General features: G+C 71.9%; 97 protein-coding genes, 1 tRNA gene and 2 pseudogenes (2 of these 100 cut by a window edge). 22 read left to right on the forward strand and 78 right to left on the reverse strand.

What is annotated here, in order from left to right; all coding sequences use genetic code 11:
* Positions 1-518 carry the 5' portion of a polysaccharide lyase family 1 protein gene (locus tag A6A08_RS01065; RefSeq protein ID WP_073700598.1) on the reverse strand. It extends 766 nt beyond the left edge of the window, so the window shows 518 of its 1,284 coding nt (coding positions 1-518); it begins with the start codon at positions 516-518; its stop codon lies off the left edge, out of view.
* Positions 519-704: 186 nt separating this feature from the next.
* On the opposite strand from A6A08_RS01065, the gene A6A08_RS01070 reads away from it, so the two are divergent.
* Positions 705-1,679, forward strand: a complete 975-nt coding sequence (locus A6A08_RS01070) for a LacI family DNA-binding transcriptional regulator (protein ID WP_073700599.1) — start codon at positions 705-707, stop codon at positions 1,677-1,679.
* 79 nt (positions 1,680-1,758) lie between these two features.
* On the opposite strand, the gene ccsB is transcribed toward A6A08_RS01070, so the two are convergent.
* The 12 genes from ccsB to A6A08_RS01130 all read right to left on the reverse strand — a co-directional run bounded on the left by ccsB (position 1,759) and on the right by A6A08_RS01130 (position 15,377).
* On the reverse strand, positions 1,759-2,769 hold the full coding sequence (gene ccsB / locus A6A08_RS01075) for a c-type cytochrome biogenesis protein CcsB (RefSeq protein ID WP_073700600.1): 1,011 nt from the start codon (positions 2,767-2,769) through the stop codon (positions 1,759-1,761).
* 3 nt (positions 2,770-2,772) lie between these two features.
* A complete protein-coding gene (locus tag A6A08_RS01080) occupies positions 2,773-4,431 on the reverse strand; it encodes a cytochrome c biogenesis protein ResB (RefSeq protein ID WP_083608706.1) in 1,659 nt (552 codons plus the stop codon).
* Positions 4,431-5,255: a cytochrome c biogenesis CcdA family protein gene (locus tag A6A08_RS01085; RefSeq protein ID WP_073700601.1), complete on the reverse strand. Its 825-nt coding sequence runs from the start codon at positions 5,253-5,255 to the stop codon at positions 4,431-4,433. Before A6A08_RS01085 ends, A6A08_RS01080 begins: the two co-directional genes overlap by 1 nt.
* Positions 5,255-6,019 carry a TlpA disulfide reductase family protein gene (locus tag A6A08_RS01090; protein WP_242422042.1) on the reverse strand — a complete coding sequence of 255 codons (765 nt, stop codon included), beginning with the start codon at positions 6,017-6,019 and terminating at the stop codon, positions 5,255-5,257. The genes A6A08_RS01085 and A6A08_RS01090 overlap by 1 nt, the downstream gene beginning before the upstream one ends.
* A 263-nt stretch (positions 6,020-6,282) precedes the next feature.
* On the reverse strand, positions 6,283-6,486 hold the full coding sequence (locus A6A08_RS01095; RefSeq protein WP_013155995.1) for a helix-turn-helix domain-containing protein: 204 nt from the start codon (positions 6,484-6,486) through the stop codon (positions 6,283-6,285).
* A 252-nt stretch (positions 6,487-6,738) separates the two neighbouring features.
* The gene (locus A6A08_RS01100) at positions 6,739-7,536 is read right to left on the reverse strand and encodes a phosphatase (RefSeq protein WP_073700602.1); all 798 of its coding nucleotides are present in this window, start codon (positions 7,534-7,536) and stop codon (positions 6,739-6,741) included.
* Positions 7,537-7,769: 233 nt separating this feature from the next.
* On the reverse strand, positions 7,770-8,930 hold the full coding sequence (locus tag A6A08_RS01105; protein ID WP_073700603.1) for an acetoin utilization protein AcuC: 1,161 nt from the start codon (positions 8,928-8,930) through the stop codon (positions 7,770-7,772).
* Between the two features lie 211 nt (positions 8,931-9,141).
* Positions 9,142-10,671 (reverse strand): hypothetical protein, encoded by a 1,530-nt coding sequence (locus A6A08_RS01110; protein ID WP_073701037.1) that lies wholly within the window; start codon positions 10,669-10,671, stop codon positions 9,142-9,144.
* 502 nt (positions 10,672-11,173) lie between these two features.
* Complete coding sequence (gene proC / locus A6A08_RS01115) at positions 11,174-11,968, reverse strand: pyrroline-5-carboxylate reductase (RefSeq protein ID WP_073700604.1); 795 nt, start codon at positions 11,966-11,968, stop codon at positions 11,174-11,176.
* An 80-nt stretch (positions 11,969-12,048) separates the two neighbouring features.
* On the reverse strand, positions 12,049-12,993 hold the full coding sequence (locus A6A08_RS01120) for a sugar phosphate isomerase/epimerase (protein WP_073700605.1): 945 nt from the start codon (positions 12,991-12,993) through the stop codon (positions 12,049-12,051).
* 632 nt (positions 12,994-13,625) lie between these two features.
* Positions 13,626-14,234: a C40 family peptidase gene (locus tag A6A08_RS01125; RefSeq protein WP_073700606.1), complete on the reverse strand. Its 609-nt coding sequence runs from the start codon at positions 14,232-14,234 to the stop codon at positions 13,626-13,628.
* Between the two features lie 228 nt (positions 14,235-14,462).
* Positions 14,463-15,377, reverse strand: coding sequence for an SGNH/GDSL hydrolase family protein (locus A6A08_RS01130; protein ID WP_073700607.1), 915 nt, complete (start codon positions 15,375-15,377; stop codon positions 14,463-14,465).
* 167 nt (positions 15,378-15,544) lie between these two features.
* On the opposite strand from A6A08_RS01130, the gene radA reads away from it, so the two are divergent.
* Positions 15,545-16,924, forward strand: coding sequence for a DNA repair protein RadA (gene radA / locus A6A08_RS01135; RefSeq protein ID WP_073700608.1), 1,380 nt, complete (start codon positions 15,545-15,547; stop codon positions 16,922-16,924).
* A gap of 71 nt (positions 16,925-16,995) precedes the next feature.
* On the opposite strand, the gene A6A08_RS01140 is transcribed toward radA, so the two are convergent.
* The 3 genes from A6A08_RS01140 to A6A08_RS01150 all read right to left on the reverse strand — a co-directional run bounded on the left by A6A08_RS01140 (position 16,996) and on the right by A6A08_RS01150 (position 19,195).
* Positions 16,996-17,376: an SSI family serine proteinase inhibitor gene (locus A6A08_RS01140; protein ID WP_073700609.1), complete on the reverse strand. Its 381-nt coding sequence runs from the start codon at positions 17,374-17,376 to the stop codon at positions 16,996-16,998.
* A 150-nt stretch (positions 17,377-17,526) separates the two neighbouring features.
* Positions 17,527-18,258, reverse strand: a complete 732-nt coding sequence (locus tag A6A08_RS01145) for a histidine phosphatase family protein (RefSeq protein ID WP_073700610.1) — start codon at positions 18,256-18,258, stop codon at positions 17,527-17,529.
* A gap of 208 nt (positions 18,259-18,466) precedes the next feature.
* Positions 18,467-19,195, reverse strand: a complete 729-nt coding sequence (locus A6A08_RS01150) for a hypothetical protein (protein ID WP_199866823.1) — start codon at positions 19,193-19,195, stop codon at positions 18,467-18,469.
* Positions 19,196-19,324: 129 nt separating this feature from the next.
* Here A6A08_RS01150 and A6A08_RS01155 point away from each other — a divergent pair, with 129 nt between their 5' ends.
* Positions 19,325-20,200 (forward strand): A/G-specific adenine glycosylase, encoded by an 876-nt coding sequence (locus A6A08_RS01155; RefSeq protein WP_073700612.1) that lies wholly within the window; start codon positions 19,325-19,327, stop codon positions 20,198-20,200.
* A 10-nt stretch (positions 20,201-20,210) separates the two neighbouring features.
* Here A6A08_RS01155 and A6A08_RS01160 read toward each other — a convergent pair whose 3' ends face one another.
* The 7 genes and pseudogenes from A6A08_RS01160 to lysX form a co-directional block, all read right to left on the reverse strand.
* Entirely contained in the window at positions 20,211-21,080 is an 870-nt protein-coding gene (locus A6A08_RS01160) for a DUF3105 domain-containing protein (protein ID WP_242422043.1), read from the reverse strand.
* A gap of 80 nt (positions 21,081-21,160) precedes the next feature.
* A complete protein-coding gene (locus A6A08_RS01165) occupies positions 21,161-23,671 on the reverse strand; it encodes an ATP-dependent Clp protease ATP-binding subunit (RefSeq protein WP_073700614.1) in 2,511 nt (836 codons plus the stop codon).
* An 832-nt stretch (positions 23,672-24,503) separates the two neighbouring features.
* Positions 24,504-24,845 carry an Lsr2 family protein gene (locus tag A6A08_RS01170; protein ID WP_073700615.1) on the reverse strand — a complete coding sequence of 114 codons (342 nt, stop codon included), beginning with the start codon at positions 24,843-24,845 and terminating at the stop codon, positions 24,504-24,506.
* Between the two features lie 215 nt (positions 24,846-25,060).
* Positions 25,061-25,342: a hypothetical protein gene (locus A6A08_RS01175; RefSeq protein ID WP_073700616.1), complete on the reverse strand. Its 282-nt coding sequence runs from the start codon at positions 25,340-25,342 to the stop codon at positions 25,061-25,063.
* Between the two features lie 434 nt (positions 25,343-25,776).
* Positions 25,777-26,391: an amino-acid N-acetyltransferase gene (locus A6A08_RS01180; RefSeq protein ID WP_073700617.1), complete on the reverse strand. Its 615-nt coding sequence runs from the start codon at positions 26,389-26,391 to the stop codon at positions 25,777-25,779.
* A 201-nt stretch (positions 26,392-26,592) separates the two neighbouring features.
* Entirely contained in the window at positions 26,593-26,916 is a 324-nt protein-coding gene (locus A6A08_RS01185; RefSeq protein ID WP_073701038.1) for a LuxR family transcriptional regulator, read from the reverse strand.
* 702 nt (positions 26,917-27,618) lie between these two features.
* Positions 27,619-29,142, reverse strand: a pseudogene (gene lysX / locus A6A08_RS01190) (bifunctional lysylphosphatidylglycerol synthetase/lysine--tRNA ligase LysX); the annotation flags it as partial.
* Positions 29,143-29,310: 168 nt separating this feature from the next.
* On the opposite strand from lysX, the gene A6A08_RS01195 reads away from it, so the two are divergent.
* On the forward strand, positions 29,311-30,261 hold the full coding sequence (locus tag A6A08_RS01195) for a cation diffusion facilitator family transporter (protein ID WP_073700618.1): 951 nt from the start codon (positions 29,311-29,313) through the stop codon (positions 30,259-30,261).
* A 40-nt stretch (positions 30,262-30,301) separates the two neighbouring features.
* Here A6A08_RS01195 and A6A08_RS01200 read toward each other — a convergent pair whose 3' ends face one another.
* The 19 genes and pseudogenes from A6A08_RS01200 to dacB form a co-directional block, all read right to left on the reverse strand.
* A complete protein-coding gene (locus tag A6A08_RS01200) occupies positions 30,302-31,084 on the reverse strand; it encodes a type III pantothenate kinase (protein ID WP_073700619.1) in 783 nt (260 codons plus the stop codon).
* Positions 31,085-31,148: 64 nt separating this feature from the next.
* Entirely contained in the window at positions 31,149-33,893 is a 2,745-nt protein-coding gene (locus A6A08_RS01205; protein ID WP_073700620.1) for an L-aspartate oxidase, read from the reverse strand.
* 79 nt (positions 33,894-33,972) lie between these two features.
* Positions 33,973-34,851, reverse strand: a complete 879-nt coding sequence (panC, locus tag A6A08_RS01210; protein WP_073700621.1) for a pantoate--beta-alanine ligase — start codon at positions 34,849-34,851, stop codon at positions 33,973-33,975.
* Positions 34,852-34,912: 61 nt separating this feature from the next.
* Positions 34,913-35,797 (reverse strand): Rossmann-like and DUF2520 domain-containing protein, encoded by an 885-nt coding sequence (locus A6A08_RS01215; RefSeq protein ID WP_073700622.1) that lies wholly within the window; start codon positions 35,795-35,797, stop codon positions 34,913-34,915.
* 187 nt (positions 35,798-35,984) lie between these two features.
* Complete coding sequence (locus A6A08_RS01220) at positions 35,985-36,227, reverse strand: hypothetical protein (RefSeq protein WP_073700623.1); 243 nt, start codon at positions 36,225-36,227, stop codon at positions 35,985-35,987.
* 458 nt (positions 36,228-36,685) lie between these two features.
* Complete coding sequence (locus tag A6A08_RS01225; RefSeq protein ID WP_073700624.1) at positions 36,686-36,925, reverse strand: chaplin family protein; 240 nt, start codon at positions 36,923-36,925, stop codon at positions 36,686-36,688.
* A gap of 244 nt (positions 36,926-37,169) precedes the next feature.
* Positions 37,170-38,612: a PH domain-containing protein gene (locus A6A08_RS01230; protein ID WP_242422045.1), complete on the reverse strand. Its 1,443-nt coding sequence runs from the start codon at positions 38,610-38,612 to the stop codon at positions 37,170-37,172.
* Between the two features lie 300 nt (positions 38,613-38,912).
* The gene (locus A6A08_RS01235; protein WP_073701041.1) at positions 38,913-39,359 is read right to left on the reverse strand and encodes a PH domain-containing protein; all 447 of its coding nucleotides are present in this window, start codon (positions 39,357-39,359) and stop codon (positions 38,913-38,915) included.
* 262 nt (positions 39,360-39,621) lie between these two features.
* The gene (locus tag A6A08_RS01240; protein ID WP_073700625.1) at positions 39,622-40,107 is read right to left on the reverse strand and encodes a DUF3180 domain-containing protein; all 486 of its coding nucleotides are present in this window, start codon (positions 40,105-40,107) and stop codon (positions 39,622-39,624) included.
* The gene (folK, locus tag A6A08_RS28460) at positions 40,107-40,646 is read right to left on the reverse strand and encodes a 2-amino-4-hydroxy-6-hydroxymethyldihydropteridine diphosphokinase (protein WP_242422046.1); all 540 of its coding nucleotides are present in this window, start codon (positions 40,644-40,646) and stop codon (positions 40,107-40,109) included. Before folK ends, A6A08_RS01240 begins: the two co-directional genes overlap by 1 nt.
* Before the next feature lie 149 nt (positions 40,647-40,795).
* A pseudogene (gene folB / locus A6A08_RS28465) lies at positions 40,796-41,155 on the reverse strand (dihydroneopterin aldolase); the annotation flags it as partial.
* Positions 41,148-41,594, reverse strand: a complete 447-nt coding sequence (locus A6A08_RS01250) for a nuclear transport factor 2 family protein (protein ID WP_073700626.1) — start codon at positions 41,592-41,594, stop codon at positions 41,148-41,150. The gene A6A08_RS01250 and the pseudogene folB, both read right to left, overlap by 8 nt.
* Entirely contained in the window at positions 41,591-42,496 is a 906-nt protein-coding gene (folP, locus tag A6A08_RS01255; protein WP_242422048.1) for a dihydropteroate synthase, read from the reverse strand. Before folP ends, A6A08_RS01250 begins: the two co-directional genes overlap by 4 nt.
* Positions 42,497-42,698: 202 nt before the next feature.
* The gene (folE, locus tag A6A08_RS01260; protein ID WP_073700627.1) at positions 42,699-43,298 is read right to left on the reverse strand and encodes a GTP cyclohydrolase I FolE; all 600 of its coding nucleotides are present in this window, start codon (positions 43,296-43,298) and stop codon (positions 42,699-42,701) included.
* Positions 43,295-45,298, reverse strand: coding sequence for an ATP-dependent zinc metalloprotease FtsH (gene ftsH, locus A6A08_RS01265; protein ID WP_073700628.1), 2,004 nt, complete (start codon positions 45,296-45,298; stop codon positions 43,295-43,297). The genes folE and ftsH overlap by 4 nt, the downstream gene beginning before the upstream one ends.
* Before the next feature lie 241 nt (positions 45,299-45,539).
* Positions 45,540-46,094, reverse strand: coding sequence for a hypoxanthine phosphoribosyltransferase (hpt, locus tag A6A08_RS01270; RefSeq protein WP_199866824.1), 555 nt, complete (start codon positions 46,092-46,094; stop codon positions 45,540-45,542).
* 138 nt (positions 46,095-46,232) lie between these two features.
* Positions 46,233-47,231: a tRNA lysidine(34) synthetase TilS gene (gene tilS, locus A6A08_RS01275; RefSeq protein ID WP_073700630.1), complete on the reverse strand. Its 999-nt coding sequence runs from the start codon at positions 47,229-47,231 to the stop codon at positions 46,233-46,235.
* Positions 47,228-48,310 carry a zinc-dependent metalloprotease gene (locus A6A08_RS01280; protein ID WP_073700631.1) on the reverse strand — a complete coding sequence of 361 codons (1,083 nt, stop codon included), beginning with the start codon at positions 48,308-48,310 and terminating at the stop codon, positions 47,228-47,230. The genes tilS and A6A08_RS01280 overlap by 4 nt, the downstream gene beginning before the upstream one ends.
* 136 nt (positions 48,311-48,446) lie before the next feature.
* Positions 48,447-49,814, reverse strand: a complete 1,368-nt coding sequence (gene dacB / locus A6A08_RS01285; protein ID WP_073701043.1) for a D-alanyl-D-alanine carboxypeptidase/D-alanyl-D-alanine-endopeptidase — start codon at positions 49,812-49,814, stop codon at positions 48,447-48,449.
* 85 nt (positions 49,815-49,899) lie between these two features.
* Between dacB and A6A08_RS01290 the strand changes: the two genes are divergently transcribed.
* A complete protein-coding gene (locus A6A08_RS01290) occupies positions 49,900-50,430 on the forward strand; it encodes an inorganic diphosphatase (RefSeq protein ID WP_199866804.1) in 531 nt (176 codons plus the stop codon).
* A gap of 97 nt (positions 50,431-50,527) precedes the next feature.
* On the opposite strand, the gene A6A08_RS01295 is transcribed toward A6A08_RS01290, so the two are convergent.
* Entirely contained in the window at positions 50,528-50,767 is a 240-nt protein-coding gene (locus A6A08_RS01295) for a hypothetical protein (protein WP_143181628.1), read from the reverse strand.
* Between the two features lie 535 nt (positions 50,768-51,302).
* Between A6A08_RS01295 and A6A08_RS01300 the strand changes: the two genes are divergently transcribed.
* On the forward strand, positions 51,303-51,872 hold the full coding sequence (locus tag A6A08_RS01300; protein WP_073700633.1) for a hypothetical protein: 570 nt from the start codon (positions 51,303-51,305) through the stop codon (positions 51,870-51,872).
* A 22-nt stretch (positions 51,873-51,894) separates the two neighbouring features.
* On the opposite strand, the gene A6A08_RS01305 is transcribed toward A6A08_RS01300, so the two are convergent.
* Positions 51,895-52,284, reverse strand: a complete 390-nt coding sequence (locus A6A08_RS01305) for a hypothetical protein (RefSeq protein ID WP_199866805.1) — start codon at positions 52,282-52,284, stop codon at positions 51,895-51,897.
* A 37-nt stretch (positions 52,285-52,321) separates the two neighbouring features.
* The gene (locus tag A6A08_RS01310; RefSeq protein WP_073700634.1) at positions 52,322-52,555 is read right to left on the reverse strand and encodes a hypothetical protein; all 234 of its coding nucleotides are present in this window, start codon (positions 52,553-52,555) and stop codon (positions 52,322-52,324) included.
* Between the two features lie 152 nt (positions 52,556-52,707).
* Between A6A08_RS01310 and A6A08_RS01315 the strand changes: the two genes are divergently transcribed.
* Together A6A08_RS01315 and A6A08_RS28095 are read left to right on the forward strand one after the other, a co-directional pair.
* Positions 52,708-53,541, forward strand: a complete 834-nt coding sequence (locus tag A6A08_RS01315) for an exonuclease domain-containing protein (RefSeq protein ID WP_073700635.1) — start codon at positions 52,708-52,710, stop codon at positions 53,539-53,541.
* 129 nt (positions 53,542-53,670) lie between these two features.
* On the forward strand, positions 53,671-53,826 hold the full coding sequence (locus tag A6A08_RS28095; protein ID WP_199866806.1) for a hypothetical protein: 156 nt from the start codon (positions 53,671-53,673) through the stop codon (positions 53,824-53,826).
* Between the two features lie 71 nt (positions 53,827-53,897).
* Here A6A08_RS28095 and A6A08_RS01320 read toward each other — a convergent pair whose 3' ends face one another.
* The 7 genes from A6A08_RS01320 to A6A08_RS01350 all read right to left on the reverse strand — a co-directional run bounded on the left by A6A08_RS01320 (position 53,898) and on the right by A6A08_RS01350 (position 60,095).
* Positions 53,898-54,323, reverse strand: coding sequence for a hypothetical protein (locus tag A6A08_RS01320; RefSeq protein ID WP_338013109.1), 426 nt, complete (start codon positions 54,321-54,323; stop codon positions 53,898-53,900).
* A 144-nt stretch (positions 54,324-54,467) separates the two neighbouring features.
* Positions 54,468-54,540 (reverse strand) — tRNA-Thr (locus A6A08_RS01325).
* An 85-nt stretch (positions 54,541-54,625) separates the two neighbouring features.
* Positions 54,626-55,069, reverse strand: a complete 444-nt coding sequence (locus A6A08_RS01330; RefSeq protein WP_083608710.1) for a hypothetical protein — start codon at positions 55,067-55,069, stop codon at positions 54,626-54,628.
* On the reverse strand, positions 55,066-55,665 hold the full coding sequence (locus A6A08_RS01335; RefSeq protein ID WP_199866807.1) for a hypothetical protein: 600 nt from the start codon (positions 55,663-55,665) through the stop codon (positions 55,066-55,068). Before A6A08_RS01335 ends, A6A08_RS01330 begins: the two co-directional genes overlap by 4 nt.
* A gap of 24 nt (positions 55,666-55,689) precedes the next feature.
* Positions 55,690-56,694 (reverse strand): RnfABCDGE type electron transport complex subunit D, encoded by a 1,005-nt coding sequence (locus tag A6A08_RS01340; protein ID WP_073700638.1) that lies wholly within the window; start codon positions 56,692-56,694, stop codon positions 55,690-55,692.
* Positions 56,691-58,580 carry a VCBS repeat-containing protein gene (locus tag A6A08_RS01345; RefSeq protein WP_242422049.1) on the reverse strand — a complete coding sequence of 630 codons (1,890 nt, stop codon included), beginning with the start codon at positions 58,578-58,580 and terminating at the stop codon, positions 56,691-56,693. The genes A6A08_RS01340 and A6A08_RS01345 overlap by 4 nt, the downstream gene beginning before the upstream one ends.
* 93 nt (positions 58,581-58,673) lie before the next feature.
* Positions 58,674-60,095 carry an NAD(P)/FAD-dependent oxidoreductase gene (locus A6A08_RS01350; RefSeq protein ID WP_242422050.1) on the reverse strand — a complete coding sequence of 474 codons (1,422 nt, stop codon included), beginning with the start codon at positions 60,093-60,095 and terminating at the stop codon, positions 58,674-58,676.
* Between the two features lie 224 nt (positions 60,096-60,319).
* On the opposite strand from A6A08_RS01350, the gene A6A08_RS01355 reads away from it, so the two are divergent.
* The 9 genes from A6A08_RS01355 (at position 60,320) to tpx (ending at position 69,589) form a co-directional block, all read left to right on the forward strand.
* Positions 60,320-60,787, forward strand: a complete 468-nt coding sequence (locus A6A08_RS01355; RefSeq protein WP_199866808.1) for an SgcJ/EcaC family oxidoreductase — start codon at positions 60,320-60,322, stop codon at positions 60,785-60,787.
* 38 nt (positions 60,788-60,825) lie between these two features.
* Positions 60,826-61,638 carry an SAM-dependent methyltransferase gene (locus tag A6A08_RS01360; protein WP_073700642.1) on the forward strand — a complete coding sequence of 271 codons (813 nt, stop codon included), beginning with the start codon at positions 60,826-60,828 and terminating at the stop codon, positions 61,636-61,638.
* Positions 61,639-61,678: 40 nt separating this feature from the next.
* Positions 61,679-63,013 (forward strand): nucleotide disphospho-sugar-binding domain-containing protein, encoded by a 1,335-nt coding sequence (locus tag A6A08_RS01365; protein ID WP_073700643.1) that lies wholly within the window; start codon positions 61,679-61,681, stop codon positions 63,011-63,013.
* Positions 63,010-64,170, forward strand: coding sequence for a DegT/DnrJ/EryC1/StrS aminotransferase family protein (locus tag A6A08_RS01370; protein WP_073700644.1), 1,161 nt, complete (start codon positions 63,010-63,012; stop codon positions 64,168-64,170). The genes A6A08_RS01365 and A6A08_RS01370 overlap by 4 nt, the downstream gene beginning before the upstream one ends.
* Positions 64,170-65,243, forward strand: a complete 1,074-nt coding sequence (locus tag A6A08_RS01375) for a glucose-1-phosphate thymidylyltransferase (protein ID WP_073700645.1) — start codon at positions 64,170-64,172, stop codon at positions 65,241-65,243. The genes A6A08_RS01370 and A6A08_RS01375 overlap by 1 nt, the downstream gene beginning before the upstream one ends.
* A gap of 39 nt (positions 65,244-65,282) precedes the next feature.
* Positions 65,283-66,587 (forward strand): lipopolysaccharide biosynthesis protein RfbH, encoded by a 1,305-nt coding sequence (rfbH, locus tag A6A08_RS01380; protein WP_073701047.1) that lies wholly within the window; start codon positions 65,283-65,285, stop codon positions 66,585-66,587.
* An 86-nt stretch (positions 66,588-66,673) separates the two neighbouring features.
* A complete protein-coding gene (locus tag A6A08_RS01385) occupies positions 66,674-68,023 on the forward strand; it encodes a nucleotide sugar dehydrogenase (RefSeq protein WP_073700646.1) in 1,350 nt (449 codons plus the stop codon).
* 2 nt (positions 68,024-68,025) lie between these two features.
* On the forward strand, positions 68,026-69,018 hold the full coding sequence (locus A6A08_RS01390; RefSeq protein WP_073700647.1) for an NAD(P)-dependent oxidoreductase: 993 nt from the start codon (positions 68,026-68,028) through the stop codon (positions 69,016-69,018).
* Positions 69,019-69,079: 61 nt separating this feature from the next.
* Complete coding sequence (gene tpx, locus A6A08_RS01395) at positions 69,080-69,589, forward strand: thiol peroxidase (protein ID WP_073701048.1); 510 nt, start codon at positions 69,080-69,082, stop codon at positions 69,587-69,589.
* A gap of 110 nt (positions 69,590-69,699) precedes the next feature.
* On the opposite strand, the gene A6A08_RS01400 is transcribed toward tpx, so the two are convergent.
* Positions 69,700-70,155: an SgcJ/EcaC family oxidoreductase gene (locus A6A08_RS01400; protein ID WP_199866809.1), complete on the reverse strand. Its 456-nt coding sequence runs from the start codon at positions 70,153-70,155 to the stop codon at positions 69,700-69,702.
* A gap of 48 nt (positions 70,156-70,203) precedes the next feature.
* Positions 70,204-70,671: an SgcJ/EcaC family oxidoreductase gene (locus tag A6A08_RS01405; protein ID WP_242422051.1), complete on the reverse strand. Its 468-nt coding sequence runs from the start codon at positions 70,669-70,671 to the stop codon at positions 70,204-70,206.
* 289 nt (positions 70,672-70,960) lie between these two features.
* Here A6A08_RS01405 and A6A08_RS01410 point away from each other — a divergent pair, with 289 nt between their 5' ends.
* Positions 70,961-72,139 carry an acyl-CoA dehydrogenase family protein gene (locus A6A08_RS01410; RefSeq protein WP_073700649.1) on the forward strand — a complete coding sequence of 393 codons (1,179 nt, stop codon included), beginning with the start codon at positions 70,961-70,963 and terminating at the stop codon, positions 72,137-72,139.
* Complete coding sequence (locus A6A08_RS01415; RefSeq protein ID WP_199866810.1) at positions 72,139-73,746, forward strand: GMC family oxidoreductase; 1,608 nt, start codon at positions 72,139-72,141, stop codon at positions 73,744-73,746. The genes A6A08_RS01410 and A6A08_RS01415 overlap by 1 nt, the downstream gene beginning before the upstream one ends.
* Positions 73,747-73,842: 96 nt before the next feature.
* Here A6A08_RS01415 and A6A08_RS01420 read toward each other — a convergent pair whose 3' ends face one another.
* The 3 genes from A6A08_RS01420 to A6A08_RS01430 all read right to left on the reverse strand — a co-directional run bounded on the left by A6A08_RS01420 (position 73,843) and on the right by A6A08_RS01430 (position 76,633).
* On the reverse strand, positions 73,843-75,417 hold the full coding sequence (locus A6A08_RS01420) for an MFS transporter (RefSeq protein WP_073700651.1): 1,575 nt from the start codon (positions 75,415-75,417) through the stop codon (positions 73,843-73,845).
* Positions 75,418-75,424: 7 nt separating this feature from the next.
* Positions 75,425-76,093 carry a DUF899 domain-containing protein gene (locus A6A08_RS01425; RefSeq protein ID WP_073700652.1) on the reverse strand — a complete coding sequence of 223 codons (669 nt, stop codon included), beginning with the start codon at positions 76,091-76,093 and terminating at the stop codon, positions 75,425-75,427.
* A gap of 123 nt (positions 76,094-76,216) precedes the next feature.
* Positions 76,217-76,633 (reverse strand): SgcJ/EcaC family oxidoreductase, encoded by a 417-nt coding sequence (locus A6A08_RS01430; protein WP_073700653.1) that lies wholly within the window; start codon positions 76,631-76,633, stop codon positions 76,217-76,219.
* A gap of 318 nt (positions 76,634-76,951) precedes the next feature.
* Between A6A08_RS01430 and A6A08_RS01435 the strand changes: the two genes are divergently transcribed.
* Entirely contained in the window at positions 76,952-78,748 is a 1,797-nt protein-coding gene (locus tag A6A08_RS01435) for a hypothetical protein (protein ID WP_143181629.1), read from the forward strand.
* Between the two features lie 44 nt (positions 78,749-78,792).
* Complete coding sequence (locus tag A6A08_RS01440) at positions 78,793-79,167, forward strand: hypothetical protein (RefSeq protein WP_073700655.1); 375 nt, start codon at positions 78,793-78,795, stop codon at positions 79,165-79,167.
* A 19-nt stretch (positions 79,168-79,186) separates the two neighbouring features.
* Here the strand turns inward: A6A08_RS01440 and A6A08_RS01445 are convergent, their stop codons facing one another.
* The 9 genes from A6A08_RS01445 to A6A08_RS01485 all read right to left on the reverse strand — a co-directional run bounded on the left by A6A08_RS01445 (position 79,187) and on the right by A6A08_RS01485 (position 91,031).
* Positions 79,187-82,378 carry a BTAD domain-containing putative transcriptional regulator gene (locus A6A08_RS01445; protein ID WP_242422052.1) on the reverse strand — a complete coding sequence of 1,064 codons (3,192 nt, stop codon included), beginning with the start codon at positions 82,376-82,378 and terminating at the stop codon, positions 79,187-79,189.
* Between the two features lie 251 nt (positions 82,379-82,629).
* On the reverse strand, positions 82,630-83,427 hold the full coding sequence (locus A6A08_RS01450; RefSeq protein WP_073700657.1) for a TIGR03084 family metal-binding protein: 798 nt from the start codon (positions 83,425-83,427) through the stop codon (positions 82,630-82,632).
* Complete coding sequence (locus tag A6A08_RS01455) at positions 83,424-84,473, reverse strand: carboxymuconolactone decarboxylase family protein (protein WP_073700658.1); 1,050 nt, start codon at positions 84,471-84,473, stop codon at positions 83,424-83,426. Before A6A08_RS01455 ends, A6A08_RS01450 begins: the two co-directional genes overlap by 4 nt.
* Before the next feature lie 41 nt (positions 84,474-84,514).
* Entirely contained in the window at positions 84,515-86,164 is a 1,650-nt protein-coding gene (locus A6A08_RS01460) for an FAD-dependent oxidoreductase (protein WP_073700659.1), read from the reverse strand.
* On the reverse strand, positions 86,161-86,730 hold the full coding sequence (locus tag A6A08_RS01465; RefSeq protein ID WP_073700660.1) for a DUF5987 family protein: 570 nt from the start codon (positions 86,728-86,730) through the stop codon (positions 86,161-86,163). The genes A6A08_RS01460 and A6A08_RS01465 overlap by 4 nt, the downstream gene beginning before the upstream one ends.
* A 56-nt stretch (positions 86,731-86,786) precedes the next feature.
* Positions 86,787-88,076, reverse strand: coding sequence for a cytochrome P450 (locus A6A08_RS01470; protein WP_083608784.1), 1,290 nt, complete (start codon positions 88,074-88,076; stop codon positions 86,787-86,789).
* Between the two features lie 53 nt (positions 88,077-88,129).
* Complete coding sequence (locus tag A6A08_RS01475; protein WP_199866811.1) at positions 88,130-89,077, reverse strand: DUF1702 family protein; 948 nt, start codon at positions 89,075-89,077, stop codon at positions 88,130-88,132.
* Positions 89,078-89,188: 111 nt separating this feature from the next.
* Positions 89,189-90,208, reverse strand: a complete 1,020-nt coding sequence (locus tag A6A08_RS01480) for a DUF1702 family protein (protein WP_073700663.1) — start codon at positions 90,206-90,208, stop codon at positions 89,189-89,191.
* Position 90,209: 1 nt separating this feature from the next.
* Entirely contained in the window at positions 90,210-91,031 is an 822-nt protein-coding gene (locus tag A6A08_RS01485) for a helix-turn-helix transcriptional regulator (protein ID WP_073701050.1), read from the reverse strand.
* 768 nt (positions 91,032-91,799) lie between these two features.
* Between A6A08_RS01485 and A6A08_RS01490 the strand changes: the two genes are divergently transcribed.
* On the forward strand, positions 91,800-92,471 hold the full coding sequence (locus A6A08_RS01490; RefSeq protein WP_073700664.1) for a TetR/AcrR family transcriptional regulator: 672 nt from the start codon (positions 91,800-91,802) through the stop codon (positions 92,469-92,471).
* Positions 92,472-92,524: 53 nt separating this feature from the next.
* Here the strand turns inward: A6A08_RS01490 and A6A08_RS01495 are convergent, their stop codons facing one another.
* From A6A08_RS01495 to A6A08_RS01550, 12 genes are all read right to left on the reverse strand, one after another.
* Entirely contained in the window at positions 92,525-94,144 is a 1,620-nt protein-coding gene (locus A6A08_RS01495) for an acyl-CoA carboxylase subunit beta (RefSeq protein WP_073700665.1), read from the reverse strand.
* Entirely contained in the window at positions 94,141-94,662 is a 522-nt protein-coding gene (locus A6A08_RS01500; RefSeq protein ID WP_073700666.1) for a flavin reductase family protein, read from the reverse strand. Before A6A08_RS01500 ends, A6A08_RS01495 begins: the two co-directional genes overlap by 4 nt.
* Position 94,663: 1 nt before the next feature.
* The gene (locus A6A08_RS01505) at positions 94,664-95,137 is read right to left on the reverse strand and encodes a thioesterase family protein (RefSeq protein WP_073700667.1); all 474 of its coding nucleotides are present in this window, start codon (positions 95,135-95,137) and stop codon (positions 94,664-94,666) included.
* Positions 95,137-100,953: a type I polyketide synthase gene (locus A6A08_RS01510; protein ID WP_073700668.1), complete on the reverse strand. Its 5,817-nt coding sequence runs from the start codon at positions 100,951-100,953 to the stop codon at positions 95,137-95,139. Before A6A08_RS01510 ends, A6A08_RS01505 begins: the two co-directional genes overlap by 1 nt.
* A gap of 150 nt (positions 100,954-101,103) precedes the next feature.
* Positions 101,104-102,666: an alpha/beta hydrolase gene (locus A6A08_RS01515; protein WP_242422053.1), complete on the reverse strand. Its 1,563-nt coding sequence runs from the start codon at positions 102,664-102,666 to the stop codon at positions 101,104-101,106.
* A gap of 87 nt (positions 102,667-102,753) precedes the next feature.
* Positions 102,754-103,926 (reverse strand): DNA polymerase III subunit delta', encoded by a 1,173-nt coding sequence (locus tag A6A08_RS01520; RefSeq protein WP_073700670.1) that lies wholly within the window; start codon positions 103,924-103,926, stop codon positions 102,754-102,756.
* A 155-nt stretch (positions 103,927-104,081) separates the two neighbouring features.
* Positions 104,082-106,190, reverse strand: a complete 2,109-nt coding sequence (tmk, locus tag A6A08_RS01525; RefSeq protein ID WP_073700671.1) for a dTMP kinase — start codon at positions 106,188-106,190, stop codon at positions 104,082-104,084.
* A 279-nt stretch (positions 106,191-106,469) separates the two neighbouring features.
* A complete protein-coding gene (topA, locus tag A6A08_RS01530) occupies positions 106,470-109,292 on the reverse strand; it encodes a type I DNA topoisomerase (RefSeq protein WP_073700672.1) in 2,823 nt (940 codons plus the stop codon).
* Between the two features lie 647 nt (positions 109,293-109,939).
* Positions 109,940-111,079, reverse strand: a complete 1,140-nt coding sequence (locus tag A6A08_RS01535) for a hypothetical protein (RefSeq protein WP_073700673.1) — start codon at positions 111,077-111,079, stop codon at positions 109,940-109,942.
* Positions 111,080-111,395: 316 nt separating this feature from the next.
* Positions 111,396-112,175, reverse strand: a complete 780-nt coding sequence (locus tag A6A08_RS28470) for a chaplin family protein (protein ID WP_083608717.1) — start codon at positions 112,173-112,175, stop codon at positions 111,396-111,398.
* A gap of 163 nt (positions 112,176-112,338) precedes the next feature.
* Complete coding sequence (locus A6A08_RS01545; RefSeq protein WP_073700674.1) at positions 112,339-113,370, reverse strand: hypothetical protein; 1,032 nt, start codon at positions 113,368-113,370, stop codon at positions 112,339-112,341.
* Between the two features lie 230 nt (positions 113,371-113,600).
* Positions 113,601-114,550, reverse strand: the 3' portion of a protein-coding gene (locus tag A6A08_RS01550; RefSeq protein WP_073700675.1) for a M20/M25/M40 family metallo-hydrolase. Its footprint extends 373 nt past the window's final position; the window shows 950 of its 1,323 coding nt (coding positions 374-1,323); the start codon falls outside the window, past its right edge; its stop codon occupies positions 113,601-113,603.

Raw genomic sequence — 114,550 nt, forward strand, 5'->3', positions numbered from 1 at the left:
ACGTTCTCCTGGTTGATCACCCGGATGCTCATCCCGGTGATCTCGGCGTCGTCACCGGCGCCCACCACGGTCGTGTTGGAGCCGACCCTCACCCGGATCCGCTCCGCCTGCACGTCGGCCGACGCCTCCCGGGCCTCCTCCAGCGGTCCGCTCGGATCCTTCCAACCCCACACCTCGGGGTCGTACGCGGCCAGGTAGTCCTCCAGTTCGTAGCCGTCCACCGCGTAGTCCTCGCACGACAGGGGTGTGCCGTCCGGAGCCGAGTTGGCGTCGATCGAGCCCTCGACGTAGACGATCTTCGGCTCGTCGCCGCTCACCGCCTCACGGAACTCCTGTGCCGTGGAGACGCGGAAGACGTTCTCGGGGAGGGCCTGCGACCCTCCCGTGGTCCCGGCGCCGGCCGAGCCCCAGCCGTCACCCTCGGGCAGGACCTGCCTGCCGGCGTCGGGTGCGGCCTGGGCGGGTGTCACGGCGGTCATCACCAGTGCCGCGCTCAGAGGGAGTACGAGCCTTCTCATGGTCCTGCTCCTCAGGGGGGAAACTGCAAACGGTTGCATGAACATCTCCCACAGCACGGATCCGCGTCAACCCTTCCCACCCGGGAAAACTGGGGAAAACCGGACACAAAAGAACAAACCACGCAGTAGCGGGCCACAACCGGTTGCCGTTAGGCTCTCTCCATACCAACGCAAAGGAGGCCACGGGTGGCCGTGACCATCAAGGACGTCGCCCACGCGAGCGGCGTCCACGTCTCCACCGTCTCCCGGGCCTTCTCCGCCGCGCACCTGGTCAACCCCGAGACCCGCGCCCGCGTCATCGCCGCGGCCAACACCCTGGGCTACCGCCCCAACCGCGCCGCCCGCGCCCTGTCCACCCGCCGCACAGGCAACCTGGGGCTGATCGTCGCCGACATCGCCAACCCCTTCTTCCCGCCCCTCATCAAGGCCGCCCAGGCGCACGCCCGCAGGAGCGACCACCACGTGTTCGTCGCCGACACCGACGAACAGGCCCGGGCGGAGGAGGAGCTGATCCGCTCCATGGCCACCCAGGTCGACGGCGCCCTGCTGGTCGCCCCACGCCTGAGCAACCGGCTGATCGCCGAACTCAGCGCCGACGTGCCCTTCGTCGTCGTCAACCGCCAGCCCGCGAACCTGCCCGCCGTCCTCATGGACGTGGCCTCGGGCGCACGGCAGGCCCTGGAGCACCTCGCCTCCCTCGGCCACCGCGAGATCGCCTTGCTCACCGGCCCCCGCGCCTCCTGGACCAACCAGCGCCTGGAAGGGGCGGCCACCGACGCCGCCGAGCACCACGGACTGCACCTGCACCGCCTCGGCCCCAACCAGCCCACCGAGGAGGGCGGGTCCGCGGCCGCCCCCGACGTACTCGCCAGCGGGGCCACCGCGGTCCTCGCCTACAACGACCTGGTCGCCCTCGGCCTCCTCCAGGAGCTCCGCGCCCGGGGCCTCGCGGTCCCCGGCGACCTCAGCCTCGTCGGCGTGGACAACACCCACACCGCCCGACACTGCGACCTCACCACGATCGACATGCCCACCGCCGCGGCCGGACGCGCCGCCATCGACCTGCTGCTGCACCGCATCACCAGCGAGGACGATCCCGGCACGGTCACCCTGGACACCCGCCTGGTGGTGCGCGGGTCCACGGCGCCCCCGGCGCACTGACCGGAGACGTCGCGGAACACGACCCCTCAGTGCGGCGGGCCGGCCCGCCGCCCCGGGAACGGGGACGGCGGAGCCGGGGTCAGGCGTAGGAGTGCAGGCCGCTGAACATGTAGTTCACCGCGAAGAAGTTGAACAGGATGGTCACGAAGCCCAGCACGTTGATCCAGGTCGCCTTGGGGCCGCGCCAGCCGCCGGTGGCTCGGGCGTGCAGGTAGGCCGCGTAGATCACCCAGGAGATGAACGACCAGACCTCCTTGGGGTCCCAGCCCCAGAAACGGCCCCAGGCCTCGTCGGCCCAGATGGAGCCGGCGATGATGCCGAAGGTCCACAGCGGGAAGGCGAAGAGGATGAACCGGTGGGAGATGCGGTCGAGCAGCTCCGGGCTGGGCAGGCGGCCGGCGATGCCGGTGACCTTCTCCCCCAGGGCGCGCTTGGCCTCGGCGCGGTGCGAGACCAGGTAGGTGACGCCGGCGGCGCCCGAGACCATGAACGAGCCGCCCGCGATGATGGCCGCGGTCACGTGGATCGGCACCCAGTAGGAGTGCAGGGCCGGGATCAGCGGTCCCGGTTCCACGTACAGCCACCGGACGCCGATACCCAGCAGGAGCAGCACCGGGACCAGCACGAAGGCGCCGAGGAAGCGGGCCTGGAAGCGGAAGGACGCGTACAGCAGCCCGCCCACCGCGACCAGGCACAGGGCCACGACGAACTCGAACATGTTGCCCCACGGCCACCGGTCGGCGGCCAGGCCCCGGCTGACGATCTGCGCCACGCCCATGAGGAATCCGAGCGCCGTCACGCCCAGGGCGATCCTGCCCAGCACGCTCTGGGGCGCCCTCGCCTCGCCCTCGTTGGTGCGGACGTTCACCTCGATGCCCTCGTCGCCCGCGCCGTCCGCTCCGGAGGACACGTCGGCGCCGGCGCGGACCGGCATGAGCCGGCCGGCCCTGAGCCTGGTGCGCTGTCCGTAGGCGGCCTCGATGGCGAAGAGGAACAGGGCCACCGCGTACGTCACGATCATCACGATGATCAGCGAGTCACTGGCTGACGCCATCGTCTCGTCCATCGCTGCGGCGAGTGTGTACGCCACCGGTCACTCCCTCGTTGTCGTCGACTCTGGCGGGTCGGTTGGTGGGTTGGTCTCTGTTCCGGCGGGTGGGCCCCCCGGGTCCGGGGGCCTGTCGTCCGACCCGCTCCGGAGCCGTTCGGCGAGTGCCGTGGTGAGTTCGTGGAACTCGGCGTTGTTCCCGGCGACCTCGGTCTTGCCGAGGCCGGCCAGCTCCACCCGGGTACGGCCGTCCCCGCCCCGCGACGCGCGCACCCACACGCGGCGCGGGCGGACGAACAGGGTGACGATCAGGCCGAGCACGGCCAGGGAGGCCGCGGTCAGGGCGGGCAGCCGGGCCCCGTCCCTGTTGGCCTGGAGGCTGATGTACTCGCTGTAGCCGGAGAAGGTGACCGACCCGGCGCCGTCCGGCAGTTCCCAGGTGTCGCCGATCTCCATCACGGGCGAGCCGCCGAGCTCCTCCATGCCGCCGGTGTCCAGCTGGTAGACCGACTGCGGGCCGACCAGCCCCAGGTCGCCACGGTAGCCCTCCAGCGTGACCCGCGGGTTCTGCGCTCCGGGGAAGTCGGAGACCAGTCCCCCGTCCTCGGTCTCCGCCGCGCTGGGCAGGAACACGCCCACGAAGCCCAGCTCCTCGCCGCCGGTGTCGGGCACCTTGACGACGCCGTCGGAGGTGAAGGTCCTGGTCTCCCGGTGCAGGAACGGGACCGCCTGGTCGAAGACCACCTCCCCGTCGGCGTTGCGCACCTCGAACTCCGGCGCGTACCCGTGGCCGAGCAGGTAGACCTGCACCCCGTTCACGCTCAGCGGGTGGTTGACCTCCAGCCGGTGCCGGGCCTCCTCGCCTTCGGGGGACTCCTTGTAGGACAGGTCGGCGACGTAGGACTCGGCCTGCCCGCGCAGGTCGCCCTCCTCGATGAAGGAGGCCTCGAAGTCGTCCAGGTGGAGGGTGAACGGCTCCAGGTCGTCGGTGTCCGTCCAGTGGCCGGGGTAGAAGGCGTCGTAGGAGGTCAGGGTGTTGGCGAACCCCTGGCCCTCCACCAGCAGCATGTTGCCCCGGTAGCCGAGGAAGGCCCCGGCGGCCAGGGCCAGCAGCAGGCCGAGCAGCGCGAGGTGGAACAGCACGTTCCCCGCCTCGCGCAGGTACCCGGTCTCGCTGGAGAGGGAGTCCCCGTACCTCTCGATCCGGTAGCCCCTGAGGATGCCGCGCGCCTGCTCCAGGACCGTCTCCGGGGCGGCGTCCGTCGTGAACCTCGCCGTGTACGGCATACGGCCCAGGTTGCGGGGGGTGCGGACCGGCCTGGACCGCACCGCGCGGGCGTGCGCGATCGCGCGCGGGATCACGCAGCCCGCCAGGGAGACGAACAGCAGCAGGTAGATCGCCGCGTACCAGGGCGAGGAGAACACGTCGAAGAGGTAGAACCGGTCCAGCCAGGGGGCCAGTTCCGGGTGCTCCCGGAAGTAGGCGGTCACCTCGTCGACGCTGACCACGTTCTGCGGCAGGATCGAGCCGGGGATGGCGCCGACCGCCAGCAGGAACAGCAGGATCAGGGCGGTGCGCATCGAGGTGAGGGTCCGCCAGGTCCAGCGCAGCCAGCCGATCGGGCCCAGCCCCCCGGCCCCGCCCCCGGAGCCGGCCTCCCCGGTTCCGGTCCGGGTGGCGTCGTCGTTCGCGGTCGTGCTCATCAGATCACCGTCTGGAAGTCGGCGGCCCAGCCCTGCATGGCGATGGTCAGTTGCGTCCACAGTCCGGTCACCATCGCCAGGCCGACCAGGACGAGCATGGCCCCGCCGGCCATGGTGACCGCGCGGGTGCGGCGTTTGAGCCAGCCGAAGGCGCTGAGGGCGCGCCGGTACAGGAGCGAGGCGAGGACGAAGGGCAGCCCCAGCCCGACGCAGTAGACCAGGGACAGCAGCATGCCCCGCCCCGCGCCGCCCTCGACGAAGGCGAGGGTCTGCACGGCGGCCAGGGTCGGTCCGATGCACGGGGTCCATCCGAGGCCGAAGAGGACGCCGAGCAGGGGCGCTCCCGCCAGCCCGGCACGGGGCAGCCGGTGGAAGCGGAACTCGCGGCCGAAGCCCGGCATGACGCCCATGAAGGCGAGGCCGAGGACGATGGTGAGGACACCGAGGACCCGGGTGATGGGTTCGGTGTGGTCCATGAGGACCTCGCCGAGCCAGCCGACGAAGCCCCCGACGGCGACGAACACGAGGGTGAACCCCGCGATGAAGAGGACGCTGCCGACGACCATGGTCCAGCGGCGGGAGGCCAGTTCGGCGTCGACGTCGGCGACGGTGGCCGTGGCGGCCGCTCCCCCCGCGCCGGCGTCGGTGTCCCCGGCGGAGCGCTCGCGCATGTGGGCGCCGCTCATGCCGGTCACGTAGGACAGGTAGCCGGGCACGAGCGGGAGGACGCACGGGGAGAGGAAGGAGACGAGCCCGGCGGCCAGGGCCAGCGGGACCGCGGCGAGCAGGGACCCCGTGAGGACGGTGGTGCCGATCGCGCCCATCAGCGGTCGTCCCCGGAGGACGCGTCCTCGGCGTCCTCCTCGGGAGGGGACGCGGACGGGCTGCCGGAGGGTTCCGGGGAAGCCTCCCCGTCGGCCTCCTGTTCCGCCTGGGCCTCCTGCTCCGCGACCCTGGGACGCTCCTCCGGGTCGCCGAAGCCGGACTCGACCACCAGCGGGTTGAGCAGTTCGGTCAGCTGGCCGTAGGTGGTCGGGCCGATGACGCGGGCGGCGATGCGGCCCTCGGGGTCGATGACGAGCGTGCTGGGGATGGATCTCGGCGGAACGGTGTCGCGGAAGGCCTGCGGCACCTCGCCGGGCTGGTCGTACAGGCTCGGGTAGACGACGCCCTTGTTCTCCAGGTAGGACCGGGCGGCGGTCTCGTCGTCCTTGATGTTCACGCCGAGGAAGTCCACGCCCAGGTCGGCGTACTCGGTGTGGACCTCGTCCAGGACGGGCTGCTCGGTGCGGCAGGGACCGCACCAGCTCGCCCAGACGTTGAGGACGAGGATGCCGCCCTCGTAGTCGCCGAGGGAGACCTCGTCCCCGTCGAGGGTGGTCCCGGTGACGTCGGGCGCCTCGACCCGGTCGGCTGCCTCGAAGGAGGTGGCGCTGCCGTCCCCGGAGACGAAGCGGCTGTCCTCGTCACCGGCCTGGATCTCGTTGCCCCCGGCGCAGCCGGTGAGGGCGAGTGCGGCGGCGAGCGCGCCCGCCGCCAGGCGCGGCACGGTACGGCGGCGGCGCGTACCGGTGCTGGTGCTGGGCATCGAGGGACCTCGCGAACGGGGTGTGAACAGGGCGGACTACAACAACGACAAAGTGTAGTAGATGCCCTGGCAGCCGTTTCGCCGCCCCGGCACAAGGGCCGTGCGGTCCGTCGGTGCGACGGTCGGTCCCGTACGGGGGACGGGGGCGGGGAGGAGCCCTCGGGGAGGGGAGGAGGGGGTGGGGGCGATGGCCCTGGGGGCACCGCCCCCCGCGCTGTCGGCTGACCTGGACTGGGGGCAGCCCCGGTCGGCCCGGCCCTGGATCAACCAGCCTCGACGAAAGCCTCGCGGAGGTAGTCGTGCACGGCCCGTTCGGGAACCCGGTAGGAACGCCCCACGCGAATCGCGGGGAGAACTCCCGAGTGCACCATTCGGTAAACGGTCATCTTGGACACACGCATAATCGTGGCGACCTCCGCCACCGTCAAGAACCTGACCTCTTCGAGAGGAGGCTTGCTCCCGTTCATCTTCCGACGCCCTCATTCCCGGACGTGAGCATTGTCTACCGTTCAGCCCGGCGTGGTGCACGGCGGGAAGGACGACCCCGGTGTGCCCGTCCCAACGCCACGCCAGCGTGTCATGCTGTCACTACTGACACGTCCGTTTTCAGGGTAGAGCCGAGTTCCCTCCAGCGAAAGGCCGTTCGTGCTGTCTTCGCCGATATGCGTTGATGACGGGACGGTTGAGGTTTAGCGCTGGGTATAAATGGTGCTCCCCCGTCACAACAGACCGGCCCGAGCGAGAACGTACTGGCGCAGCGGCGCATAGTCCTCGGTCAGATATCCGTCGTCCAAAGGCACGGTGACCAGTAGTTTTCCCTCGGATTCGGCGAGGAACAGAGCGGGGTCGTTGCAGTCGGCGAAGCCCACTGTGGGCACCCCCGCCTCCCCCGCCGCACCCGCGAACCCGTGGTCGGCGATGACCAACTGCGGCCACGCCTCACCGCGGTCCGCGAGGTCGGCCAGGATGGCACGCATGGCGAAGGGGTGATGGCTGTGACGGGCGAGGTGACCGTCCGTGACGATCGCGACCTCGTCCTCCCAGACGACGATCCGACGGTTCGGGGGGCGTTCCGTGGTCACCTCGTAGGAGTAGCCGCCTCCCGCGGTGATGACCGGACAACCGCGTTCGGCGAGGGCGTCCTTCCAGATCCGGTAGGTCTCACGGAGATTGCGGGGGTGGCCGGTGGCGAACATGACCCGTTCCCGGCGTTCGGCGGCCAGGGCCATCCGGTCGGCGAGGGCCTCGAGGGCGTCGATGGTCAGGTCTGGGTCGATCGTGTCGATCCCCCACACGTACTCCTCGTCGGCCACCACCCCGCAGCGCTTGCTCATCAGGGCCAGGACCTCGGGGTAGGCCCAGTCGTGGGAGAACGTGAGGCCGAACTGGTGGTAGGGGTCCTTCTGGACGAGCCGCCGGTAGTGCCGAAGATTGTTCTGGCGTGGAGTGTCGACGTGTCCGGCGATCCCCGTGCGCACCAGATAGGTGATGAGTTCAGCTCGTGTCGGCGGCGTCACCTGGCGTTCCCCTTCCTCGTCTGCGCAGCGAGCGTGCGCCACGCCGTGCTGCCACCACGACGCCTGCTCCTGTTCGCCCGGTATTCAACCTCTGTCCTACCCTCTCGGGGCGTGTCACGCTCGGGTACCCCGGAATTCGCGCCGGTTGGCGCCGGGGTGTCGCGGAAAGGACCCGCCCCGCCGTCTCCGGACCGGGAGGAAGGGTGCGGAACGCGGCCCGTCCACACGTACGGCTACAGGCTCGGATCGATCCCGTGGCTGGGGAAGACCGCGGTACGGGTCGCGTGGATGGCGCGGTCCACCGGGTCGCCGGGGTCGTAGCCGTTCTCGAAGGGTTCGAAGGACACGTCGCGTCCGTCGGTCATGTACAGCGGCGCCAGTTCCCCGGTCCGCCGGCGCACGAAGTCGCGCCAGCCCTGCGGGGTCTCGGTGTCGGGGTGGATCGGGTGCCCGGCGGCCTCGCCCAGCAGGTGGGTCCAGGCGCGCGGGACGACGTGCACCAGCCCGTACCCGCCGCCGCCGAACAGCAGCCACCGGCCGCCGGCGGTCTTCTGTGCGAGCTTGTGCAGCTCGGTGTAGGCCCGGCGCTGGCCGTCCACGCTCAGCGTGAGGTTGGCGAGCGGGTCCAGGGCGTGGGTGTCACAGCCCTGCTGGGTGACCAGGATCTCCGGCTGGAACTCGTGCAGCAGCGGCGGCACGACGGCGTCGAAGGCGCGGTGCCAGCCCGTGTCGCCGGTCCCCGCCGGGAGGGCGACGTTGACCGCGTAGCCCTCGGCGTCGGGCCCGCCGGTCTCCGACGCCTGGCCGGTACCGGGGAACAGGGTCGCCGGCGACTCGTGGAGGCTGATGGTGAGCACGCGCGGGTCGTTGTAGAAGGCGTTCTGGACACCGTCCCCGTGGTGCACGTCCACGTCCACGTAGGCGATCCGCTTGGCGCCCTGCTCCAGCAGCCAGGCGATGGCCAGGGCGGGGTCGTTGTAGACGCAAAAGCCCCACGCGTTGCCGCGCATGGCGTGGTGCAGGCCGCCCGCGATGTTGGCGGCGTGCGCGCACTCGCCGGACCACACGGCCCGGGCCGCGGCCACGGACGCGCCGGAGATGAGCGCGGCGGCGTCGTGCATGTCCTTGAAGACGGGGTTGTCCGGGGTGCCCAGCATGTGGGCGTCGTCGGGTTCCAGTGTGCGGCCCGCGCGCTTGACCGCCTCGATGTAGGCGGGGTCGTGCACCAGGGCCAGCAGTTCGTCCGAGGCCGGTTCGACGTCCAGCAGTCCGACCCCCGGCGCGTCGAGGACACCGAGCTCACGGCTGAGCGCCATGGTCAGCTCGACGCGGACCGGTGCCATCGGGTGCTGGGGCCCGAAGTCGTAGGCGGTGAGTCCGTCGTCCCATGCCACCCGAAGCGAGCAGGACGTGCGCCCTCCCATGTGGTGACCCCCGTTTCAGGTGTGCGTGCTCCGAAGCACACAGTACGCAAAACCGGACGGCGACCCGAACCCCGGGTACCGCGTCGGCCCACGGGACCGGGGCCGGGCTGCCCGGCCCGGAGCGCGGGGCCCTTCTCACGCTCCGGGCCTGGGAGGCGGGGGTCACCGCTCCTTGGCTGGACTACTGCTCCATCTTGTAGTAGCAGATCTGGTGCTTGTCGCCCGCGTTGAAGGTGATGTTCCCGTGCAGAGGCTGCCCGAAGAGCGAATCGCTCGAGGTGAGCAGGACGCGGTACTTGCCCGGATCGAACTCCACCCTCATCACGTCGCCGTCGTCGAAGCAGGAGTTGCCCGTGGGCGGCGAGGTGTAGACCTCGCACTCCTCGCACGCGGGGGTGAGGATCTCGTCGTGGACCTTGTCCGGGCCGACGTAGAGGAACCGCATCTCGAACGGGGCGTTGTTGGTGACCTCCAGGACGGCCTTGCCGCTGCCGGAGCTGCTGGTCGGAGTCGAGTTGAAGTCGCTCTCACCGAGGACGGTCAGGGTGTCCATCTCGGACTCGATGCGTCCGGCGCCGATGTGGACGACCATCTTGTCGACGTCCTTGGCCTCGTGGTCGGGGTACTCCTCCTCCAGGAGGTCGACGATCTCCTCGGCGGGGGCGAAGCGGCCCTCGTCGACGTGCTCCCAGCCGCAGTTGAGCGCGGCGTCCGGGCGCTCGGCGACGATGCGCTCGGCGACCTCGGGGGCGCCGTCCCAGGCCAGGTCGGAGAACACCTCGATCTGGTCGAAGCCCGCACACCAGTTCTCGGCGGCGTACTGGCTGGTCCCGGTCTCGTACAGCTCGGTGAGCGCGGTGGGCACGTTCCCGGCCGCCTCGGTGCCCTCGTAGTCCACGGGGATCACGCTGTAGACCTCGTGGGCCTTGCGCATGCTCTCGCGGTAGTCCTCGGTGACCTCGCCGCTGAAGTCCTCCTCGGCCGTCGACACCAGGTTGGCGGCGTAGGAGAGGTGGATGTCGGCGACCTCGCCGTCGGTGTCCTCCCAGCGGGAGGCGGGGTGCGCGAAGTAGGTGCCGTAGGACTCCAGGGCCTGCTCGTACTCCTCGGCGGACACGTCCGCCTGGGCCCGCTCCAGCAGGGCGCAGGCCTCGGCGCCCGCCCGGGCGCGCTCCATGAGCGACGGGGAGAAGGAGAGCTGGAAGAGGTTCTCCACGCTCCCGTAGGCGGCGACGGCCTCGTTCGCACCGCACTCGCCGCGGGCGTGGGCGGTGTCGGCGACGCGCAGCCGCCACTCACCCGCCTGCCACACGCCGGTGAGGGAGGCGGTCAGGGCGACCACCAGGCCCGCGGCGACGAGGAAGGGCGCCGTGCCCTTGGACGGCTGCTCGCCCCGGTTGAGGACGCGCTCGTCGCGGGAGCGCCCGGCGAAGAGGCCGTGCACGGCGGCGGCGACGAACCAGGCGGCGAAGATCGACGCCCAGAGCAGGACGTTGTCGGCGGCGCCGATGACGGCGGCGGTGACCAGCAGGCCGACGGTGATGATGAGCGCCGCGGCGAAGAAGGGCCACTGGCGCAGGTAGAAGTACCCGGCGCCCATACCCGAGGCGTTGAGCAGCGAGGTCCGCACCGCCGAGGGCGAGGAGAACAGGCCCAGTCTGCGCGGCTTCGGCGGGGGCGGGGGCGGGCCGCCGAACTGGCCCGGGGGCATCCCGCCGGGGGGCATTCCACCCGGAGGCATCCCTCCAGGGGGCATCCCTCCCGGAGGCATCCCGCCGGGGGGCATCCCTCCCGGAGGCATTCCACCCGGGGGCATCGCGCCCTGGGGCGGACCGCCCGGAGGCCTGCCGCCCGGGGGCGGGCCCGGAACACCGCCCGAGTACATCCCGCCGGCGGGGGTGCCGCCGTGGGGCGCTCCACCGGTCGGACCGGCGCCGGGCCGGCCGTGGGGCGCACCGTCTGCGGGCGTGCCGCCGTAGGGGTTCGCCTCGGAGGGCGTACCGCCCGGGGGCGGAGAACCCTCACCGTGCGACTGGGGCGGATCGGACGGAGGAGGGGAGGAAGTCATGGAGGACCCTGGGATCGGCAACGGGGGAGGTCCCGTGCGGCACGGGACCGAAAGGGCCTCGTACACCCTTTACCTATGCACATTACCCATGTGGGCCGACACGGGCCCTCGCGGGGCACAGACCGCTTCCGGCCATCTTCGGACGTCAGCTGCCGGAAAGGGAGCTGCTCCGGTCGCGGGCCGCCTCGATGGCGTCGGTGAAGGCCGTGCGCACACCGTGCCGTTCGAGCTCGCGCAGCGCGGCGGCGGTGGTGCCCCCGGGCGAGGTGACGGCCTCGCGCAGCACCACGGGGTGCTCCCCCGAGTCGGTGAGCATCGCGGCGGCGCCCGTGATGGTCTGACCGACCAGCCTCTGCGCGGTGGCGCGCGGCATCCCCATCGCCACACCGGCCTCGATCATCGTCTCGGCGATGAAGTAGAAGTAGGCGGGTCCGCTGCCGGAGATGGCGGTGACGGTGTCCATGTGCTGCTCGCCCACGCGGACCACCTCGCCGACCGTGCCCAGGAGCGCCTCGGCGCGGTCCAGGTGGGCCTCACCGGTGTGGGCGCCGCCCGCGACGGCGGTCATGCCCTGCCCCATGAGCGCGGGGGTGTTGGGCATCGCGCGGACCACGGGCGTGCCGGCGGGCAGGTGGCTCTCCAGCACCGCGGTGGTGATCCCGGCGGCGACCGAGATCACGAGGCGCGCGGGCGACAGGTGCGGCGCCAGCTCGTCCAGCAGCGCCGCCATGTCCTGGGGCTTGAGGGCGAGCAGCAGCGTGTCGGCGCGCTTGGCCGCGTCGGCGGCCGGGACGACCTCGACGCCGTAGCGCCCGCGCAACTCCCGGGCGTGCTCCTCACGCGGCTCGGTGACGAGCACGTCCTCTGGCGCGTGGCCCTTGGCCAGCATTCCGGCGAGCAGCGCCTCGCCCATCTTCCCGGCACCGATGATCGCGATCATTGAAGGGTCCTTCCTGCGGATGCCCCCACGCTAGCCGCATCCGCGGCTCCGGGCGGACGGTCGTCCCGCTCCGTGGACACTCAGTCCGCGTCCGGGTCGACCGTGCCCTTGTCGTCGGCGGTCCCCCCGGTGTCCACGGCGAAGCGGTGCGGCGGCTCGGCCGGGGCACGGCGCAGCAGCGCGATGCGCTCGCGCCGGTCGCGCGGACGGCCCCCGTGGTCGGCGGTCCGGGCGAAGTGCAGCCGGGTGAAGGCCAGCGCCTCGGCCAGCTCGCGCATGCGCGCCTGGCGGTCGGGGGCCTTGCGGGTGCTGACCTCCAGGACCAGCTGGCCCTCGTAGCCGCCCCCCGCGAGGTACTCCAGGAGTTCGCCGACGGGCTGGCGTCCGCGCCCGGGGATGAGGTGCTCGTCGAGGTTTTGGCCCCCGAATCCGTCGGCGACGTGGACGTGGGAGAGGCGGTCGCCCAGGCGCTTGGCCATGTCCATGGCGTCGGAGCCGGACATGGCGGTGTGCGACAGGTCGAGCGTGACGTCGGGGTAGTCCCGGTCCAGCGGGTTCCAGCTCGGCGCGTAGGGAACGACCTCGCGGTCGCGCACACGCACCGGATACATGTTCTCCACGGCGAAGACGACGTCGGTCTCGTCCTGCATGCGGGCGATACCGGCCTCGAACTCGCGGGCGTAGTCGCGCTGCCAGCGGAAGGCGGGGTGGACCACGATGGTCTTGGCCCCCAGGGCCTCGGCCATCTCCTGGGAGCGGACGAGCTTGCCCCAGGGCTCCCTGCCCCACACCCGCTGGGTGAGGACCAGGCAGGGCGCGTGGACTGCGGTGACGGGCATCTGGTGGTAGTCCGAGAGGCGCCTCAGGAGTTCGACGTCCTGGCTTGCCGGGTCGGAGGAGACGAGCACCTCCACGCCGTCATACCCCAGCTTCGCGGCGATCTCGAAGGCGGCCGGGGTCTTCTCCGGGTAGACCGACGCCGACGACAGGACGACGGGCGCGTCTGGGACCTGGATAGGGCTCACGGGACACAGACTATGTGCTCCCGCCCCTCGTGTGGGTACCGCCCGCGTGAACGCGGCGTGCCGCCTCCGCGCCGTCCCTTTCGTGTACGGCGCCGCCCTCCGGCGGACGGCGGCGGCCCGGGGGTCGTGTACCGCGCGGAGCGGTCCGGCGGCCGCGCGCCTCCGACTCCGTGCCGTCGGGGCCGCGCGGCGCGCCGGGCCTGGTTTCCCCGGTCCCGGCCGGACCGGGATGACCGGGCCGGCCGGGCGGTGCGGTGGGGCGGGGTGGTGTCCGCGGTCGATGACGCGCGGTCCGCCCCCGGTCCGCGGCTTCGGCGCTCGCCGCCGTCATACGGCTCGTACGCCGTGGAACGCCTCCGGGCGATCCCGCGGGTTCGTCCGCGGGGTTCCGCCGATGCGTTGGTCTTCCACCTACCGCCGCGCCTTCGGGGCGGTGGTGCGTTTCGAGGGCCCTCTCCGCTCTGGCCACCGAGATCGCCGAGTCCCGTCCGGGCCCGTGCGTGGACTGCGCGATCGGTCTGCGGTGGAGGCGGTGGCGAGCACCTGGTACAGGGTGCTTCTCGGGGCCTGCCGGGTTCACTCCCCGGGGCGTGTGGGGCGGCCGTCAGCGTGCTGCGCGAGGCCTGCCCGTCTCACAGCCGGACGGCGCCGGCGAGGTTGTAGTGGTGGACGTCCCGCTCACGGACGTGGTCCCCCGAGCGGGGCGCGTCGATCATGCGGCCGTCGCCGAGGTAGATGGCGATGTGGTAGGCGTATCCGCCGCTGTTGGCCCAGTAGAGGAGGTCCCCCCGGCGGGCCTGGGAGTAGGAGATCCGGGTTCCGGCCCTGGACTGGTCGTGGGCGATGCGGGGCAGTTCCACCCCGGCCTGCTTGTAGGCCCACTGCACGAGGCCCGAGCAGTCGAAGCCTCTCGGCGAGGTCCCTCCCCAGACGTAGGGGGTTCCCTTCTGCGACTCCGCTGCGTCGATGGCCCTCTCCGCCCTCGGCGAGGCCAGCGCCTGGTGGACGCGCCGGGGGCCGTCGGCGGCCTGTTCGGCGACCAGCATGTGCTGTACCGGCCGCAGCGGCGGGACGGGCTGGGCGAGGGCGGGCGCCGAACCGGCGGCCAGGGCGGCCGCGGTGAGCGTGGCGACGGTGAGCGCCCGCGGGCCGCTCCGCCGTGCGAGAACGGGCGAGGCCTGCCGCCCCGGGTCCGTGGGACGACAGGCCTGCGTTTGCTCATAGTGTCGCGGTATTCGCATGACGGTGGTTCCCCCACATTCGGTAGACACGTCGCGGCGCCCACGCCACTGTGACGTGAATCCCTCCGCCGCGACGTCCTCACCATTCGTCACACAAACAACGAAAAAAGTCACTCTCTGTAGCGCACTCGACTGCCGAAGACGGCAAAGAGTCCTTGACCTTCGCTGGGCAAAATAGTCAGAAGCAGATCAATCGGACTCGCCTCCACGGGAGCCGGTCACGGACGGCTACGCCGCCTCGTCCGCCGGCAGACCGAGCTCGGCGCCCACGAAGTCGGCCGTGGCCCTCATGCCCAGGTAGTTCGGGTGCACCGGAGCCCCGTTCTCGGGGATCAGGCCCTCCACCCAGCGGACGTCGGAGGACGTGCAGACGTCGTGGCCGCGTTCGAGGACGTCCACGAAGACCGCGCCCTGGGCCCGCGCCTCCTCGGCGATCATCCGGTTCAGGGACGTCTGCGCCCGGTCCAGGAACGGCACGTCGCCCACCGCGATGGGCGTGCTCGGCCAGCAGCCCCACCTCTCGGGCAGGATCTGGAGGTAGCCCACGGCCAGCACCGTGGCCTGGGGGCTGCGCTCGGCGATGTCGGCGTAGACCTGGGAGACCTCGGGGCGCAGGCCCTCGATCCGCTGGTCCAGCTCGTTCCCGTAGTGGTCGGCGCACGGGCTGCCCAGGGGGTTGCCCAGACTCCGCTTGGCGCACTCGACCAGGATGTCGGAGAAGCCGAAGTCGTTGCCCGAGATGCCGACCGTGACCAGGTCGGTCTCGGGGGTCAGGGCGTCGAACTGGGGCCGCGTGTCGCTGAACTGCTGCTCGTAGAGGTCGTTGATGACCGCGCCGGAGCAGCTCGCGTCCGTGAACTCGGCGACGCCGAGCCGCTCGGCGAGCATGGTCGGGTAGTTGTTGGACGTGCGCATGCAGCCCAGCAGGGGCATGCGGGTGCTGACCCTCTCCTCACGGATGAGGGGGCCGGCGACGAAGGAGTCGCCGAGGGCGACGTAGTGCTCGAAGGGCGCGGCCTCCACCTGCTCGGCGGCGGCGGGCGCGGCGGCCAGGGACACTCCCAGCGCGGCGGCGGCCAGTGGGGCCAGCACGCGGCGCAGGGCTCGGAACGGGGACACGGCGATGCCGGATGTACGGGGCACTCGGGCTTCCTCTCCAGGAGCGGGGGCGTGAAGCTTTCGGACCCTAGAGATTCTTTAACACGACCTACGGGGAAAGGCTTCTAACTCGTAGGTAACTTTCATGTGTCCCGAAGCCCCTCCACCGCATGCGGCGAGGGCTGTCCCCGGCAACCGCTAGCGTTGCCACCATGGCAAAGGCAGCGAAGACCACGTTCCGGTGCGTGGAGTGCGGATGGAGCACCCTCAAGTGGGTGGGCCGCTGCGGCGAGTGCCAGGCGTGGGGGACGGTCGAGGAGGCCGGCGCCCCGGCGCCCGCCGCCGTCGCGCCCGCGCCCGTCACCTCCCGGGCCCGGCCCATCACCGAGATCAGCGTGGAGAGCGCCGAGGCCGTCCCCACCGGCGTCGACGAGCTCGACCGGGTCCTGGGCGGCGGCGCGGTCCCGGGCGGCGTGGTGCTGCTCGCGGGCGAGCCCGGCGTGGGCAAGTCCACCCTGCTGCTGGAGGTCGCCGCGATGCGGGCGGCCGAGGGCCCCGTGCTGTACGTGACCGGCGAGGAGTCGGCCGGTCAGGTGCGGCTGCGCGCCGAGCGGCTCGGCGCGCTCTCCGACAAGCTGTACCTGGCCGCCGAGACCTCCATCGCGTCCCTGGTCAGCCACGTGGAGGCGGTCGCGCCCCGGCTGCTCATCGTGGACTCGGTGCAGACCATGGTCTCCCCCGAGGCGTCGGGCGTGCCGGGTGGCGTCACCCAGGTCCGGCAGGTGGCCGGCGCGCTGATCCAGATCGCCAAGGAGCGCGGAATCGCCACCGTGCTGGTCGGCCACGTCACCAAGGACGGGTCCATCGCCGGCCCCCGCATGCTGGAGCACCTGGTGGACGTGGTGCTGCACTTCGAGGGCGAGCGCCACTCCCAGCTGCGGCTGCTGCGCGCGGTCAAGAACCGGTACGGGCCCACCGACGAGATCGGCTGCTTCGAGCTGACCGAGAGCGGCATCGTCGGCCTGCCCGACCCGAGCGGGCTGTTCCTCACCGAGCGCACCGCCCCGGTGCCGGGCACGTGTGTCACCGTCACCCTGGAGGGGCGGCGCCCCCTGATCACCGAGGTGCAGGCCCTGGTGGCCGCCAGCCCGCTGCCCGCGCCGCGCCGCGCCACCTCGGGCCTGGACACCTCACGGGTGAACATGATCCTGGCGGTGCTGGAGAAGCGGACCGGTATGCGGCTGGCGAACATGGACGTGTACGCGTCCACGGTGGGCGGTGTGAAGCTGACCGAGCCGGCCGTGGACCTGGCACTGGCCATGGCGGCGGCCAGTTCCAACAACGACGTGGCCCTGCCCGCGGGGTTCATCGCGATCGGCGAGGTGGGCCTGGCGGGCGACGTGCGCACCGTGACGGGGGTCCGGCGCCGTGTGGCCGAGGCGCAGCGGCTCGGGTTCACCGAGGCCGTCGTGCCCAAGCACTTCGGCGACCCGGTCCCGGGCATCCGGACCCACGAGGTGGAGGAGCTGAGCGAGGCCCTGGCCCGGGTCAGGCGGTCCAGGCGTGCGCGCACCCCGCGGGACGAGGACTGACGGGCGGCTCCGGTCCCCGGGGGCGCCCCGGGGGACCGGAGCCGCCCCGCCGCGCCCTCCGGGTCTGACGGTCAGTTCCCGAAGTCGAAGATCGCGCCCTTCTCGCTCGTGAGCATGCAGTGGTTGGGGAACTCCTGCTGGTATTCCTCGGCGCCGGAGGCCGTGGCGACGACGGGGTCGTGGACCATCGTGCAGGCCCGGTCCTCCCCCTTGGCGTTCCTGATCGATCCGCCCTCCGCGATGGCCTCGCAGGCCGCCTCCGCCCTGGGGTGGGTACCGCCGGCGGGGTCGCACTGCAGGCTGAGCGCCTTGATCGACCCGCTGGAGACGTCCCGGACGCTCAAGACGTAGACCGAGGAGGAGGCCTGCCCGGCCTCGGCCGCGTGCACGGGCGCGACGAGCGCCGACGCGAGGACGGGAGCGGCGACCAGGGCCAGAGCGGTGCGTTTCATGACGGACTCCAGGAGTGTGGGACCAAGGAACACCACGCATGGTAATCGAATCGGCACCGAAAGCACCCGATGATGCGCGAGGTCGCCGGAATATGGATCATCCGGGTTCCGGCCCAGCCCGAATTCGGAGCGAAACGTCGGGAAAGCGTGCTACGTCCGGACTCTCCGGATCTCCTCCCCCGCCCCCGCCAGGTGGGTCACGGTCCCGTAGCCGTCGGGCCGCAGGTCGCCCGCGGCGTCGGCCGTCCACCGGCTCACCGAGGCCGTCCCCGCGGGCTCCTCCCCGGCGACCCGCCACACCTCGTCCTCCGACAGGCCCTCCAGTGCGCCGCGGAGGAGGACCACGACCGGTTCGTGGGCGAACAGCAGCACCCGCTCACCCGGGTACTCCGCGCACACGTCCCTCAGGAAGGAGCGCAGCCGCAGCAGGACGTCGGCGAGGGACTCCCCGCGCTCGGGGCGGTGGTGCATGCGGTCGGCGAGGCGCCGGGGCATCTCCTCGGGGTCGTACTCGCGCACCATGGCCGGCGTCATGAGGCCGAACGGACCGGCGTCGTGGTCGCGCAGCCGCTCGTCCGGGTGCACCGGCAGGTCGAGGCCGGCCGCCTCCAGCGCCAGCTCGGCGGTACGGCGGGCACGCAGGTAGGTGGAGGAGAACACGACCCCGGGCCTGCGCTCCTCCGGCAGGGCCACGAGCCAGCCCGAGCCCACCGCGCGGGCCTGCGACTCGCCCAGCGGTGTGAGGTCCACGTCGGCGTTGCGCGCGGGCAGACCGTCCGCGTCCAGGCGGCCGCCGTCGGGCCCGGCGGCGGCCAGTGCCGCGTTGAGCCTGCTCTGGCCGTGGCGGACGACGGACAGCTCCGCCGGTCCCCGATAGCGCATGGCACGTCCTCCCGGGTGGTGGGAGACCACCCTCCCATGGGGCCCCCGGTGACGAGAGCGGGCGCCCCCGGAGTGGGAGCGCCCGCTTGGGAGCGCTCCCAATCACAGGAAGGCTATCCTCCGACCGTGGTGGCGTAAAGGGCGGAATCCCTCTTGACACGCCGCTGGGGCCGGGGGCGCGCGCCGCCCCCGGCCCCAGCGGGACCGCTCATGCCTTCAGCTGGAAGACCAGCTCGGGCTGGTCCCCGACGTAGTCCCCGTGCAGGTTGGCGCGGTACCAGCCGGGCTTGACCGCCGAGGTGCCGTCCCGGCAGTCCTCGAAGGAGCGCACGCGCTCCCAGGTGACCGTGTGCTCGAACGGGACGCCCCGGCTGATCTGGTGCTTCTCGCTACCCTCGCCCCGCACGCAGTCGGCGGTGGAGAAGATCCTGTCGTCACCGGAGTGGATGCGGATCTCCAGGGCCTCACCGCCCACGTCCACGGTGCAGGTCTGCTCGTTGGTGTTCACCACGGTGACCCTGAACCCCGGTTCGGCCCCCGCGCCGTAGATCTCCTGGTCCTTCTCGGCGAACTCGAAGGTGACCACGACGTCCTGCGGACGGCAGGCGTCCTCGGGGCGCTCCGGGGCGGGTATCTCGCTGTCGGCGTCGGATCCGCCGCCGACCGCTCCCCCGCCGGACTCCTCGTCGCCCTCGGCGCCTCCGGAGCCTCCGGCGCCCCCGGCCTCCCCGGCCCCCTCCGAGGGCTCGGCGCTCTCCTCCGCCCCGCCGGCACCCGGTCCCCCGCTCTCGGAGTCGGAGGGCTCCGAAGGTGCGACACTGGGAGAGGACTGTTCGCCTATCGCCGCGTCCGACCGGCTCGGATCACCGTTCTCCCCGCCCGAGGGACGGCAGGCGTACGCGATGACGGCGAACGCCAGCATGATCCCAGCCAGCACGAAGGCACGCCGCCTCCAGTAGGTCTCGCGGCTGACGGCTCCTGGATGTCCGGTACTTGACGCCATGCGCCGTAGTATTGCGTTTTTGCGTGGACCCCACCTACTCAACCCGCCGATTCCCGGTTAAAGATGAGCGATAACCCTTACAGCACCGCTGTCCTGGCGTGGTACGAAACCAACGCCCGCGACCTTCCCTGGCGGCGGCCGGAGGCCTCCGCCTGGTCGATCCTGGTCAGCGAGATCATGCTCCAGCAGACGCCCGTCGTGCGGGTCCTGCCCGCCTGGCACGCCTGGATGGAGCGCTGGCCCACCCCCGCCGACCTGGCCGGGGAGCCCTCCGGCGAGGCCGTGCGCATGTGGAACCGGCTGGGCTACCCGCGCCGCGCGCTGCGCCTGCACGCGTGCGCGGTGGCCATCACCGAGGAGCACGGCGGCCGGGTCCCGGACGACCACGCGACCCTGCTCTCCCTCCCCGGCGTCGGCGCCTACACCGCCGCCGCCGTGGCGAGCTTCGCATTCGGACAGCGGCACGCCATTCTGGACACCAATGTTCGGCGTGTCCTCGCGAGGGCCGAAACAGGAGTCCAGTACCCGCCGAAAACACAGACCAAGGCGGAGACCGCTCTCGCCGAGTCCCTGCTGCCGCCCACGCCGTCGGTCGCCGCCCGCTGGGGCGTGGCCGTGATGGAGCTGGGCGCGCTGGTGTGCACCGCCCGCACGCCCGCGTGCGCGGACTGCCCGATCGCCGGCCAGTGCGCCTGGCGGCTCGCGGGCAAACCCGCCTACGACGGGCCGCCCCGACGCGGCCAGACCTACGCGGGCACCGACCGGCAGGTGCGCGGGCGGTTGCTGGCCGTGCTGCGCGACTCCGCCCACCCGGTGCCCAAGGAGGCGCTGGACGTCGTCTGGGACGACGGCATCCAGCGCGAACGGGCCCTGGACGCGCTGGTCGCCGACGGGCTGGTGGACCCGCTCGACGACGGCCGCTACGCCCTTCCCGGCTGAGCGGCGCCCCTCACTCCCCGGCCGTCGCGGTGCCGGTGAACTCCGAGGCGTCGATCCCGGAACCGCCCGTGCCGGTACCCGTGCCGGTGGCACCGGTACCGGAGCGGCCGCCGCTGCACGCGGCGCCCGGCTCGGGGGTGCCGTCCCCCTGCACGTACTCCACGAGGTACTCGACCAGGCGCGGGTCCGCGGGGTCCTCCAGGTGCATCTGGGAGCCCCAGGCCGACGCCACCACCGGGGCGGGCAGGTCCTCCGCCGGACTGATCACCAGGTAGTCGCCGGGCGAGTAGTAGCTGTGCAGGATCTGGACGCCGGCCTCCGACAGCCCGGGATCGTAGGCGATCCACACGGCTCCGTGCTCCTGGGAGTGCACGACGTACTCCGGTATCAGCGGCTCCTCGTAGACGCCGCAGTCCTGCCAGACGGGGTAGTGCGGCCCTCCCGCGGGCGGGTACACCTCGTACTCGATGGTCTCGCCCTCGTCGACGTGGTCGGCGGACAGGTCCGTGAAGTGGCGGACCGTGCCGATGCCCTCCGCGGAGGCGGAGCCCTCCCCGCCCTGGGAGAGCAGCGAGAACGCCACGGCCCCGCCGCCCACCATGAGGACGAGCACGAGGAGCACCGCGCCGATGATCAGGCCGGTCCCGGCGCCGCTCTTCCTCGGCGGCTGGTACGGGTGGGCGCCGGGGGGACCGTAGGGCCCCTGCGGGCCCGCGGGAGGCGTTGCGCCCGGGGGCATCCCCCCGGGGGGTGCCGCGCCGTACTGGCCGGGCCGGGGGGCTCCGCCGCCCTGCTGGGGACCATGGGAGGCGTGGCCGTGCTGCGGATACTGTCCCTGCGCCTGCCACGGGCCGTGCTGTTGGGGATCTGGATGAGTCACGCTCGCACACTAGCGGCCCGACACGAACGGGGGCACCCCCGAAGGGATGCCCCCGTCTCACACGCGGACCGGCGGAGCGGTTACTCCCGCTTGCCGGCGGCCGACTCCTCGACCTCGGGCGTGTCCGGCACGTCGGCCGGCTTCGGCACGCCCTTGAAGGTGAACTTGGCGTCCGTGCCCTGGCCCTCGGCGTCGATCACCACGATCTGACCGGCCTTGAGGTCGCCGAACAGGATCTTCTCCGACAGCTGGTCCTCGATCTCGCGCTGGATCGTCCGGCGCAGCGGCCGGGCGCCCAGCACCGGGTCGAACCCGCGCTCGGCCAGGATCTCCTTGGCCTTGGGCCGCAGCTCGATCCCCATGTCCCGCTCCTTGAGCCGGCTGTCCAGACCCGTGATCATCAGGTCCACGATCTGGAAGATCTCCTGCTCGGTCAGCTGGTGGAAGACGATGACGTCGTCCACACGGTTGAGGAACTCGGGACGGAAGTTGTTCTTGAGCTCCTCGCTGACCTTCGCCTTCATCCGCTCGTAGTTGGTGTTGGCGTCGTCCTCCTTGGCGAAGCCCATGGCCACGCCCTTGGAGATGTCCCGCGTACCCAGGTTGGTCGTCATGATGATGACCGTGTTCTTGAAGTCGACGTTGCGACCCTGGGCGTCGGTGAGACGTCCCTCCTCCAGCACCTGGAGCAGCGAGTTGAAGATGTCGGTGTGGGCCTTCTCGATCTCGTCGAACAGGACCACGGAGAACGGCTTGCGGCGCACCTTCTCGGTGAGCTGGCCGCCCTCCTCGTAACCGACGTATCCGGGCGGGGAGCCGAACAGCCGCGAGACCGTGTGCTTTTCCATGAACTCGGACATGTCCAGCTGGATCAGCGCGTCCTCGTCCCCGAACAGGAACTCGGCCAGGGTCTTGGACAGCTCGGTCTTACCCACACCGGACGGGCCGGCGAAGATGAACGAGCCACCGGGACGCTTGGGGTCCTTCAGCCCGGCGCGGGTACGGCGGATCGCCTGGGAGAGCGCCTTGATGGCGTCCTCCTGGCCGATGACGCGCCGGTGCAGCTCGTCCTCCATCCGCAGGAGCCGGGAGGACTCCTCCTCGGTGAGCTTGAAGACCGGGATGCCGGTGGAGGCGGCCAGGACCTCGGCGATGAGCTCCTCGTCGACCTCGGCCACGACGTCCATGTCGCCGGCCTTCCACTCCTTCTCCCGCTGCGCCTTCTTGTTGAGCAGCTGCTTCTCGTCGTCGCGCAGCGACGCCGCCTTCTCGAAGTCCTGCGCGTCGATCGCGGACTCCTTGTCGCGCCGCACCGCCGCGATCTTCTCGTCGAACTCGCGCAGGTCCGGCGGAGCGGTCATCCGGCGGATGCGCATCCGCGAGCCCGCCTCGTCGATGAGGTCGATGGCCTTGTCCGGCAGGAACCGGTCGCTGATGTAGCGGTCGGCCATCTGCGCCGCGGCCACCAGGGCCCCGTCGGTGATGGAGACCCGGTGGTGGGCCTCGTAGCGGTCGCGCAGGCCCTTGAGGATCTCGATGGCGTGCTTGATGGAGGGCTCGTCCACCTGGATGGGCTGGAAGCGCCGCTCCAGGGCGGCGTCCTTCTCCAGGTACTTGCGGTACTCGTCCAGCGTGGTCGCGCCGATGGTCTGCAGCTCACCCCTGGCCAGCATGGGCTTGAGGATGGAGGCGGCGTCTATGGCACCCTCCGCCGCGCCCGCGCCGACCAGCGTGTGCAGCTCGTCGATGAACAGGATGATGTCGCCCCGGGTGCGGATCTCCTTCAGCACCTTCTTGAGGCGCTCCTCGAAGTCACCGCGGTAACGGCTGCCCGCCACGAGGGCGCCCAGGTCCAGCGTGTACAGCTGCTTGTCCTTGAGCGTCTCGGGGATCTCGCCCTTGACGATCTTCTGGGCCAGGCCCTCCACCACGGCGGTCTTACCGACGCCGGGCTCACCGATCAGGACCGGGTTGTTCTTGGTACGCCGCGAGAGCACCTGCATCACGCGCTCGATCTCGTTGTCCCGGCCGATGACCGGGTCGAGCTTGCTCTCCCGGGCGGCCTGGGTCAGGTTGCGACCGAACTGGTCCAGCACCAGCGAGGTGGAGGGGGTGGACTCGGAGGAGGCACCGGTGGCCTGCGGCTCCTTGCCCTGGTAGCCGTGCAGCAGCTGGATGACCTGCTGGCGCACGCGGTTCAGGTCGGCGCCGAGCTTGACCAGCACCTGGGCGGCGACGCCCTCGCCCTCACGGATCAGGCCCAGCAGGATGTGCTCGGTCCCGATGTAGTTGTGGCCGAGCTGAAGCGCCTCGCGCAGCGACAGCTCCAGGACCTTCTTGGCACGCGGGGTGAAGGGAATGTGCCCCGACGGAGCCTGCTGGCCCTGGCCGATGATCTCCTCGACCTGCTGCCGAACCGCTTCGAGGCTGATACCAAGGCTCTCCAGAGCCTTGGCGGCGACACCCTCACCCTCGTGGATGAGGCCGAGCAGGATGTGCTCCGTACCGATGTAGTTGTGGTTGAGCATCCTGGCCTCTTCCTGGGCCAGAACCACCACTCGCCGCGCGCGGTCGGTAAACCTCTCGAACATGTCTCGTCGCTCCTCTACAGAGCGGTCAGGCAGGGACGGTTCACTCCGACCCAACTCTTCCGCATATCGGCCCCACAGGGATTAACCGCCCCGGGGAGCACTGTCGCACCCGTCCGAACGGTCGACCGGCTGCCGACCAGACGGACGTCTCCGCACCGGCGGCCGGGGCCGCCCGTGTCAGAGACTTTCCCCGACGATAGGGCGTTCATCCACATCCAACTACCAATTGCCGCGTCAGATTTCCCTGTACGCCGAAGGCGAACGGCCCGGCCACTCCCACTGGCGAGAGTGCCCGGGCCACACGCGTGTAAGCCTTTTCGGCTCTGAGCGAACAGGGGGGCATTGTCGGACCGAACGGTGGGGAAAGCGTGGAATGTGCGCCTCCTGCGTCGGTCGGGCTGAGGGAGGCGGCCCGGGCCCCGCGACTCTCAGTGCCGCGGGCCCGGGAACCGGAGGCCCTTCGCGGGTACGGGAACGCTCGATGGTTCCACGTGTGTGCTCGACCGGGCGTGCGGTCGGCACGCGACCGCGGTCACGCGGCCGCGGTGTCGCTGCGCTTCGGCGGGGATCCGGTCCCGCCGGGTCTCGCCGTCCGGCCCACCCCGTGGGTGTGGCGGCGGAGACCCGAGGCCGTGAGCGCCGGCCACCGTCGGCATCGGTCGGGAACCCGTCCTCAGCCGACGTCCGACGGGCCCGCCGTATCCCCTGGCATCCCCGTGTCACTGGGCCGCGCACGGCCCGGGATGGTCGGGTTCGGACGTCCCCCGGAGGCCTTCGGTCCTCATTCGATCAAGACCTGACAGCATTCCGGTGGACGGGGCCATCGGCAAACCTAACCCTTGACGGCCTCATATTCGGCGACGATCGCCGCGGGGATACGGCCGCGCTCATTGACGGGCTTGCCCGCGGCCTTCGCCCACGCGCGAATCTCGGCGCTGCGCTCACGGCTGGGAGCATTCCGGCTGCTGCCCCTGCGGCCCGTGCCCCGGGACGCCTTGGCCGGGGCCTTGCGGGCGGCTTCGACGAACGGAGTAAGGGCCTCGCGGAGCTTGGCGGCATTACCAGCGCTCAGGTCGATTTCGTACACGGAGCCGTCCAGACCGAACGTCACCGTCTCCTCGGCCTCGCCGCCGTCGAGGTCGTCGACCAGGAAAACCTGGACCTTCTGTGCCATGGATTCAAACCTTTCAGAAGAGCGATGTCTCCACACCTGAATATAAAGCTATCTCGCGAGAACCCAGAAGACAATTCCCGGCGTGCCTGAAATCACCCGGACCCGGTACTGGGTTTCCGGGCTCGCTGGAGCAGCGCGGGGCGGTGGGATGGCCCGCGCACGTGTGCGGTGACTGGTCCGGGCGCCTCAGAGCCCGTGATCGGTCAAGTACCGTATCAACGACCGTCGGATTCTGCGCGTTCCCCGTCGCGGACAATCGGCGTACCGTCCGCGGCCCCGCTCTCCCCGTCGGCGTCGGCGCCCTTACCACCGTCCGCGCCCTTGGCCGCCCCGTCCTTGCTGACCAGGCTTCCGTCCATCCGCCGGGGCGCCATCTCCTTGCGCAGCAGCTGGATGACGAAGGTACAGAAGACCGCACCGACAACCACTGGCGGGATGAGCGCCGACAATACGTCGATCAGTCCGGCGGGAAGCACCGATGACAAAAAGTCACCCATCGAAGCGGTCCACCCTTCCTGGTTGTTACTTATTGCAGCAAATACCCGACTCAGTGTCGGCTCGCTCCTGGGGGATGGCCGCCGGGCACCCGGGCAAACGCATACCCGACATCATAGACATCGTTTGCCCCCGGTTTGACACCGGACGTACCCGAGCGACCTCCGGCAAACCCGGTGGTGGCCAATGTCCGGTCGTGCGTTCGGCGTCCCCGTGGGGCCCCTGCGGGAACACGCTCTCCGTGGGCCTGAATCGCGACCCTTCGTCGCCGTCACTTCAACGCGCGGGAGGGTGTCCCCTCGTACACCGACACATTACCTGCCCTCTTCGACTCCCCCACCATCCGGTTGTGCATAAGCGCGTGCGACCGGACGCCGGTGTTGGCGCGGAGGAGCGCCGTAAGCGGAACTGGATCCTCCCGTACGCGCGAAAGCCTTTAGGTGTGGGCGGTTCGCGTTGCCTCGTCGAGGTACACAAGCATCCGAGTGTTCCCGAGAGTGTTGGGCTTAACCCGCTCCAGGTCGAGGAATTCGGCGACTCCTTCGTCATAGGAACGCAGGAGTTCCTCGTACACCCGGGAGGACACGGGTGTGCCCTGGATCGGGGCAAAGCCGTGTTTGGCGAAGAAACCGGTCTCGAATGTCAGACAGAACACACGGCGCACGCCCAACTCGCGTGCGGTGTCGAGCAGCTCGGCCACGATCCGGTGCCCGACGCCGAATCCGCGCAGGGAGGGGTCGACGGCGACCGTGCGCACCTCCGCCAGGTCCTCCCAGAGCACGTGCAGGGCCCCGCATCCCACCACACGGAGCTCGGGCTCCGGGCCGGCGGAGGGGGCCTCCAGGGGATCCTGCGCGGGGACCGGGCCCGGGGACGGCGCGCCGGGGACGACCTCCGCCTCGGCCACCCAGAACTCCTGGATGTCCTCGTAGAGGTTGACGGTGCTCTTGTAGAGCACGCGCCGGTCGGTGGTGTAGGTGTCGACCAGCCGGCGGATGTGGGAGACGTCGCGCGTCCTGGCTCGGCGCACGTGAACATGGCGAACGGGCATAGCCGGACCAGACTATGCCCATGCTCCGACCCGGCGGGCGCCGCACGGGCGCACACCGGGTCCAGGGAACGCGTCGGCACCCACCGGAGCGCTCCGGTGGGTGCCGTGGAAACGGGGCCGCGTCCGCCCACCGGAGCGCTCTGCCTCCGGCGGGGTCGCACGCGGCCCGGACCGGCGGCCGTTCCGGCCCGCCGGGCCGACTCAGATGAGCTGGCGCCGTGCGGCCCAGACGACCGCCTCGATGGGCGTGTTCACGCCGAGCACGTCGCAGATGTTGCGGATGCGGCGGCGCAGGGTCCTGGCGCTGAGCTCGAGGTGCCTGGCGGCCACCTCGGTGGTGACCCCGGTGGCGATCTCGGCGAGCAGTTCGAGATCCTCGTGGTTCAGTTCCACCGGCGCGTAGTGGCTGCTCACAGCCGTTTCACGCGGGCGGGTCTGAATGGGGACCACGTTCTCCCGGTGCTCCCTCGTCCGAAGGGCGCCCTGGTCCTCAGCGGTGCGTCGTACGAGTGTGGCCTGTTCCACTCCGTCCTCCCTCATCCATGTGAGTGCGGAACATCAACTCGTCACCTGGTGGACGCGAGCACACCGGGTGTGGGGGCCACCCCCTGGCAACCGGTGTGACGGATATACGCCGCGCACCGCAGACTCCCCGCGGACCCCTCTGGCACAGGGGTCGGGGGTGGGCGCACGGGTCGCAGGGCCGGTTCGCTGGGGTCTGGGACGGACAGACTCCACCGAGGGCGCACATGCGCGCGGGGCCGAGGGGCCGCCTCCGGCGGTCCTGGTCCCGCTCACCGTCGTTCTCGATCCACTTCGGCAAACTCACGGGCCTTGCCCGCTCCCAGCACGCTAGGCCGCCGAGATGATACCGTCAAGGCCCAATAAATCACCATGTGTGATGCTCTCACATCTCTACGTGACTAAGCAACGGAAGGGAAAATTCCTCCGCCGCACTGACCTGCGTAAACAATCTCCGACGGAGAGTGCCCGCTCACGGTGGCCGATCGTCGGCGAAAATCCCGGCCTGTCGCCAGGGTCACGCACCTCTGACCGCTGGTTCGTGTCCTGTGTCCGTCCGGTGAGACGTGTTCCGTGGTCCGCTCCGCGTTCCGGCCGCAGACGGCAGGGCCGCCGCACGGTGGGTGCGACGGCCCCGTTCTGTCTTTCGGGCCTCCGATCGGGTCTCTTATGTCCCCGGCAAATCCAGGGCCACAGCGATCCCGGTCAGTCCCCGGAAGGCTTCACGATCGGGAAAAGGACAGTTTCCCGGATGTTCTTCCCCGTGAAGGCCATGAGCAGGCGGTCGATACCGACGCCCACGCCGCCGGTCGGCGGCATGCCGTACTCCAGCGCCCGCAGGAAGTCCTCGTCCAGCTGCATCGCCTCGGGGTCGCCCTCGGCGGCCATCAGCGACTGCCGGGTGAGGCGCTCGCGCTGCTCGACCGGGTCGACCAGCTCCGAGTAGCCGGTGCCCAGCTCCATGCCGAAACCGATCAGGTCCCACTTCTCGGTGAGCAGCGGGTCCTCACGGTGCTGGCGGGTGAGCGGGCTCGTCTCCACCGGGAAGTCCCGCACGAAGGTGGGCTGGACGAGCGTGTGCTCCACCAGCTCCTCGAAGAGGTGCTCGACGAGCTTGCCCTGACCCCAGTCGTCGCTGTACTCGACGCCCCTGGCGCCGGCCAGGCGGCGGACCTCCTCGACCGGGGTCCGCGGACCGACCTCGGCGCCCAGCGCCTCGGAGACCGCGCCGTACAGGGTGACCTGCGGCCACTCCCCGCCCAGGTCGTAGCTCTGGCCGTCCCGCTCGACCACCGTGGAGCCGAACACGGCGCGCGCCGCCTCCTGGACGAGTTCCCGGGTCACGTCGGCCATGACGTTGTAGTCGGCGTAGGCCTGGTAGAACTCCAGCATCGTGAACTCGGGGTTGTGCGTGGAGTCCGCGCCCTCGTTGCGGAAGTTCCGGTTGATCTCGAAGACCTTCTCCAGGCCGCCCACCACCAGCCGCTTGAGCGACAGCTCCGGGGCGATACGCAGGTACAGGTCCATGTCGTAGGCGTTGATGTGGGTGACGAACGGACGCGCCGTGGCGCCGCCGTGCACCCGCATCAGCATGGGTGTCTCGACCTCGATGAAGTCGCGGGAGCTGAGCCCCTCCCGGATCGCCCGGATGGCGGCCGAGCGGCGGCGCACCATCTGCTGGGACTCGGGGTTGACGATGAGGTCGACGTAGCGCTGGCGCACCCGCGCCTCGGGGTCGGTCAGGCCCTTGTGCTTCTCCGGCAGCGGGCGCAGGCACTTGGCCGTGAGCGTCCAGCCGCGTACCAGGATCGACAGCTCACCGCGGCGGGAGGTGATGACCTCGCCCTCCACGCCCACGTGGTCGCCGAGGTCGACGTCGGCCTTCCAGGCGTCCAGGCGCTCCTTGCCGACCTGGTCCAGGGAGAGCATGATCTGGACGTCGCCGGTCTCGTCGCGCAGCGTCGCGAAGCACAGCTTGCCGCCGGTGCGGTAGAGCATGACACGGCCGGCGACGGAGACCTCCACCCCCGTGTGGGTGTCCGGTTCCAGACCCTGGTGTTTGTCTCGCACGGCTCCGATCGACGTCGTCCGCGGGAAGGTCACGGGGAAGGGGTCGGTGCCCTCCTCCCGCAGCCGGTCCAGCTTCTGCCGCCGGACCCGCATCTGTTCGGGCAGGTCGTCATAGGTGTCGTCGTGCGCGTGGTTCACGCGCCCGATCCTACCGGCGTCCCGGTGTCCGGCCGACCGGTTCGCCGCACCGTGGGGAGGCCGGGGCGGGAGGGGCTCGTGGTGGGCCCGCAGGGCGCCGGTCACTAGTATTGCGCTGCCCTGCCCCGGCGTTCTGCGAGCGGGAACCGTATCTGCCAAGAGCCGTACCTACCGAGAGATGGACCACTGGTGAGTGTTGAGGGAAGCATGAAGGCCGTCGTCATGGCCCTGTGCGCGAATCTGGGAATCGCCGCGACGAAGTTCGTGGCCTATCTCCTGACCGGCTCGTCGTCGATGCTGGCCGAGGCCATCCACTCGGTCGCCGACTCCGGCAACCAGGCCCTGCTGCTCATCGGCGGCAAGCGGGCCCGCAGGGGCGCCACCGAGGAGCACCCCTTCGGGTACGGCCGCGAACGCTACGTGTACTCGTTCATGGTGGCGATCGTGCTGTTCAGCCTCGGCGGCCTGTTCGCCCTCTACGAGGCCTGGCACAAGCTCTCCCACCCCGAGCCCATCACGGCCTGGCAGTGGGTGCCCGTGACCGTGCTGCTGGTCGCGATCGCGCTGGAGTCGTTCGCCATGCGCACCGCGATCAAGGAGTCCAACGCGGTCCGCGGCAACGCGAGCTGGGTGCAGTTCATCCGCCGCTCCAAGTCCCCGGAGCTGCCCGTCATCCTGCTGGAGGACGCGGGCGCGCTCGTCGGCCTGGTGTTCGCCCTCATCGGCGTCAGCCTGACCCTGGTCACCGGCAACGGCGTGTGGGACGGCCTGGGCACCGCCGCCATCGGCATCCTGCTGGTGGTCATCGCGATCGTACTGGCCATCGAGGTCAAGAGCCTGCTGATCGGCGAGTCGGCGACCAGCGAGAACGTCCAGGCGATCCGCCGGGCCATCGAGTCGGTCGAGGACGTGGACGGCCTCATCCACATGCGCACCATGCACGTGGGCCCCGAGGAGCTCCTGGTGGCCGCCAAGGTCGCCGTGGACGCCCACAACGACGCGGGCCGGGTGACGCGGGCGATCAACGAGGCCGAGGACCGCATCCGCTCGGCGGTGCCCATCGCCACGCTGGTCTACATCGAGCCGGACCTGTTCCGGGCCGACCACGCCGCGGCGGAGAAGGCCTCCGGAACCGCCTGACTCAGGGCCCGGGGCGGGGGTCCCCCGCCCCGGCCCGGGTTCAGCCGACGTTGCGCGCGAAGACCAGCCGCAGCCCGATGAGGGTCAGCCACGGCTCGTGCAGGTCGACGGTCTCGCACTCGTCGACGACCGTGGAGGCGAGCCCCCCGGTGGCGACCACGGTCACGTCGTCGGGGGCGTCGGTGAGCTCGGCGACCATGCGGTCCACGATCCCGTCCACCTGGCCCGCGAAGCCGAACACGATGCCCGAGCGCAGGGCCTCGGTGGTGTTCTTGGCGATGGCCGAGCGCGGCCTGACGATCTCCACCATGTGCAGCTGGGCGCCGCGCCGGGACAGGGCGTCCACGGAGATGTCGATGCCCGGGGCGATGGCGCCGCCCACGTACTCCCCCCTGGCGCTGATGGCGTCGAAGGTCGTCGCGGTGCCGAAGTCCACCACCACCGCCGGGCCGCCGTAGAGGTGGTTGGCGGCCAGCGCGTTGATGATCCGGTCGCTGCCCACCTCCTTGGGGTTGTCCATCCGGATCGGCACACCGGTCTTGACGCCGGGTTCGACGATCACGGCGGGGATGTCACCGAAGTGGCGGCGGAACATGTCGCGCATCTCGTGCTGTACCGACGGCACCGAGCAGCACATGGCGATCCCGTCGATCTCGTCGGGTCCGTTCAGGCTGCTGCCCTCGACGAGGCCCCTCAGCACCACGGACCACTCGTCCGCGGTGCGGCGCGTATCGGTCCCCACTCTCCAGTGTTCGAGAAGATCGTCGGATTCGAAGAGACCGAACACCGTCTCGGAGTTGCCGACGTCGATCGCGAGCAGCATGCTGGGGGCCTCATCCGTGGTCGAAGTGGTGTGTTCTCAGGGAATCTTCCACCAACCGGGGCACTCACAACAGGTCGAGTGCGATATCCAGCGCCGGACTGGAGTGGGTGAGCGCGCCGACCGCCAGGTAGTCGACCCCGGTGCGGGCCACGTCTCCCGCCACGTCCAGGGTCAGTCCGCCGGAGGACTCCAGGCGTGCGCGGCCCGCGACCAGCGCGACCGCCTCGCGGAGCCGCTCGACGGTGAAGTTGTCGAGCAGGATCTCCTCGGCCCCCGCGGCGATGGCGTCCTCGATCTGGTCGACCCGGTCCACCTCGACCTCCAGGGGCAGGTCGGGAAAGCGCGCCCGGATGGCGCGGACCGCCTCGCCGACGCCCCCGGCGGCGACCACGTGGTTGTCCTTGACCAGTCCGGCGTCGCTGAGGCCGTAGCGGTGGTTGACCCCGCCGCCGCAGCGCACCGCGTACTTCTCCAGGGCGCGCAGCCCGGGGCGGGTCTTGCGGCTGTCGCGGATCCGGGCGCCGGTCCCGGTCACGGCGTCCACCCAGGCGCGGGTGGCGGTGGCGATTCCGGACATGTGGGTGAGGAAGTTCAGGGCGGTCCGCTCGGCGGTGAGCAGGTCGCGGGTGCGGGCGTTGACGGTCATCAGCACGTCACCGCGCTTGACCGCGGCGCCGTCCTCCACGGTCCGGTGCACCTCCATGGCACCGTCACAGACCAGCCAGAACACGAGTTCGGCGATCGGGAGCCCGCTGACGGTGCCGTCCGCCCGGGCCACCACGTGCGCGGTGCGCACCTGGTCGGCGGGGATCGTGGCGACGGTGGTGACGTCGATGCCCGGGCCGGCGGTGAGGTCCTCGGACAGGGCGCGGCGGACCAGGTCCACGTGGGACTCGGAGGGCGTGGCGTACGGAAGGGTGAACTCGGCGCGCGATTCCGGGTTCGGGCGTCCTGAAAGGCGGGAACCTTCGGCCTCTCCCGTGCCTGGCTCGTTCCTCACCGACGGCACGTCCGACTCCTCCAGAACCCCGCCGACGCCCGAACCGTGCTTGCTTTGGGGCTCCGCTCCGCTTCGCCCCGGGCCCAGGCGCCCCGGAGGGCGGGAGCCGGCGGGCGGGAGGGAGATGGCGTCCAGCTCCGCGACGAGCGCGGGCGGCAGGGAGGGCGTCCAGTCCTCGTCGGTGGTCACGGCGGTGCTTCCTTCCAGTCGGACGACGACGGGCCGGATCCGGAGCCCGGGCCTGGGCCCGGGGTGGTCGGCGCGCTGGTGGGAGCCCCTGCTCTCGGTCCTGTGCAGCGCGGCCGCGGCCACGAGCCGGGCCACGGTGAGCAGGTTGGCGGTCTCCCAGGCGGCCACGTCGGGGGTGGTCGGGGAGGCCGGGCGGGCGAGGGCGTCGAGTTCGGCGGTCAGCTCGGCCAGCCCCTCACCGGTGCGCAGCACCCCGGCGTGGCGTGACATCAGGGTACGCACCCGGGCGGCGACGGCGGGGTCCGCGAGCGGTGTGACGGTTCCCGAGGCGACGCCGCGCACGGGCCCGGGCGCGTCCGTCCCGGCCAGGCGTGCGGCGATCCGGTCGGCGTAGACCAGTCCCTCCAGCAGGGAGTTGGAGGCGAGCCGGTTGGCGCCGTGCACCCCGGTGCGGGCGACCTCGCCGACGGCCCACAGGCCGGGGACCGAGGTGCGGCCGTCGATGTCGACCTCGGCGCCGCCGGAGGCGTAGTGGGCGGCCGGGGCCACGGGGATGGGCTGGGTGAGCGGGTCGACACCGTGCTCCCGGCAGGAGGCGAGGATGGTCGGGAAGCGCCTCTCCCAGGTGGCCCTGCCGAAGTGCCGGGTCTCCAGGTAGACGTGGTCGACCCCCTGCTCGGCCATGGTGCGGGCGATGGTGCGCGCCACCACGTCGCGCGGGGCCAGGTCGGCGAGCTCGTGGACGCCCTCCATGATGCGGTCGCCGTGGGCGTCCACGAGGTAGGCGCCCTCGCCGCGCAGGGCCTCGGAGACGAGGGGCTGGCGGCCGCGCGCCTCGGGGCCGAGCCAGAGCACGGTGGGGTGGAACTGGATGAACTCCAGGTCGCGCAGGCGCGCCCCGGCGCGTGCGGCCAGGGCGAGGCCGTCGCCGGTGGACACGGGCGGGTTGGTGGTGGCGGCGAAGATCTGTCCCATGCCCCCGGTGGCCAGCACCACGGAGGGGGACAGGACGGCGCCGACGCCGTCGCGCGCGCCCTCGCCCATGACGTGCAGGGTGGCCCCGCAGACCGCCCCCGTGTCGGGGTCGCGCAGGGCGTCCAGGGCGACGGCGTGCTCGATGGCCTCGATACGCTCCTCGGCGAGGACGGCGGCGACGAGGGCGCGCTGGATCTCGGCGCCGGTGGCGTCGCCGCCCGCGTGCGCGACGCGGTCGGCGCGGTGGCCGCCCTCGCGGGTGAGGGCGAGGCCGCCGTCGCCGGTGCGGTCGAACTCGGCGCCCAGGTCGATGAGCCAGCGCAGGGCGTCGGGCCCCTCCGTGGCCAGGACGTGGACGGCGTGGGGGTCGGACAGGCCCGCTCCGGCCAGGTGGGTGTCGACCATGTGGGCCACGGGCCCGTCCTCGGGGGCCATGGCCGCGGCGATCCCGCCCTGGGCGTAGGCGGTGGAGCCGGTGGACAGCCGGTCCTTGGTGACGAGCACGACGCGGCCGCGCTCGGTGCGCTGGACGTAGCGCAGCGCGGTGCTCAGCCCCGCGATGCCCGAGCCGACGACCGCGACGTCGGCCTCGACGGTCCACCCGGGTTCGGGTGCGTCGAGCCGTGTCTGGGTGGGTGTGCTCATCTGGGTTCTCTTTTCCGGGGCGCCGCCGGTGCGCGGCGCGGCCGCGTTGTGGGCCGGGCGGACGGGGGGCCGGAGACGGCTACAGGACCACCGACACGTTGTCGATGAGCCGGGTCGTGCCCACGCGGGCGGCGACGGCGAGGACGGCCTCGCCCCGGTGGTCCGCGGGGGCGTCGGCGAAGGTGGCGGGGTCGACCAGGGCGAGGTAGTCGAGTTCGACGGGCGGCCTCGCCCCGGCGGCCTCGTCCAGGACGGCCCGCGCGGCGGAGCGGACGGCGTCGGGGCCGTCGGCCGCGGCGCGGCGGCCCGCCTCCAGGGCACGGGACAGGGACAGCGCGCTGGCCCTCTCGGCGTCGGAGAGGTAGACGTTGCGGCTTGAGGAGGCCAGACCGTCGGGGTCGCGCAGGGTGGGCGCGCCGACGATCTCCACGGGCATGTCGAGGTCGGCGACCATGCGGCGGACGAGGGCGATCTGCTGGGCGTCCTTCGCCCCGAACACGGCGAGGTCCGGGCGGACCAGGTTGAACAGCTTGGCGACCACGGTGAGGACCCCGGTGAAGTGCCCGGGACGGGAGGCGCCCTCAAGCCGGTCGCCCATGGCGCCGGCGTCGACGGTGACCATCTGCGGGAGGGGGTACATGGTCTCGACGGAGGGGGCGAAGACGACGTCCACGCCCTCCTCGGCACACAGCCCGGTGTCGCCGGGCAGGTCGCGCGGGTAGCGGTCGAGGTCCTCGTTCGGGCCGAACTGGAGCGGGTTGACGAAGACGCTGACCACCACGGTGTCGGCGCGCTCCCGGGCCAGACGCATGAGGCTGCGGTGGCCTCCGTGCAGGGCGCCCATGGTGGGGACGAGGGCGACGCGGCCGGCGTCGGCGAGGGCGCCGCGCAGCTCGTCGGGCGTGCGTGTGAGGCGGGGGCCGCCGGTGGTCGCGGACTGCGGTGTGGGTTCGGTCATCGGTGGTTTCCCGTTGTGGTGTTCTGTGCGCGGGCGGCGGCCGGTGCGCCGTGGAGGGGGATCAGCGGCGGAGGACGTCGAGCAGGCGCGCGGCGTCCTCGGGCTTGAGCATCCCGGCGTTGATGGCGCGGTCGGCGGTGAGCCGGGCGAGTTCGACGTAGCTGGCCACGCTCTCGGGGGCGTTCTCCCGCAGCTGCTCGATGTGCCCGGCGACGGTCCCGGCGTCGCCGCGCAGGACGGGCCCGCTCAGGCCGTGGATGCCCAGGCGCAGGGCGTTGTCCAGCGCCGCGCTGAGCATGGGGGAGAGCACGCGCCCGGGTTCGGGGACCCCCGCGGAGGCGAGCAGGGCGGCGCTGTCGGCGACCAGGGTGACCAGGTGGTTGGCGCCTCCGGCCAGGGCCGCGTGGTAGAGCGTGCGCTTGTCCTCGGGGATCCACACGGGTTCGGCGCCCATCTCGACGACGAGGGCCTCGGCGATGGGGCGCAGCTGCTCGGGCGCGGTGACGCCGAAGGCGCAGTTGGCGAGGCGGTCGATGTCCTCGTCGCGGCCGGTGAAGGTCATGGCGGGGTGGAGCGCGAGCGGAAGGGCTCCGATGACGGTGGCCGGGGCGAGGACGCCGTGGCCGTGGGCACCGCTGGCGTGGACGATGATCTTGCCGCGCAGGTCGGTGCCGGTGGAGGCGAGACCCTCGACGAGGTCGGGAAGGGCGTCGTCGGGGACCGTGAGAAGGACGAGGTCACTGGCCTCGGCGACCTGGGCCGGTTCGAGGACGCGGGCGGTGGGCAGGCGGTCGGCGACGCGCTCCTTGGAGGACTCGGAGACCGCGGAGGCGGCGACGACCTTGTGCCCGGCCCGGCCGAGGGCCCGGCCCAGGACGGAGCCGACCCGGCCGGGGCCGATGACTCCGACCCGTAGACGGGCGGGGCGTCCCTGCGTCGTCTCCATGTGCGTGCCCCCTCGTGGTGCGGTGCGTCCGAATCCTGCCCTGACGTGACGCCTGAGCACACGATAGCCCTCCTGGACCGGTGACCTGCCGCCCCGCCCCCGGACACACGCGTGGGGACGGGCACGGTGTGTCCGCCCCCGTGTTCCGGCCCCTTCGTCCGCCTCCCGCGGGGGGCGGGGCCGAAGGCTAGTTCTGGATGATCACCCCGGAGTTGAAGCAGGAGGCGAGGGACCTGCCCAGGACGGCGTTGGAGTTGCCGCAACCCGTGTTCCCGTTCTCGACGCCGTTGATGTAGGCCAGGTTGCCGCTGAGATCGGATCCGTGGTTGGAGGTCCAGGTGCCGACGTACGCCGCGGCCGGTGCGGCGGTGAGGAGGACCCCGGCGGAGGCGAGGATCACGGCACCGGTGGCGAGCGTCTTCTTGAGCACGACGCGTCTCCTTCTGTGCCCGGTCGGGGGACCGCCGGACTGGTGGGCTTTCTGCCGGCGCCTTGGGGCGCCGAGACGAGAACTACCCCCGAGGAACCCTCGTCCACCCGCCGTGAACTGGAGTTACGACGAGGAGTCTCCACATCGTCACCTGCTGTAGCACCGCACCTCGGGGCCGATGGGGGCAAAGGTGCCACATCGGCGGGAGGGGCGAGCGCGCAGTGTCACGGGCGAAGGCGTTTCCAGACGGGCACCGATCGATGGTTGCGGTCGACCGGGTCGGGCGGGAGCCCGGGAGGGACACGCAGGGCCGCGCGGACCGGGACGGGGGCCGGGGCCGCGCCCGGACACGGCGAAGGCGCCGCCCCGCCGTCACGGAGTGGCGCCTCGCGCGTGGAACCCGCGGCTCCCGGCCGGACACCGCCGTCAGGCCGTGCCGGAGCGGTCGCCCCACCGACTCAGTGCTTGACGGTGGCGCCGGAGTCGACGCAGTTGGCGCCGGCGACGCCGAGCACGGCGATGGCGTTGCCGCAGACGTTGATCGGCACGTCCAGGTCGGCCACGAGCTGGTTGCCGCCCAGGATCGATCCGTTGCCGGAGGTGAAGACGTTGCTGTCGGCCATGGCCGGAGTACCGGTGAACAGAACGCCCGCGGCGGCGGCGACGATGGCGCTGGCGGCGAAGGTCTTCTTCAGCATGTGTTTCTCCCGTCGGACCTGTTGGCGGGGGGTGCCAACCGGTCGATAACGTTGACGATGTGTATGACAGTGAACACTCGCCGTGTTCGGCCACCATTTAGCCATACTCAACCGCTCCGCGTGACCAGAATGCCGCAGTGTTTCGCGCCCACCAGCTGGAGTTATCACCTTCAGTGCGCATCCATGTCCGACATGTGAACCATAACTGGAAGCGCCTTGGCCTTCTAATGTGATGCACAACACATCAGCACCCGGGGGTGTCCCCCCGGTCCTTCGCCCGGCCCCCGGCGGGGGCGTCGGACACGCCGGTCCCCCCGCTCTCCGGCTTCTCCGGCTCCGGGCCTCCCCGCTCGCGGTCCCCGGCTCCCGCCTCCGCGAACCGCGGCCGCCGGGACTCCCCCGGGCGGCTCTCCGGCCGGTCCGGGCCGGGGCCGGCCGTCCCTGGCCGACGGGTCAGGGTCGACCGGGTCGCCCAGCGCTCGGTGCCCGCGGAGGGCACCCGGGCCCGGCGCCCGTACTCCACCAGCGCGTCCAGGAAGCGGCGCGCCTCCCCCGCCTCACGGCCGGACGCCTTCGCCCGTACCGGTCCGGGAGGCGTGTCCACGTCCACCGCCATCCTGCCGGTGAGCCGGGCCAGCGGTCCCGCCACCAGGCGCACGGCCTGCACGCGCTCCACCGGAACGATCTCCGTCACCAGGCAGAACAGGCCGCGGGTACTGACGAACAGGCGCTCGTCCACGCCCACCATGCTCGGCACCGGGCTCTGGTTGGGCACCAGCGGCACATACGCCGCCTCGCTCTCCGGGAAGAGTTCGTTGACCAGCGCGAAGGCCCTGCGGCGCGGCGCCACGGGCAGCAGTGTGGCCGATTCGCCCTGGCGGGCACCCGCGTACCCCGCGACGTTCGCCTCGACCCGCGCCACGCCCAGGGCGCGCCAGAGCAGGGGCTCGACCACGCGCACGGCCTGCACGCGGCCCGGCGGAACCGTCTGCATGCGCCGCTGGAACATGCCGTAGCGCAGCCGCAGGCCGTCGGAGGACAGGGAGGCGTAGTAGTCGGTGTAGCGGGCCAGCGGGCCCCAGAAGTAGCGCAGCAGCCCCAGGGTGAGCGGCAGGACCGCGCCGATCACGCCGTACTCGGAGAAGACCGCGCCGGCCGTGGCGAGCATGAGCAGCAGGATGAAGGACAGCAGGACCGGGACCCGGAAGGTGAGCGCGCCGAGCAGCAGCAGGAAGGGCAGCCGGTAGAACGGCCACTCCGGCGCCTCGGGCGAGCGTCCGGGGAGCCCGGCGGCGTGCGCGAGGACGGCCACCCGCATGCGCTCGGCCAGGTTCCGGGGCAGGCAGCGCAGCCGGATGTCGCTCCCGTCGCCGCCCGCCATCTCGATGTGGAGCTCGGCCATGCCGAACACCTGCATGAGCAGGGGCCGGACCACGTCCACCGCCTGCAGGCGGCTGAGCGGGACCTCGCGCGAGCTGCGCATGGCGAGTCCGCCGTGGACCACCAGGTGGTCCTCGCGCAGCCCGAAGGTGCCGTACCACCAGGCCGGCAGGGCGTAGGCGAGGCTCCCGAAGACGACGGCCACCGCCATCATCACCACCCAGCCGGCGCCGAAGGTGTTGAGGATGGGGCCGATCAGCGCCACGAACACGAGGGTCACCGCGATGACCTGGAGCGGGATGATCATCCAGTGGGAGCGGTACACACCCGTGGTGACGTCGTCCTCGGGCCGGGGACGCGAGACGGACGGCGGCCGCCACCCCACGGACGGGGGCAGGAGCGTGGGCGCCTGCGGGGGCGGCCCCGAAGGTCCCGGAGGCGCCGCCGAGGCTCCCGCCGGCCCCCCCGGAGCGCCGTGGCCGCCCGGTGGCGGAACGGGCCGGTGCGGCTCGGGTCGTCCGGACTGGTGCGGGTGACCGGGCTGGTGCGGCTGGCCGGACCACGGTTGTCCGTGGGGTTCCTGTGGCGGGTGAGCTGGTCCGTGCACTTACAACCCCGTCGAGAAGCTCTCGCTGCGCGCCGCGAGCCGGTCGCGCATCTGGACGGCCTCGGCCAGCGGAAGTCCCACCACCCGGGTGTCGGCGGTGCTGGCGGCGGTGCGCACCCGCACGGTGGCGATCCCCAGGGCCTGTTCGAGGAGGTCGGCGGTGACGTCCACGACCTGCATCCGGCCGTAGGGGATGACCACCAGCTGCCGGACGAACACCCCGTAGGCGAGGTAGAGCTCCTCCGGGCCCTCCGCGTACCCCCACGACCGGCGGAAGAGCCCGGCCAGGACCCAGCCCGCGACGAAGAGCAGCAGGGCGAGTCCCGCCCAGGCGGCGGCCAGGGGCCAGGAGGTCCACACGAACAGCAGGGGAGCTCCCACCCCGCCGGCGGTCAGGCACAGGGCGCCCACCACGATCCGGCGGTACCAGGCCAGGGCGGGCGACACACGGCTCCAGGAGGTGTTCGCGGGCGGCGCGAACGCGGCGTCGAACGGCCGCGACGGCTCGTCCGGCCTGGTCCGCCCGTCCGGCTGCTCCCGCCCGTCCTGCGGAGCGGGGCTCGGCGGCGGTGTCGGGTCACTGGTCTCCACGGAGCCAGTCAACCATCCGGGGGCAAGCGTCCGGCGGAGCGGCTCGGCGCGGAGCCGAAGTCGGACGAAGGATCGCTTTCCCGCTCCTATCCGGCGCCCCCTCGGCCACGCGCCTGGGCTAGGACGCGCCGGGCGGGTCGTCGCCCTCCTCGTCGTCGGGAATCCGGCAGGCGTACTCCAGGTAGAGGGCGGCGGCGAGCAGCAGGCCCGCGGACAGCGCCGTGCCCAGCGCGATGAGGAACACCCTCCAGTGGGTGGGCAGCACCAGTGTGTCCGACACCGACAGCGCCATCCCCGCGAAGAAGCCCAGCGCCAGCGAGGCGAACAGCGCGCTGGCCTTGGCCAGGGCGACCAGCCGGGCGGCGCTGAGCGGCTGCATCGGCTCGGTGCCCGGCTCCCGCCGGATACGCCGACGGGTCCGCCCGGCCGTGTAGGCCTCCGCCAGCGCGAGCAGCAGCAGGGTGGGGATCGCCGACCACGGCAGCGGCGGCAGCCCCGACAGGGAGTTGGTGAGCAGTACTCCCAGGAGGCCGCCGACCACCGCCAGCAGCGCGGGGACCCGCCACCCGGTGGGGTGCATCCTCCGCTCGTCGTCCTCCGGCATCAGCGCCCGTTCCCTTCGCCCGGCAGGCGCAGCCGCAGGTCCGCACGCCGGTGCAGCCGCTGCTCGCCCCCCTCGTCCTCCGCCGTCACCGCCGCCAGCAGGTCGGCGACCGGACCGCGGCCGGGCAGTTCCGCGCCGGGATCGGCGTCCAGCCACGGCCGGAGCACGAACGCCCGCAGGTGCGCACGCGGGTGCGGCAGGGTCAGCTCCGGGTCGTCGTCGCGCACGTCCCCGAACGCGATGACGTCCACGTCCAGCGTGCGCGGCCCCCACCGGACCTCGCGGACCCGGTCGAAGGCCCGTTCGGCGGCCCGGGCCCTCTCCAGCAGGGCCCGGGGACCGCCGTCGGTGTCCACGACGATGACCGCGTTGAGGAAGGCGCCCTGTTCGGGGCCGCCCACGGGCGCGGTCTCGTAGACGGCGGACACCGCCACCGGGACCGGCGCGTCCGCGCCGCCCAGCAGCGTGTCCACCGCGCCCTGGAGGGCCGCCATCCGGTCCCCGAGGTTGGACCCCAGGGAGAGCACGGCACGGGTCACGTCCGCACCCGCCGTTCGCTCCGGCCCCCGGGTCCGGTCGGCCCCTCCCGCCCCACGGGGTCCTCCGGGCCCCCGGGATCCCTGGGATCGCCGAGGTCGCCGGGCTCCCGCCGGCTCCGCGCTCCGCTCTCCCCGGGGTCCGACCGGTCCCGGCGGTCCCGGGTGACGGTGACCGCCACGTCCGCGAACTCGTGCTCGATGGGCGCCGACGGCTTGTGCACCGTCACCTCCACCCGTTCGACCAGCGGTTCGGCCAGGCACTCCGCGGCCAGCCGGTCGGCGAGGGTCTCGATCAGGTTGACCGGTTCCCCCGCCACGATCGCGGCCAGCCGGTCGGCGAGCAGACCGTAGTGCACGGTGTCGCCCACGTCGTCGGAGGCCGCGGCCGGGGCGGTGTCCAGGTGGAGTACCGCGTCGACCACGAAGTCCTGGCCCTCCCGGCGCTCGAAGTCGAACACGCCGTGGTGGCCGCGGGCCCGCAGTCCGCGGAGCGCGACGCGGTCACGCATCCTCGGCCTCTCCCTCGTCCTCCTCCATCAGCACCGGCGAGGCGTGGTGCGACCACAGCCGCCACCCCTGGTCGGTGTCCACGAACAGGTTGGTGGTCACCACCTGTCCGCCGGCGACGAATCCGGGGCTGTCCTCCTCCGCGGTCAGCACGTTCTCCTCGCACGTCACCATGGCGATGTCGCCGCCGACCCCGATGTGGGTCTCGGTGAGCACGTACTGGATGTAGGTGACGTTGGCCATGATCAGCGACCAGGCGCGCATGATCTCGGTGCGCCCGCGCAGCAGCGGCCAGCCGGGGTTCACGCACACCAGGTCGGGTGCCTCGTGCTCCTCCGCCCACACGCTGCGCATCAGGTCGATGTCGCCGTTCTCGATGGCGCTGTAGAACTGCGCGTTGGCCTCCGCCACGCGCTCCATGACCTCCTGGCGCGACTTCACAGGCCGCCCCGGTCCGCCGGCTCGGCACGCCCCTCGTCCAGGCCCGCTCCCCCGTCGGCCCACGCCGCGGCCACACGCACGGCGTCGGCGTTGGGACGCACGTCGTGGACCCTCACGGCCCACGCACCGCGGTCGGCGGCCAGGGTGGTGACGGCCGCGGTGGCCGCGTCGCACTCGGTGAACGGGCGGTCCCCGCCCTCGGGGTCGCCGAGCAGACGGCTCAGGAAGCGTTTGCGCGAACCGGCCACCAGCACCGGGCGGCCGAGTTCGTGGAAGCGTTCGAGGCTGTGGAGGAGTGCCCAGTTGTGGGCCTGCTCGGGGCGCTTGGAGAATCCCAGCCCGGGGTCCAGAACGATCTGGCCGGGGTCGACACCTGCACTGATCATGGCCTCCATACGGTCGCGGAGCTCATCGAGGACCTCCTGGACGACATCCGTGTACACGGCACGGCTCTGCATGTCATGACTATGCCCACGCCAGTGCATCAACACGTAGGCAACGCCGGAAGAAGCCACGAGCCTTGCCATGGCGGGGTCGGCCAGCCCGCCGCTGACGTCGTTGACGAGGACGGCCCCGGCCGCCACCGCCCTCTCCGCCACCTCGGCGCGCATGGTGTCCACGCTGACGGCGACACCGCGCTCGGCGAGTTCGCGCACGACCGGTTCGACCCTGCGCAGCTCCTCCTCCGCGGAGACGCGCTGCGCGCCGGGACGGGTGGACTCACCGCCCACGTCGACGATGTCGGCGCCCTCCTCGACCAGGCGCGTCCCGTGCTCGACCGCCCTGGCGGGATCGAACCAGGCGCCGCCGTCGGAGAAGGAGTCGGGGGTGACGTTGACGACCCCCATGACCAGGCACCGCCCGAGGTCGGGCAGGCCCGGAAGTGTGTGTTTCGGCCCCATAAGGATCACCCTACGCGTACGCCGAGGGGCGGGGGGAGCTGTCCCCCGCCCCTCGGCGCAGTGTTGGCGGCGCCATCCGTCCACAGGCTGTGGAGACCCCTGGCGGACGGGCCCCGCCGTGGGATCTCATGGATATAGGGGGGTTCCCACCCCGCCGGCGGCGTGCTGCCCGGATCCTGCCGGGAGCCCGGCCCCGGCACCCCTACCGGCGGTCGAGGATCAGGCTCATCGCCTCGGAACGGGTCCGGTCGCTGCTGCGGAAGATCCCCCGCACCGCGGAGGTGACGGTCTTGGCCCCGGGCTTGCGCACCCCGCGCATGGTCATGCACAGGTGCTCGGCCTCGATCACGACGATCACACCGCGCGGCTGGAGGTGGTCCATGATCGCGTCGGACACCTGCCCGGTGAGCCGCTCCTGCACCTGCGGGCGGCGCGCGTACACGTCCACCAGGCGGGCGAGCTTGCTCAGGCCGGTGATGCGCCCGTCGGCGCCGGGGATGTAGCCCACGTGCGCCACCCCGTAGAACGGCACCAGGTGGTGCTCGCACGTGGAGTAGAGCTCGATGTCCTTGACCAGGACCATCTCCTCGTGGTCCGCCTCGAACACCGTGGTGAGCACGTCACCGGGCTTTTGGCCCAGTCCCGCGAACTGCTCCTCGTAGGCTCTGGCGACCCGCTCGGGGGTCTTGGCCAGGCCGTCGCGGTCGGGGTCCTCGCCGATGGCGGTCAGGATCTCGCGGACGGCCCGCTCGATGCGCGGCCGGTCCACGGATCTGGGCGGCAGTTCGGTGTCGCTGCTCACGTTTGGTCTCCCTCGGTGCCGGCGGAGGATCCGGGCAGCTGCCCGCTGGTGGCGGAGGACTGGAACTCGGCGCCGTTGAGCCTGGCCAGTTCCTTCTTCGAACGCACCGGCGGCCGCTCGGAGGGCTGGCGCTTGCCGTAGCCGGTGTAGGAACCGCGGTTCGGGCGCTTGCGCACGGGCTCGAAGATCTCCAGCACCTGGCTCTTGCTCAGGGTCTCCTTCTCCAACAGGGCCACGACCAGGTCGTCCAGGACGTCCCGGTACTCGACGAGGATGTCGTAGGCCTCGTCGTGCGCGGACTCGATGAGGCGGCGCACCTCCTCGTCGATGATGGAGGCGATCTCCTCGGAGTACTCGCGGGCGTGCGACATCTCCCGGCCCAGGAACGGCTCGGTGTTGGAGGAGCCGAACTTGCGGGCGCCCAGGCGCTCGCTCATGCCGTACTCGGTGACCATGTTGCGGGCCAGCGTGGTGGCCTTGTCGATGTCGTTGCCCGCGCCGGTGGTGGGCTCGTGGAAGACGAGCTCCTCGGCCGCGCGGCCGCCGAGCATCATGGCGAGCTGGTCCATCATCTGCGAGCGGGACGTGAGGAACTTGTCCTCGGTCGGCACCGACATCGTGTAGCCGAGGGCGCGGCCGCGCGGCAGGATGGTGATCTTGTGCACCGGGTCGGCGTTGGGCAGCGCGTGGCCCACCAGGGCGTGGCCGCCCTCGTGGTAGGCGATGACCTTCTTCTCCTGGTCCGACATCACACGGGTCTTGCGCTCGGGGCCGGCCATGACCCGCTCGATGGCCTCCTCCAGGATGCCCTGGGTGATGACCTTCCTGTCGGCGCGTGCGGACAGGAGCGCGCCCTCGTTGATGACGTTGGCGAGGTCGGCGCCGGTCATCCCGGCGGTCTGGCGGGCGATGACGTTGAAGTCGACGTCGTCGGCCATGGGCTTGCCCTTGGCGTGGACCTTGAGGATGTCGCGGCGGCCGTCCATGTCGGGGCGGTCCACGACGACCTGCCGGTCGAAGCGGCCGGGGCGCAGCAGCGCCGGGTCGAGGATGTCGGGCCGGTTGGTGGCGGCGATGAGGATGACGCCGCCCTTGACGTCGAAGCCGTCCATCTCGACCAGCATCTGGTTGAGGGTCTGCTCGCGCTCGTCGTGCCCGCCGCCCATGCCGGCGCCGCGGTGGCGGCCCACGGCGTCGATCTCGTCGATGAAGATGATCGCGGGCGCGTTGGCCTTGGCCTGCTCGAACAGGTCGCGCACACGGGAGGCGCCGACACCGACGAACATCTCGACGAAGTCCGAGCCGGAGATGGAGTAGAACGGCACCCCGGCCTCGCCGGCGACGGCGCGGGCCAGCAGGGTCTTACCCGTGCCGGGCGGACCCATCAGGAGCACGCCCTTGGGGATCTTGGCGCCCATCGCCTGGAACTTGGCCGGGTTCTCCAGGAACTCCTTGATCTCGTGGAGCTCCTCGATGGCCTCGTCGGCTCCGGCGACGTCGGAGAAGGTGTTCTTGGGCGTGTCCTTGGTGATGAGCTTGGCCTTGGACTTGCCGAAGTTCATCACGCGCGAGCCGCCGCCCTGCATCTGGCTGAAGATGAACCAGAAGATGACGATGATGATGATCAGCGGCAGCAGGCTGAACAGGGCCGTGGTCCAGACCGGTGTGGTGGCGACCGAGACCTCGTAGGACTCGAGGCTGGTGTTCTCGCTGTCCAGGGAGGACTGGAGCATGTCCGCCAGCTGCAGGCCCTGGCCCTCGACCCAGTACGCCTCGTAGACCTCATCGTCGACCGTGGTCAGCACGATGCGCTGGTCGCGGTCGATGATCTCGGCGTTGTCCACCTTGTCCTGCTCGATGAGCTGGTGGACCTGCGAGATATCGGCTTCCTCGGGCTGGGGGCCGCCCCCGACGTCGAACACGCGGAAACCGATGATGAGCATGAGGCCGACGGCCAGGATCCATATCCACGGGCCGCGGAAAAAGCGCTTCAGATTCATGTGAGCGAAACCCTGTCGGGTCCGTCCCTCCTGACCAGGCCGCCCGCCCCAGAGGACTTTCCGAAGCAGGACCTAACGGACACGTGGCATCCCGCGCTGTCGCCGGGATATTCGACGGTACACCTCGCCCCGCCGGGCGGGCGTACCGCGCGGGAACGGACGGGGGCCGTCATGGGAGCAACGATCTCGTACCGTCGCGTTGTTCCCGCCCGCGGCCCGCGCCCGCCCCCGGCGGTCGGGGCTACTTCTCGTAGACGTGCGGTGCGAGTGTGCCGATGAACGGCAGGTTGCGGTACTTCTCGGCGTAGTCGAGGCCGTAGCCGATGATGAACTCGTTGGGCAGGTCGAAGCCGATGTACTTGACGTCGAGGTCGACCTCGAAGGCCAGCGGCTTGCGGACCATGGTGCAGACCTCCACCGAGCGGGGACCGCGCGACTTCAGGTTGCCGATCAGCCAGGACAGGGTCAGACCGGAGTCGATGACGTCCTCGACGATCAGGACGTCGCGGTCCTTGATGTCGGTCTCCAGGTCCTTGAGAATGCGGACCACTCCGGAGGACGTGGTGCCGGCCCCGTAGGAGGAGACGGCCATCCAGTCCATGGAGACGGGGGTGTGCAGCACTCGTGCGAGGTCGGCCATGACCATGACGGCGCCCTTGAGCACTCCGACGATGAGCAGGTCCTTGCCCGCGTAGTCCGCGTCGATCCGGGCGCCCATCTCCTCCAGGCGCGTCCTGATCTCTTCCTCGGTGACCAGGACCTTCTCCAGGTCCTGACCCATGTCCTTAGCGTCCACGCTCATGTCCTCGCTGCTGGGTTCCCCGTTTGCGGCAACCAGGATAAACGTGCCGAACGTGACGGCGACGCCGGACCGTAGCCGCGTCGTCCGGAAGCGGCGTGTCCGCGGGCGGGACACGCCGGGCGCGCGGAACCGTCACCCGAACCGGATCCGGCCCGCGACACGGCGGCCGCGCACACCGCCGGGCAGGTCGATGTGGGCCTGGCCACGCCACTCGGTGACCAGGCGGTCCAGCTCGTGCACGTGCCGGGCGGTCAGGGCGCTCGCCGGGCAGCCCGCGGCCAGCGCGGCGCGGCGCAGCACCCGGGTGCGCAGGGAGGCGGGGGCCGCCTCCAGCGGCGCCACCGCCAACTCCGGTCCGGCCGTGCCGCCGGGCACCTCTCCGGGCGCTTCCGCGGCCGCCTCGGTGTGCAGCTCGCCGGCGAGCAGGTCCAGGGTGTCGGCGTCGGCGCGCAGCATTCCGGCCGTGCGGGCGAGGGCGGCGGCGATCCCCGGGCCCAGTGCCCGCTCCAGGGCGGGCAGCGCCTGGTGGCGCACCCGGGAGCGGGCGAAGCGGGGGTCGAGGTTGTGCGGGTCCTCCCAGGCGTCCAGCCCCATCCGGTCGCAGGCCTCGCGCACGGTGGCGCGGTCCAGGTCGAGCAGGGGGCGCAGGTAGTGGCCGGCGCGCGGGGCCATCCCCGCCAGGGAGCGGGCACCGGAGCCGCGGGCCAGGCCCAGCAGGACCGTCTCGGCCTGGTCGTCGAGGGTGTGGCCGAGCAGGACCGCCGCCGGGGCGTGGTCGGCGACCGCGTCGTCCAGCGCCTCGTACCGGACCCGTCGGGCGGCCGCCTCGGGGCCGCCCCGTCCGGTGACCTCCACGGCGCGGACCAGGACCGGGTGGAGGCCGAGCCCGTGCAGGACCTTGGCCACCGACTCGGCACGCTCGCCCGAGCCCTCCTGGAGCCCGTGGTCGACGGTGACCGCCCCCGCGCGCCGACCCGCGCGCGGCGCCTCGAAGGCCACCGCCCCGGCCAGGGCCAGGGAGTCGGCGCCGCCGCTGCACGCCACCAGCGCCGTGGTGTCGGCGGGCAGGGCGGACAGTGCCCTGCGCACCGCCGACCGCACGGCCGCCACGGCGGGGTGCGGACCGCTCACTCGGTGATGGCGGCCGGGCGCACGACCCGGTTGATCCAGGCGCCGGGGTCGCGGATCTCCGCCAGGGTGGGCAGGGTCTCGCACGAGGTCCAGACCCTGTTGAACTCGGTCATGCCGACATCGGCCACCACCGCGCGGACGAAGGCGGCCCCCTCCTCGTACTGGCGCATCTTCATGTCCATGCCGAGCAGTTGGCGCATGATCCGGTCGATCGGGTTGACCGACTCGCGGCGCTTCTGGAAGCGGGCGCGGATGGTGGCGACCGTGGGCACCACCTCGGGTCCGACCGCGTCCATGACGAAGTCGCCGTGGCCCTCGGCCAGGCTCATGACCGCGGTGACCCGATCCATGATCTCCCGCTGCTCCGGGCTCTGGATGGCGGTGATGAGGTTGCCCTCGCCGTTGCCGCGGACGGCGTCGGCGACGGCCTCGCCCGCGGAGCGCAGCCTGCTGACGAGGTCGGCGGCGTCCAGCTCCGACGACAGCAGCAGCTCCTGCATGAGCTCCTGGACGTAGCCGCGCAGCCACGGCGTGGCCGTGAACTGCATGCGGTGGGTCTCCTCGTGCAGGCACACCCACAGGCGGAAGTCCCGGGAGTCGACGTCCATCTCGCGCTCGGTGTTGACGATGTTGGGCGCCACCAGGGTCAGACGGCCGGTCGGCAGGCTGCCGTCGGGGTCCGGCGGCAGGAAGAGCTCGTACTGGCCGAGGACCTTCCCCGCCAGGTAGGACAGCACCGCTCCGAGCTGCATCCCGGTGATCCGGGAGCCGACCGCGCTCGTCAGGTTCGCGGACGGGCTGTTGCCCGCCCGGTCGGCGCCCATCTGTTCGAGTACGGGTTCGATGACCACTCGAAACCCGTCGACGTTGGCCCGAATCCAGCCGGGGCGGTCCACGACGACCGCCGGGCCCACTGGTTCGAGGGGGTTCATTCCGGTGAATTCGCGCACATGCCCGGCCGCCACGGTGGAGAGCTCGCGCAACTGCACCACGGCCTGCCGCGCGTCGGACAGGTCCACCTGCGGCCCAGGGCGCACGAGGCGAACGCCGGTGTTGACGGCTACGTCCCAGTCGATCACAGTCACACCGCCACCCTACCCGCGCAGGACGGGAGGGCACGGGGATCAGGGACGTAATTCCGGGTCCCGCCCGGGATGCCCCCGAGAGTGCCCGGATCCGCGCCCGCCGGGCCGTATCCGGCTCAGGGACCCGCGCTCAGGAGCAGCCGCACTGGCTGAGCGCGGCGGCGAGGGGGTCCAGGCGGAGGCCGTCGGCCAGCGGGTGGTTGGCCATGAAGGCGAAGAAGTACGTGTTGCCCTCCTGGTCGTGGACGCTCCCTGCCAGTGTGCTCACACCGTTCAGGGTGCCGGTCTTGCCGCGTACCAGCCCGGCCCCCTCGTGCGCGGAGGAGTACGGGGAGTAGCGGCCCCCCTTGGCCAGGGTCCCCGTGGAGTTGGCCGTGGGCAGGCCGGTGAGGGCGGCGTTGAGTTCGGGGTGCTCGCTGCTCGCGGCCAGTCGCAGCACCTCGACCAGGGCACGCGGCGTGATCTCGTTCTTCGTGCTCAGCCCGCTGTTGTCGGACAGCCGCACCCCCTCGACGCCCAGGTCCTCCATGACCTGGTGGGTGGCCCCGGTCGCGCCCGCGAAGGTGGACTCGTGGCCGGTCTCGACCGCGGCGGCGCGGGCCATGGCCTCGGCCATGATGTTGTCGCTGGACAGCATCATGTTCTCGACCAGCACGGACATCGGGGCCGACGCCACCGAGGCGATCGGGTCTCCCGCGGCGGTGGCGGGGACGGGCTCCCCCTCGACCGCGATCCCGGCCTTCTCCAGCTGCTCCGCGAACGCGCGGGCCGCGTGCACCGACGGCTCGGTCGAACGCGAGCCGTAGCCCCTGGCCTCGGGGGAGACCCGGCCGGAGTCGGTCATCAGTGCGGTGACGGGGGCGGCGTTCCCCTCGGGGATGTAGTTGGGCTTCCAGCCCGGAGGCGTGGTGGGCCCGGTGAACAGCGAGTCGTCGTAACCCAGGGAGACGGTGTCGATCCCCTCCGCCACCAGGGCGTCGGCGGTGCGTCCGGCCAGCTCCTCCAGAGTGGCTACCTGCGGGTAAGCTGCGGAGTCGGCGGTCGCGGTCAGTGTCGCGTCGCCTCCGCCGCGCAGGACCACCCGGCCCCGGCCGGGATCGAGGTGGGCCCCGGTGCGCAGCACGTGGTCGGGGCCGAGGGCGTCCAGTACGGCGACGGCCGTGACGATCTTCGTGGTCGACGCCGGGGTCACGAGTGTGTCCGGGTTCTGTTCGAAGAGGGGTTCACCGGTGGCGCCGTCGACGACGAAACCGGAGAGGCCCTCCTCGATCCCCGAGGCCGACATGGGATCATCGAGGACGTCCGCGATCCGTTCCGGGTCCGCCGGAGTCGAGGCCGCGGGTTCCGCCGCCGCCACGCCCTCGGCGTCCGTGACCGGGTGTGGCACCGCGGGAAGCGGTCGGGCCTCGATCACGTCGAGGGCGACGAACCCGGTGACCAGCACGAATATGTTGAGCAGGGCCAGCGCTAGGAGCGCCTCGCCTCGTACCCGTCGCACCCGGGGCACCTGCCCTTCCTTCGGTGTCGCGGCCTGACGTTGTAGATATACGGCGACATTAGTCGCATTGGGAGCCGAGATCAGCATGGAATTCGACGTTACGATCGAGATCCCCAAGGGGGAGCGCAACAAGTACGAGGTGGACCACGAGACCGGCCGGATCCGTCTCGACCGCATGCTGTTCACCTCCACGACCTACCCCGCCGACTACGGGTTCGTCGAGGGGACCCTCGGCGAGGACGGTGACCCCCTGGACGCCCTCGTCCTGCTCAAGGCCCCGACCTTCCCGGGCTGCCTCATCCGGGCCCGTGCCATCGGCATGTTCCGCATGCGCGACGAGGCGGGGGGCGACGACAAGCTGCTCTGCGTTCCGGCGACGGACCCGCGCCAGGAGCACCTGCGTGACATTCACCACGTGAACGAGTTCGAGCGTCTGGAGATCGAGCACTTCTTCACGGTGTACAAGGACCTGGAGCCCGGCAAGTCCGTGGAGGGCGCCACCTGGGTCGGCCGCCACGAGGCCGAGCAGGAGATCGTGTCCTCGGTCAAGCGCGCCGAGGAGGCCGGGGCGCACGGCGACCCCTCGCACATCTCCGACCTCAAGGAGAGCGAGTAGGCACCGGCACGCTCGGTTCCGTGGTGACGGCGGCCCGGCGGGGATCCCCGCCGGGCCGTGGTGTGTCCGGGGGCGGGACTCCGGCCCGCGGAAGGCCTCAGCCCCCGTCGGGAGGACGGCGCTCCGGGCCCCGGGGGGTGTCCGGGTACGGCTCCGGAGCCGCCGACCCCAGGGCGCGGGTGCGCAGCCACAGCAGCACGAAGGTGAGCACGGCCAGCGTCGTGACCAGGACGGCCGCCCCGGGGCCGAGGAAGCCGAGCGCCATCACCCCGGCAGCCGTGGTGACGAGCGCGCGTACCAGCACGCGCGCCCACAGCCCCGGTGTCTCGGGGTTCAACTGCGCCTTCTGGGGACGGATGCCATAACGGCCGCTCCTGTCACTACGGCTAGGGGGAGGACGCCCTTTCCCGCGCCTCCGCACGCCGTACTCGGGTTCCACATGTCACCACCGCGGGACACCGCCCGCGGCACACCCGGAAAGTACCGGGTCGGGGGAACCGACACACAGGCTCGCCGGACCACCGCTTGACTCCTCCCGGACTTTGCTGATCTCCTTACACCCATGTATCCGCACACCCGCACCGACGCCATGGCTCGTACGGCCCCCGGGGCCTCCAGCCGCCTGGCCCGTGCGGCGTGTCCGTGTTGTCGTCGCTGAGCCCTCCGGCGTTCCACGCCACCGCTCACCGAGTGCCCTTCCGCGCCGTCCGCTCCACCGTGTGGTCCGGCCGCGAGGCACATCCCGCAGGGTGATCTCCGTCTCCACACGCGCGTGTGGCGCCGCCCCTGCCGCCCCGGCGCACCGGGGCCCGCCAGACGACATCCGCGCGCTCCCGCTTCCGGGGCGCGCACACGTGAAGGATCCTCTCACGATGCCCCAGCGCACTCTCTCCAGCACCGCCGTCCTGCCCCTGCCCGCGCCCGGAACCGCCACCCGGCCCTCCGTACGGACCCCGGGAGTCTCCCTGGAGGGCATCGGCGACGTGGTGGACGCCGGACGACGCTCCGGCTACGCCCACCTGGGCGAGCGCCGCCTGCCGACCGTCGGGCGCCTGGCGGCCGCCGCCCGCGGCGCCGCCGCGGCCCTGGGCGTGAACACCCTGTGGCCGGCCCGGCGGGGGCACTGGCAGCCCGCCCCGCGCGCCGCCCGCCGCCACGCGGGCGGCAGGCTCCGCGTGGCCGCCGTGGCGCTCGAACCCAACAGCTTCGTGTCCGGCCCCGCGCCGCGTTCCGCCCGGCCGCACGGAATGGAGGTGCTGTACCTGGTCAGCGGCCGCGCCCACCTGATCACCTCGGCTCCCGACGGTCAGATGCGCTCGGCGTCCGAGCTCGCCGCGGACCGGGTCCGGGTGATGGGCGCGGCCGGGGGTCCCGGACAGGGCGGCCACTTCCTGGTGAACACCGGCGACGAGGTGGCCATGGTGGTCCGCGTGACCGCCTGAGCGTCCGCCCGGGTGCGGGAGGTCACTCATCCGAGCCCCGTTCCGCGGCGGCCGCGCGCAGGGCGGAGTCGACCGCCTCGACCGATCTGAGGACCCCCGCCATGCGCTGCCCCTCGGCGAGGTAGGCGTTCATCACCTGGTCCAGGGCGTGCGTGGGCAGGTGGTCGCGCAGGTCGATCCGCGCCGTGCGGTATCCCTCCCGGGCGGCCTCCAGTGCCGAGGAGACGTACTGGCGGGCCAGTCGGGAGAGGGCCACGGGGTGGCGCCGCAGAACACCGTGCAGCCGGTAGTCGGCGGGCACGTGGTCGAACAGCCACACCAGGGCCGTCTCCTCGAAGGAGTCCGACCCGGGAGGGTGGACGCTCGCGGGCCAGTCCGGAGTCAGCGACTGATCGGGCATGCCTCCCAGCATACCCCTTCTTCGAAAACGTGTTCGATACGACCGTGGATCAGTCCACCGTCCCCGAGGCCTCGGACGCGCCTCCCCCGGACGTCCCCTCCTCGGCCGACTGCCGTCTTTCCAGTTCCACCCGGAGGGCGTACTCCGCGGCGTCCACGGCGGCACGCGCCGTGATGGCGTTCGTGTGCGCCCGGTCGACCTCGTCCAGCAGGATGCAGTCGAAGGAGACCCGGGCGTCGTGGATGGCGGCTTCCAGTTGACGTGATGCCTCTTCCAGACTCATGTCCTTCCCATCCCCAGAAGTCGGCACTTGCACACACGGGCCACATGTGTCTCCGCACGCGTTCGCCTCCGGACTGTCACCGGCCCGTTCTACGATGTTCCCGAATCGTCGCTGTTCGCGGCAGTGCCGACCATCCGGCCCGAGAGGAACCCATGCGCAACCGCTACCCCGGGACATGCACCGACTGCCAGGCCGCGGTCGGCGTCGGCGAGGGTGTCGTCGTCAGGGAGGGCGGCCGCTGGCGCACCTACTGCGCCGAGCACGAGCCGCGCCCGACCCCTCCCGCCCGGGGCGACCACCCGGGATGGCACACCTCCCCCCTCCTGGGCTTCGACTCCGAGACCTCCTCCCGCGACCCCGACACCGCCTTCCTGGTGTCGGCCGCGCTGGTGGACCGCGAGGGCAAGGCCCGCACCTGGCTGGTGGACCCCGGCCCCCGGGAGATCCCGGCGGACGCCGTCGCCGTCCACGGGATCAGCACGGAGCGGGCACGCGCCGAGGGGCGCCCGGCCGCGGAGTGCCTGGAGGAGATCGGCCAGGCGCTGGCCGACCACCTCGCCGCCGGCCAGGGGCTGGTCGTATTCAACGCCCCCTACGACCTCCGCGTGCTCTCCGGCGAGCTGGCTCGGCACGGGCTGCCGTCGCTGGCGGAGCGCCTGGGCGGCCCCCCGGCGCCCGTGGTGGACCCCCTGGTGATCGACCGGGGTGTGGAGCCCTACCGCAGGGGCAAGCGCAACCTGGGCGCCATGTGCGAGTACTACGGGGTGGAGCTGACCGACGCCCACACCGCCTCCGCCGACGCCTCCGCCGCGCTGGCCCTGGCCGAGGAGGTCGGCGCCCGGCATCCGGAGCTGGCCTCGGTCGGCCTCCCCGAACTGCACCAGCGGCAGATCGACTGGTCCCTCGCCTTCGCCCGCAACCGCCAGGAGTGGCTGGACCGCAACAGACCCGACCACGGGACCGTGGTGGACGGCACCTGGCCCTGATCCGCGGCGGTCCGGGAGGGCCTCCGTGCCGCCGCGGCCGAAGCGGCCGCCTTCTCGGGCGCCTCCGCCGCGTGCGAGCCTCACATGCGGGTAGGGCTCCTGACCGAACGCACGTCTTCGGAGGTCGACATGGTCTACTTCATCCTGGTGCTTTTGGCGATATGGCTGATCCTGGCCATCCTCGGCATGGTCATCAAGGGCCTGCTCTGGCTCACCGTCATCGGCGCCGTCCTGTTCGTGGCCACCGCCGTGTGGGGATGGGTCCAGAACCGGCAGCGCCTCTGAGCACCCCGGCGGCACCGGCGGCCCCGTTCCGGCGCCCGGTGCGGCCGGGACGCCGGCACACCCCGGTGCGGTCAGGCACCGGACGGCCGGTCCCGGGGGGCCGGTCCCGGACGGTCGTCCCCGGGGGCCCGTGTCCGCGGCTCCCAGGGCTCCAGGACCCCGTCGTCCTCGCCGATGCCGGCGACGATCCCGCGGGCACGGGCCTCATCGACGTCGATCCGCCCACGCACCGTCCGCACCGCCTCCTCGCCCCGGCCCAGGGCGACCAGCTCCCTGACCCGAGCGCACAGGGACGGCGGCAGCCCGCCCGGCTCGCGGAGCGCGGGAACGTATCCGCCCACCTGCGGAACCGGTTCCACCGGCGGCTCGGGCACCGGGGACTCCGTCGCCGTGGCCGGACCGTCCGCGCGGGTGAGGACCCAGCGCAGCACGTAGGAGCCGCCTCCCAGCACCAGAAGAGCCCCTGATAACGCGAACAACATGAACATCAAGCTCATATCGTGCGCCTACCCACGTTCCCGGCGGTACACATCCGGCGACCGACGCGCTGGGAGGGGCATCGGCAAGACGCCGCCGGAGGGGCGTGAGGCCCTCGAAACACAGCGGGCCCGCCCGGGCGAGCCGGGCGGGCCTGGTGTCGGAGCCGCCTGTCGGAATCGAACCGACGACCTATTCATTACGAGTGAATCGCTCTGCCGACTGAGCTAAGGCGGCACCGCGCCGCGTGCCACACGCGGCGAAGCGGTCACCAGTCTAGCGCCTTCGCGGAGTGCCGGATACACGTCCGCCGCACCCGGCTTCAATCCGTCTCCCTCCTCCTGCGGGGCCACCACGGCCGCAGCGCCCAGCCGCCGATCGCCAGGCCCACGAGGACCACGCCGGCCGTCATGACCCACTCGTTGGACCCCTCGGGCCCGTACACCCGGCTGGCCGCCCCGATGTCGATCGCCTCGGTCGGCTCCCCGATGGGGCAGGTCTCCCTGTCGCGCCCGTAGAGGTAGACGTCGGCGCGCTCGGCGCCCCCCGCGTCGGGGGCGTAGGAGCCGTAGCAGGTGCACGACTCGTGCCCCGGGTGCTGGACGCAGTCCAGCCGGGAGGCGGTGAACGTCCCCGGTTCCCCCTCGGCACGGGCCGCGCGCAGGCTCCGGTCGATGTTGGAGGCCCCCATGTAGACCACGAGGGCGGCCAGCAGGACCAGCACCACGGTGAACGCCCCGCCCTGGCCCCGCCGACCGGCGCTCAACTCCGCACCTGTTCCGGTTCGTCGGCGCAGGGACAGTTCATCGCCTCGCGCTCCCGCTCGTTGGGCCGCGCGTGCAGGTACATGGCGACGACCATCGGCACGAAGACGAGCGAGTTGTAGAGCAGGTGCAGTTCCACCCGCGGGATCAGCAGCTGGATGAGGCTCGTCGGCGCCTCACCCCCGGCGATGTTGACCCCGCTCATGGCCTGGACGAGGAGCAGCAGGTGTTCGAAGTGGTGCCAGACCTGGATGAACAGGGACGCGATCCACCAGACCCTCGCCCTGCCGACGAAGCCCGGAAGCAGGAGGAGCAGACCGGCCAGCATGATGAGGGCGTAGCCGTAGTGCATCCACTCCGAGGTGACGAGCCAGGGGAAGGGCATGCCGAGGAGGCCGCGGGCCTCCGGTACCGGCCAGTCCATCACGTAGATCTGGACGGCCTGGACGATGTGCTCGGCCCAGTGCGCGAGCACGATCACCAGGAACAGGCGCATGCACAGCCGGTGGCGGCCGGTGTTCGTCACCTCCATGCACATGCGGTAGTAGTCGACGAGGCTCCAGCGCTCCGCCGGAGGGGCCTCCTTCTCCGTGGGCATCGGTCTCCCTTCCTTGTTCGGACGTCAACGGTCGGCGGCCCGGACCTCGGCGGGCGCCCCGGGAGCCGTGGCCGCCCCGCCTCCCCGGGGGAACCAGGGGGCGCACACCAGGACCAGGCCGCGTAGCGCACAGGTGATGACGAGGGCGAAGAAGAGGCCGAAGACGACGTGCAGGCTGACCAGGAGCCCGTACACCGCGGCCGTGGTCAGGCCGAAGACCATCTGGTTGCGCGGCTTCGAGGGCGTCGTCCCCGGGTCGGTGATCATGTAGTTGGTGAAGAGGATGAAGGCCACACCGGTCAGGGGCATCAGCGCCGCGACGAGCATGTGGTCGAGGACGAGCCAGCGCAGGACGGCCTGGAGGACGAATCCCCCCACCCAGCCGAGGATCAGGGGCCAGCGCTTGGTCAGGTTGACGTTGAGCATGGTCCCGGCCATGAGGATCCCGAGGGGGATCAGCCAGTCCACGGTGCCGAAGGCGTTGTTGGTGAAGTGGTAGGGCGGCGCGATCCCGACCCACGGGAAGAGGAGCAGGGTCACCGCGATCCCGAGGTTGGAGGGGTTGAGGAAGTGCCTCCTGCGCCCCCCGACCGGGATACGGAAGACGTACTTGCTGCTCACGGCGATGGAGACCGCGAACAGGTAGGGCCACAGCGACGTGTTGCCCCACAGGAGCATCGCGCACGCCAGTCCCGCGATGTGGGTGGGCAGCAGGTAGTCGATCGCCGCTCCGGCCCCGCCCATGTACTGGGGGCGGCGCCCCGCGGCGCGGGCGTCCATGGTCTCCAGCAGGAGGTCGAGCGCGTAGCCGAACAGCACCGCGGCGATGGGCGTGATGGGCGACTGCTCGAAGCCCAGGAGGAAGTGGCCGACGACGGTGAACACCGTGATGGACGTGGCGAACATGCGCAGCGCCTTCACGCGCCTGTCCACCGGGGGCTTGGCTGCGGGTTCGGCCGGGGCGGGTGTCCCGGTCCATCCTCCCGCGGCGCCGGCGTGCCGCTCTTCGTCGGGTCTGGTCACAGTCATCGGACAACCGCCGTTCCGTCGTCGTCGAGGAGGATGGTGTGGTTTCCGGGGTCGATCCGCAGGCGCGCGGTGTGCTCCGCACCCGAGCCGTCCCTCCAGGAGACGGTGACCGACGTCCCGCCCCGCTGCGCCGCGAGGTGGACGAGGCCGTCCGACACGCCCACGTGGCCGTTGGCCGGGTAGAGCTGGCGGATCTGGGCCGGGAGCGCCCCGGAGCCCTCCGTCCTGACGGAGGCGCCGACCGCCGGGGTGAGCGCCCCGTCACCGGCCGCCCCCGGGCGCACGAGGCGCAGCACGGTGCCCGGTGCGGGGTCGGGCGCGGTGTTCAACAGCAGGCGCGAGTCCTCCCACTGGTTGGCGACCAGCACGTCCAGGAGTCCGTCGCCGTTGACGTCACCGAAGGCGAAGGCCCTCGTGACGTCGTACTCGGCGATCCCCACCGCGTCGGCGAGGTCGTCGTAGCGTCCGTCCCCGCCGCGCACCCAGAAGGGGTTGGTCTCGTGCCCTGACAGGTCGTCGCCCTCGGCGAAGTTCGGCCAGACCCCCGGGTACTTGAGCAGCTGGTCGTTGCCCATGGCGATCTCCTGGAGCTCGGGCCAGCGCGTGTTCTCGCCCTTGAGGAAGCCCGTGGCCTGGAACAGCTCCTCCGTGCCGTCGTTGTCGAAGTCGCCCGCCTTGACGTCCCACGACCATCCGCTTCGCGCCAGCCCCAGCCGCTCGCTGTCCTCCTCGAAGGGCACCTCTCCCTCCAGGAGGTCGGAGCCCTCCCCGTCCGGAACGAAGGCGAAGTTGCTCTCGTGGAGCGCGTAGGGGCTGGTGATGTTGCTGACGACCATCATCGGCAGCTCCGAGCCGTCCACGTAGGTGAAGGCGACGCCCATGCCCTTGAAGGACCCGTTGCCCAGGACCTGGGACTTGGGCGTGACCATGTCGCGGTCGCCCTTGACCAGCTCCAGACTGACCTCGCCGGGGGTGGAGCGGTTGACCAGGAGGCTGTCGTTACCGAAGTCGTTGCCCAGGTAGATGTCGGGGACCCCGTTCCCGGACAGGTCCTGGAAGCCGATCGCCAGCGTCCAGGCTGTCGCGGCCCGTTCCGGGAGCGCCGTGCTCGCGTCGGTCACCGAGGGCGGCGTGTCCGCCTCTCCCGTCGGCTCCGTGAGCAGGAGCCGGTTGTGTCCGGCGTTGGTGGCCAGACCCATGCTCTGCTGCATCTCCATACGGGTCTCGTCGTCCGCCTCCGGGTCCAGGACACGGGCGCCGTCGGGGAAGTAGTTGCCGACGAGGACGTCGAGGCTGCCGGATCCGTCCAGGTCGGCGACGTTCAGAGCGGTCGTGTTCCAGACCTGCATCGGCTCCACGAGCTCGTGTGCGGTGAAGCTCTCCGCCGCGGGGACGGCCCCGGGCTCCGCCGTGTTCGTGAACAGGACCGGGGAACGGCCCCAGTAGTAGACGATGACGTCCAGGTCGCCGTCCTCGTCCATGTCGGCGGGGACGCAGCCCATCGGCGCCATCGTGTGGTCGTAGGGCAGGCCCTCCGGGAGCAGCTCGACCACCGGGTAGTCGGCCTCGCCGCTCCCCGGGGAGTTGCGCAGGGTGACGCTGTCGTCCCTGGGATCGATCAGGCAGGCGTCCGCGGACTTGCCGAGGCCGCGCAGGTCGAGGAGTGCTCCCCCGGCGCCGACCGAGGAGATCCACCCCACGAAGTGTTCCAGGTCGGGCGCCACCTCCCTCTCGTGGCGGGCGCCGTCGGGTTCGGAGTTGAGGGCGAGCGTCTCGAAGGCGAAGGGCGCGGCCCGTTCGGCCTCCTCGGACTCACTGGCGGAGGGCCGGACGGTGAGGATGCCGAGGGCACCCACCATCGCCGTGACCAGCGCCAGCGTCGCCACACGGTATATGGACCCCATATGAGGTTCTCCCGGTTCAGAAGGGGTTGGACGTGTACGGGGCGGAGGGGGCACGTGCCCGTACCGCCCTTGCGGTCATCCGGTCGGGGCGGTTCCGGACCGGCTGGGCTCGTTCCTGTCCTCGTCCGAGGCGGTCCTCGTCCGCAGGACCCGGAGGGCCGACGCGGGGGCGAGGAGTCTCTGGGGCGGGTCCACCAGGCCGATCACGCGGAGGAACGCCTCGGAGAGCCGCGCGTCGCCGTGCGCGGCGTGGCGCAGCCGGTCCAGGTAGGCGTTGACGAAGCGGACCATCGGCGTTCGGCGCCCCTGGACGCCGGGGAAGGCGAGGTCGCCGCCGACGGCGATCGACCATGCCGGGTCGAGCGCCCGTGCGGTGGCGCGGAAGAAGGCGGCGGGCGTGATCCGCGCGCCGTCGCGGAGGTGGTCCCTGAGGACTCTCGCCTGGAGGGCCGCCATCGTCATCCCCTGGCCGTAGACGGGGTTGAAGGTGCAGGCCGCGTCGCCCACCACGAGCAGGCCCGACGGAAGGCGGCGCATCCTCTCGTACCTTCGGCGGACACTGGCGGGAAAGCGGAAGGTGGCCGCCTCCCCCAGCGGCTCGGCGTCCCTGATCGCCTCGTGGACGTCGGGGACGGGCAGGGACCGCGTGTAGTCGAGGAAGCCCTCCAGGTCGGCGGGCGGGGTCTCCCCCAGCACTCCCGTGAGCGAAACGCCGCACCGGTCCTCTCCCAGCGTGGTCAGGAACGCGCCCCTGGGATGGGCCGGGGTGGCGACCGGGTTGACGGACACGTCCCCGCCGAAGGGATCGGACCTGAGCCGGAACCTGCGGGTGGTGTAGGCGAGCCCGATCTTCACCCGCTCCTCCGGGACCCTCCCGTAGCCCATCGACTCCAGCCACACCGGTGCGCGCGAGCCCCTGCCCGTGGCGTCCACCACCAGGTCGGCGGAGAGCACCCGCTCGGGGCCGCCGTCGCGCGCCTGGACGCGGACACCGGTGACCCGGGAGGCCCCGGGGTCGTGGACCGGGGAAACGACGTCCGTTCCCTGGAGGAACTCCGTGTTCGGGAGCCTCTCGACGCGCGAACGCACGTGGGACTCCAGCACGGCCCGGTCCCCGCCCACCACCACCAGGCCCGTGCGCACGGGGGCCAACCTGCGGCCGTTGAAGTACCAGCGCAGCTGGCCGCCCAGGTCGCCCATGGGAACGCCGGCGGCGAGCATGTCCTCGGTCAGCCCCGGCATGAGCTCCTCCGCCATGAGCTGGCCGTTGGCGAGCAGGCCGTGCACATGGTGGCCCTGCGGAACCCCGCGCCGGGGGGACTCCGTACCCAGGACCTCGTCCCGGTCCACCAGGACGACCCTTTCGTGGACGCGTGAGAGGACGTACGCGGAGAACAGGCCGGCGATGCTCGCGCCGAGCACCACGGCTGTCCCCCTCCGGGCTCCGGTCATGATGGACGCCTCCCTGCGGAGTGAATTCGGGAAAAGGGTGTTCATCGAAACTCCTGCCGGTCGAATGTCGCACCTGTTCCGCCGGGAACGCACCTTCGGAATTGCGGTACCGGCTTTCGGGGGGAATTTTCCGGTCGGGCAATCCAGAAGATGCAGCCCGCACAGAAATGCCGTGACTATGAGCTCGCGCCGATATTTCTTCCGCAGCCAGGTCCACGAGGAGGACGACCATGTCCCGAGAAACGACGGCCCGGAACGGAGGCCCTTCCGTGTCCGGGAGGGGCTCGGCGGCGACGATCCTCGCCGAGGCGGGTGTGGAGGAGGACCCCGAGTACCACCGGGACTTCCCGAGCGACCTGGAGAGGGAGGTGCTCACCGTCCCCCAGCTGATCCAGGGCGCCTGGCTGGCCAACGACGCGGACTTCTTCGCCTCCGTCTTCACACCCGACGGGAGCCTGCTCATCCAGGACGAGGAGCTGGCCGACCGCGAGGAGATCCGCGCGTTCATGGCGGCCGGGTTCGACGGGGCGCTGCGCGGTGCCCACGTCTCGGGGTGGCCGCTGGCCATGCGCTTCCTGGATCCCGACACGGCGCTCGTGGTCACGCAGGGAGGCATCGTCCTCGCCGGCGAGGACTCGGTCGCGCCCGAACGGGAGATCCGGGCCGTGTGGGTGGTGGTGCGCAGGTCCGGCCGATGGCACCTCATGTCCCACCAGAGCAGCCCCATCAGGGGATGAGCCGCGAACACGAGACACGAGCAGAGAAGGAGACCCGCATGACGACCGACAGCCCTCCCCAGAAGGGGACGTTCTCCCCCGACCGCCCCTCACCGGCGCGTATGTACGACTACTTCCTCCACGGGACCGACAACTTCCCCGTGGACAGGGCCGCCGCCGACCAGGTGATCGAAAGGCTCGGCGTCACGTTGACCCGGTCGGTGGTGTGGGAGAACCGGCACTTCCTGGTCAGGACCGTTCGCCACCTCGCCGCCGAGTACGGCGTCAGGCAGTTCATCGACGTCGGGGCCGGGCTGCCCAGCGTCGACAACACCCACCAGGCCGCGCACTCGGTCGATCCGCAGGCGCGTGTCCTCTACGTGGACAACGACCCGATCGTGGCCGAGCACGGCGAACGCCTGCTGAAGGGCGCGGGGGAGAGGGCGCGGGTCCTCACTGCGGACCTGCGTGAGCCGGAGGCGATCCTGGACAGCCCCGTCACACGGGACCTCATCGACCTCTCACAGCCGGTCGGCCTGCTCTTCATCGCGGTCTTCCACTTCGTGAAGCCGGAGGAGGACCCCAGGGACATCATGGCGCGGTTCCGTGAACGGCTCGCGCCCGGCTCCTGCATGGCCCTGTCCCACCTGTCCTCGGGCGACTCTCCCGAGGAGGAGCAGCGCCTGATGCAGGACACGTACAAGAACTCCCCCGCCCCGATGATCTACCGCACCCCCGAGGAGATCGGCTCCCTGTTCGACGGGTTCGAACTCCTGTCCCCCGGGCTGGTGCCCCCCGGACTGTGGCGCCCGGACTCCGGTCGGGGCGAGTCCACGAAACGCTTCCTGAGCGGCGTCGGCCGGCTCGCCTGAAAACTCGACACCACCCCTTCCGACGATGTGGAACGGATCCATGAGAGTCGTCTTCTGCCTCTGGCCCAACGCCGCCCACCTGTACCCGCTCGTCCCCCTCGCCTGGGCCCTCCAGGCCTCGGGGCACGAGGTCCGCGTCGCCTCGCACCACGCGCTCCGGGAGAAGACCGTCGCGGTGGGACTGCCCGCGGTCTCCGTGGGGGACCCGGACATGGTCCCCATGGGGCCGGGAAACCCCTATCCCGAAGAGCGCGACCTGATGGCCTCGCTCACCTCAGCCCTGGCCCCGGGCCGGGACGAGCGCGACCCCTGGGACGTGTTCACCCACTTCATGCTGCCCTCCATCTGGGACTTCTCCCCCATGGGCCGGGACGACGACGGCCGGTTCCGCGCGGTGGACGACCTGGTCGACTTCGCCCGGGACTGGAAGCCGGACCTCGTCGTCTGGGACCCCTGCTTCCCCATCGGAGCGGTGGCCGCCGCCGCGAGCGGCGCCGCCCACGCCCGGATGCTCTGGGGCCAGGACTACTTCGGCTGGAGCCGCTCCCTGTTCGGGTCACGGAACGCGGCCGGAACGGCGACGGAGTTCGAGGAGCCGCTGTCCGCGTCGGTCCGTCCGAGCGCTGAGCGGCACGGCGTCGAGGTCGACGAGGAACTGCTCCTCGGCCATTGGACGCTGGACCCGCTCCCCGAGGCCCTGCGCCTGCCCACCGACACCCTGACCGTCCCGGTCCGGTGGGTCCCGTACGCCGGGCAGACCCCCGTCCCCGAGTGGCTGCGCGCGAACGCCGGAAGGCCGCGCGTCGCGCTGTCGCTGGGACTGTCCCAGCGCATGTACCTCAAGGGGGGCTGGGGACACGTCCCCGACCTTCTGGACGCGCTCGGGGGGCTCGACGTGGACGTCGTGGCGACCCTGGACGCGACCCAGCTCGAGAACGCGCGCGTGCCCGCCAACGTCCGCACCGTCGACTACCTCCCGCTCAACCAGCTGCTACCGACGTGTGAGGCGCTCATCCACCACGGGGGCGTGGGCACCTTCGCGGCAGCGGCCTCCCTGGGGGTGCCGCAGCTGATCACCGACTCCGACGACGAGCACGGCGTCGTCTCCGCGCCCGGTGAGGGGATGGAGGCGTCCAAGCACGTGGAGTCCTCGATCACCGCCGGATACGTCACCTCGCGCAACGCGGGCCTGCGCCTGGACCACAGGACCGAGACGGTCGAGGACATCAGGGAGAACCTGCGCAGAGTCCTGAAGGACCCGCTCTTCCGGCGCGGCGCCGACCGTGTCCGCGGCGAGGTCCTCGCCGCGCCCGCCCCCTCCTCCGTGGTGCCGGTCCTGGAGGAGCTGACGGCGCTGCACAAGGGCACGTCATGATCAACGTGTTCCAGCCGAGCCTGGGTCGGGAGGAGCTGACCGCCCTCGAGGACGTGTTCGCGGACTCCTGGCCCGGGCTCGGCCCCCGGACCACCGCCTTCGAGGAGGCGTTCGCCTCCCACCTGGGAGTGGACCCGCGCACCGTGGTGTTCGTCAACTCGGCCACCTCGGGCCTCTTCCTCGCCGTGGAGCTGCTGGGGCTCGGCCCCGGGGACGACGTGGTGCTCCCGAGCGTGAGCTTCGTGGGCGCGGCGAACGCCGTGTGCGCGGCCGGCGCCCGCCCCGTGTTCTGCGACGTGGACCCCCGCACCCTGAACCCGTCCGCGGACGATGTGGAGCGGGCCCTGACCGACCGGACGCGGGCTGTGGTGCTCCTGCACTACGGCGGCCTGCCGGGCGACGTCGAGGCCGTCTCCCGGCTGTGCCGCGAACGCGGCGTCCAGCTCGTGGAGGACGCCGCGTGCGCCGTGGCCTCACGGGTGGGCGACCGTGCCTGCGGAACCTTCGGGGACGTCGCGGTGTGGAGCTTCGACTCGATGAAGCTCCTCACCACCGGTGACGGCGGAATGGTCCTGTTCCGGGACCCCGAGGAGGCGGACCGCGCCAGGCGGCTGGCCTACCACGGGCTCCGCCACGCCAGCGGGATGAGCGCGTCACGTTCCGTCTCCCGCAGGTGGTGGGACCTGGACGTGGAGGGGTTCGGCAGGAGGATCGTCGGCAACGACCTGACGGCGGCGATCGGACTCGTCCAGCTCGGCAGGCTCCCGGAGTTCGTGGAACGCCGGAGGCGCGTCGCGGACGCCTACGACAGGCTGCTCGCCGGCGCGGAGGGAGTGGAGGCCCCGCCCCCGGTCCCTGAGGGGCACACCTCGTCCCACTACTTCCACTGGGTGCGCCTGGACCCCGAGGACAGGGACCGCGTGGCCGCCGAACTCCTGGAGAGGGGCGTCTACACCACCTTCCGCTACGCGCCCCTGCACCGTGTCCCCGCCTACGGGTCGGAGGGCCTCCGGCTGCCGGGGGCGGAGGAGGCGGCGGAACGCACCCTGCTCCTCCCCCAGCACCAGGGGCTCTCCGACGCGGACGTCGAGCGGGTCGCGAAGGAGCTGACCGCCGCGGTCGGGCGCCGCTCCCCCGAACGGCGTGGGAGGCGGTGATGCGGGCCCTGGTCCTGGCCGGCGGCACGGGTTCCCGCATGCGCCCGCTCAGCCACACCCTCCCCAAGCAGCTGGTCCCCGTCGCCGGGCGCCCGGTCCTGGAACACGCGATCCTCGGCATCCGTGAGCTGGGGATCACGGACGTGGGGGTGGTGACCGGGAACGGAGCCGCCCTGGTCCGGAGGAGCCTCGGCGACGGTGGCCGGCTGGGCGTACGCCTGACCTACGTCCACCAGGGCAGGCCCCGGGGACTGGCCGACTGCGTCAGGGCGGCGCGGGACTTCCTGGCGGACGAGGACTTCGTGCTCTACCTGGGCGACAACCTGCTCCCGTCCGGCGTCCGGGGGCTCGCCGAGGAGTTCCGTGCCCGGGGATCGGACGCTCACCTGGCCGTACAGCGTGTCGCCGACCCCGGTGCCTTCGGCGTCGTCCAGATGGGCGCGGACGGCAAGGTCGAACGGTTGGTGGAAAAGCCCACCGAACCGGTGAGCGACCTGGCGGTGATCGGCGTCTACTTCTTCTCTCCCGCCGTCCACGACGCGGTCCGGGCCATCGTGCCCAGCCGGAGGGGAGAGCTGGAGATCACCGACGCCGTCCAGTGGCTGCTGGAGCGGGGTTACGGCGTGAGCGCCGGTGAGTACGGGGGTTTCTGGTCGGACGTGGGCCGCCCGGAGGACGTCCTGACCGGTAACCGGCACGTCCTTGGCCTGCTCGCCCCGGCCGCCCCGGAGGGGAGCGTCGACGCGGCCAGCCGGGTCGAGGGCGCCGTCCGTGTCGGGAGGGGCGCGCGCGTGGTCCGTTCCACCGTGTCCGGACCCGCGGTGATCGGCCCCGGCACCGTCGTGGAGGACTCCGCCGTGGGCCCCGGGACGTCGATCGGCTCGCACTGCTCGCTGTACGGGGCCGACGTGGCGGACAGCGTGGTCATGGACGGCACACGGATCAGCGGCCCCGCCCCCCTGCGGGGGTCCCTGGTCGGACGCGAGTCGGTGATCCTCTCCCCGCGGACGGCACTTCCCGCCGACCGGCGTCTCGTCGTCGGCGACCACACCCAGATCGACATGGGCTGCTGAGGCAGCACGAGCACACGAGGAAGGGACGGGGTGCCCGTCATGGGCGAGTCGAAAACCGAGATCCTGGACGCCGTTCGCGTCTACCACGAGCGAACACGTGACGAGGGGGCGTTCGTCCCCGGTGAGACGGAGATCTGGCCGTCCGGCGCCGTGCTGGACGCCGACGACAGGGTGGCCTTCGTCGAAGCGGCCCTGGACATGCGCATCGCCTCCGGGGCCAGCGCGCGGCGGTTCGAGTCCGCGCTCGCCCGCAAGGTGGGTGTCCGCAAGGCGCACCTGACGAACTCCGGTTCATCGGCCAACCTCCTGGCCGTGACCGCCCTCACCTCCCACCAGCTGGGCGAACGCGCGCTGGTCCCCGGTGACGAGGTGGTGACGGTCGCCGCGGCCTTCCCGACCACGGTGAACCCGATCCTCCAGAACGGCCTGGTTCCGGTGTACGTGGACATCGAACTCGGCACCTACAACACCACGGCGGAACGGGTGGAGCGGGCGCTGGGCCCCAGGACCCGTGCGATCGCCATCGCGCACACGGCGGGGAACCCCTACGAGGTGGAGGAGATCGCCCGGCTGGCCGCCGACCGCGGCCTCTTCCTCATCGAGGACAACTGCGACGCCCTCGGGTCGCGCTACCGGGGGAGGTACACCGGCACCTTCGGTGACCTGGCGACCGTCAGCTTCTACCCCGCCCACCACCTCACCATGGGCGAGGGGGGCTGCGTGCTCACCTCCGACCTGACGCTCGCTCGCGTCGTGGAGTCCCTGCGCGACTGGGGACGCGACTGCTGGTGCCCGCCCGGGCAGAGCAACACGTGCTTCAAGCGCTTCGACTGGCAGATGGGCGAGCTCCCCGCCGGATACGACCACAAGTACATCTACTCCCATGTCGGCTACAACCTGAAGACGACCGACACCGCGGCCGCCCTCGGCCTGTCGCAGCTCGGCAAGATGGACGCCTTCTGCGCCGCCCGGCGCGCCAACTGGGCCCGGCTCCGCGAGGGCCTGGACGGCGTCCCCCACCTCCTCCTGCCCGAGGCGACCGCCGACAGCGACCCGAGCTGGTACGGCTTCGTCCTCACCGTCTCCGACGACGCGCCCTTCACCTCCTCCGACCTCGTGGGCTTCCTGGAGGACAGGAGGATCGGCACCCGCAGGCTGTTCGCCGGAAACCTGGTCCGCCACCCCGCCTACACCGGACGGCCCGGGCGCGTGGCGGAGGAGCTGGTGAACAGCGACAAGGTCATGGAGCGCACCTTCCACCTGGGCGTCTATCCCGGTCTGACCGAGGAGATGATCGACTACGTCGTCTCCTCGGTGAAGGAGTTCGTCGCGTCCCGGCGCTGACGGAACGCCCGCAGGGCGTCAGCCGCCATACGCCGGCGCCCGGTGCGGGCACACCCTGACCCACCACCACTCACACGAGGTAGACCATGCGTTGGACACCCCATGACCGGCTCCCCACCGTGGCGGTGATCGGTCTCGGCTACGTCGGATCGTGCGTCGCGGCCGCCCTCTCCGACCGGGGGCACGAGGTCCTCGGCGTCGACGTCGACAGCACCCTGGTGGACGAGCTCGCACGCGGACACTGCCGGTTCCACGAGGAAGGACTTCCCCAGAGCCTGCTCCGGGGACTGGAGTCGGGCAGGATACGGCTCTCCACGGACCAGGAGGGGGTCTCGGAGGCGGACGTCGTCCTGATCACCGTGGGAACACCCGTCCAGGACGACGGTTCCCTGGCCGTCGACCAGCTGGCGAGCGCCTGCGCGGAGCTCGGCCGCCGCCTCAGGGAGGGCCAGCTGGTGGTCCTCAAGAGCACCGTCCCCCCGGGTACGACCTCGGGCAGGGTGCGCAGGACGCTGGAGGAGCTGTCGGGTCTGACCGCGGGCGAGGACTTCGGCCTGGCCTTCGCCCCCGAGCGCCTCGCCGAGGGCTCGGCGATGCGGGAGCTGCGCGAGCTGCCGATGGTCGTCGGCGGCGTGGACGAGCAGAGCACGCTCAGCGCGGCCGAGTTCTGGCGGCGGGGCCTGGACGTGCGGACCATCACCGTCGGGTCGGCCGAGGCCGCCGAGATCGTCAAGCTCGCCGACAACTGGTGGATCGACCTGAACATCGCCCTGGCCAACGAGCTCGCCCGGTACTGCGCGCTCTTCGGCGTGGACGCTCTCGAGGTCATCCCCGCCGCCAACACCGTGCCCAAGGGGGCGGGGTCCATCAACGTGCTCACCCCCAGTGTCGGGGTCGGCGGTTCCTGCCTGACCAAGGACCCGTGGATGGTCTGGCACTCCGCCCGCGAGCACGGTCTGGACCTGCTGACCCCCGTGGCCGGGAGGGAGGCCAACTCCGCGATGCCCGGGTACACGGCGGGCGCCATCCTCGCCGAGCTGGAACGGCTCGGCAGGCGGGCGGAGGGGAGCCGGATCGCCGTCGTGGGCCTGTCGTTCAAGAACAACACCGCCGATCTGCGCGAGACGCCGGTCCTGCCGGTCGTCACCCACCTGGAGAAGGCCGGGGCCGACGTGGCCCTGTTCGACCCGCTCGTCGACCCCGACGAGACCGCGAGGGTCTTCGGCCGCGCGCCGGAGCCCTCACTGGAGGCGGCGGTCGCCGACGCCGACTGCGTCGCGATCCTCGCCTACCACCGCGAAATGGAGTCCGTGGACCTGGCCTCCCTGCCGACGGCGCGTCCCTGCCTGCTCTTCGACGGGCGCGCCTACCTGCCGAAGGAGTACGTACAGCGGTTGCGAGACGCCGGATTCGCCTACCTCGGAATCGGGAGGTGACCATGTCCGGCACCTCACACGCCGTGGTCACGGGGGGCGGCGGCTTCATCGGATCGCACCTGGTCGCGCGCCTCCTGGAGGAGGGGTACCGGGTCACCGTGTTCGACCGGGCCGATTCCGCCGGGGCCTCCCCCGCGCTCCGGGAGGCCGCATGGGTTCCGGGCGACGTCCGCGACCCCGCGCAGGTGGAGGGCGCCGTACGCCGGGGGGTGGACGTGGTGTACCACCTGGCCGCCGTCGTGGGCGTGGACCAGTACCTGGCCAGGCCCCTGGACGTCGTCGACATCAACTTCACGGGCACGCGCAACGTGCTGGAGGCGGCCTCGCGCGCGAACGCGCGCGTGGTCATGGCCAGCACCAGCGAGGTGTTCGGCAAGAACCCGGCCGTGCCGTGGGCGGAGGACGACGACAGGGTGCTCGGGACGACGGCGAAGGCGCGGTGGAGCTACGGCACGAGCAAGGCCCTGGCCGAGCACCTGGCCTTCGCCTTCGCGCACCAGCGCGGGCTCCCCGTCTCCATCGTCCGCTACTTCAACGCCTTCGGTCCCGGGCAGCGGCCCGCCTACCTCGTGAGCCGCCTCGTGCACCGGGCTCTGAACGGACTCCCCCTGACCGTGTACGACGGTGGACAGCAGACCAGGTGCCTCACCTTCGTCGGCGACGCGGTGGAGGGGACCATCGCGGCCGGGACGTCCCCGGCCGCCCTCGGGGAGGCGTTCAACATCGGCGGCCACAAGGAGTCCACGGTGGCCGAGGTCGCCTCGTTGGTCAACGAGCTCACCGGGGACCGGGTCCCCGTGCACGACGTGGACACCGGAAAGCTCCTCGGAGCCTCCTACGAGGACCTGGGGAGGCGGATCCCCGACACCCGCAAGGCGCGGGACCTCCTGGGCTGGGAGTGCCGGACCCCGCTGCGCGAGGGCCTGTCCAGGACCGTCGCGTGGGCGCGCTCGTCCCCGGACTGGCTGGCCCTCCCGGACACGGGTGCCGAGTAGGCGCGGAGCAGTACATGCCAGGACATGCCAACGCAGAGCGAGGAGCTGGACAGTGAGCACCATGACCGAGACCCCCGGGGGTACGACCTTCCAGGGCCGTCCCATGACCCTCAGGGGAACCCCCGTCCGGGCGGGCGACCGCGCACCCGGATTCACCGTCGTCACGCCCGGCATGGAACCGATGGGCCTCTCGTGGGCCCCGGGCACCGTCAGGGTCCTCTGCTCGGTCCCGTCAGTGGACACACCGGTGTGCGACCGGCAGACCCGTTTCCTGGGGGAGGAGCTGGCCCGGCTCCCCGGGGTGGAACTGCTGACCGTCTCCGTGGACCTGCCCTTCGCGCAGCGGCGGTGGTGCGGGGCCTCCGGGCTCGAGGGGATCGTCGCCTCCGACCACAGGGAACTCTCCTTCGGCCTGGCCTACGGGGTCGCGGTCAAGGAGCTGCGCCTGCTGTCGCGCGCCCTGTTCGTGGTGGACGCCCAGGACACGGTGCGGTACGCGCAGTACGTTCCGGCCTCGGACGGGCCCGCCGACCACGAGGCGGTGCTGGAGGCCGTGCGCGGCTGCCTGTAAGGGGACGGGGCCGTGCCCTCGCGGCGCGGCCCCTCCCCCGGCCGGCGGACATGAGAGGGGGCGGTCCCGCGGGACCGCCCCCTCCTTCGCGGGCCCTGAGGGCCCCTCCGTCAGGCCAGAGGACTGGACTGGTAGGAGAACAGCTTCCAGTCGCCGTTCCGCCGCACCGAGATCCACACCGTCCTCGTCCGGTACTTCTCGCCCGGGGCCTCCTCGTCGGCCCGGGCCACACCGCCCTCGGTGACGACGACGGCGGTGTCGTCACCCAGGAAGCGCATGTCGAGGGGCTCCTCCGACAGGCGCGTGTCCTTGTAGGGGCCCGCCAGGGCCTCGGTCATCGCGGTACGGATCTCCTCGCGGCTCGTGTACTGGTCATCCCCCAGGAGGAGGCTGCCGTTCTCCACGAAGACGTCGGCCAGTGCGTCGGCGTCCCCGTCGGCCCAGGCGGCCCGCGCTCGCAGCACGGCGCTCAGGGCGGCTCCCTCCTCACCGTTGGGGAACGGGCCGTAGCTGCCCGCCCACTCCTTCGCCTGGGCGACGAGCGAGGCGGCGTCGGTAGCCATCATCGGTCTCCTCTCCCGGCCGCTCGGCCGGACTCTGCGGTGGCCCCGCGGTCACCAGCGAAGGGTGGCACCCTCGCCGCGCGGACTGTTCTGGTAGGCGGCGAGCTTCCACTCCCCGTCGCGCTTGACCAGGACCCACGTCGAGCGGACGGCGAGCTCGGGGTCGATCTCGGTCTTGCCGGGGGCCAGGATCCCCCCGTGGGTGCGCAGGAGGGCGACGTCGTCGGAGGCGAAGCGGACGTCCACGGGCCGGCCGGTCACACCGGTGCCCTTGAACGGACCCGCGTACGCGGCCGACATGAACGCGCGGATCTCCTCGCGGTTCTTCTTGTAGACGTCACCGGGAAGGATCATGACCCCGTCCTCGGTGAAGGTCTCGGCCACCTTGTCGCCGTCGTTCTCCGCCCACGCGGCGACCAGTCGAAGGGGGACGCTGAGCGCCTCCTTCTCCCGCTCTGAGGTGAAGGGACCGTAGTAGGAGTCCAGGTCCCCTGCCTTGGCTGGTGCCTTCGCTGACACACGTGCCTCCATCGTCTCGTGTTGCTTTCCCGGACGGGAGACGGCCTTGGAAAAAGGCCCCGGATTCCCGGCCCCGCCGTTCTTCCATGTTCGTCCCCGGCGGCTTCGGAGTCCTCTCCTGGATTGTTGTCCCCCTGCTTTTTTTCGGGAAGCGCTCACCGGATTCCAGCAATACAGAAGTCGTTGCAGGCGGAAAAGGGTGCGATTCTCCGAAGTGACCCGCGCGGACGGGGCTGCCAGGACACATGACCGACGGAGGCGGCCCGGCGCGGGAAAGGAGGAGTACGCGGTGGAGAAGGTTCCGGACCGGGAAGAGCTCGTCAAGCGCGCGCGGGCGGTGCAGCCCGTCGTGGAGAAGCACGTGCGGTGGCAGGAGGAGAACAGAAGGCTGCACGACGAGGTGGTCGAGGCGCTGGACGACGTCGGCGTCTTCCGCATGCGGGTGCCGGCCCGTTACGGCGGCTACGAGTCCGACGCGCTGGCCATGGCGGAGGTGGCGAGCACCCTCGCCCAGGCGGACGGGGCGACCGCGTGGACCACCTCGGTCTGGTGGATCCCCACCTGGATGGTCGGCATGTTCCCCGACCACGTGCAGGAGGAGGTCCTCTCCTCCCACGGCGGCCGGGTGTGCGGCACGCTCAGCCCGAGCGCCACGGCGGAGCCCGTGGACGGCGGCATCACCGTCAACGGCCGCTGGGGCTTCATCAGCGGGGCGCCCCACAGCCACTGGCAGGAGATCATCGCGATGGCGCCCACACCCGACGGTTCGGAGCAGTACCCGGTGGTGGCCCTGGTCCCGATGTCGGACCTGCGGCTGGTGGACGACTGGCACTCGGTGGGTCTGCGGGGGTCCGGAAGCGTCACCACCGTGGCCGAGGACGTGTTCGTCCCCTCCGAGAGGGTCGTTCCGCTGCCCTCGGTGCTGAGGGGCGAATCCGTGTCCGAGGCCAACCGTGAACTCCCCATGTACAGGGCCCCGCTCCTGGCCGTCGCCGCGGCGGCGTCGGTGGGCACCCCGACCGGGTTGGCGGAGGCCGCCCTCGACGTCTTCCTGGAACGCGCGGGCGAGCGGGGGATCACCTACACCGACTACGCGCGACAGGCGGACGCCCCCGTGACGCACCTCCAGGTCGCCGAGGCCTCCCTCAAAGTCGACCAAGCGCGTTTCCACGGGGAGCGTACCGCTCGGCTCCTCGACTCCAAGGGCGCGCTGGGAGAGGAGTGGTCGCTCCGGGAGAGGGCCCGCTGCCGGGTGGACGTGGCGGCCGTGTGCAGGCTGGCCAAGGAGGCGGTGACGGTCCTGGGCGAGGCGAGCGGCGGCAGGTCCGTGTACACCGACACCCCCATGCAGCGGATCCTCCGCGACGTCACGGCCCTCAACCTGCACGCCCTCATGTACCCGCAGACGGGCTTCGAACTGTACGGACGGGTCCTCGCCGGACTCGAACCGAACACCCTCTACGTCTGATGGCGACCACACCTGCGAGAAAGGGCGGTACCCCCGTGTTCGACTACGTGATCGTGGGCGCGGGCTCGGCCGGCTGCGTGCTGGCCGCGCGTCTGAGCGAGGACCCCGGCACCAGGGTGTGCCTCATCGAGGCGGGCCCCCGGGACACCTTCGAACGGATCCACGTCCCCTCCACCTTCGGGCACCTGTTCCGCACCGAGTTGGACTGGGACTACCACACGCACGAGGAACCCCACCTGCTGCGCCGCAAGGTCTACCTGCCGCGCGGACGCGTCCTCGGCGGCACCAGTTCCATCAACACGATGATCTATGTCCGGGGCAACCGGGCCGACTTCGACGGCTGGGGCCAGGAGGGCTGGTCCTTCGAGGACCTGCTCCCCTACTTCCGGCTCGCGGAGGACAACGAGCGCGGCGAGTCGCACTTCCACGGAGTCGGGGGGCCTCTCTCGGTCTCCGAGAACCGGTCGCGCAACCCGATGTCGACGGCGTTCCTGGAGGCCGCCGGCCAGGCGGGCCACCCGGCCAACGACGACTTCAACGGCGCGGAGCAGGACGGCTTCGGGTTCTTCCAGCTCACCCAGAAGGACGGGATGCGGTGCAGTACCGCGACGGCCTACCTGCACCCCGCGTCCGGCCGCCCCAACCTCACCGTGATGACGAGCACCGTCGCCCACCGCGTCCTCATCGAGGGCGGGCGGGCCGCGGGTGTCGTCGTGGGGGGTCCGACGGGTGAGGAGACCGTCCGTGCGGAGCGCGAGGTCGTGCTGTGCGGCGGAGCGTACAACTCGCCCCAGCTCCTGATGCTCTCCGGTGTGGGTCCCGCGGACTCCCTGGCACCCCTGGGCATCGGTGTCGTGTCCGACCTGCCCGGTGTGGGCGCCGGGCTCCAGGACCACGTCCTGCTCCCGCTGGTCTACACGCACGACCAGCCCGTGAGCCTGCTGACGGCGGGGTCCCCGGAGAACGTCCGCTTGTTCGAGGAACGGCGCTCGGGACCGATGACGTCCAACGGCCCCGAGGTCGGCGGCTTCGTCCGGACCCGCGCGGACCTGCCCGCCCCCGACGTGGAGTTCCTGACCGCTCCGATCATGTTCGCCGACAGCGGTCTGGCCGCGCCCACCGGGCACGCCCTGTCCTTCGGACCCTCCATGCTCACGCCCGCCAGCCGGGGGCGCGTGGAGCTGGCCAGCGACGTCCCGACCGCCAAGCCGCGTATCGTGCACAACTACTTCGACGCGCCCGAGGACATGGAGTCGGCGGTCAGGGCCCTGCGCACGGCACTGGAGATCGCCCGGCAGGACGCCCTGCGCCCCTACACGAAGACCGCCCACCGGGTACCCGAGTCCACGTCGGAGAAGGACCTGGAGAAGTTCGTGCGGCTGTACGCGCACTCCATCTACCACCCCTCGTCCACCTGTGCCATGGGCAGCGTCGTGGACTCCGACCTGCGCGTCAGGGGTGTGGAGGGCCTGCGCGTCGCCGACGCCTCGGTCATGCCGACCCTGGTGCGGGGCAATCCCAACGCCGCGACGATCACGCTCGCGGAGAGGGCCGCCGACCTCGTCAAGGGGATCGACCGGAGGCAGAAGGCCGCGACGTACGCCTGACCCACGCCGCGGGGCCGCCGACCGGTGGGTCGGCGGCCCCGCCCGTGTGTACGGGGAAGGCGGAACACGGGTCCGCGCGGCTCCCCGTCGGCCGGGTCAGGGGCGCTCCTCCACCTGCTCGGCCCCGGCCTCCTCGTCCGTCCCGCTCCCGGACCCGCCCGTCCCGCTCCCGGATCCGGCCGGCGGGACGTGCCGGAGGGCGAGGGAGACGACGACCGCCAGCAGGACCAGGACCGCCGCCCCGGCGAGCGAGACCGCGTTGAGCCCTCCGACGAAAGCGTCCCGTGCCGTCTCCAGGAGGGCCGCCGCTTCGGTGGAGGGCGCCTCCCCGGCGGCGGTGACCGTCCCGGCGAGCGAGGAGTGCTCCCCCTCCCCCGGCACACGGCCCTGGTAGACGGCCGTTCCGATGCTTCCGAGCATGGCGATGCCCAAGGCGATACCGAACTCGCCGCTGCTCTCCGACATGCCCGCGGCGGCGCCCGCCTTCTCCTCGGGCGCCGACCCGACGACGAGGTCGGTACCGAGTGCGCCCATGGGTCCCGTCCCGAAGTAGACGAGCGCGTAGCCGAACACCACGGCCCCGAGTCCCATGGCCGTGCCCGCCGTGGCCAGGAACAGGCACCCGGCGGCCGCCGCGACCAGGCCTCCGGCGATGACGTAGGCCGGGCGCACCCAGTCGATGAGCACCGGGCCCGCCATCGAACCGATGATCATGCCTCCGGCGGCGGGCAGGAGCCACAGCCCGGCGACCAGAGGGGACAGCCCCTCGACCAGCTGCAGGTACTGGGTCACGAAGAGCGAGACGCCTCCGACGGTGAAGGTCGTCAGCAGGATGCCGAGCAGAGCGGCGCTGAAGGAGCGGTTTCCGAACAGCCCGAGGTCCAGCAGCGGACTGCTCAGCCCGCGCTGGCGGACCACGAAGACGACCCCCATGGCCACTCCGAGGGCCATCACCAGCAGCGGGGCCGGGGACACGCCCTCCGACGTGATCTCCTTCGTCCCGTAGATCACGGGGAGCACCGTGGCCAGGACCAGCAGGGTGCTCGGCAGGTCGAGGCGCGCGGAACCGCCCGCCGGGGTCTCCGGCAGAAGGAAGGGGCCCACGACCAGCAGCAGGGCCATGACTGGCACCCCGAGCAGGAAGACCGAGCCCCACCAGAAGTACTGGAGGAGGAGCCCGCCCGCGATCGGCCCCACCGCGAAGCCGACCATGAAGCAGCTCATCCAGACGGCGACGGCCACGCCCCTCTGGCGTGGATCACGGAAGATCGTCCTCACCAGTGCCAGCGTGCACGGCATGAGGCTGGCGCCGGCGACACCGAGCACGGCCCTCGTCAGGATGAGCGTCCAGGCGCTGGCGGAGAAGGCCGCGGCCACCGACGCCAGCCCGAAGACGACCGCCCCGATGAGCAGCAGTTTGCGGCATCCGATCCGGTCGCCCAGCGTTCCCATGATGAGGAGGAAGCCCGCGACCATGAAGCCGTAGATGTCGGTGATCCACAGGAGCTGCACGCCGCTCGCGCCGAGGTCGGCGGTCAGGTGCGGAAGCGCCAGGAGCAGGACGCTCAGGTCGATCGAGAGGAGCAGTGTCGGCAGCGCCAGGACGGCGAGCGCCGTCCACTCGCGCGCGCCCGCCCTGGGCTGGGCGTCCGCATGCGTGTTCCCGGTCACGGCGCCCTCACCTCCCGTACTCGTCGTTGAGGCGCCACCAGACGTACGGGGACTCCTGCGGGCGGCCTGCGGGGGTGTCCTCCCAGGTCTCCTGCCGCCCGAACGGGGTCAGGTCGAGCAGGCTCCAGTTGGTGCCGAGCTTCTCCACCCCCCGCCCCTCGGTGAAGTAGGTCCGGTAGACCGCGTCCCCGTCGCGCAGGTAGACGCTCAGCCCGAAGCTGTCGGATCCGTCCACCGTGACGCCCATGTCCTCGTTGAAGCCGCTCTGGAAGGACGAGTACCAGGGCACCGTCCATCCCATCCGCTCGCGGACGCGTGAGATCTCCGGGTACGGTGCCCGCGACACGACGGCGAGCGTGGTGTCCCGGGCGTTCAGGTGTGCCGGGTGCCCGAGGTTGTCCACGAACATCGAGCAGCCCTCGCACTGGTGCTCCGAGCCCGGCGGCAGCATGAAGTGGTACACGATGAGCTGGCTCCGGCCCTCGAAGACGTCCACCAGGGACGTCTTGCCGTCCCTTCCCTCGAAGGCGTACCCGCCGTCGACCCTGACCATGGGCTGGCGCCGGCGTTCCGCCGCCAGCCGGTCCTGGTACCGGGTCAGCTCCTTCTCCTGCGCGAGCAGCCGCTCCCGGCTCTCACGCCACTCGTCCTCGGACACCACCTGGGGCAGGTTCATGGCTCTTCCTTCCTTTTCGACGGTCGCGGGCGGTGCCGTGGGACCGCCCGGCGGATTCCACGCTCGCACCGCCCGCTTACGGTTCTCTGGTCGGCGGACTTACCGCGCGTGAGCGGGCGCCCGTCAGTCGCCCGTACTCGTCGCCTTGGAGTTCTGGTAGGCGGCGATCAGCCATCCGCCCCCGTCGCGGACCATCACACAGGTGGCGAAGAAGGCCATGTCCGCCTCCTCAGGGGGGACACCGGGGACCTCGACCCTTCCCTGGGTGACGACCAGCGCCACGTCCTCGCGGACGAACCGCACGTCCAGCGGCCGGATGTCGACCCGGGTGCCCTTGTAGGGCCCCTCGAACCCCTGCGCCATGAACGCGCGGATCCCTTCCCGTCCGCGCATGTAGGCGTCGCCGATCAGGCTCGCGTCCTGGGCGAAGAGTTCCGCGAACGCGTCCGCGTCGTTGTCGGCCCACGCGGCGGCCACCCCGTCCACGAGGGCCCGGACCGCCCGCTCGTCCCGGCCTGCGACGACCGTGTCTTCCGTCATGCTGTGCCCTTCCTCTCCTCTGCCGCGGCGGCGGGCCCGCTGCCCGCAGCGCGCCTCCCCATGCTTGTCCGGGTCAGGCGGGCCGACGTCTTCTGGATTGCGGCAGGAGCGGCGGAAGCGACGGATGCACAACCAGGAGGAAGCCAGGACACCGGCCGTCACCCCAGGATGTCCCGAGGCACTGATCGGCCGAAGCGGAACTAGAAAGGCACAGCAGTGACCAACCCATCCCGTTCCCCCCGACCGCGGAGACTCTCGATCCTCGGAGCCGCCGGACTGACGTTCCCGGTGGTCGCCGCGGTCCTCTCCGCCCCATCCGTGTCAGCGGCGACCGCACCCACCACGACCGGACCGGCCACGGGCTTCGAGGAGACCGTCCTGGCCTCGGGAGACACCGTGACGGTCTTCCCCGAGGAGGGCCACGTGTCCGTCAGCCCGGCTCCGGGGCGCGAGGACGTCCGGTTCACCTCCGTGCGCTCGGGCGGGCGGCACCTCGTCCTGCCCGCCGACGCCCGTGCCGCCGCGGCGGGCGCGGGAGGTGGCCCGGAGGCCTACGACCTGTCCGGCACCGCCGCGCCCATGGCACTGGCCGACGACGGATGCGGCGAGTGCCACGAGCTGAGGATCCGCCACGTGGGTCCGGACGGAGAGCCGACGGACGGCGCGGAGTCCCTGGTCCTGGGCCTGGACGGCGACGTGCTGGAGTTCGCGGGCGGCTCCGCCGAGGCCGCGCTCACCCTCCCTGAGGGCCGTTACATGCTGGTCACCGACATCACGGACTTCTCCGACCCCGACGCGGACTGGCACCGGCTGGTACACCCCCTGCTCGCCCTCGACGGGGACTCCGAGGTCCTGATGGACGCCACCACGACGCGCCCGGTCGGCACGGACCCCGGCGTGGAGGACGCGGAGGCCGCCCTGGTGGAGGTCGGTGTCGAGAACCGCCGGGGAGGGGCGCCGGTGAGCGTCTCCCTCCAGACCGACGACTTCTCCGGTCTTCACACGGCCCAGGTCGGACCGGCGGAGACCGTGGACGGCCTCACCTCCTTCGTCGCCTCGACGTGGGCGCACCGGGGCGACGACGGCGGATTCCTCGGCGCCCCGTCCTCACACCACCTCCTCGACACCGTGGAGGGCTCCTTCCCGACCGGATACGACCGGACCGTGGCCCCGGGGGACCTGGCCGTCCTGACCGCCGACCACCTCGCCCAGACCCCGGGGCACGGGGCCACGAAGGCACTGTTCGGCACCGCTCCCGGTGTGAGCCACACCGCGACCGTCTTCCTTCCGCACACGCTGCCCTCCACCACCGTGCACCACCTGGAGGCGGGGGAGGTCATGTGGAGCAGCGCGTTCGGGGAGAACCGCGTGGAGGACGACGGGACCGTCCGGGACGTCACCGCGCTCGGCTCGGTGCCCCGCTCCTACGAGGCGGGCGAAGAGTACGCGGAACGGTGGAACGCCTCCGTGATCGGGCCGATGTTCCTCTGGTCCGAGCACGGCGTGCGCACCGGGGACGAACTGTGGTTCGGCATGCCGATGTACTCCGACCAGGACCGGCACCAGGGCGGTTCCCGGACCGACTCGTCCTCCATCCGGCTCTTCCAGGACGGCGCGCTCGTGGGCGAGTCGTCCACGGGGCACCTGAGCGCCGACCTCGCGCCCGGTGACAGCGAACTGCGTGTGGAGAGCCGAACGACGCGCGAGTCGTTCTCCGACCTGTCCACCCGCGTCGAGGCCGTGTGGACCGTCTCCTCCTCCACTCCGGAGTCGGGCCAGGAGAGGCTTCCGCTCTGGTTGGTGCGCTACCAGCCGGACGTGGACGCCCGCAACACCGTGGACGCCCGGGGCCTGCTCCGGCTGCCGTTCTCGGTCGAGTCCCAGCCGGGATCCGCCCCGGGGCGTGTCGAGGAGGTCACCGTCGAGGCCTCGGCGGACGACGGCCGGACGTGGGACCAGGTACGCGTCGTCGAACGCGGGGACGGCGGGTACACGGCGCTGGTCCGCCTCCCGCGCCGGGACGGCGAGTACCTCTCCCTCCGGGCCCGGCTCTCGGACTCCGAGGGCAGCACCCTGGAGCAGACGATCATCCGCGCCCTGCGCCTGTCCGACTGAGCAGCCCGACCGGAACACCGTCCACGGCGACCCCGGAGGTCCACATGAAGCACAAGCGATCCACGTTCCTGACGACCGCCCTGGCCGCGGCGGCGACCGCCGCGCTCCTGCACGCCCAGCCCGCATGGGCCGACACCTCGTGCCTGTCCGTCCCGACCGACCCGGCCCTCTCCGCCAGCGGCACGCACGTGAGCGCCGGCGCCCGCAACGGCTGCGGGGCGCTGACCGTGCTCTGGCTGGTCCGCCTCGCCACCCCGACGCAGCCGCGCACCATCCAGGAGCGGGCCCTCCCGGCGGGGACGGAGGGAACCGTCCACGTCGACTGCCGACGGACCGGGACCCACTCCTACCAGGCCGTGGTCTGGGACCCGAACATGATGTTCAACCGCACGTCGTCCACCGTCACCCTCACCTGCTGAACCGGCGCGGCGGAAGGGCTCAGGTGAGGGTGAGCGCGAACGCCTCCTCCGGGCTCATCCGCCGCCCCAGCGCGAAGCCGGACTCGAAGCCCCCGTCTCCGAGCCCGTCCCTCAGCAGCCGCTCCACCCGCCGGACGTCCCCGCTCTCCGCCTCCGGGAGCGGGGCACCGACGGACACCCGGGTGGCGTGGGCCGCGCCGAGAAGCCGCGCGGCGACGGCGTGGCGGCTCGCGGCCGCCGTGGCGGCCGCGAGCCCCTCCAGGGAGAGGGCCAGGGCCCTCGGGTCGCCGACCCTGCACGCGGCCTCGTACCCCTCCGCATGCAGTCGGAGGGAGTCGTCGACACGTCCCTCCAGCTCGGCGACGAAGCCGAGTTCCGCGAGGAGGAGGGTGTCGACCACGTCGGTGTCCACCTCGGACCGGCGGTTCCAGTCCAGGACGGCCCCCAGGTGCTCCCGCGCCTCGCGGAGCCTTCCCTCCCGACGTGCGCCGAGGCCGAGGCCGATCCGCGCGAACAGCTCCCCCACCTTGTACCCGCTGTCGGCCGCGAGGCGCATGGCCCTCTCATGGTGTGCGCGCGCGCCGGCGAAGTCGCCGGACAGCATGTCGATCCTGGCCAGGCCTGTGACCGCGTCGGCCTCGTCGGGCCACATCCTGAGCTCCCGCGCCCGGCGAGCGCTCTCCCCGTGCAGCTCGCGGGCCCGGTCGTAGTCCCCGACCACCTCGGCCCACGACGCGAGGGAGAACGAAGCCTGGATCAGCCCCCAGCCGTCCCCCAGTTCGGCGAACAGCCTGTGCCCCTCCTCCGCGTCGCGCCGCAGGGCCTCCAGGTCGCCACGCGAGTGCGCCTGCCCCGCCAGCACGCAGAGGGCGGCGGCCTCCGTCCAGCGGTCGCCCGAGCACCGGGAGAGCTCCAGGGCGCGCTCGGCCATGGGCGCCCCCGTGGCGGCGCCACCGGTGTTCAGCAGCGCGTACGCCAGGAACCACGAAGCCCTCGGCGAGCACCGCGCCTCGCCGTCGCGGAAGAGCTCCACGACACGGCCCACGTGTCCCTCGGTGTCGGCGCCGGCCCCGTCCAGCAGGGCCAGGCCCGACCACCACCCCTCCACGTCGGCGGCCGCCTCAGCTCCCAGCGACTCCTTCCGGCGGCACAGCTCACGCAAGAACGCGCGCCCCTCGGCCAGCCTGCCTCGGAGCAGCCAGTACCAGGCCGACGGCTCGGCCAGCGCCCAGGCCCCTTCCGCGTCCTCGGCACGCAGCGCCTCCTCCAGAGCGGTCCGGATGTTCGCCGACTCTCCGTCGAGCAGGTCCAGCGCCTCCCGCTGCCCGTCACCGCGCAGCAGGGGGGCCGTGCGGCCGACCAGACCGGTGTAGTACTCCAGGTGGCGGCGGCGGACACGACCGCCCTCGCCGGACTCGTCGAGCCGCTCCCCCGCGTAGGCCGCGATGGTCTCCAGAAGGCGAAAGCGCCTGCCGCCCCTCCCGGAACCCTTCGGCGAGGAGACCACGAGCGACCTGTCGACCAGCCGGGCGAGGGAGCCCGCGACCTCCGCTGAGCCGACGCCGTCCCCGGAGCACACGGCCTCCGCGGAGGCGAGGTCGCACCCGTCGGCGTACACGGCGAGGCGGCGCAGGACCGCGCGCTCCCGTTCCGGGAGCAGGTCCCAGCTCCAGTCGGTGACCGCGCGCAGGGTCCGCTGCCGCGGGGACGCCGACCTTCGGCCCCCGTCGAGCAGGCGGAAACGGCCGTCCAGGCGTTCGAGTACCTCGGCCACGCCCAGGGAGCACACCCGGGAAGCCGCCAGCTCCAGCGCGAGGGGGAGTCCGTCCAACCTCCTGCACAGGGCCGCCACGTCCGCGGTGTTGGCTCCGTCCAGCGTGAACCCGTGGCAGGCCGCGGAGGCGCGTTCCACGAAAAGCAGCACCGCCGCGCTCTGCCCCACGCGCCCGGCGTCGGCATCGGGCTCGGGCAGCTCCAGGGGCGGCACCTCCCAGCGGAGCTCCGCGTCCACCGCCAGGGGTTCGCGACTGGTCAGTAGCACACGCACACGGGGGGCGTCCCGCAGGAGGGACTCCACCAGCGGGGCGAGCGGTTCGACCACGTGCTCGCAGTTGTCGACGACGAGCAGGACGTCCCTCCTGGCGAGAGCGGCGGTCACCGCCTCCTCCGGGCGGATCGGTCCCGGCCCTGGTCTCAGGTCCAGCGCGTGCGCCATCCCGGCGGCCAGGGAGGAGGTGTCCGAGGGGTCGTCGGAGGGGTCGAGTGCGGCCAGCTCCACCAGCACCACGTCATGACCGGCGTCCTCCTCGCGCGCGGCGACCTCCAGCGCCACCCGTGTCTTGCCGACGCCTCCGGGGCCGGTGAGGGTGACCATCCGGTGGTCACCCAGGAGTTTGCGCACGTCCTCGACCGCGTCCTCACGGCCGACCAGGCGGGTGAGCCCCCGCAGGGACCGGTTCCGGGCGGGTGCGGACCCCCGTGGGGAGGCCGCAGGGAGCTCTTCGCGCAAAATCGCGCCCTGGAGCTCTCGCAGGCCCTCACCGGGTTCGAGTCCGAGTTCCTCGCTGAGGAGGGAGCGCAGCTGGGCGTAGCTGTCCAGGGCCTCGCTCCGGCGGCCCGCGTGGTGAAGGGCCCTCATCTGCGCTGCGCGCAGGCGCTCGCGCAGCGGGTACCGGAGCACCAGCTCCTCCAGCTCGCCGATGATCCGCGAGTGCTCCCCCGCCTCGACCAGGGCCTCGGCTCTGGCCTCCAGGGCCTCCACGCGCTCCTCGTCCAGGCGCCCGGCCGCGGCCAGGACCGCGGGCTCGCCCCCGAAGTCCGCGTAGGCGGGGCCCCTCCAGAGGTTCAGGGCCTCGGTGAGGTCGGCCGCCCGGGCGGCGGGGTCCGTTCGCCGGCGCGCCGATCCCACCAGGTCGCGGAAGCGCCAGGAGTCGACCGTGTCCCGCCCGGCGGCGAGCAGGTAGCCGGCGTCCTTCCGGACGACGAGTTCCCGGCCTCCCGGCTCGGCCCCGTCCAGGACGCGCCTCAGCTGGGAGACCTTCGCGTGCAGGGCCGCGCTCGCGTGCTCCGGAGGCCTTCCCTCCCAGATCTCGTCGACGAGCCGCGCCGGCGGGACCGGGCGGCCCTCCGCCACGAGCAGGGAGGCCAGCAGCGCACGGACCTTGCGTCCCGGCACGGCGACCCGCTCGTCCGCGTCCGTCCAGACGGCCACTGGACCGAGAACTCCGAATCTCATAGGCGACCGGAGGCGCAGCGAACAGTTCGGGACCGTCGCCCCCGTCTTCCTCCCCTGGGCGCTCGGCGCCACCGCGTGCGGTCTCCCGGTGGCCCTCGCAGACACGTTACGCCCCATCGGGCCCCGTCCACCAGCACGCGCGAGCTCTGTCCACGGGCTCGGCGGGAGGGGTCCGGCCCGCCGGGCGCGGGCCGGACCGGGAACCGTTCACGGCTCCCCGGATGAGGTCAGGCCTTGGCGAACTGGCCGGGTTCGCGTCCGGGCCCGGCGGGCCCCCTGTAGGCCTGGGCGATGTCGAGCCAGTGGTCGGCGTCGGGACCGACCGCGGTCACATCGAGGTCGTCGCGGTGGCGGCGCCTCGTGACCAGCAGGCAGAAGTCGACCGCGTCACCGGTGATCCTCTGCTCGGCGTCGACCGGGCCGAACTCCCAGACCTCGCCGGACGGGGCCGTCAGCTCGAACCGGAACTCGGTGTCCGGCGGCGTGAGTCCGCGGGACTGGTAGCCGAACTCCCAGGTCATCACCGCGAAGCCCACCACGTTGCGGATGCGGTCGGTGCGTTCTGGAGCAACACCCAGCGCGTCAGCCACGTCCTGGCCGTGCGCGAGGAGCTCCATCATGCCCGCGCAGGCGAGCACGGCCGGGGGGATCGGACGCACGAGCCACGGGACCAGCTGGTCCGGGGGCGCGGCCGCGAGCGCCTCGACGGCGAACTCACGGTCGGTGCGCCACCGTGCCAGCAGCTTCTCGGGGTCGTCCAGCGGGTAGGTCGCCAGAACCGCGTTGACGGCCCCGTCGAAGTCGCCGGAGGCTCCGGACGTCATCGCCTCGAACGCCTCGGCGTCCGAGGCCGCGGTTCCGGCGAGCCGGAAGACGAAGCAGAGGTGGGCGACCTGGTGGGCCACGGTCCATCCCGGAGCCGGGGTGTCACGCGCCCAGTCGGAGGGGTGCAGGTCGGCCACGAGGGCGTCCAGTCCGGAGGCCTCGGCGGCCAGGTCCGCGATCACGTCGGGCAGGTTGTTCACGTCTCGTTCCTCTCAGTGTCGGTCGGGGAGGGTGGGTGAAGGGGTTCGTGGAAGCCGTCGAACATGCGTCCGGTGGTGTGGCGGGCGGCGGCCATCGCGGCCCAGGAGACGGTCCGGACCAGGGTGGCGTCATCGGCCCCGGCCTCCCGGCACGCGGCGACGACGTCGTCGCCGACCTGGAAGGAGGCGCGCGCGGTGAGCAGCGCCAGGCGCCCCAGGGGACGCTCGTGCGGGGACAGGCCCAGGACCGCCTCCTCCAGCCAGGAGCGGTCGATCCCGGCCGGACCGGAGCCGTGCTCGCGCAGGTGACCGTGGACCAGAACGCGCGTGGTGTCGGAGAGCGCGCGCTCGCCGACCGCGTCGAGGGCGGCGGTCACACCGGCCAGGGCGCGCAGGACACGCGGGGCTCCTGCGGCCCACCCCAGGTCCTCGGGGACCGGTGCGTGCCTGGCCCGCTCGGGCAGCAGTGCCAGGGAGGTGTCGGGGGCCAGAGCGGGCCCCGGTGGGGCGGCGATGACCCCGCCGGTGGCGCGGAGTAGGACCCCCCGCACGGCGCGGGGGGCGAAGGCGGGTAGAGGGGAGTCGGGCAGGAAGACGTTGACCAGGCGGTTGATGTGCTGGAAGGTCAGCGCGACGGCGCCCAGTTCGGCGTGTCGCACGGGATCGTCCGCGGCGGCCGCCAGGAGGCGGAGGCCGTCGCCGCCGCCCGCGGTTCCGCCGAGGGAGCCGAGGGTGGCGCCGTGCACATCCACGCAGTAGGGGCAGGCGTTGTCCCGTGACACGGAGACGGCGACCGCCTCGCGGTCGGTCCGTTCGGTGCTCCCCGGGACGAGGAGCGATTCGCGCAGCGCCGTCCAGGTGGCCGCCGCGCACTCGGAGGCCGGTGAGAGCAGGGCGACCGGTGGTGCGAGGACCCCGAAGTCGCGCTCCACCCGCTCGTAGAGCAGAGCGACCTCGCCGCGTGCCCGGTCCGGTGGGACCGGGCGGATGTGGCGCACGTCGTTCAGCGAACGGCGCACGGCCGCCCGCAGGGTCGTCCGGAACACGGGGCTGCCTCTCTTTCCCGGGACGTGGGCGTGCTCGGGTGTCAGGACTTCTGGCCGGCCAGTTTGAGGACGTTCCCGCGCCCCGACGTGGCGCCGTCGGGGGCGGGAGCGCCGTAGGTGACGTCGACGCCCCGCGCGCGGGCGGCGTCGACGATGCCCGGCGCGGCGCGCTCGGCCAGGGCCGCGATGGTCATCGCGGGGTTGACGGTGAGGGCGCCGGGGACCGACGATCCGTCGGTCACGAAGATGCCCGGGTGTCCGCGCAGTTCGTGGCGGTCGTCGAGCGCCGAGGTGTGCGGGTCGTCGCCGATGCGGCACGAGGCCAGGGGATGGACGGTGTAGGCACCGACCAGGTCGTTGGTCCAGGGCGCCACCCGCGCGATCCCGTCCTTCTCCAGGATCTCCTTGACCTCGGAGTCGGACTGGGACCAGCCCTTCAGGGTGTTCATGGTGGGGCGGTAGGTGAGCGGGCCCCGGCCGAGCATCTGCTGGGACAGGCGGACGGCGTTGCCCGTGGGCGGAGGCGGGCCGAAGACCCCCTCGTTGTCGTCCTCGCTCATGGTGAAGACGATCAACCACGACTTCCAGCGCTTCAGCATCTCCTTCTTGTCCGCGCCGAACCACGACGGTGTGGGTGCTCCGGGGGCCTGGGCGAGGATGGTGCCGAGGGCCGGCGGGAAGTAGAGCTGTTCCAACGAGTACCGGGAGTACTCCGGGAGCGACCCGTCCAGCCTGTCCCAGTTGGCGACGCAGGGTCCCTTGCCGATCTGGAAGGCCTCGTAGGCGCGCTCCTCGTCGCGGGACAGGCCGAGGACGTCGCGGACCCGGTCCTCGTTGACGACCGCGGTGTTGAGGCGTTCGCCGTTGCCGGAGAAGTAGCGTCCCACCGCGTGCGGCATGGTCCCCAGGTCGCTCTCGGACCGCTTGAGGATCACGGGCGTGGCTCCGGCTCCGGCGGCGAGCACGACGATCTTGGCCTCGATGACACCCGAGTCCGTGGTGATCCGGTAGTCGTCCTCGTCGATGACGTCGTAGTGGACCCGGTATCCGCCGTCGTCCGTGCGCTCCAGCCTCTGCACCTCGTGCAGGGGCCTGATCCGCGCCCCGTGGGAGACCGCGGCGGGGAGGTAGTTGAACACCAGGGACTTCTTGGCCTCGAACCGGCAGCCCGCCATCATCCAGTTGCAGTTGACGCAGGCGTCCTTGTCGATGGCGACGGGCACCGGGTTCGCCGTCCGCCCGGAGTGGTCGCAGGCCGCCCCCCAGAGCCCGCCCGCGTAGCTGACGTCGGACCAGTCCTGGGTGCGCACCCCCATCGCCTCGGCCACCCGGTCGTACCAGGGGTCCAGGGCCTCCCGTGTGATGGCGGACGGCCACATCCGCCGCCCGATCGAACCCCTGCGCTCGAAGACGAAGCGGGGCGCGCGAGGAAGCGCGGCGAAGTACACCATGCTCCCCCCTCCCACGCAGTTGCCGCCGAGCACGCTCATGCCGTCGCCCACGGTGAAGTCGAAGGCCCTGGTGTAGGAGGAGCCGAGGAGGAAGTCGTGCTGGAGCTCCTCGGTCTCCAGCCAGGGTCCGCGTTCGAGGACGGTGACGCGGGCGCCGCCGGCCGCGAGGTGGTAGGCGGTGATGGCACCGCCGAAGCCGCTGCCGACGACGAGCACGTCGGTCTTCTCCGTGGTGTTCATGCGGGGCTCCCCGAGGAGGTCGTGTCCGGGTGGAGGCGGGCCAGCGGCCTGCCGTAGGAGTACTCCTTGAAACGCAGGAGGCCGTCGGGGTCGGGGGCGGCGAAGCCCATCGCCCGGAGCCCCGGGTGTCCGGCGGCGATGGCCGCGGGAGTACTGATGTGGGCCGCGCTGTCGTAGGCCATGTTGCAGAACAGCGCGAGCATCACCCAGAACTCCTTCTCCGGGTGCCCTGGAGAGGTCAGCGCGGTGACCAGGGCGGTGCGGTCCTCGAAGGGCAGCCGGACGAAGGGCGGGAGCCCTCCCTCCAGGGGGATGCCGTGCTGGTCGGCGTACCGTCCGGCGTGCTCGTTGAGGAGTTCGGTGAACTCGGCCAACCCGGAGGCCACCCCCGTCGCGGAGGTCCTCAGCAGGTCGAGCGCCCCCGCCTCGACCGCCCCGGCGTCGTGCGCGCGGCCCGCGACCGCGGTGTCCTCCTGCGTGCGCTTCGCGCCCGGGAGAATGGTGTCGGCGAACGCCTCCAGCGTTCGTGTCTCAGTGCTCCCCGCGTCGGGGGTGCCCCTCGGCATGGTCGTCTCCTGTCGTTTGAGGGGGTGTTCGTGGGATGTGTCCGCAGCCCGACGTCCTAGGCGGGATGGACGTTCATCGGGAGTCCGCCGCGCACGCGCAGCGAGAGCATGGGCTCGGGCACGACCCTGTGGTCCTGCGGAAGGCGCAGTCGCAGTTCGCGCGACACGACGGCGAGCACGAAGACGGCCTCCATCATGCCGAGATTGCTCCCCACGCAGACCCTTGGTCCGGCGCCGAAGGGGATGTAGGCGTAGCGGTGCCGGCCGTCGCGACGGCCGGGGCCGAAGCGGTCGGGGTCGAAGCGGTCGGGGTCCTCCCAGGAGTCGGGCCGCCGGTGCAGGGTGTAGGGGCAGATCAGGACGTCGGATCCGGCCGGAACCCGGTAGCCCCCGATCTCGTCGTCGGCCAGTGCCCTGCGCGGCAGGATCCACACCGGCGGGTACAGGCGCATGGTCTCCTGGACGACCATCGTGGTGAAGGTCAGCTCGTGCAGGTCCTCGTAGGTCGGCGACCTGTCCCCGAGGACGCGCACCGCCTCGTCCCTGAGCCGCTCCGCCGTGCCGGGATTGCGGTCCACCAGGTAGAAGGCCCAGCTCAGGGTGCTGGCCGTGGTCTCGTGTCCGGCCAGCAGGAGCGTGACCACCTCGTCGCGCACGCGCCGGGCGCGGACCCGGGGCTCCTCCTCCGAGGCGGCCTCGGCCAGCACCCGGGAGAGGGCGTCGTCCCCCTCGTCTCCGGGGGCGCGGTCCCGTACGAGGCGGCCGACGATGCGCTGGAGTTCACCGCGCGCACGCCGGAACCTCGTCTGCGTGGGAAACGGCAGCCATACCGGCAGCGCGTTCATCGTGACCATGTCGAACATGGCCTGGTCCTGTACGGCCTCGAAGGAGGCGCCGATGGAGTCGAAGGCGTGGAGGTCCGACTCCAGGAGGGTGCGCCCCAGGACGCCCAGGGTCAGACCGGTCGCCTCCTCCGCCAGGTCCACGGGCCCGCGGCCCACGCGCGTCCTCAGCCGGTCCACGAGTGCGGCGGCCTCCTTGGCCACCGAATCCGACTGGTCGGCGATCCGCTGGTGCTGGAACACCGGGCGCATCGTCCGGCGCTGGGTGCGCCACAGATCGCCCTCGCTCGTCAGCAGCCCGTCGCCCAGGGCTCGCTTGGCGTGGGCCTGACCGATGCCCTTGTGGTAGTTACCGCTGTTCTCGGCCAGCACGTGCTTGGCGTGGTCGGGGTGGTTGAAGAAGTACAGGGTCTTGGGCCCGGCGGCCATACGGACCGCGTCGCCGTACCGCTCGGCCGCGGTGGACATCATCGCGAGTCGGTCGGTGACGAGGTCGCGTAGCATGCCGGGAGCCGCGGAGACCGGTGTGCGCGGCGGATGGCGCGGGCCCTCTCCGGTCACGACGTACCCCCGTCCCTCTGCGCGAACTCGTCGGCGAGGCAGGCCCGCCACACCTCGTACCGGGGGCGCGCGGTGTCGGGTTCGGGCCCAAAGGCGTGGGGACGCAGGTCCCTGGAGAACCTGGCCGCCTTCTCCGCGTCCATGCCGCAGAGCACCCGGGTACCGGTCTCCGTGTGCGGAGCCGTGAGTCCGGCGCGAACCCTGGCCTCGGCGGCGAAGGCGCTGCCCTGGGCGAGGTGGTGGCGGTGGTCCCCGGCGTGCCCGCGGAGTCGGTGGAGCTCCTCCTCGTCGGCCCCGCCGGCGTAGGTGGCGGCCAGGCCCATCCCGGAGTAGAGGTCGGACCTGCGCTCCTCCGGGAACGACGCCACCAGGGCCGCGGCCCGGTCCACGTCCGTCCCGGCCACGAACCACAGGGCCCGCCCGATCCCCTGGTCGGCGGCCCGGAGGGCGTAGGGTCCGTCTCCGGTCCGTCTGGCCGCGCGTTCGTCCCGCTCCCTCCGGTGGACGTACCTGTCGGTGTGGAAGTACGCCTGGTGGAAGCCGTAGCCGTCGTGCACGAGCCAGCGCAGGAGGGGGTCGAGACGGCGGGTGTCGGGCCACAGGGGCCGCGGCAGGCGGGCCATGGCCCACCCGACGCCGATGTAGGCCATGTAGACGTGCGGGTCCCCCGGTCCCCTCAGGAAGGAGTCGGTCCGGCGGCTCCCGGGAAGGAGTCCGTCCATGAGCGCGAAGCCCATGGCCGCTCCCTCGTAGGCGAACCCCTGGAAGCGCGTGGGCAGTGCTCGGAGCCGCTCGTCGGTGGCGGACGGTGAGCCCGTCTCGACCGCGTCCCCGAGGCCCGCGAGGAAGGACTCCCCGACGGTTTCCAGAATCCTCCGGGCCTCCGGACCCTTGTCGTGGAATCCACGTGTCTCCAGTTTCGTCTCGGACGCCTTCGGTGTCATCACACGGCGCCTCAGCGCCCCTGTCACAGTGGCCAACTGGTCCTCGCTCCCGCCGTACGCGGTGGATTCTGTGTCGTTTCCATATTTGTGGGGTCGGGCCGGGGGATCTACTCAGGAATTGCCACGCGGCGGTCGGCCGGCGTCCAGAGCACTCCAGGAGAAACGGCTCCGCACTCCCGCGCGCCACACCTCGTAGTCCGGCTCCGATCCGCCACCGGGCTCGACACGGTGGTCGTCGGCGATCCGTGCGGCATCGAGGACGTCCAGGCCCGTGAGCGCCCGCAACGCCTCCTCCGTGTACTCGGGCACGTGTCCCGAGAACGCCCGGGCCTTGGCCGCGAAGACGGCCCCCTGGAAGACGTGCGCCATGTCGGGTCCCGCGGCCTCCACCAGGCCGCGGAGATCGCCGGCTCCGGCTCCACCCGCGAACACGGCGGCGAGTCCGACCCCGCTCCAGAGGTCGGCCCGGCGCCGCCGCGCGAACCTCCCGACGGCGGAGGCGACCGCGTCGCAGCGGGCGCCGTGGACGAACCACAGGGCACGCCCCACTCCCTGGTCGAACGCCCGGGGAAAGTACTCGGGGGCTCCCTCCCACGGATAGGGACGGGGGAGGCGCTGTTCCCCGATCCAGCGCGGCGAGTCGAAGTAGGCCAGGTCGAAGCCGTAGCCGTCGACGGCCAGCCAGCTCATGGTCGGGTGGTAGGGGTTGCCCGTGAGATCGGGCAGGATCTCCTTCCACAGCGGTCGGGGCAGACGGGCCATGGCGAAGCCGATGCCGATGTAGGAGAGGAAGGTGTGGGGGAGCGCGGGTCCGAGCATGAGCTCACGGGTCCGGTCGGAACGCCCGAGGGGGAGCACGTCCCGGATCGTGTGGGCCATGGTCACGCCCTCGCAGGCGAACCCGCGCAACTCCGGGGCGACCGTCGCGAGCCTGTGCTCGACCTCGCGCAGATCGCGCGTCCCGATGCCCCACTCGAAACCGCACACGACCGCCTCGGGGATCTTCTCCAGGTGACGGGCGGAGGGGGAGTCGCGACCGGGGAGGCCGAGGTGGTCGAAGCCGACGTGGGCCAACGGGGGCGACAGCAGCAACCTGCCGAGCGCGCCGGCGGGATGGAACCGGGCACCCATCTCAGGCCACGGTCTGACGGATGCAGGCGGACCGCGAGAACCTGCTCTCCACCGACACCGTGGGCTCGGCCAGGGTGACGGCGATGGGAGCGTCGGTCTCCTGGACCTCGCTGAGGGACAGGTGGACGTAGGTCCGAAGACCCCGTGCGATGTTCACCGGGTGTCGGGACGAGCCCATGAACATCCGTCCCGAACGGGCGCGGTCTCCCTTGGGGACCGCCAGGGCGATGACCACGTGCGGCCCGGTGGGGACGTCGGCGACCGTGAACTCGGCCCTTCCCTTGGCGGACAGGACCTCGTAGGCCACGGGGGCGCCCTGGGGGATCGCCTCGGGGAACACGGCGACGAGGACGTCGGTCTGTCCCGCCTCGTCGGGGAGGTCGATCGCCCCGCTGATGGAGTGGGAGGGACCCTCTGGACGCGTCCGCAGGCGTCTGGCCCGCCGCATCTCCTCGGCCGGGGGCAGGCACGAGTACTCGTGAGAGGCAACGACGAGCAGCTCCGCCACCTTCGGATCCCTGTACTGGGTGGGGGACATGCCCACCGCGCGCGTGAACCTGCTCGTGAAGGTGCCCACGCTGTTGTACCCCACGCTGCACACGATGTCGGAGACCGTGAGGGCGGTGGTGAGCAGAAGGCGCTTGGCCGCGAACAGGCGTACGGATGTCAGATACTTGCCAGGAGTGACGCCCACGGCGCGGGAGAAGACTCGGGAGAAGTGGTAAGGGCTGACGAAGACCTCGGCGGCGATCTCGTTGAGGGTGAGTGGGTCGCAGTACCGCTTGTGCATGGAGGCGACAGCTTGACGAACGGATCTATCCATCTTCTCCACGGAAATCTCCTCAGAACAGGAACAGCAGGGGTCTATCCTCTGGGATGATTAATCAAAGGGAGCACGGGCACCAGCACCGCAAAAACGCATGCCAAAGTGGCCACACCACCCAGGAAGTGCGACAACGAAATCCGATCAAGGCTTACAATGTGTTACCGAAAAGCAAATCACAACCCCCCACATCAAATCGAAGCATATGATCGCCATCCGGTTCGCTCACTCATCCCCATAACCAAGCAGAGGGCAAAGTTCTCCACGACTCCCTTCCCCCTTCCGCGTGAATCCACACCAGCTCCCCCCTCTTCGACGCTCTTCATCGTGCCACCCGGAAAGACGGCACTCATCTTCCAGATTGCGCCATGCAGAGACAAAAAGGACAGCTGAAGCCCTCATTTGATTACACACTCGGGCACTCTAAGCTTCCGGTTCGCTACATTCCGCGTTCAGGCAGCCTGCCGCATCCGCCCGCGAACCATTGACCACCAGGCAATTACTCTTCACCCGGCCATGGTTTAGCATTCAACTTCTACGCCGCACGAAACCCTCCCCCCGCGCGGCGGCAAACAATGCGTTACATCGCAACGACCGGAGATTACTTTGCGCAACATTCCTGTTGCCTGCGCCCGCGAGCCGACCAAAGGGACTGGGTTCACCACACCCTCCGTAATATTGAGACCGAAACACGGCTCCTGAGACAGACCGAAAAAAACCGCTGGTCACGAGTAGCCCGTACACCCGGGCTTGTACAAACTCACAAGTATGAGTCCTCGAAAGGCAGACCCCCACGCACGTGCCAACCTCATCGACACCGCTGCCCGGCTCCTGTCCTGTGAGGGCCCGCCGGCCCTGTCCACCCGCAGGATCGCCCAGGAGGCGGGCAGTTCCACGATGGCCGTGTACACCCACTTCGACGGCATCGGCGGCCTGGTGCACGCCATGGTCCACGAGGGTTTCGCCCGCCTCGAGGAGCACCTCACCCAGGTGGAGGCCACCGACGACCCCGTCTGCGATCTGGCCCTCCTCGGCCGCGCCTTCCGCCACAACGCCGTGCGCAACGCCCACCTGTACGCGGTCATGTTCGGGGGATGCTCCCTGGCGGGCTTCACCCTCTCGGAGGACGACCGGCAGCACGGTCGCTACACACTGCGCAACGTGACCGCGTGCGTGGCCCGCTGCCTCGGGGCCGAACGCTTCGATCCGGCCGACCCGGAACTGATCGCCCACCGGCTGTGGAGCGCGGTGCACGGGCTGGCCACGCTCGAACTCGGCTCCTACCTCGTCCCTCCCTACGACGCCGACCTGTGCTTCGAGGACCAGCTCGTGTCGCTGATGGTCGGGTGCGGGGATTCCGCGGACGCGGCCCGGGCCTCGGTGGCCGCGTCCGCGGAGCGCCTCTCCTCTCTGTGGCCCCCCGAGACGGGTGGGGACTGAGCGGTGGGGCGCGGCCCGGTCCGAAGAGCGGGGGACCGGGCCGCCCCGGGAGCTCAGAGCGGCACGTTCCCGTGCTTGCGCCGGGGAGGCTCCCTCCTCTTGTCCCGCAGGAGCGCGAGCCCGCGCGCCACCGCCGAGCGCGTGTCCGCCGGGTCGATCACGTCGTCGACGAACCCCTCCTCCGGAGCCCGGTACGGGTACATCAGGCGCTCCCGGTAGTCGGCGATGAGCTCCGCCCTCCGCGCCTCCGGGTCGGCCGCGGCCCGCAGCTCCCTGCGGTGGACCACGTTCACCGCGCCCTCCGCCCCCATCACCGCGATCTCGTTGCCGGGCCAGACCAGTGACAGGTCCGTGCCTATGGAACGGGAGTCCATCACGATGTAGGCGCCCCCGTAGGCCTTGCGCAGGATCACCTGGACGCGCGGAACCGTCGCCTCGCAGTAGGCGTAGAGCAGCTTCGCCCCGTGCCGGATCACGCCCGCGTGCTCCTGGCCGGTCCCCGGGAGGAAACCGGGAACGTCCACCAGGGTCACGATGGGGATGTTGAACGCGTCGCAGAAGCGGACGAAGCGCGCCGCCTTCTGTGATGCGTCGCTGTCCAGCACGCCGGCCAGGACCATCGGCTGGTTGCCGACGACGCCGACCACGGCACCGTCCACGCGGGTGAGGGCGCACAGGACGTTGGGCGCCCACCCCTCGTGCACCTCCAGGAAGTCGCCGTCGTCCGCCAGTTCGGCGACGACCTCGCGCATGTCGTAGGGCTTGTTCGGCTCCACGGGGACGATCTCGGCCAGGCGGGGGCGCGGGTCCGCGTCCGCCCCGGTCGGTGGTGTGTCGGGAGGGGAGGCCAGGTTGTTGTCGGGCAGGAGCGAGACGAGGTGGCGCACGTCCTCCAGGCACTCCTCCTCGTCGTCGCGGACGAAGGCGGCCACACCGGTGCGCCCGCCGTGCACGTCCGCGCCTCCGAGTTCCTCGTGCCCCACCCGTTCGCCGCTCACCGCGGCGATCACGTCGGGACCGGTCAGGTACATCCTGGCCGAGCCGCGGACCATGAACGTGAAGTCCGCGAGCGCGGGCGAGTAGGCGGCGCCGCCCGCGCACGGTCCGAGGATCACGCTGATCTGGGGGATCACCCCGGACGCGGCCACCTGGCGGCGGAAGATCCCCCCGTAGCCGTCCAGGGCCGCCACGCCCTCCTGGATACGGGCCCCGCCGCTGTCGTTGAGGCCGATGATCGGCGCCCCGCCGTCCAACGCCAGGTCCATGACCCGGTGGATCTTCCTGGCGTGCTCGGCGCCGAGGGACCCGCCGAGGATGGTGAAGTCCTGGGCGTAGACGAACACGCGCCGGCCGTCGATCGTGCCGGTGCCGGTGACCACGCCGTCGGTGTGCGGGCGCCGCCCCTCGGTGGCGGGGCCCTCGTCCCTGCGGCGGCGGAACACGCCGAGCTCCACGAAGGAGCCCTCGTCCAGGAGCAGGGCCAGCCGCTCCCGAGCCGTGAGCTTGCCCAGGCCGTGCTGGCGTTCTATCCCGGTGGGATCCCCCGCCTCGGTCAGGCCGCGCAGGGTGTCCCGCTCGCGTCGCAGCGACGCCATGGTGCGGGCCCGCGGGGCCTGTGGCCGCGCCGTGCGGGGCACGGCCACAGGACGCAGGTCCGCCTCGGAGGCGCTCATCCCGCGCTCACCGTCCCGCCCGGACCGGTGGCGGTCGCGGAGCCGTCGGCGAGCCCGTGGAAGGAGCCCCCGTGGAACAGCAGCGCGGAGCGCTCGGCCCCCGGTACCGCGTCCAGCACCCGTCCGACGAAGATCGAGTGGTCGCCGGCCACGTGCTCCTCCGTCACCTCGCACTCCAGCCAGGCCAGCGCGTCGGAGATCAGGGGCGCTCCCGTCCGGGGCCCGGGCAGCCAGTCCACCGACGCGAACTGCTCGTGCCCGTACGGCCGGGAGCGGTCGGCGAAGTAGCGCGCGGCCCCCTCCTGTTCCGCGCACAGGACCGACACCGCGAAGTGCCCCTCGGCCGCGACCGCCTTGTGCAGCCGGGCCGTTCCCGAGACGCAGCACAGCACCAGGGGCGGGTCCAGCGACACCGAGCAGAAGGCGTTGGCCGTCATGCCGTGGGGGTTGGCTCCGCCGACGGTGATCACGGTGACCCCGGTCGCGAACGTGGACATCACCTGTCGCAGGGACTCCATGTCAACCACCCGCCGCTCGTACCGGGGCGCGGCCGCCCGCGGCCGCTCCGTCCACGGCGTACGCCGCGAGCGCCTCGCGCAGCTCCTCCGGAACGCGGGCGGGCACCGTGGCCGTGTTGGGGCCGCGCATGCAGGCGATGCGCTGCATGCCGCGCGCCACGAGCGCCTCCGTCTCCCCTCCCAGACGCACGTAGTCGAAGGAGAACTGCACCTGGGTCTGGGTCAGCTCCTCCAGGCGCATCCGCACGGAGAGCTCGTCGAAGGCCGTGATCTCGGCGAAGAACTCGCAGTCCACCTTGAGCGTGAACAGCTTCAGGTCCCCGCGCACGTCCTCCAGGACGCCTGGGGCCCGTTCCTTGAGGAACATCTCCCGGCAGCGCCCCTGCCAGCGCAGGTAGTTGACGTAGTAGACGTTGCCCACCAGGTTCGTCTCCTCGAAACCGACGATGTGGCGGAGCTCGTAGTAGTCGGACATCACCTCTCCTCTCCGGACAGGACCGCGAACACCACCGGATCGGGGTTCGCGTTCAGCGTGGTCGTCCAGGTGGCGACACGGGCGTCTCCGGAGGAGAGGACCACCCACCCGTGGGGGCGTACCTCCTCCAGGGTCAGGGAGCGACCGGTGCCCCCCGACTTGCGCAGGCACTCCAGTGCGCTCCACAGACGCGTCGCCGCGACGTGCGCGGACTCCCCCGCCTGCTCGGCGACCAGATCGCGCACGGACACGAGCCCGCGGCCGAGCAGGCCGCTCCACTCCTCCTCCGAGCGCTCGGCCACGGCCTCCACGTCGCAGGCGATCCGTCCCGCGCCCGCGACCGCCAGCGTCACCCCCGCTCCGTGCGAGGCCGACACCGGCGACTCCTCGGCCTCCGGGCGCCCGTCCGGACGGTGGCGCACGCGGACGGGCCGGTTCAGGGCCCGGCTGACCGCGAGCTCGGTCCTCGCCCTCCGCTCCTCGGTGTCCCCGGCGGGGCCGGAGGACGGGTCGGGGTCGACGACCACGGCCCTGGAGCCGCCCAGCACCTGCTCCAGCTCACGCTCCAGGTGCGATCCCAGCAGCGCGGGTACCCACGGGCCGGCGCCGCCGCTCCTGCGCACCGCCCTGAGCCGCAGGCCCTCCCAGCGCTCCACCAGCGCCCCGGAGGAGTCCCGCACGTCGACGTCGTAGACGTAGGAGTCCCCGTCCTGTGAGCGCTCGCGCGCGTCGAGCAGCACGCAGTCGGCCTCCTGGTCCTCGGCCCGGGCCAGGACGATCCGGTCCACCCCCTCGGGCAGCAGGGTCCCGTCCGGGACACAGGCCTGGAGGACGTGCATGGCGGCGTCGCGCACCCCCGGATCCGCCAGGACCCTCTCCTGGGGAAGGAAGGCCCCGAACCAGTCCGCCGGAGCGACGGTGGACAGCTCCGCGACCACGTGGCGCGCGCTCACCCTCCGGTAGGCCAGCAACCGCTGGAACCGCTTGCCCTGGAAGAGGACGCTCCCGTACAGCTCGCCGGGGTCGATCGGCACCCGGGGCAGCGATGTGGTCGCGTCCGCCACCGCGGGGCGCTCCTCCTCGGGACCGGTACCCCGCCAGCTCAGGACGGCGCGGAAGTGGTCCGCGTCGTACCCCGTCTCCTCGCTGCGGACGACGACCTCCACCGTCTCGCCGTCGCGCACCAGCGCGGCCACGCGGATGGTGGTCGTCTCTCCGGGGCGGACGGCCACCGGGCGCAGGAAGCGTCCCCGTTCCAGTACGGGAGGACCGTCGTGCCCGCTCACGGCCGCCGCGACCTGGGCCATGGCCTCCATGCCGACCACCGCGGGGAAGAGCATGTCGCCGTCCAGCAGGTGGTCGTCCAGGTAGGGGTCGTCGGTCGAGGACAGGACGGCCTCGGTGACCAGCTCGACCCCGGGGTAGTGCACGAGGACCCGGTCGAGGAAGCGGCCCAGGGGGAGTTCGTGCTCCTCCGTGGTGAGCGTCGGCATGCCGCCGGTACGGCCGCTGACGACCAGCACGGGGCCGGCGGAGGGGTCACGGAGCACCTGGTGGAGGACGTCGATCCCCTCCTCGGCGGAGACGGGGGTGATGCCGTCGCGCATCAGCGCCTCCACCACGCCGAGCCGCTCCCCCATACCGGCGCCGGACCACACCGACCACTCCAGGGCCAGGACCCGCGTGTGCGGGTGCTCCCGCCCGTACTCGACCGTCATCTCGGTGAGCCAGTCGTTGGCGGTGGAGTAGTGCGCCTCACCGCGCAGCCCGGCCCGGCCGATGATGCTGCCGAAGGTGACCAGCAGGCGCAGCCGCGCGGGGTCGAGCGCGCCGAGGACGGTCTCCAGGCCGTCGGTCTTGGGCGCGAGCGTGCGCCGGAAGGCCGGCTCGGTCAGCGTTCCCACGGCGGTCGGCTCGTTGCGGCCGGCGCCGTGCAGCACCGCGGTGACGGGCCCCAGTCCCTCCTGGAGGGCGCCCACCGCCCGCAGGACCTCCTCGGGGCGGGTCACGTCGGCCCGCTCGTACCGGTGGCGGACCCCGGCCGCCGACATCCTCTCCAGGTTCGCGGCCAGCTCGGCGTCCTCCTCCTCGGACGCGCGGCCGAGGAGGGCGAGCCCGACGCCGTACTCCGTGGCCAGGGACAGGGCGCACTCGGCGGTGATGCCCTTTCCGCCACCGGTGACCAGGAGCACGTCGTCCGGTCCGAGGGGAGCCTCGCCGTCGTCCGGCCGTCCGGGGAGCGTGGCCCGCAGGACGGGGACCGTGCGGCGCCCCTCCGCGTCGTAGCGCGCCTCCGCGAACCCGGACGTGGCCGCGACCTCGGCGACCACCCGTCGCACGGCCTCCTCCCGCGCCCCCCCGGTGGCGGGCTCCGGGTCGTGCAGGGTGACCAGGGTGGTGGTCACGCCGGGCAGCTCCTGGTGGAGCGTCCTGGCGACCCCCGAGGCACCGCGCCTGCCCTGGACCACGACGAACCGGCCCTCGGGTCCGGCGGCCAACGCGGCGCGCGCCGCGTCCAGGAACGTTCCCACGAGGTGCGCCCCGCCGTCGGCGGGGAGGCAGAGGAGGACGCCGCCGCCGTGGTCGGAGAGCGCCTCGCGCAGCGGTTCGGCCAGGGGGTGCCCGGGTGAGGCGTAGACGCTCCACCCGTCCTGGCCGCGGCCGGCGGTCTCGGCGGGCCTGGGCCGGGGAGGCGGGGCGTCGACGTGGGCGACCTCGAAGGCGCGCACCCACGGAGCCGCACCCGGCGCCTCCCCCGCGGCCTCCCCGCCGTCGGCGGTCCGCGCCAGCGTGTCGATGGTCTCGGCCAGCTCCCCCAGGCTGGAGGTCGCGTACCCCGAGGTCGCCCCCATCGGGGGCAGGCCCAGGCGCCGGGTGACCTCGTTGACGATCTGGCCGACCGTGATGGAGCTCAGGTGGAGGTCGTCCAGGGGCCGCGTGTCCGGTCCCACCATGGACACGGGGAGTTCGACGCGTTCGGCGGAGAGCGCGCGCAGGAGCTCCAGCGTGTCGGCGGTCTCCTCCCCTCCGGCCGCTCCCTCCTCGGGGGCCGCGGGCGCGGGACTCCTGCCGTCGGTCCGCCCCACCTCCACGCTGGGGGCGGTCTCACAGGGGCTCGCCAGGAACTCGAACTCGTCCGGCAGCTCCCGGACGAGCCGCCCGGTGAAGAGCGCCCGCACGTCCACGGGCGCGCCGAGGGCGTAGGCGGCGGCGACCGCCCTGAGGAAGGGGACCAGCGAGGTGGAGTCCGTGTCCACGGCCACGGCCGGGACGTCCGGGACGGCGGCGGCCGCGAGTCCGGTGAGCACGCGTCCCGGTCCCACCTCGACGAGGAGGTCCGCTCCCTCCGCCGCACGGACGACGGCCTCGTGGAAACGCACCGGGAGCACGATCTGTTCGCGCAGGAGCGCACGCGTGTCGGTGTCGGCGTCGAGGGGAGCTCCGGTCACCGTGGAGACCACACCGGTCGACAGCGGCGCGAACCGGACCCCGTCGAGCCGCCTGCCGAACTCCTCGGTGGCGGGGGCGACCAGCGGGGAGTGGAAGGCGTGCGAGACGTTCACGCGCGTGGCGGTGATCCCCTCGGCGCGCGCCCTCCGGCAGACCCTCTCCACGGCCTCCGCGGAACCGGAGACGACGGTCTGCTCGGGCCCGTTGTATCCGGCGACGACCAGTTCGGCCTCGTCCGCGACCAGTGCCTCCACCCGTTCGGGTGAGGCCGCCAGCCCGGCCATGGCACCGTCGCCGCCCCCCGTCTCGGCCATCGCGCGGCCCCGTGCGGCGGCGAGGTCGAGGATCCCGGCGGCGTCGATCGCGCCCGCCCAGTGCAGGGCGGTCAGCTCGCCGAGGCTGTGGCCGACGGCCCCGTCCGCCCGCACGCCGATGTCGTCCAGCACGGCCAGGGCCGCCAGCGAACCGGCCACGATGCGCGGCTGGGCGATCTCGGTGGCCGCCTGGTCCCCGTCCTCACGCAGCCGGGCGGAGGCCAGCACCTCGTCGGCCCGGCCGAACCGACGGCGGAGGGCACCGGGCCCGCCGTCGCCCGAGCCCTGCCCGGGGAAGAGGTAGCGGATGGTGGGCGGGGTGGAGCGGTGCGCGAGGAAGATCCCCCGCGCCGGGGAGAGGACCTCCCGCTCGCCCGCGTCGATCCGTGTGATCAGCGCGCGTACCGCGTCCGCGGCGGCCTCGGGCGAGGAGGCGACGACGGCGGCGCGCGCGGGCCCCCCACCGGTCCGCCCGGCGAGTGTGTGCGCCAGGTCGGTGAGCTCGGCGTAGGAGAGGCGCGGCAGGATCTCCGAGAGCTCCTCCAGCCGCCGGCGCACGTCGGCGGTGTCACCGCCCTCCACGACCAGCAGTTCGGCGTCCTGGCGGCCGGACACCAGCTCGCGGGTGTGGGCCGTGATCCCGGGCCCCCCGCGGTCGGCCGCCGTCTCCACGGTGACGTGGGTGTTGACGCCGCCGAACCCCATGGCCGAGACCCCGGCTCGCACGGGGCGGTCCTCGGGCCACGGCAGCGCGCGGTCCGGCACGTACAGCGCCGCCGACTCCTCCTCCAGCAGCGGGTGCGGGTCGTGGTGCCCGGTGCCGGGCGGAATGACCTGGTGGTACACGGTGAGGATCGCCTTGATCAGCCCGGCGACGCCCGCCGCGGCCTTGGTGTGGCCGAAGTTGGCCTTCACCGAGCCGAGGGCCGCCGGAGGGGCGGAGGGATCGGCGGCACTCCTGGCACCGGAGAGCGCGGCCAGCTCGGTCGCGTCGCCCAGCGCGGTGCCGGTGCCGTGGCCCTCGAAGTAGCCGACCGTCTCGATCCCGTACCCGGCACGCGCGTAGGCCCGCTCCAGCGCGAGCCGGTGTCCGCTCTCCTCGGGCCGGGTGATCCCGCCCCTGCCGTCGGAGGAGACCGCCCAGCCCGTGATCACGGCGTAGACGCGCTTGCCCTGGGCGATCGCGTCCTCCTCCCGCATGAGCACGAGCGCCCCGGAGCCCTCCCCCGGCCAGAAACCGTTGGAGTCCTTGTCGTAGACCTTCATCTCACCGGTGGCCAGGGCCCCGGTCTTGGCGAAGCCGATCACCTCGAAGGGGTCGATGGACAGGTCGACCCCGCCGGCGAGCGCGGCGTCGAGGTCCCCCTCCGCCAGGGCGGTAGCGGCCGTGGCGACCGACAGCAGGGAGGACGAGCAGGCGCCGTCGACCGTGTAGCCGCCGCCGCCCAGGTCGAAGTGGTTGCAGACCCGGCCCGCGATGGTGTTGGACAGGCCTCCGGCGAGAGTGTCCTCGTCGATGCGCGGGAAGGGCGCCTTGTAGGACTCCTCCAGGTCGGACAGGAAGGCGTCGGCCTCCTCCTCCCCCCAGCCGTGGTCGAGCAGCGCCGAGGCGACCGTCCTGCGCACGTAGGGCCAGCGCAGCCGCATCGTGTTGGCCCGGGAGAACTCGCCCGTGAGGCTGTTGCCGATGACCACTCCCGTGGAGCGCCGCGGCAGCCCCTCACCCTCGGGGAAACCGGCGTCCTCCAAGGCCCGGGACATCGTGTCGAGAGCGAGCCAGTGCGTCATATCCGTCGAACGGAAAGAGCTCCCGGACACCCGGTAGCGCACCCGGTCGAATGAGAATCCACGCAGCACCGCGGCCTTGTCCGAATAGAATCGGTCTTCCGCGGACGGGTCCTGGGACCAGTAGTCGTCCAGGTTCATGCGCTCGTTCGGGAGCCGACGGAACGCCCTCCTGCCAGCGAGGACGTTATCCCAAAGATCCAGAGGGGAGTCTGCGTCCGGATAGCGCAGACCGATTCCCACGACAGCAATTCTGGTGTTTTTCATACCCCACCCACACACGATTTCAAGGAATGGCGATATCCGCCAGGAATCCCAGAACAATCATGCGTGAGCCGGAGCCCTCTGTCTTCTCCGTTAGTGCGCCCCCGGGCAGCCCCTATTCCATAACAGCGTGATAATTGCTATGGGTCGGGACTACACGCAGGCCATTCCGTCCTCGGGCACCGCGAGGTCGATCAGGTAGGCGTCCACGATCTCGTCGATGCACTGGTCGCCCCTCCGGTAGCCGGTGTGGCCGTCGCCGTCCCGCGTCAGCAGGAAACCCGACTCCAGCTGCTCGGCGAGCGCCTCGGACCACGCGTACGGGGTGGCCGAGTCCCGTGTGGTGCCCAGCACCATGATGGGGTCGGCCCCCGCTCCGTCGAGCTCGGTGGAGGGGGCCACCGCCTCCTTCGGCCAGTACGCGCACGGCAGCGCTCCCCACGCCAGCGTGGGGCCGAAGATCGGTGCCTCCTCGGCGGCCTCGGCCGCGGCGTCGGCGTAGGCCTGCACGTCGCGCGGACTGGGCGAGTCGGAGCAGTTCACCGCGATGAGCGCCGCCGTGGAGTTCTCGTAGGCGGCCGTGTCCTCACGCTTGTACAGGAGGTCGGCGAGCTGCATCAGCTCGGTGCCGTCGCCGTCCTCCATCGCGGCGGTGAGGCCCTCGCGCACGCGCGGCCACAGGGTCTCGGAGTACAGGGCCGCGAGTACGCCCAGCTCCGCGCGGGCCCGGTTGAGCTCGCGGTCGTCCCCGCTGTTGGGCAGGGGCTCCTCGGCCGTGTCCGCCAGGAATCCGGCCAGCGCCTCGACGCCGTCGTCCACGCTGTCGCCGGAACCGCCGAGGGGGCAGTCCGTGCGGCCGAGGCAGTCCTCCACGAAGGACCTCAGGGCGGTCCTGAACCCGGCCGCTTGCTGCACACCCAGTTCGAGCTGGTCCTGGCTGGGGTCCATGGCACCGTCGAGCACCAGCGCGCGCACCCGGTCGGGGAACTGCTCGGCGTACTGGGCGCCGATGTGGGTGCCGTAGGAGGCGCCCAGGTAGGTGAGCTGCTCGTCGCCGAGCAGGCCGCGCAGGATGTCCATGTCGCGGGCGACGTTGGCGGTGCCCATGTGCAGCATGAGCTCGGGGGCGTTGGCCTTGCAGGCCTCGACGAAGCCGCGGCTGTCCTCCTGCAACTCCCGCAGCTCCGCGTCGGTCACCTCGGCCATGTCGCCGTCACCCTCGACGGCGTCCACCCCGCCGAGGAACTCGTCGATTCCCTCCGCGTCCAGGCAGGTCAGCGGTGAGCTGCGCCCGACCCCGCGCGGGTCGAACCCGACCACGTCGAACCTGTCGCGCACCGCGTTGCTGACGGCGTAGGGGGCGTGGTCGGCGAGGTCGTACCCGGATCCGCCGGGACCGCCGGGGTTGACCACCAGGGAGCCGAGGGCGTCGGCGCTCTTGGCGGGGAACCGCTTGACCGCGATCTCGATCCGCTCACCCCCGGGGGCCCCGTAGTCCAGGGGCACCTCGTAGGTCGCGCACTCGGTGCCGGGCATGCTGCCGCTGTCGCACTCGCCCCAGTCGAGCTCCTGGCCGGTGAAGCCGGCCAGCGCGTCCGCGGTCTCGGGGGCCTCCTCCTCTGCCGAAGACCCCTCCGGGTCCGCCGTGCACGCCGTCGCCAGCAGCACGGCCCCGGCGAGCACGGCCGCCCACGATCCCCGAACCCTCGTTCCCACCGGCGTCCGCCCTCCTGTTAGGCCGACCCTGGTCGGCGCATACGTCAACGCCGCACCATTGTCCACCACCGGCGCCGTCCCCGCCGCCTATCCGGCCAGGAGGGCGGAGGTCATGGCCTCCATGGCGATCTGGGGGTGCACGTTCGCGGCGATGCGCTCGCGGCACTCCATGATGGCGTCGATCCGGCGCAGCGTGGACTCGGGGGTCCCGGCGCGCGCGACGCGCTCCAGGTCGCCCGAGCGCTCGGCCGTGGACAGTTCCACCCGCGCCCCGAGCTGCAGGGTGAGCACGTCCCGGTAGAAGGCGGCCAGATCGAGCAGGGCGCGGTCGTAGGAGTCGCGCTTGGTCCGGGTCGCCCTGCGCTTTTGCCGCTCCTCCAGCTCCTTCATCGCGCCCGCGGAGCCGCGCACCGCCTTGGCCACGCCCTTGCCCGTGGAGCCCTCGCCGAACGCGGCTCTGAGCTGCGCCCTCTCCTTCTCGTCGAGTGCCGTGGTGAGGGCCTTGGACTCCTCCTCGGCGATCTCGTAGAGCCGCGCGGCGAAGGTGACGCACGCGCCGAGCCCGTCGAGCCGGGCCGGGATGGACAGCACCTCCTCCCGGCGCCTGCGCGCTTCGGGGTCGGTGGCCAGCTGACGGGCCCGGTCGATCCGCCCGGCGGCGGCGACCGCGGCCGCGCGGGCGGTGTCGGCGTCGATCCCGTCGCGCCGGACGAGGGCCTCCGCCAGCTCCCGGGTGCCGGGAGTGGTCAGGGTGACCAGGCGGCAGCGGGAGCGGATGGTGACGAGCATGTCCTCGGGGGCGGGGGTGCACAGCAGCCACACCGTGCGCGGGGAGGGTTCCTCCACCGCCTTGAGCAGGGCGTTGGAGGCGGCCTCGGTGGCGCGGTCGGCGTCCTCGAACAGGACGATCCGGAACCGCCCGCCGGAGGGCTTGGAGCCCGCGCGGAGTACGAGGTCGCGGGTGGCGGCCACACCGAAGCTCAGACCGCTGGGCCGCACGTACAGCATGTCGGGGTGGGTTCCCGCGAGGGTCTGGTGACAGGAGTCGCAGTGCCCGCAGCCGCCGTCGGCGCACTGGAGGGCCGCGGCGAAGGCCCGCGCGGCCTCCGCGCGCCCGGAGCCGGGCGGCCCGGTGAACAGCCAGGCGTGCGTCATCCCGGCGCCCCGGCCGCCGGAGACGAGGTCGGCCGCACCGGCCACGGCCCGCCGGAGCTGGCCCACCGCGCCCTGCTGGCCGACGAGGTCGTCGAAGACCGTCACTCTTCCCCCCGGGACGAACCACCGCTGATGTTGAACCTCCAGGATAGGAGCCGGCACCGACGCGCGGGCCCTCGTCCACAGGCCCGTCCCCGCCCCGGGACACCGAGGGACTCCCTCCCCTGATGGGAGGGAACCCCTCTCGTGTTCGGCGCCGCTCAGTCGTTCCTGATCACCGGGATCATGCCGGTGACCTCCTCCGCGCTGCTCGGGACCGGGTCCGGCAGCAGGGAGCGCACCCGGCGCTGGATCTCGCGGGTGGTCCTCTCCTTCGGTTCGCGCGCGTCGAGCACCAGGTAGCGCTCGGGGTCGGCCTTGGCCAGCTCCAGGAAGCCCTTGCGGACCCGGGCGTGGAACTCCGCCGACTCGCCCTCGATGCGGTCGGCGGGGCCGCCCAGGCGGGACAGGCCGTCCTCGGGGCGCACGTCCAGCAGCACCGTCAGGTCCGGTACCAGGCCCTGCGTGGCCCAGGCGCTGATGTCGCGGACCTCGTCCACCGACAGGTCCCGGCCGGCGCCCTGGTAGGCGAGCAGCGAGTCCACGTAGCGGTCGCTGATGACGACCGCGCCGCGCCGCAGCGCCGGCAGGATCTCCTGCTCGACGTGGTCGGCCTTGTCGGCCGCGTACAGCAGCACCTCGGCGCGCGGGGTGATGTGCGAGTTCTCCCGGTCCAGGAGCAGGCCGCGCAGGCGCATACCGAGCTTGGTCGCGCCCGGCTGGCGGGTGCCGACCACGTCGAAGCCCTGGTCGCGCAGCCACACCGTCAGCTCGCGCACCTGGGTGGACTTGCCCGCGCCCTCGCCACCCTCGATGACGATGAACGCGCCGCCGGGCCCGGCCTCCTCCTCTTCCTCCTCCTTGAGCGCGACGCCGCGCAGCGCCGCGAACAGCTCGGGAAGCAGGCCGGGTCCGGCCTCGGAGTCGTCCTTGCGGTTCATCTGGCGGTAGCAGACCAGGGCCACCCCGATGGCGAGCAGACCCGAGGCCATCAGCACGACACCGCTGCCGCGCAGGTCGTAGGTGAGCGGGCCGAGCGGGACGGAGTAGCTGCCGATGAACCCTGCGGCCAGGGGGGCGATCGCGGTCGCGCCCACCAGGGCGATGCGGGCGGCACCGTGCAGGAAGGCGAAGGTGCGGCCCCGGTACTCGTCCTCGACCTCGTGGCCGAGCATGGTCAGGCCGATCACCCAGGCGATGCCGGCGCCCACGCCGAGCAGGGCGGTGAGGACGGCGGTGAGCACCATGTCGGCGACGGCTCCCGCGAACAGCAGGGCCAGGCCGGCGAGGGCGAGGCTCAGGCCGAACAGGCGCCTGCGGCTGAACTGCTTGAGCACCCGGGGCCCGGCGAGCATGCCCAGGGCCATGCCCGCGAAGACCGCGGCGAAGACCACGCCGAAGCCGGCGTTGCCCGCGCCCAGTCCCTCGACGTGGAGGCGGCCCACACCGATGACGGCGCCCCCGGCGGCGAAGGCGCCGAGCATGCCCAGGATCAGGCCGCGCACGAGCGGTGTGCCGCCCGCGTAGCGCCAGCCGGTCCACACCGAGCGCAGGATGCCGCTGTCGCGGGTGTCGCTGACGCTGTCCTTGGACGGCTTGTGCTTGGGGACCGGCAGCCCGGCGACGACGACCGCCGCGACGAGGAAGGTCAGACCGTTGAGGTAGAGGGCGACGTCCGCCTCGGGGCTGGCCATCGAGGGCAGCACCGCGCCGAGCACGTTGCTGGCGGAGGCGAGCGCGGCGAACAGCAGCGCCGCGACGGGGGCGGTGCCGTAGGTGGTGAGCAGGCTCAGCTGGTTGGCCTGCTCCAGCAGCTTGCGGGGCACCAGGTTGGGGACCGTGGCGTCCTTGGCCGGCGCCCAGAACAGGGCGACGATCTCGGCCAGGAGGTTGGCGATGAGCAGCCACTCCAGCGCGAACCCGGGAAGGAGGAGGCCCGCGAGGGGGATGGAGACGTACAGGAGGGCGCGCAGGACGTCCCCGGCCACCATCGTCCACTTGCGGTCGAGGCGATCGGCGACCACCCCGGCCAGCGGGCTCAGCAGGATCGACGGGGCGAGCTTGATCACCACGACGCCGCTGACGGCCAGGTACTGGACGAGCTGGGAACTCTCGGCGGTGAAGATCGCCGCCAGGGACATCAGGGCCAGCAGGCTCAGCCAGTCACCAAGGCTGGAGAGGGTAAGCGAGATCCACAGCCTTCGGAAGGGTGTGATCGCGAGGACGTTCCGCGCCTCGGACGGCGCTCCCAGTGGTGCAGATCTGCTCATAGCGCTCAAGATTATTCGGTGAGGGGAAGGGGAACGACGGACCGCGGGTCCGCCTCAGATTCGGTGGGTACCTCTGGGGCCACACACGTTTCCGCATCCCCATCAGTTCCACCAAGCGTAGTACGGAAGATGCCTTCCGAACAGGGTGGGAGCACGCCCACGCAGGGTGAGGAGGGAAGGCGGCGCTCACCCGGGTACGCCCCGTCGGGGCCGTACCCGGGTGAGCCTACGCGTGAAGGGGGCGGGCGGCGAACCCGCGGACCCGGCCGCCGTGCCCGGCTACTCCTGGCCGGAGGACTTGGGCGTACCGGTCTTCTTGGCCGGGGCCTTCTTGGCGGCCGTCTTCGTGGTGGTCGCCTTCTTCGCCGCGGGCTTCTTCGCGGTGGTCTTCTTCGCCGCCGGCTTCTTCGCCGCGGGCTTCTTCTTGGCGGGGGCCTTGGCCCGCCGCTCGGCCAGCAGCTCGGCGGCCCGCTCGTCGGTGATCGACTCGACCTCGTCGCCCTTGCGCAGGGAGGCGTTGACCTCCCCGTCGGTGACGTAGGGGCCGAACCGGCCGTCCTTGACCACCATCTTGGCGCCCGACGCCGGGTCCTCGCCCAGCTCGCGCAGCGGCGGGGCGGCGGCACGGCGACCGCGCTGCTTGGGCTGGGCGAACAGCTCCTTGGCCTGCTCCAGGGTGACCGTGAAGATCTGTTCCTCGGTCTCCAGGGAGCGGCTGTCGGTGCCCTTCTTCAGGTAGGGCCCGAACCGGCCGTTCTGCGCGGTGACGTCCTCGCCGTCGATCTGGCCGACCACGCGGGGCAGCGACAGCAGGCGCAGCGCGTCGTCCAGGGTGACGGTGTCCAGGCTCATCGACTTGAGCAGCGAGCTGGTGCGCGGCTTGGGCTTGGCCTTCTTGGCCTTGGACCTGGCCCCGCCCTCGGCGGCCTCCTCCGGCTCCTCGATCACCTCGGTGACGTAGGGGCCGAAACGCCCGGTCTTGGCCACGATCATGCGCCCGGTCCCGGGGTCGGTGCCCAGCTCGCGGTCACCGCTGGGCTGGGCGAACAGCTCCTCGGCCTTCTCCTTGGTCAGCTCGTCCGGGGCCAGGTCCTCGGGCACGTTCACCCGCACGCCGTCCCGGTCGAGGTAGGGGCCGTAGCGCCCCACCCTCAGCACGATGTCGGTGCCGGGCAGCGGCAGGGAGCTGATCTCCTTGGGGTCGATGTCGGAGAGCTGGTCGCTCACCAGCTCCTTCAGGCCGGTCTCCTGGTGCCCCTCGGTGTCCTCGCCGCCGAAGTAGAAGCGGCGCAGCCACGGCAGGCTCTCGGCCTCGCCCCGGGCGATGGCGTCGAGCACGCCCTCCAGGCGCGCGGTGAACGCGTAGTCCACCAGGTTGCCGAAGTGCCGCTCCAGCAGCTGTACCACGGCGAAGGCCAGGAAGGACGGCACGAGCGCCGTGCCCTTCTTGAACACGTAGCCGCGGTCCAGGATGGTGCCGATGATCGAGGCGTAGGTGGAGGGGCGGCCGATCTCCCGCTCCTCCAGCTCCTTGACCAGGCTGGCCTCGGTGTAGCGCGCGGGCGGACGGGTGCTGTGCCCCTCGGCCTCCAGGCTCTGCGCCTTGAGAGGGTCGCCCTCGGACATCGCGGGCAGGCGGCGCTCGCGGTCGTCCAGGTCGGCGGCCGGGTCGTCGGAGCCCTCCACGTAGGCCTTGAGGAAGCCGTGGAAGGTGATGATCTTGCCGGTCGCGCTGAACTCCGCGACCTCGCCGTCGGTGGAGGTACCCTCGATCCGCACCGTGACGGACTCGCCGACCGCGTCCTTCATCTGGGAGGCGACGGTGCGCTTCCAGACCAGCTCGTAGAGCCGGAGCTCCGGCCCGGACAGGCCGGTGGCGGAGGGGGTGCGGAAGGTGTCGCCGGACGGGCGGATCGCCTCGTGCGCCTCCTGCGCGTTCTTGACCTTCTTGGCGTACACCCGCGGCTTGTCGGGCAGGTAGTCGCCGCCGTACAGGCTGCGCACCTGGGAGCGGGCGGCGTTGACCGCGCTGTCCGACAGCGTGGTGCTGTCGGTACGCATGTAGGTGATGTAGCCGTTCTCGTACAGCCGCTGGGCGACCTGCATGGTCTGCTTCGCGGACAGGCCGAGCTTGCGGGAGGCCTCCTGCTGGAGGGTGGTGGTGCGGAACGGCGCGTAGGGCGAGCGGCGGTAGGGCTTGCGCTCCACCGAGCGGACCGAGAACCCCGCACCGGTCAGGCGCTCGGCCAGACCGCGGGCCGCGGCCTCGTCCAGCTGGCGGACGTCGCGGTCCGAGCGCAGCGTGCCCTGCGTGGTGAAGTCCCGGCCGACGGCGACGCGGGCGCCGTCCACCGAGACCAGGGTGGCGGGGAAGGCCACGGACCCCTCGGGCGCGCCGGCCTCGGTGGCGTCGAAGAACGCCTTGAGGTCCCAGTACTCGGCGGAGGTGAACGCCATGCGCTCGCGCTCGCGCTCGACCACCAGGCGGGTGGCCACGGACTGCACGCGGCCCGCCGAGAGCTTCGGCATGACCTTCTTCCACAGCACGGGGGAGACCTCGTAGCCGTAGAGGCGGTCCAGGATGCGCCGGGTCTCCTGGGCACTGACCAGGCGGGTGTTGAGGTCGCGCGTGTTGTGGGCCGCGCGCTGGATGGCGTCCTTGGTGATCTCGTTGAACACCATGCGGCGGACGGGGATCCTGGGCTTGAGCTCCTCCAGCAGGTGCCAGGCGATCGCCTCGCCCTCGCGGTCCTCATCCGTGGCGAGGAGGAGTTCGTCGGCGTCCGCCACGAGGTCCTTGAGCTTCTTGACGTGCGCCTTCTTGTCGGTGTTGACGACGTAGAGCGGCTCGAAGTCGCCGTCGACGTCCACACCGAGCCGCGCCCAGGCCTGTCCCTTGTACTTGGCGGGGATCTCGGCGGCCTTGTTGGGCATGTCACGGATGTGGCCGATGCTGGACTCCACGACGTAGCCGCGCCCCAGATAACCGGCGATGGTCTTCGCCTTGGCTGGCGACTCGACGATGACGAGGGTGGTACCCGCCCCCTGCCGTCCGCTGTCCTTCGAGCCGTTCTTGCCGGCGCTGCCCTTCGTGGGTGGCACGCTCTTCCCCTACGTCTAGCCTTCGTGGTCTATCCGGCCGCGGTCCGTCGATGTCCCGTGGGAACCGACAGTAACCGAAACTCCAGGCACTCCCCCGTCGGTGGGTGGACGGCGTCCCCTCTCCCTCGGGCGGGGAACCCGTCGCCTTGGGTGGGCACCCGGCTCACACCCACCGGCATCCGCAGAATAAGCGCTTCCCGCACCGGTACCGGTCCGTAGCGTACGTGAGCCGTCCCGGCAACGCGCGCCGGTTCGCTGTCACCGGCTCTGACGAGCACCGACAACACCTCATGGAAGTGACTTCGATCACATTTGGCTACGGCCGGGTGTCACTTCCCCCAGAATGCGGCGAGTCCTCCCGGATATTCCCGGGAGGACTCGGCTCACGTCCTGGGCCGGTGGCCCCTCACCTCCGCGCTCCCCGCAGTCCACCGCGTTCCTCACGGAACGGGAAGTACGGAAGGCGAGCGGTCCGGTCCAGTCGACGCGCACGGCACTCGCAGTGCCGGTACGGGAACCCCCGCCCCGGGACACCGCCGCCCTGTGGTGTTCGGCACCTCGCAGTCCACCGCGTTCCTCACGGAACGAGGCGCCGCCACCTCCAGGGCCGCGCGGTCACCCGCGGGGCACGGTTCCCTGTTCGGTCGCTACAGGCCCACGCCCGCGGCACCGAGGACCTGTCCGACCGGGTCGGCCACCTCCAGCGGCGCGGACTCGGGCAGCTTGTCGGCCTGCTCCGGAGCGTGCTGCTCGACAGCCTGCCTGGTGCTCTCGCTCACCTCGTAGTTGACGGGGAGCATCTCCGAGACCGGGACCTCGGGCAGCTCGTTCACGAGCGGCGCGGAGTCCAGGACGCCGGCCTGGTGCTCGGTGGCGCTCTGGTGCACGACCGCGGCGCCGTCATCGGTGCTGCTGGCACCGGCCACGCCCGCGACCGCGGCGATGGCGTTGCCGGTGACGTTGACGGGAACGTCGCCGTCCACGACCAGCTGGTTGCCGCCGGCCGCGGAACCGTTTCCGGAGGTGGCGATGTCCTCCTCTTCCTCCAGGACCAGGGCGCCGGTGTCGGTCGAGGCCGCACCGGCCATGCCGCCGACGGCGCCGATCGCGTTGCCCGCGACGTTCACGGGAACGTCCAGGTCCACGACGGCCTGGTTGCCGCCCAGCAGCGAGCCGTTGCCGGAGGTGGCGATGGACCGGTGCCCGTGCCCGGCGGACTGGTGCTCGCGGGGGGCCGACTGGTGCAGCACGCCCGCGTCCACGCCGGAGGTGTCGGGCACCGGCAGCACGCTGGCGTTGCTGACGGCCTCGTCCACCAGGTCCATGGCCGTGTACTCGGCGGGCGCGGAGTGGTGGTGGCGGTGGCCGTGGCCCTCGTGCACCAGGGCGTCGGTGTCGGTGGCCGCGGCTCCCGCGACGCCTCCCACCGCGCCGACCGCGTTGCCGGCCACGTTGACCGGCACCTCGGCGTCCACGACCAGCTGGTTGCCGCCCAGAAGGGAGCCGTTGCCGGAGGTGGCGACGTCCGGGCCGTGGCGGTCGTGGTGGACCACGGCGGCACCGCTGCCGGTGCTGCCGGCCCCGGCCGTGCCGAGCACGGCGCCGACGGCGTTGCCCGCGACGTTGACCGGGACGTCGGCGTTCACGACGGCCTGGTTGCCGCCCAGGACCGAACCGTTGCCGCTGCTCGCGACGTCGCTGTCGGCGAAGGCCACGCCGCTGCCCAGCGCGACGAAGCCCGCTGTCAGCAGCACGGACTTCACTGAGGTGCTGGCCCACTTACGCATGTGGGAAGTCCTTTCGGAGAGTTTCGATGAGAAGGTGTGTGCTTGGGCCACAGGCCGTTCCACGCCCCTGGCTGGGGTGCGGGCCCTCGGCCAAGGCCGGGGATCATCCGGTCGGCCTCGCACCTGGGCGGTGCGTGTCGCCGGTTCTGGTGGGTGCGCCGCGGTCCCGATCCGCCGGCTGCGGACGGACGCGCGCACCCCGTCGGTCAGCTCCGCCCTGGGGCGGCGGCTGACGTGAACCCCGCGCACTTGGCCTCGGCCGGTGCTACGGGACTCGCGTCAGCCCCCGGGCCGCGGACGGCCCGGGAGGCCGATCTCAGGCGCGGGCGCGGCGGCGCCTGCCGGCGAGGACCAGGCCGACACCGGCCGCGATCGCGGCGGCGGCGGCGGCGAGCAGCCCGGACAGGGCGCCGCCGTCGGTTCCGGTGAGGGCGAGCTCGGGAGCCGGCGCGTCGTCCCCGCCACCGGGGGTCTCACCACCGGGGGTCTCCTCCTCCGGCGTCTCCCCGTAGCCCGGGTCCTTGGGCTCCTTGGGGTCCTTGGGGTCCTTGGGCTCCTCCGGGTCCTTGGGGTCCTTGGGCTCCTCCGGGTCCTTGGGGTCCTTGGGCTCCTTCGGGTCCTTGGGGTCCTCCGGGTCCTTGGGGTCCTTGGGCTCCTCCGGGTCCTTCGGGTGGTCGGTGGAGCTGTCGTCCGGCTCGTCCTCGACCACGGCGTCGCCGTCGGTGCAGTTGGCACCGGCCGCCCCGACGGCGGAGACGCTGTTGCCGCAGACGTTGACGGGGACGTCGCCGTCCACGACGGCCTGGTTGCCGCCCAGGACCGAACCGTTGCCGGAGGTGGCGACGTCCGAGTCTCCGTGGCCGCGCTCGCTGACCACGGCGTCGCCGTCGGTGCAGTTGGCGCCGGCCAGGCCGAGCACGGCGATGGCGTTGCCGCAGAGGTTGATGGGGACGTCGCCGTCCAGGACCAACTGGTTACCGCCCCCGAGGGAACCGTTTCCGCTGGTCACCGTGTCGGCGTAGGAGATGCCACCGGTGGTGGCGAGGAGTCCCGCGGTCACCAGTGCGGCGATCCGGGCATGCGTGGCGTGGGTCATCACGTGTCCTTTGGTCAGCGAGAAATTCAGGCCGTTCAGCTGCTCGTGGACCGCGGACGGAGAGCTTCATGCTCCGGAGGATGCCGGGAGAAGGCGCGCCCGCCGGTTCGGCAGGGCGGCTGCGCGCAGGTGCGCACGGACCGGCCGCGGTCGGATGACGCGGCTAGTCAGGCGAGAAGGAGGGGTCGTCCGCGGCGTCGCGGACGACCAGGGTGGGGTCGCCGGGAAGGGCGACCCGCTGGGCCCGGGGAGCCAGGTGGTCGGCCCGGGCCATGAGGAACCCGGCGGCACCGGGCACGGGGAAGGACGGAGCGGTGGCGCCGGTGGCGTCCGTTCCGGCCGGGTGGTGCGCTCCGCCCGCGATGAGGCGGATGCGCTCCCCGAGGTCCTCGTCCGGGTCCTGGTCGACGGCCCCGGCGGCGGCCGAGCGCCACGTCTCCGGGTCCACGGGCGTGTGGACGGGCGTACCGGAACCGGTACGGACCCGCTCCTCCCCGCGGCCGTCGGTGTCGGCGGTGCGCTCGACCGGGGCCCCGACCGGGTTCTCGGTGAGTTCGCCGGAGGAGCCGAGGACCGGCAGGCCGAGCGGCGCCGCGGTGTTCACGGCGTCGTCGATCCGGCCGTGAACCACACGCGTGGAGTCGGCCAGCCCCTCGGTGACCGTGTCCACGAGACGGTTGTCGCGCAGCGACTCGTCGGTGGACTCCACGACGTCGTGGCCCCTGCGGGCGAGGCCGCCGACGAGGTCGCCCGCGCCGCGGGCGGTGCCGTCGACGGTCCGGGTGGTGCCTGCGACCACCCTGTTGGCGGCGGTGCCGGTCCTGGTCTCGTCGAGCGCCGAGGAGACACCGGTCTCGTGCAGGGCGTTGGCGGGAAGCGCGGCGGCCTGGGGCACGACGGTGTCGGTGAGCGACTCGGTGGTGGAGGCGGCGCGGGCCGTGGTGTCGGAGAGGCGCGCCTGGCGCATCTCCTGGGCCGCGGTCTGTCCCGCGCGCTCCGCGCTGTCGCCGACCTCCAGGACACGGTCGACCAGGCCGTCGGGCTCGGGGGCGGTCTCGCCGTGGGCGACACCGAACCCCCCGGCCAGCCAGGCGACCGCGACGATGCCGGACAGGAGCAGCAGTCGGGTGCAGGCACTCCGGGACACGCGGACAGCGCGACTGCTGAACAGCCACTCCCGGCCCGCGAGCACCATGGATGCCCCCTCGTTTCGCTGCCACTGGACGGTCCCGTGCGGTGGTTCCGTCACGGTCGCACGGCGGTGCCGGGCTGTCCCGCACCCGCGCAGACGGGTGGAGGACCACGGCACCCTCGAACTCAAGGAAACCGTAGCATCACGCACGGTGATCATGGGTCAGATCGACGACCGCGCCGAGAAAGTTCTCGGCGCGGTTCACCAGGAGGGCGTCGTAAAGCGGCCCGAGGTCAGCTCAACCCGACGAAACGGTCGAGGACGCGGACGCCGAACCGGAGTCCGTCGACCGGGACACGCTCGTCCACCCCGTGGAACATGCCCGCGAAGTCCAGCTCCGGGGGCAGCCGCAGGGGGGCGAAGCCGTAGTTGCGTACACCGAGGCGGGAGAAGCTCTTGGCGTCCGTGCCGCCGGAGAGGCAGTAGGGCACCGCCTTGGCGCCCGGGTCCTCGGCCAGCAGGGACTCCGACATGGCGCTGACCAGGCCTCCGTCGAAGGAGGTCTCCACCGCGGGCAGGTGGTGGATGAACTCGCGGCTGACCTTGGGGCCCAACAGGCGGTCGATCTCGGCGAAGTACTCGTCCTCGGTGCCCGGCAGGAAGCGGCCGTCCACCTGGGCGGTGGCCTCGCCCGGGATGACGTTGGCCTTGTACCCGCCGCCCAGCACGGTGGGGTTGAGGGTGTTGCGCAGGGTGGCGCCGATCATGCGGGCGATGGGCCCCAGGCGGGCGACCGTGGCGTCGACGTCCTTCTCGTCGAAGGGGATGCCGAACTCCTCGCAGATCTCCTCCAGGAAGGTCCGCACAGTCGGGGTGAGCTGCACGGGGAACCGGTGCTCGCCGAGCCTTGCGACGGCCGCCGCCAACTCGGTGACGGCGTTGTCGGAGTTGACCATCGAACCGTGCCCGGCGGTGCCGCGCGCGGTCAGCTTCATCCAGGCGATGCCCTTCTCCGCGGTCTCCACCAGGTAGAGGCGGCGGTTGTCCCCGGCCGTGAACGAGAAGCCGCCGACCTCGCTGATCGCCGAGTCGCAGTCGGCGAACAGCTCGGGGTGCTCGTTCACCAGGTACTGGGCACCCCAGGTTCCTCCGGCCTCCTCGTCGGCCAGGAAGGCCAGGACGATGTCGCGCGGGGGGCGGCGCCCCTCGCGCAGGCGCTGGCGCAGCATCGCCAGGACCATCG

It is taken from the genome of Nocardiopsis sp. TSRI0078 (assembly GCF_001905145.1).
In the GTDB taxonomy this organism is placed as follows: Bacteria; Actinomycetota; Actinomycetes; order Streptosporangiales; family Streptosporangiaceae; genus Nocardiopsis.

What these genes read in the sequence shown, in the direction of transcription:
- A6A08_RS01140 (WP_073700609.1), bottom strand. Translation starts at nt 17,376, where the DNA reads ATGAAACGCACCGCTCTGGCCCTGGTCGCCGCTCCCGTCCTCGCGTCG.
- A6A08_RS01440 (WP_073700655.1), top strand. Translation starts at nt 78,793, where the DNA reads ATGAAGCACAAGCGATCCACGTTCCTGACGACCGCCCTGGCCGCGGCG.
- A6A08_RS01495 (WP_073700665.1), bottom strand. Translation starts at nt 94,144, where the DNA reads ATGAGCGCCTCCGAGGCGGACCTGCGTCCTGTGGCCGTGCCCCGCACG.
- A6A08_RS01390 (WP_073700647.1), top strand. Translation starts at nt 68,026, where the DNA reads ATGTCCGGCACCTCACACGCCGTGGTCACGGGGGGCGGCGGCTTCATC.
- A6A08_RS01200 (WP_073700619.1), bottom strand. Translation starts at nt 31,084, where the DNA reads ATGCTGCTCGCGATCGACGTCGGCAACTCCGAGACGGTGTTCGGTCTC.
- A6A08_RS01430 (WP_073700653.1), bottom strand. Translation starts at nt 76,633, where the DNA reads ATGACGGAAGACACGGTCGTCGCAGGCCGGGACGAGCGGGCGGTCCGG.
- A6A08_RS28470 (WP_083608717.1), bottom strand. Translation starts at nt 112,175, where the DNA reads ATGACCCACGCCACGCATGCCCGGATCGCCGCACTGGTGACCGCGGGA.
- A6A08_RS01085 (WP_073700601.1), bottom strand. Translation starts at nt 5,255, where the DNA reads ATGGGCGCGATCGGCACCACCGTCCTCACGGGGTCCCTGCTCGCCGCG.
- A6A08_RS01375 (WP_073700645.1), top strand. Translation starts at nt 64,170, where the DNA reads ATGCGGGCCCTGGTCCTGGCCGGCGGCACGGGTTCCCGCATGCGCCCG.
- tpx (WP_073701048.1), top strand. Translation starts at nt 69,080, where the DNA reads ATGACCGAGACCCCCGGGGGTACGACCTTCCAGGGCCGTCCCATGACC.
- A6A08_RS01350 (WP_242422050.1), bottom strand. Translation starts at nt 60,095, where the DNA reads ATGAACACCCTTTTCCCGAATTCACTCCGCAGGGAGGCGTCCATCATG.
- A6A08_RS01110 (WP_073701037.1), bottom strand. Translation starts at nt 10,671, where the DNA reads ATGCCCCCGGGCCAGTTCGGCGGCCCGCCCCCGCCCCCGCCGAAGCCG.
- A6A08_RS01315 (WP_073700635.1), top strand. Translation starts at nt 52,708, where the DNA reads ATGCGCAACCGCTACCCCGGGACATGCACCGACTGCCAGGCCGCGGTC.
- A6A08_RS01470 (WP_083608784.1), bottom strand. Translation starts at nt 88,076, where the DNA reads ATGCTACGCGACCTCGTCACCGACCGACTCGCGATGATGTCCACCGCG.
- A6A08_RS01365 (WP_073700643.1), top strand. Translation starts at nt 61,679, where the DNA reads ATGAGAGTCGTCTTCTGCCTCTGGCCCAACGCCGCCCACCTGTACCCG.
- A6A08_RS01340 (WP_073700638.1), bottom strand. Translation starts at nt 56,694, where the DNA reads ATGACTGTGACCAGACCCGACGAAGAGCGGCACGCCGGCGCCGCGGGA.
- A6A08_RS01400 (WP_199866809.1), bottom strand. Translation starts at nt 70,155, where the DNA reads ATGATGGCTACCGACGCCGCCTCGCTCGTCGCCCAGGCGAAGGAGTGG.
- A6A08_RS01510 (WP_073700668.1), bottom strand. Translation starts at nt 100,953, where the DNA reads ATGAAAAACACCAGAATTGCTGTCGTGGGAATCGGTCTGCGCTATCCG.
- A6A08_RS01090 (WP_242422042.1), bottom strand. Translation starts at nt 6,019, where the DNA reads ATGCCCAGCACCAGCACCGGTACGCGCCGCCGCCGTACCGTGCCGCGC.
- A6A08_RS28095 (WP_199866806.1), top strand. Translation starts at nt 53,671, where the DNA reads ATGGTCTACTTCATCCTGGTGCTTTTGGCGATATGGCTGATCCTGGCC.
- rfbH (WP_073701047.1), top strand. Translation starts at nt 65,283, where the DNA reads ATGGGCGAGTCGAAAACCGAGATCCTGGACGCCGTTCGCGTCTACCAC.
- A6A08_RS01370 (WP_073700644.1), top strand. Translation starts at nt 63,010, where the DNA reads ATGATCAACGTGTTCCAGCCGAGCCTGGGTCGGGAGGAGCTGACCGCC.
- A6A08_RS01425 (WP_073700652.1), bottom strand. Translation starts at nt 76,093, where the DNA reads ATGAACCTGCCCCAGGTGGTGTCCGAGGACGAGTGGCGTGAGAGCCGG.
- A6A08_RS01485 (WP_073701050.1), bottom strand. Translation starts at nt 91,031, where the DNA reads ATGGATAGATCCGTTCGTCAAGCTGTCGCCTCCATGCACAAGCGGTAC.
- A6A08_RS01360 (WP_073700642.1), top strand. Translation starts at nt 60,826, where the DNA reads ATGACGACCGACAGCCCTCCCCAGAAGGGGACGTTCTCCCCCGACCGC.
- A6A08_RS01475 (WP_199866811.1), bottom strand. Translation starts at nt 89,077, where the DNA reads ATGACACCGAAGGCGTCCGAGACGAAACTGGAGACACGTGGATTCCAC.
- A6A08_RS01165 (WP_073700614.1), bottom strand. Translation starts at nt 23,671, where the DNA reads ATGTTCGAGAGGTTTACCGACCGCGCGCGGCGAGTGGTGGTTCTGGCC.
- A6A08_RS01465 (WP_073700660.1), bottom strand. Translation starts at nt 86,730, where the DNA reads ATGCCGAGGGGCACCCCCGACGCGGGGAGCACTGAGACACGAACGCTG.
- A6A08_RS01205 (WP_073700620.1), bottom strand. Translation starts at nt 33,893, where the DNA reads ATGAGCACACCCACCCAGACACGGCTCGACGCACCCGAACCCGGGTGG.
- A6A08_RS01310 (WP_073700634.1), bottom strand. Translation starts at nt 52,555, where the DNA reads ATGAGTCTGGAAGAGGCATCACGTCAACTGGAAGCCGCCATCCACGAC.
- A6A08_RS01300 (WP_073700633.1), top strand. Translation starts at nt 51,303, where the DNA reads ATGCCCCAGCGCACTCTCTCCAGCACCGCCGTCCTGCCCCTGCCCGCG.
- A6A08_RS01145 (WP_073700610.1), bottom strand. Translation starts at nt 18,258, where the DNA reads ATGCGCTATCGGGGACCGGCGGAGCTGTCCGTCGTCCGCCACGGCCAG.
- A6A08_RS01505 (WP_073700667.1), bottom strand. Translation starts at nt 95,137, where the DNA reads ATGTCCGACTACTACGAGCTCCGCCACATCGTCGGTTTCGAGGAGACG.
- A6A08_RS01175 (WP_073700616.1), bottom strand. Translation starts at nt 25,342, where the DNA reads ATGGGTGACTTTTTGTCATCGGTGCTTCCCGCCGGACTGATCGACGTA.
- tmk (WP_073700671.1), bottom strand. Translation starts at nt 106,190, where the DNA reads ATGAGCAGATCTGCACCACTGGGAGCGCCGTCCGAGGCGCGGAACGTC.
- A6A08_RS01545 (WP_073700674.1), bottom strand. Translation starts at nt 113,370, where the DNA reads ATGGTGCTCGCGGGCCGGGAGTGGCTGTTCAGCAGTCGCGCTGTCCGC.
- panC (WP_073700621.1), bottom strand. Translation starts at nt 34,851, where the DNA reads ATGACCGAACCCACACCGCAGTCCGCGACCACCGGCGGCCCCCGCCTC.
- A6A08_RS01155 (WP_073700612.1), top strand. Translation starts at nt 19,325, where the DNA reads ATGAGCGATAACCCTTACAGCACCGCTGTCCTGGCGTGGTACGAAACC.
- A6A08_RS01385 (WP_073700646.1), top strand. Translation starts at nt 66,674, where the DNA reads ATGCGTTGGACACCCCATGACCGGCTCCCCACCGTGGCGGTGATCGGT.
- A6A08_RS01415 (WP_199866810.1), top strand. Translation starts at nt 72,139, where the DNA reads ATGGCGACCACACCTGCGAGAAAGGGCGGTACCCCCGTGTTCGACTAC.
- ftsH (WP_073700628.1), bottom strand. Translation starts at nt 45,298, where the DNA reads ATGAATCTGAAGCGCTTTTTCCGCGGCCCGTGGATATGGATCCTGGCC.
- A6A08_RS01125 (WP_073700606.1), bottom strand. Translation starts at nt 14,234, where the DNA reads ATGCGAATACCGCGACACTATGAGCAAACGCAGGCCTGTCGTCCCACG.
- radA (WP_073700608.1), top strand. Translation starts at nt 15,545, where the DNA reads ATGGCAAAGGCAGCGAAGACCACGTTCCGGTGCGTGGAGTGCGGATGG.
- proC (WP_073700604.1), bottom strand. Translation starts at nt 11,968, where the DNA reads ATGATCGCGATCATCGGTGCCGGGAAGATGGGCGAGGCGCTGCTCGCC.
- A6A08_RS01095 (WP_013155995.1), bottom strand. Translation starts at nt 6,486, where the DNA reads ATGAACGGGAGCAAGCCTCCTCTCGAAGAGGTCAGGTTCTTGACGGTG.
- A6A08_RS01460 (WP_073700659.1), bottom strand. Translation starts at nt 86,164, where the DNA reads ATGAACACCACGGAGAAGACCGACGTGCTCGTCGTCGGCAGCGGCTTC.
- A6A08_RS01215 (WP_073700622.1), bottom strand. Translation starts at nt 35,797, where the DNA reads ATGGAGACGACGCAGGGACGCCCCGCCCGTCTACGGGTCGGAGTCATC.
- A6A08_RS01480 (WP_073700663.1), bottom strand. Translation starts at nt 90,208, where the DNA reads ATGGGTGCCCGGTTCCATCCCGCCGGCGCGCTCGGCAGGTTGCTGCTG.
- A6A08_RS01240 (WP_073700625.1), bottom strand. Translation starts at nt 40,107, where the DNA reads ATGCCGGAGGACGACGAGCGGAGGATGCACCCCACCGGGTGGCGGGTC.
- A6A08_RS01535 (WP_073700673.1), bottom strand. Translation starts at nt 111,079, where the DNA reads ATGCGTAAGTGGGCCAGCACCTCAGTGAAGTCCGTGCTGCTGACAGCG.
- A6A08_RS01290 (WP_199866804.1), top strand. Translation starts at nt 49,900, where the DNA reads ATGGAATTCGACGTTACGATCGAGATCCCCAAGGGGGAGCGCAACAAG.
- folP (WP_242422048.1), bottom strand. Translation starts at nt 42,496, where the DNA reads ATGGGGCCGAAACACACACTTCCGGGCCTGCCCGACCTCGGGCGGTGC.
- A6A08_RS01170 (WP_073700615.1), bottom strand. Translation starts at nt 24,845, where the DNA reads ATGGCACAGAAGGTCCAGGTTTTCCTGGTCGACGACCTCGACGGCGGC.
- A6A08_RS01180 (WP_073700617.1), bottom strand. Translation starts at nt 26,391, where the DNA reads ATGCCCGTTCGCCATGTTCACGTGCGCCGAGCCAGGACGCGCGACGTC.
- A6A08_RS01305 (WP_199866805.1), bottom strand. Translation starts at nt 52,284, where the DNA reads ATGCTGGGAGGCATGCCCGATCAGTCGCTGACTCCGGACTGGCCCGCG.
- A6A08_RS01080 (WP_083608706.1), bottom strand. Translation starts at nt 4,431, where the DNA reads ATGAGCACGACCGCGAACGACGACGCCACCCGGACCGGAACCGGGGAG.
- A6A08_RS01335 (WP_199866807.1), bottom strand. Translation starts at nt 55,665, where the DNA reads ATGCCCACGGAGAAGGAGGCCCCTCCGGCGGAGCGCTGGAGCCTCGTC.
- A6A08_RS01320 (WP_338013109.1), bottom strand. Translation starts at nt 54,323, where the DNA reads ATGAGCTTGATGTTCATGTTGTTCGCGTTATCAGGGGCTCTTCTGGTG.
- A6A08_RS01500 (WP_073700666.1), bottom strand. Translation starts at nt 94,662, where the DNA reads ATGGAGTCCCTGCGACAGGTGATGTCCACGTTCGCGACCGGGGTCACC.
- A6A08_RS01490 (WP_073700664.1), top strand. Translation starts at nt 91,800, where the DNA reads ATGAGTCCTCGAAAGGCAGACCCCCACGCACGTGCCAACCTCATCGAC.
- A6A08_RS01225 (WP_073700624.1), bottom strand. Translation starts at nt 36,925, where the DNA reads ATGCTGAAGAAGACCTTCGCCGCCAGCGCCATCGTCGCCGCCGCCGCG.
- A6A08_RS01230 (WP_242422045.1), bottom strand. Translation starts at nt 38,612, where the DNA reads ATGATCATCCCGCTCCAGGTCATCGCGGTGACCCTCGTGTTCGTGGCG.